The 110,496-nt window shown below is 73.1% G+C and carries 103 protein-coding genes, 1 pseudogene and 1 riboswitch (1 of these 105 running past the window's edge); of the genes and pseudogenes, 55 read left to right on the top strand and 49 right to left on the bottom strand.

Translation table 11 applies throughout. From position 1 onward, the window contains the following. The first annotated feature begins 13 nt into the window (after positions 1-13). Positions 14-271: a hypothetical protein gene (locus tag ACF3NH_RS04925; protein WP_198367573.1), complete on the top strand. Its 258-nt coding sequence runs from the start codon at positions 14-16 to the stop codon at positions 269-271. Between the two features lie 39 nt (positions 272-310). Here the strand turns inward: ACF3NH_RS04925 and mnhG are convergent, their stop codons facing one another. The 7 genes from mnhG to ACF3NH_RS04890 all read right to left on the bottom strand — a co-directional run bounded on the left by mnhG (position 311) and on the right by ACF3NH_RS04890 (position 6,726). Further along, a complete protein-coding gene (mnhG, locus tag ACF3NH_RS04920) occupies positions 311-685 on the bottom strand; it encodes a monovalent cation/H(+) antiporter subunit G (RefSeq protein WP_422922057.1) in 375 nt (124 codons plus the stop codon). Beyond that, entirely contained in the window at positions 682-939 is a 258-nt protein-coding gene (locus ACF3NH_RS04915) for a monovalent cation/H+ antiporter complex subunit F (RefSeq protein WP_422922056.1), read from the bottom strand. Before ACF3NH_RS04915 ends, mnhG begins: the two co-directional genes overlap by 4 nt. Further along, the gene (locus ACF3NH_RS04910; protein WP_422922054.1) at positions 936-1,280 is read right to left on the bottom strand and encodes a Na+/H+ antiporter subunit E; all 345 of its coding nucleotides are present in this window, start codon (positions 1,278-1,280) and stop codon (positions 936-938) included. The genes ACF3NH_RS04915 and ACF3NH_RS04910 overlap by 4 nt, the downstream gene beginning before the upstream one ends. After that, complete coding sequence (locus tag ACF3NH_RS04905; protein ID WP_422922053.1) at positions 1,277-2,761, bottom strand: proton-conducting transporter transmembrane domain-containing protein; 1,485 nt, start codon at positions 2,759-2,761, stop codon at positions 1,277-1,279. The genes ACF3NH_RS04910 and ACF3NH_RS04905 overlap by 4 nt, the downstream gene beginning before the upstream one ends. Continuing rightward, positions 2,754-3,203, bottom strand: coding sequence for a sodium:proton antiporter (locus ACF3NH_RS04900; RefSeq protein WP_422922052.1), 450 nt, complete (start codon positions 3,201-3,203; stop codon positions 2,754-2,756). The genes ACF3NH_RS04905 and ACF3NH_RS04900 overlap by 8 nt, the downstream gene beginning before the upstream one ends. After that, the gene (gene mbhE / locus ACF3NH_RS04895; RefSeq protein WP_422922051.1) at positions 3,200-5,941 is read right to left on the bottom strand and encodes a hydrogen gas-evolving membrane-bound hydrogenase subunit E; all 2,742 of its coding nucleotides are present in this window, start codon (positions 5,939-5,941) and stop codon (positions 3,200-3,202) included. Before mbhE ends, ACF3NH_RS04900 begins: the two co-directional genes overlap by 4 nt. Before the next feature lie 92 nt (positions 5,942-6,033). Beyond that, positions 6,034-6,726 (bottom strand): phosphatase PAP2 family protein, encoded by a 693-nt coding sequence (locus tag ACF3NH_RS04890; RefSeq protein WP_198367567.1) that lies wholly within the window; start codon positions 6,724-6,726, stop codon positions 6,034-6,036. 215 nt (positions 6,727-6,941) lie between these two features. Here ACF3NH_RS04890 and ACF3NH_RS04885 point away from each other — a divergent pair, with 215 nt between their 5' ends. Together ACF3NH_RS04885 and ACF3NH_RS04880 are read left to right on the top strand one after the other, a co-directional pair. Further along, positions 6,942-7,850: a lipid kinase gene (locus ACF3NH_RS04885; RefSeq protein WP_198367566.1), complete on the top strand. Its 909-nt coding sequence runs from the start codon at positions 6,942-6,944 to the stop codon at positions 7,848-7,850. Beyond that, entirely contained in the window at positions 7,850-8,587 is a 738-nt protein-coding gene (locus tag ACF3NH_RS04880) for a TerC family protein (RefSeq protein ID WP_198367565.1), read from the top strand. The genes ACF3NH_RS04885 and ACF3NH_RS04880 overlap by 1 nt, the downstream gene beginning before the upstream one ends. A gap of 22 nt (positions 8,588-8,609) precedes the next feature. On the opposite strand, the gene ACF3NH_RS04875 is transcribed toward ACF3NH_RS04880, so the two are convergent. Together ACF3NH_RS04875 and ACF3NH_RS04870 are read right to left on the bottom strand one after the other, a co-directional pair. Beyond that, entirely contained in the window at positions 8,610-9,392 is a 783-nt protein-coding gene (locus ACF3NH_RS04875; protein ID WP_422922050.1) for an SDR family oxidoreductase, read from the bottom strand. Between the two features lie 28 nt (positions 9,393-9,420). Further along, a complete protein-coding gene (locus ACF3NH_RS04870) occupies positions 9,421-10,401 on the bottom strand; it encodes a Bug family tripartite tricarboxylate transporter substrate binding protein (RefSeq protein WP_422922049.1) in 981 nt (326 codons plus the stop codon). Positions 10,402-10,630: 229 nt separating this feature from the next. On the opposite strand from ACF3NH_RS04870, the gene ACF3NH_RS04865 reads away from it, so the two are divergent. Then, entirely contained in the window at positions 10,631-11,149 is a 519-nt protein-coding gene (locus ACF3NH_RS04865; RefSeq protein WP_422922048.1) for a hypothetical protein, read from the top strand. A gap of 27 nt (positions 11,150-11,176) precedes the next feature. Here the strand turns inward: ACF3NH_RS04865 and tldD are convergent, their stop codons facing one another. From tldD to ACF3NH_RS04850, 3 genes are read right to left on the bottom strand one after another with little or no spacing between them, the layout of a single operon-like run. After that, positions 11,177-12,604, bottom strand: a complete 1,428-nt coding sequence (gene tldD, locus ACF3NH_RS04860; protein WP_198367561.1) for a metalloprotease TldD — start codon at positions 12,602-12,604, stop codon at positions 11,177-11,179. After that, on the bottom strand, positions 12,601-14,832 hold the full coding sequence (locus ACF3NH_RS04855) for a sensor histidine kinase (RefSeq protein WP_198367560.1): 2,232 nt from the start codon (positions 14,830-14,832) through the stop codon (positions 12,601-12,603). The genes tldD and ACF3NH_RS04855 overlap by 4 nt, the downstream gene beginning before the upstream one ends. Further along, positions 14,829-15,902 carry a COX15/CtaA family protein gene (locus ACF3NH_RS04850; protein WP_422922047.1) on the bottom strand — a complete coding sequence of 358 codons (1,074 nt, stop codon included), beginning with the start codon at positions 15,900-15,902 and terminating at the stop codon, positions 14,829-14,831. Before ACF3NH_RS04850 ends, ACF3NH_RS04855 begins: the two co-directional genes overlap by 4 nt. A 105-nt stretch (positions 15,903-16,007) precedes the next feature. On the opposite strand from ACF3NH_RS04850, the gene ACF3NH_RS04845 reads away from it, so the two are divergent. Continuing rightward, positions 16,008-16,874 (top strand): glycosyltransferase family 2 protein, encoded by an 867-nt coding sequence (locus tag ACF3NH_RS04845; protein ID WP_232477318.1) that lies wholly within the window; start codon positions 16,008-16,010, stop codon positions 16,872-16,874. Next, a complete protein-coding gene (locus tag ACF3NH_RS04840) occupies positions 16,871-17,593 on the top strand; it encodes a TVP38/TMEM64 family protein (RefSeq protein WP_370592058.1) in 723 nt (240 codons plus the stop codon). Before ACF3NH_RS04845 ends, ACF3NH_RS04840 begins: the two co-directional genes overlap by 4 nt. 18 nt (positions 17,594-17,611) lie before the next feature. On the opposite strand, the gene ACF3NH_RS04835 is transcribed toward ACF3NH_RS04840, so the two are convergent. Next, positions 17,612-18,667 (bottom strand): polysaccharide pyruvyl transferase family protein, encoded by a 1,056-nt coding sequence (locus ACF3NH_RS04835; RefSeq protein ID WP_422922046.1) that lies wholly within the window; start codon positions 18,665-18,667, stop codon positions 17,612-17,614. Positions 18,668-18,759: 92 nt separating this feature from the next. Then, positions 18,760-21,000: an excinuclease ABC subunit UvrB gene (gene uvrB, locus ACF3NH_RS04830; RefSeq protein ID WP_422922045.1), complete on the bottom strand. Its 2,241-nt coding sequence runs from the start codon at positions 20,998-21,000 to the stop codon at positions 18,760-18,762. A gap of 254 nt (positions 21,001-21,254) precedes the next feature. On the opposite strand from uvrB, the gene ACF3NH_RS04825 reads away from it, so the two are divergent. After that, the gene (locus ACF3NH_RS04825; protein ID WP_198367556.1) at positions 21,255-21,566 is read left to right on the top strand and encodes a hypothetical protein; all 312 of its coding nucleotides are present in this window, start codon (positions 21,255-21,257) and stop codon (positions 21,564-21,566) included. Positions 21,567-21,711: 145 nt separating this feature from the next. Here the strand turns inward: ACF3NH_RS04825 and ACF3NH_RS04820 are convergent, their stop codons facing one another. Beyond that, positions 21,712-23,055 (bottom strand): glutamate--cysteine ligase, encoded by a 1,344-nt coding sequence (locus tag ACF3NH_RS04820; protein WP_422922044.1) that lies wholly within the window; start codon positions 23,053-23,055, stop codon positions 21,712-21,714. Positions 23,056-23,115: 60 nt separating this feature from the next. Beyond that, a complete protein-coding gene (locus ACF3NH_RS04815; protein ID WP_198367554.1) occupies positions 23,116-23,844 on the bottom strand; it encodes a 16S rRNA (uracil(1498)-N(3))-methyltransferase in 729 nt (242 codons plus the stop codon). 20 nt (positions 23,845-23,864) lie between these two features. Between ACF3NH_RS04815 and ubiA the strand changes: the two genes are divergently transcribed. Continuing rightward, positions 23,865-24,773 (top strand): 4-hydroxybenzoate octaprenyltransferase, encoded by a 909-nt coding sequence (gene ubiA / locus ACF3NH_RS04810; RefSeq protein ID WP_198367710.1) that lies wholly within the window; start codon positions 23,865-23,867, stop codon positions 24,771-24,773. Next, a complete protein-coding gene (locus tag ACF3NH_RS04805; protein ID WP_422922043.1) occupies positions 24,770-25,441 on the top strand; it encodes a class I SAM-dependent methyltransferase in 672 nt (223 codons plus the stop codon). Before ubiA ends, ACF3NH_RS04805 begins: the two co-directional genes overlap by 4 nt. A 34-nt stretch (positions 25,442-25,475) precedes the next feature. Here the strand turns inward: ACF3NH_RS04805 and ACF3NH_RS04800 are convergent, their stop codons facing one another. From ACF3NH_RS04800 to ACF3NH_RS04780, 5 genes are read right to left on the bottom strand one after another with little or no spacing between them, the layout of a single operon-like run. After that, the gene (locus tag ACF3NH_RS04800; RefSeq protein ID WP_422922042.1) at positions 25,476-26,618 is read right to left on the bottom strand and encodes an acyl-CoA dehydrogenase family protein; all 1,143 of its coding nucleotides are present in this window, start codon (positions 26,616-26,618) and stop codon (positions 25,476-25,478) included. Positions 26,619-26,652: 34 nt separating this feature from the next. Next, positions 26,653-27,846, bottom strand: coding sequence for an acyl-CoA dehydrogenase family protein (locus ACF3NH_RS04795; RefSeq protein ID WP_198367551.1), 1,194 nt, complete (start codon positions 27,844-27,846; stop codon positions 26,653-26,655). A gap of 11 nt (positions 27,847-27,857) precedes the next feature. Next, positions 27,858-29,036: an acetyl-CoA C-acyltransferase gene (locus tag ACF3NH_RS04790; protein WP_198367550.1), complete on the bottom strand. Its 1,179-nt coding sequence runs from the start codon at positions 29,034-29,036 to the stop codon at positions 27,858-27,860. Further along, complete coding sequence (locus ACF3NH_RS04785) at positions 29,033-30,697, bottom strand: AMP-binding protein (protein WP_422922041.1); 1,665 nt, start codon at positions 30,695-30,697, stop codon at positions 29,033-29,035. The genes ACF3NH_RS04790 and ACF3NH_RS04785 overlap by 4 nt, the downstream gene beginning before the upstream one ends. Further along, positions 30,698-32,770 carry a 3-hydroxyacyl-CoA dehydrogenase NAD-binding domain-containing protein gene (locus ACF3NH_RS04780; RefSeq protein WP_422922040.1) on the bottom strand — a complete coding sequence of 691 codons (2,073 nt, stop codon included), beginning with the start codon at positions 32,768-32,770 and terminating at the stop codon, positions 30,698-30,700. 107 nt (positions 32,771-32,877) lie between these two features. Between ACF3NH_RS04780 and ACF3NH_RS04775 the strand changes: the two genes are divergently transcribed. Beyond that, positions 32,878-33,681, top strand: a complete 804-nt coding sequence (locus ACF3NH_RS04775; protein WP_422922038.1) for an IclR family transcriptional regulator — start codon at positions 32,878-32,880, stop codon at positions 33,679-33,681. A gap of 6 nt (positions 33,682-33,687) precedes the next feature. On the opposite strand, the gene ACF3NH_RS04770 is transcribed toward ACF3NH_RS04775, so the two are convergent. Beyond that, the gene (locus ACF3NH_RS04770; RefSeq protein ID WP_422922037.1) at positions 33,688-34,569 is read right to left on the bottom strand and encodes an alpha/beta fold hydrolase; all 882 of its coding nucleotides are present in this window, start codon (positions 34,567-34,569) and stop codon (positions 33,688-33,690) included. A 51-nt stretch (positions 34,570-34,620) separates the two neighbouring features. Here ACF3NH_RS04770 and ACF3NH_RS04765 point away from each other — a divergent pair, with 51 nt between their 5' ends. Then, entirely contained in the window at positions 34,621-35,139 is a 519-nt protein-coding gene (locus ACF3NH_RS04765) for a histidine phosphatase family protein (RefSeq protein WP_422922036.1), read from the top strand. 36 nt (positions 35,140-35,175) lie between these two features. Here the strand turns inward: ACF3NH_RS04765 and cobS are convergent, their stop codons facing one another. Genes cobS through ACF3NH_RS04750 form a run of 3 tightly spaced genes read right to left on the bottom strand, consistent with a single transcriptional unit; the run spans position 35,176 to position 38,266 of the window. After that, positions 35,176-35,931, bottom strand: a complete 756-nt coding sequence (cobS, locus tag ACF3NH_RS04760) for an adenosylcobinamide-GDP ribazoletransferase (protein WP_422922035.1) — start codon at positions 35,929-35,931, stop codon at positions 35,176-35,178. Continuing rightward, positions 35,928-36,944 (bottom strand): nicotinate-nucleotide--dimethylbenzimidazole phosphoribosyltransferase, encoded by a 1,017-nt coding sequence (gene cobT / locus ACF3NH_RS04755; RefSeq protein WP_422922034.1) that lies wholly within the window; start codon positions 36,942-36,944, stop codon positions 35,928-35,930. The genes cobS and cobT overlap by 4 nt, the downstream gene beginning before the upstream one ends. Further along, complete coding sequence (locus tag ACF3NH_RS04750) at positions 36,944-38,266, bottom strand: cobyrinate a,c-diamide synthase (protein ID WP_422922033.1); 1,323 nt, start codon at positions 38,264-38,266, stop codon at positions 36,944-36,946. The genes cobT and ACF3NH_RS04750 overlap by 1 nt, the downstream gene beginning before the upstream one ends. Before the next feature lie 450 nt (positions 38,267-38,716). Between ACF3NH_RS04750 and ACF3NH_RS04745 the strand changes: the two genes are divergently transcribed. Both ACF3NH_RS04745 and ACF3NH_RS04740 read left to right on the top strand, forming a co-directional pair. Further along, on the top strand, positions 38,717-39,331 hold the full coding sequence (locus ACF3NH_RS04745) for a hypothetical protein (protein WP_198367541.1): 615 nt from the start codon (positions 38,717-38,719) through the stop codon (positions 39,329-39,331). Continuing rightward, positions 39,331-39,873, top strand: coding sequence for a hypothetical protein (locus ACF3NH_RS04740; protein WP_422922032.1), 543 nt, complete (start codon positions 39,331-39,333; stop codon positions 39,871-39,873). The genes ACF3NH_RS04745 and ACF3NH_RS04740 overlap by 1 nt, the downstream gene beginning before the upstream one ends. A 45-nt stretch (positions 39,874-39,918) precedes the next feature. Here the strand turns inward: ACF3NH_RS04740 and cobA are convergent, their stop codons facing one another. Continuing rightward, positions 39,919-40,707: a uroporphyrinogen-III C-methyltransferase gene (cobA, locus tag ACF3NH_RS04735; protein WP_232477317.1), complete on the bottom strand. Its 789-nt coding sequence runs from the start codon at positions 40,705-40,707 to the stop codon at positions 39,919-39,921. 41 nt (positions 40,708-40,748) lie between these two features. On the opposite strand from cobA, the gene ACF3NH_RS04730 reads away from it, so the two are divergent. Then, positions 40,749-41,822: a cobalt-precorrin-5B (C(1))-methyltransferase gene (locus ACF3NH_RS04730; protein WP_422922031.1), complete on the top strand. Its 1,074-nt coding sequence runs from the start codon at positions 40,749-40,751 to the stop codon at positions 41,820-41,822. 2 nt (positions 41,823-41,824) lie between these two features. Here the strand turns inward: ACF3NH_RS04730 and cobM are convergent, their stop codons facing one another. The 3 genes and pseudogenes from cobM to cbiE form a co-directional block, all read right to left on the bottom strand. Continuing rightward, positions 41,825-42,583, bottom strand: coding sequence for a precorrin-4 C(11)-methyltransferase (gene cobM / locus ACF3NH_RS04725; protein WP_422922030.1), 759 nt, complete (start codon positions 42,581-42,583; stop codon positions 41,825-41,827). A 67-nt stretch (positions 42,584-42,650) separates the two neighbouring features. Then, entirely contained in the window at positions 42,651-43,043 is a 393-nt protein-coding gene (locus ACF3NH_RS04720; RefSeq protein WP_370592063.1) for a cobalamin biosynthesis protein, read from the bottom strand. Next, positions 43,023-44,231 (bottom strand): annotated as a pseudogene (cbiE, locus tag ACF3NH_RS04715) (precorrin-6y C5,15-methyltransferase (decarboxylating) subunit CbiE); the annotation flags it as partial. The pseudogene cbiE and the gene ACF3NH_RS04720, both read right to left, overlap by 21 nt. Between cbiE and ACF3NH_RS04710 the strand changes: the two are divergent. Further along, positions 44,219-44,998 carry a cobalt-precorrin-6A reductase gene (locus tag ACF3NH_RS04710; RefSeq protein ID WP_422922029.1) on the top strand — a complete coding sequence of 260 codons (780 nt, stop codon included), beginning with the start codon at positions 44,219-44,221 and terminating at the stop codon, positions 44,996-44,998. The pseudogene cbiE and the gene ACF3NH_RS04710 sit on opposite strands and share 13 nt — an antisense overlap. On the opposite strand, the gene cobJ is transcribed toward ACF3NH_RS04710, so the two are convergent. The 7 genes from cobJ to ACF3NH_RS04675 form a co-directional block, all read right to left on the bottom strand. Further along, positions 44,971-45,720 carry a precorrin-3B C(17)-methyltransferase gene (cobJ, locus tag ACF3NH_RS04705; protein ID WP_198367535.1) on the bottom strand — a complete coding sequence of 250 codons (750 nt, stop codon included), beginning with the start codon at positions 45,718-45,720 and terminating at the stop codon, positions 44,971-44,973. The two genes, ACF3NH_RS04710 and cobJ, sit on opposite strands and share 28 nt — an antisense overlap. Further along, on the bottom strand, positions 45,717-46,463 hold the full coding sequence (locus tag ACF3NH_RS04700) for a precorrin-2 C(20)-methyltransferase (protein ID WP_422922028.1): 747 nt from the start codon (positions 46,461-46,463) through the stop codon (positions 45,717-45,719). The genes cobJ and ACF3NH_RS04700 overlap by 4 nt, the downstream gene beginning before the upstream one ends. Further along, positions 46,460-47,092, bottom strand: a complete 633-nt coding sequence (locus ACF3NH_RS04695) for a precorrin-8X methylmutase (RefSeq protein WP_198367533.1) — start codon at positions 47,090-47,092, stop codon at positions 46,460-46,462. Before ACF3NH_RS04695 ends, ACF3NH_RS04700 begins: the two co-directional genes overlap by 4 nt. Further along, complete coding sequence (locus ACF3NH_RS04690) at positions 47,089-48,276, bottom strand: precorrin-3B synthase (RefSeq protein ID WP_422922027.1); 1,188 nt, start codon at positions 48,274-48,276, stop codon at positions 47,089-47,091. The genes ACF3NH_RS04695 and ACF3NH_RS04690 overlap by 4 nt, the downstream gene beginning before the upstream one ends. A 10-nt stretch (positions 48,277-48,286) precedes the next feature. Next, on the bottom strand, positions 48,287-51,637 hold the full coding sequence (gene cobN, locus ACF3NH_RS04685) for a cobaltochelatase subunit CobN (RefSeq protein WP_422922025.1): 3,351 nt from the start codon (positions 51,635-51,637) through the stop codon (positions 48,287-48,289). A 93-nt stretch (positions 51,638-51,730) separates the two neighbouring features. Beyond that, a complete protein-coding gene (gene cobW / locus ACF3NH_RS04680) occupies positions 51,731-52,762 on the bottom strand; it encodes a cobalamin biosynthesis protein CobW (protein ID WP_198367530.1) in 1,032 nt (343 codons plus the stop codon). Next, entirely contained in the window at positions 52,759-53,160 is a 402-nt protein-coding gene (locus ACF3NH_RS04675) for a DUF1636 family protein (RefSeq protein ID WP_198367529.1), read from the bottom strand. Before ACF3NH_RS04675 ends, cobW begins: the two co-directional genes overlap by 4 nt. A 134-nt stretch (positions 53,161-53,294) precedes the next feature. Next, positions 53,295-53,522: riboswitch (cobalamin riboswitch) on the bottom strand. 567 nt (positions 53,523-54,089) lie between these two features. On the opposite strand from ACF3NH_RS04675, the gene proV reads away from it, so the two are divergent. From proV to ACF3NH_RS04660, 3 genes are all read left to right on the top strand, one after another. Further along, positions 54,090-55,298, top strand: a complete 1,209-nt coding sequence (proV, locus tag ACF3NH_RS04670) for a glycine betaine/L-proline ABC transporter ATP-binding protein ProV (protein WP_422924720.1) — start codon at positions 54,090-54,092, stop codon at positions 55,296-55,298. Between the two features lie 15 nt (positions 55,299-55,313). Then, positions 55,314-56,225, top strand: coding sequence for an ABC transporter permease (locus ACF3NH_RS04665; protein WP_198367528.1), 912 nt, complete (start codon positions 55,314-55,316; stop codon positions 56,223-56,225). Between the two features lie 73 nt (positions 56,226-56,298). Continuing rightward, positions 56,299-57,180, top strand: coding sequence for a glycine betaine ABC transporter substrate-binding protein (locus tag ACF3NH_RS04660; RefSeq protein ID WP_198367527.1), 882 nt, complete (start codon positions 56,299-56,301; stop codon positions 57,178-57,180). Between the two features lie 132 nt (positions 57,181-57,312). Here the strand turns inward: ACF3NH_RS04660 and ACF3NH_RS04655 are convergent, their stop codons facing one another. Then, complete coding sequence (locus tag ACF3NH_RS04655) at positions 57,313-57,555, bottom strand: DUF3297 family protein (protein WP_198367526.1); 243 nt, start codon at positions 57,553-57,555, stop codon at positions 57,313-57,315. Between the two features lie 116 nt (positions 57,556-57,671). On the opposite strand from ACF3NH_RS04655, the gene cobU reads away from it, so the two are divergent. From cobU to ACF3NH_RS04640, 3 genes are read left to right on the top strand one after another with little or no spacing between them, the layout of a single operon-like run. Continuing rightward, a complete protein-coding gene (gene cobU, locus ACF3NH_RS04650; RefSeq protein ID WP_422922023.1) occupies positions 57,672-58,181 on the top strand; it encodes a bifunctional adenosylcobinamide kinase/adenosylcobinamide-phosphate guanylyltransferase in 510 nt (169 codons plus the stop codon). Positions 58,182-58,191: 10 nt separating this feature from the next. Next, positions 58,192-58,800: a cob(I)yrinic acid a,c-diamide adenosyltransferase gene (gene cobO / locus ACF3NH_RS04645; RefSeq protein ID WP_198367524.1), complete on the top strand. Its 609-nt coding sequence runs from the start codon at positions 58,192-58,194 to the stop codon at positions 58,798-58,800. Between the two features lie 5 nt (positions 58,801-58,805). Continuing rightward, the gene (locus ACF3NH_RS04640) at positions 58,806-60,269 is read left to right on the top strand and encodes a cobyric acid synthase (protein ID WP_422922022.1); all 1,464 of its coding nucleotides are present in this window, start codon (positions 58,806-58,808) and stop codon (positions 60,267-60,269) included. 11 nt (positions 60,270-60,280) lie between these two features. Here ACF3NH_RS04640 and ACF3NH_RS04635 read toward each other — a convergent pair whose 3' ends face one another. Next, positions 60,281-60,484: a hypothetical protein gene (locus tag ACF3NH_RS04635; RefSeq protein WP_422922021.1), complete on the bottom strand. Its 204-nt coding sequence runs from the start codon at positions 60,482-60,484 to the stop codon at positions 60,281-60,283. A 268-nt stretch (positions 60,485-60,752) separates the two neighbouring features. Here ACF3NH_RS04635 and ACF3NH_RS04630 point away from each other — a divergent pair, with 268 nt between their 5' ends. The 7 genes from ACF3NH_RS04630 to ACF3NH_RS04600 all read left to right on the top strand — a co-directional run bounded on the left by ACF3NH_RS04630 (position 60,753) and on the right by ACF3NH_RS04600 (position 65,957). Continuing rightward, positions 60,753-60,881: a hypothetical protein gene (locus tag ACF3NH_RS04630; protein ID WP_422922020.1), complete on the top strand. Its 129-nt coding sequence runs from the start codon at positions 60,753-60,755 to the stop codon at positions 60,879-60,881. Positions 60,882-60,968: 87 nt separating this feature from the next. After that, on the top strand, positions 60,969-61,676 hold the full coding sequence (locus ACF3NH_RS04625) for a GntR family transcriptional regulator (RefSeq protein WP_422922019.1): 708 nt from the start codon (positions 60,969-60,971) through the stop codon (positions 61,674-61,676). Positions 61,677-61,710: 34 nt separating this feature from the next. Then, a complete protein-coding gene (locus tag ACF3NH_RS04620) occupies positions 61,711-62,679 on the top strand; it encodes a D-2-hydroxyacid dehydrogenase (protein WP_422922018.1) in 969 nt (322 codons plus the stop codon). Positions 62,680-62,692: 13 nt separating this feature from the next. Next, entirely contained in the window at positions 62,693-62,821 is a 129-nt protein-coding gene (locus ACF3NH_RS04615; RefSeq protein ID WP_422922017.1) for a hypothetical protein, read from the top strand. Continuing rightward, the gene (locus ACF3NH_RS04610) at positions 62,818-64,083 is read left to right on the top strand and encodes an NAD(P)/FAD-dependent oxidoreductase (protein ID WP_198367519.1); all 1,266 of its coding nucleotides are present in this window, start codon (positions 62,818-62,820) and stop codon (positions 64,081-64,083) included. The genes ACF3NH_RS04615 and ACF3NH_RS04610 overlap by 4 nt, the downstream gene beginning before the upstream one ends. A 70-nt stretch (positions 64,084-64,153) precedes the next feature. Further along, positions 64,154-65,188, top strand: coding sequence for a transporter substrate-binding domain-containing protein (locus tag ACF3NH_RS04605; protein WP_422922016.1), 1,035 nt, complete (start codon positions 64,154-64,156; stop codon positions 65,186-65,188). 13 nt (positions 65,189-65,201) lie between these two features. Further along, the gene (locus ACF3NH_RS04600) at positions 65,202-65,957 is read left to right on the top strand and encodes an aspartate/glutamate racemase family protein (protein WP_422922015.1); all 756 of its coding nucleotides are present in this window, start codon (positions 65,202-65,204) and stop codon (positions 65,955-65,957) included. Positions 65,958-65,985: 28 nt separating this feature from the next. Here ACF3NH_RS04600 and ggpS read toward each other — a convergent pair whose 3' ends face one another. The 4 genes from ggpS to cbiB all read right to left on the bottom strand — a co-directional run bounded on the left by ggpS (position 65,986) and on the right by cbiB (position 70,752). After that, positions 65,986-67,512: a glucosylglycerol-phosphate synthase gene (gene ggpS / locus ACF3NH_RS04595; protein WP_422922014.1), complete on the bottom strand. Its 1,527-nt coding sequence runs from the start codon at positions 67,510-67,512 to the stop codon at positions 65,986-65,988. Beyond that, positions 67,509-68,258, bottom strand: a complete 750-nt coding sequence (locus tag ACF3NH_RS04590) for an HAD-IIB family hydrolase (protein ID WP_422922013.1) — start codon at positions 68,256-68,258, stop codon at positions 67,509-67,511. The genes ggpS and ACF3NH_RS04590 overlap by 4 nt, the downstream gene beginning before the upstream one ends. After that, positions 68,255-69,379: an NAD(P)H-dependent glycerol-3-phosphate dehydrogenase gene (locus ACF3NH_RS04585; RefSeq protein WP_422922012.1), complete on the bottom strand. Its 1,125-nt coding sequence runs from the start codon at positions 69,377-69,379 to the stop codon at positions 68,255-68,257. The genes ACF3NH_RS04590 and ACF3NH_RS04585 overlap by 4 nt, the downstream gene beginning before the upstream one ends. Before the next feature lie 380 nt (positions 69,380-69,759). Then, complete coding sequence (gene cbiB / locus ACF3NH_RS04580; protein ID WP_422922011.1) at positions 69,760-70,752, bottom strand: adenosylcobinamide-phosphate synthase CbiB; 993 nt, start codon at positions 70,750-70,752, stop codon at positions 69,760-69,762. Between the two features lie 21 nt (positions 70,753-70,773). Between cbiB and cobD the strand changes: the two genes are divergently transcribed. The 3 genes from cobD (at position 70,774) to ACF3NH_RS04565 (ending at position 74,586) form a co-directional block, all read left to right on the top strand. After that, a complete protein-coding gene (cobD, locus tag ACF3NH_RS04575; RefSeq protein WP_422922010.1) occupies positions 70,774-71,784 on the top strand; it encodes a threonine-phosphate decarboxylase CobD in 1,011 nt (336 codons plus the stop codon). A gap of 116 nt (positions 71,785-71,900) precedes the next feature. Further along, positions 71,901-72,110 (top strand): hypothetical protein, encoded by a 210-nt coding sequence (locus ACF3NH_RS04570; protein WP_198367512.1) that lies wholly within the window; start codon positions 71,901-71,903, stop codon positions 72,108-72,110. Positions 72,111-72,162: 52 nt separating this feature from the next. Continuing rightward, a complete protein-coding gene (locus ACF3NH_RS04565; RefSeq protein ID WP_422922009.1) occupies positions 72,163-74,586 on the top strand; it encodes a helicase-related protein in 2,424 nt (807 codons plus the stop codon). Here the strand turns inward: ACF3NH_RS04565 and ACF3NH_RS04560 are convergent. Continuing rightward, positions 74,583-75,911 (bottom strand): carbohydrate porin, encoded by a 1,329-nt coding sequence (locus ACF3NH_RS04560; protein WP_422922008.1) that lies wholly within the window; start codon positions 75,909-75,911, stop codon positions 74,583-74,585. The genes ACF3NH_RS04565 and ACF3NH_RS04560 overlap by 4 nt on opposite strands. Positions 75,912-76,085: 174 nt before the next feature. On the opposite strand from ACF3NH_RS04560, the gene ACF3NH_RS04555 reads away from it, so the two are divergent. Together ACF3NH_RS04555 and ACF3NH_RS04550 are read left to right on the top strand one after the other, a co-directional pair. Then, on the top strand, positions 76,086-76,820 hold the full coding sequence (locus tag ACF3NH_RS04555; protein ID WP_422922007.1) for a cytochrome c oxidase assembly protein: 735 nt from the start codon (positions 76,086-76,088) through the stop codon (positions 76,818-76,820). Position 76,821: 1 nt separating this feature from the next. Beyond that, entirely contained in the window at positions 76,822-77,325 is a 504-nt protein-coding gene (locus ACF3NH_RS04550) for a CopD family protein (protein WP_422922006.1), read from the top strand. Here the strand turns inward: ACF3NH_RS04550 and ACF3NH_RS04545 are convergent. Next, positions 77,292-77,786, bottom strand: coding sequence for a DUF2231 domain-containing protein (locus ACF3NH_RS04545; protein ID WP_198367507.1), 495 nt, complete (start codon positions 77,784-77,786; stop codon positions 77,292-77,294). The genes ACF3NH_RS04550 and ACF3NH_RS04545 overlap by 34 nt on opposite strands. Positions 77,787-77,816: 30 nt before the next feature. Here ACF3NH_RS04545 and coxB point away from each other — a divergent pair, with 30 nt between their 5' ends. Genes coxB through ACF3NH_RS04530 form a run of 3 tightly spaced genes read left to right on the top strand, consistent with a single transcriptional unit; the run spans position 77,817 to position 81,426 of the window. Beyond that, positions 77,817-78,548 (top strand): cytochrome c oxidase subunit II, encoded by a 732-nt coding sequence (gene coxB / locus ACF3NH_RS04540; RefSeq protein ID WP_422922005.1) that lies wholly within the window; start codon positions 77,817-77,819, stop codon positions 78,546-78,548. Continuing rightward, positions 78,545-81,055: a cytochrome c oxidase subunit I gene (ctaD, locus tag ACF3NH_RS04535; RefSeq protein WP_422922004.1), complete on the top strand. Its 2,511-nt coding sequence runs from the start codon at positions 78,545-78,547 to the stop codon at positions 81,053-81,055. The genes coxB and ctaD overlap by 4 nt, the downstream gene beginning before the upstream one ends. Continuing rightward, a complete protein-coding gene (locus ACF3NH_RS04530) occupies positions 81,052-81,426 on the top strand; it encodes a hypothetical protein (RefSeq protein WP_422922003.1) in 375 nt (124 codons plus the stop codon). Before ctaD ends, ACF3NH_RS04530 begins: the two co-directional genes overlap by 4 nt. A 9-nt stretch (positions 81,427-81,435) precedes the next feature. Here the strand turns inward: ACF3NH_RS04530 and ACF3NH_RS04525 are convergent, their stop codons facing one another. After that, on the bottom strand, positions 81,436-82,647 hold the full coding sequence (locus tag ACF3NH_RS04525; protein ID WP_422922002.1) for a serine hydrolase domain-containing protein: 1,212 nt from the start codon (positions 82,645-82,647) through the stop codon (positions 81,436-81,438). Positions 82,648-82,926: 279 nt separating this feature from the next. Between ACF3NH_RS04525 and ACF3NH_RS04520 the strand changes: the two genes are divergently transcribed. The 12 genes from ACF3NH_RS04520 to ACF3NH_RS04465 are packed head-to-tail and all read left to right on the top strand — an operon-like array spanning position 82,927 to position 96,692. Continuing rightward, on the top strand, positions 82,927-85,056 hold the full coding sequence (locus ACF3NH_RS04520) for an acetate--CoA ligase family protein (protein WP_422922001.1): 2,130 nt from the start codon (positions 82,927-82,929) through the stop codon (positions 85,054-85,056). Beyond that, entirely contained in the window at positions 85,053-85,901 is an 849-nt protein-coding gene (locus ACF3NH_RS04515) for a MaoC/PaaZ C-terminal domain-containing protein (RefSeq protein ID WP_422922000.1), read from the top strand. Before ACF3NH_RS04520 ends, ACF3NH_RS04515 begins: the two co-directional genes overlap by 4 nt. Next, positions 85,898-86,977: an acyl-CoA dehydrogenase family protein gene (locus ACF3NH_RS04510; protein WP_422921999.1), complete on the top strand. Its 1,080-nt coding sequence runs from the start codon at positions 85,898-85,900 to the stop codon at positions 86,975-86,977. The genes ACF3NH_RS04515 and ACF3NH_RS04510 overlap by 4 nt, the downstream gene beginning before the upstream one ends. Further along, the gene (locus ACF3NH_RS04505; protein ID WP_422921998.1) at positions 86,974-88,149 is read left to right on the top strand and encodes an acyl-CoA dehydrogenase family protein; all 1,176 of its coding nucleotides are present in this window, start codon (positions 86,974-86,976) and stop codon (positions 88,147-88,149) included. Before ACF3NH_RS04510 ends, ACF3NH_RS04505 begins: the two co-directional genes overlap by 4 nt. 52 nt (positions 88,150-88,201) lie before the next feature. After that, the gene (locus tag ACF3NH_RS04500) at positions 88,202-89,227 is read left to right on the top strand and encodes a Bug family tripartite tricarboxylate transporter substrate binding protein (protein WP_422921997.1); all 1,026 of its coding nucleotides are present in this window, start codon (positions 88,202-88,204) and stop codon (positions 89,225-89,227) included. Positions 89,228-89,258: 31 nt separating this feature from the next. Further along, entirely contained in the window at positions 89,259-90,431 is a 1,173-nt protein-coding gene (locus ACF3NH_RS04495; RefSeq protein ID WP_198367498.1) for a thiolase domain-containing protein, read from the top strand. Between the two features lie 4 nt (positions 90,432-90,435). Continuing rightward, positions 90,436-90,834, top strand: coding sequence for a Zn-ribbon domain-containing OB-fold protein (locus tag ACF3NH_RS04490; RefSeq protein ID WP_422921996.1), 399 nt, complete (start codon positions 90,436-90,438; stop codon positions 90,832-90,834). A gap of 21 nt (positions 90,835-90,855) precedes the next feature. Beyond that, a complete protein-coding gene (locus ACF3NH_RS04485) occupies positions 90,856-91,770 on the top strand; it encodes an SDR family NAD(P)-dependent oxidoreductase (protein WP_422921995.1) in 915 nt (304 codons plus the stop codon). Positions 91,771-91,794: 24 nt separating this feature from the next. Continuing rightward, positions 91,795-93,171 (top strand): MmgE/PrpD family protein, encoded by a 1,377-nt coding sequence (locus tag ACF3NH_RS04480; protein WP_422921994.1) that lies wholly within the window; start codon positions 91,795-91,797, stop codon positions 93,169-93,171. Between the two features lie 11 nt (positions 93,172-93,182). Next, the gene (locus ACF3NH_RS04475) at positions 93,183-94,343 is read left to right on the top strand and encodes an acyl-CoA dehydrogenase family protein (protein WP_422921993.1); all 1,161 of its coding nucleotides are present in this window, start codon (positions 93,183-93,185) and stop codon (positions 94,341-94,343) included. Positions 94,344-94,346: 3 nt separating this feature from the next. Then, entirely contained in the window at positions 94,347-95,483 is a 1,137-nt protein-coding gene (locus ACF3NH_RS04470) for a CaiB/BaiF CoA transferase family protein (protein ID WP_422921992.1), read from the top strand. 42 nt (positions 95,484-95,525) lie between these two features. Continuing rightward, the gene (locus ACF3NH_RS04465) at positions 95,526-96,692 is read left to right on the top strand and encodes an acyl-CoA dehydrogenase family protein (protein WP_422921991.1); all 1,167 of its coding nucleotides are present in this window, start codon (positions 95,526-95,528) and stop codon (positions 96,690-96,692) included. 48 nt (positions 96,693-96,740) lie between these two features. On the opposite strand, the gene ACF3NH_RS04460 is transcribed toward ACF3NH_RS04465, so the two are convergent. Together ACF3NH_RS04460 and ACF3NH_RS04455 are read right to left on the bottom strand one after the other, a co-directional pair. Further along, positions 96,741-97,742 (bottom strand): Bug family tripartite tricarboxylate transporter substrate binding protein, encoded by a 1,002-nt coding sequence (locus tag ACF3NH_RS04460; RefSeq protein WP_422921990.1) that lies wholly within the window; start codon positions 97,740-97,742, stop codon positions 96,741-96,743. Positions 97,743-97,840: 98 nt separating this feature from the next. Next, positions 97,841-98,653, bottom strand: a complete 813-nt coding sequence (locus tag ACF3NH_RS04455; protein ID WP_422921989.1) for an IclR family transcriptional regulator — start codon at positions 98,651-98,653, stop codon at positions 97,841-97,843. Between the two features lie 85 nt (positions 98,654-98,738). Between ACF3NH_RS04455 and ACF3NH_RS04450 the strand changes: the two genes are divergently transcribed. The 3 genes from ACF3NH_RS04450 to ACF3NH_RS04440 all read left to right on the top strand — a co-directional run bounded on the left by ACF3NH_RS04450 (position 98,739) and on the right by ACF3NH_RS04440 (position 104,795). Then, positions 98,739-99,524 carry an enoyl-CoA hydratase/isomerase family protein gene (locus ACF3NH_RS04450; protein ID WP_422921988.1) on the top strand — a complete coding sequence of 262 codons (786 nt, stop codon included), beginning with the start codon at positions 98,739-98,741 and terminating at the stop codon, positions 99,522-99,524. Positions 99,525-99,656: 132 nt separating this feature from the next. Further along, positions 99,657-103,763, top strand: coding sequence for a M10 family metallopeptidase C-terminal domain-containing protein (locus tag ACF3NH_RS04445; RefSeq protein WP_422921987.1), 4,107 nt, complete (start codon positions 99,657-99,659; stop codon positions 103,761-103,763). 63 nt (positions 103,764-103,826) lie between these two features. Then, positions 103,827-104,795, top strand: coding sequence for a pirin family protein (locus tag ACF3NH_RS04440; RefSeq protein WP_422921986.1), 969 nt, complete (start codon positions 103,827-103,829; stop codon positions 104,793-104,795). Positions 104,796-104,804: 9 nt separating this feature from the next. Here the strand turns inward: ACF3NH_RS04440 and ACF3NH_RS04435 are convergent, their stop codons facing one another. Both ACF3NH_RS04435 and ACF3NH_RS04430 read right to left on the bottom strand, forming a co-directional pair. Then, complete coding sequence (locus ACF3NH_RS04435; protein ID WP_422921985.1) at positions 104,805-105,587, bottom strand: DUF6065 family protein; 783 nt, start codon at positions 105,585-105,587, stop codon at positions 104,805-104,807. Positions 105,588-105,656: 69 nt separating this feature from the next. Continuing rightward, on the bottom strand, positions 105,657-105,878 hold the full coding sequence (locus ACF3NH_RS04430; protein WP_422921984.1) for a hypothetical protein: 222 nt from the start codon (positions 105,876-105,878) through the stop codon (positions 105,657-105,659). Between the two features lie 262 nt (positions 105,879-106,140). Here ACF3NH_RS04430 and ACF3NH_RS04425 point away from each other — a divergent pair, with 262 nt between their 5' ends. The 4 genes from ACF3NH_RS04425 to fdnG form a co-directional block, all read left to right on the top strand. After that, on the top strand, positions 106,141-106,434 hold the full coding sequence (locus tag ACF3NH_RS04425) for a hypothetical protein (protein ID WP_422921983.1): 294 nt from the start codon (positions 106,141-106,143) through the stop codon (positions 106,432-106,434). Positions 106,435-106,497: 63 nt separating this feature from the next. Continuing rightward, positions 106,498-108,504: a BTAD domain-containing putative transcriptional regulator gene (locus tag ACF3NH_RS04420; RefSeq protein WP_422921982.1), complete on the top strand. Its 2,007-nt coding sequence runs from the start codon at positions 106,498-106,500 to the stop codon at positions 108,502-108,504. A gap of 109 nt (positions 108,505-108,613) precedes the next feature. After that, entirely contained in the window at positions 108,614-109,429 is an 816-nt protein-coding gene (gene fdhD / locus ACF3NH_RS04415) for a formate dehydrogenase accessory sulfurtransferase FdhD (RefSeq protein ID WP_198368057.1), read from the top strand. A gap of 280 nt (positions 109,430-109,709) precedes the next feature. After that, positions 109,710-110,496 carry the 5' end (the start) of a formate dehydrogenase-N subunit alpha gene (fdnG, locus tag ACF3NH_RS04410; protein ID WP_255528799.1) on the top strand. The gene runs 2,300 nt beyond the window's last position, so only the first 787 of its 3,087 coding nucleotides appear in the window; the start codon lies at positions 109,710-109,712; its stop codon lies off the right edge, out of view.

The raw sequence follows: 110,496 nt of genomic DNA, 5'->3' as shown, positions 1-110,496 counted from the left end.
AGAGCGCTTCCCCATGTTCACGCCCCCCACCACCCGCGCTGCCGCCCGCATCCGTATCCAGGTTGCCCAGGAGCTGCTCATGGACGCCCTGAACGAGCCCGCGGCCGAATGCCGCCGGACCGTCATGGAAGCCCTGATGGAGGTCGATGCCGCCGAGCGGCTGCTGAGCTTCGGCGAGGCCGGGACGGACGAGGAAGCCGCCGGCGAGGAGGATGAGGGGGAGGCGGGCGAAACGGCGCCGCTGCTGCGTATCGTCGGCCGCCCCGACTGATCCGGGCCGTGCCGGGCCGTGCCGGGCCGGGCGGAGGCGCTACTCCTCCCGGCTGCTGCGCTCCTCCAGGGGCGCCTCCTGCCGGGACAGGATGCCCGACAGCGGGTCCTCTCCGTGCAGCCCGCGCAGCGTCGCGCCCGACATATAGGCGGCGCGGCCCAGCAGCTGCGTCGCCACCGGCAGGGTCAGCAGCATCAGCAGGATCGTGCCCGCCCCCGTCACGATACCGTCCCAGCTGCCATCGATCAGCATGCTGCCCAGCAGCACCAGGCTGGCGCCGAGCGTGCCGGCCTTGGTCGCCGAATGCATCCGCTGGAACGGGTCGGCCAGCCGCACCACGCCCAGCGCGGCGATGCAGAGGAACAGCACGCCCAAGCCCTGGGCGAGCCATGCGAGGCCCTGCGTCAGGCTCATCTCCCGCCCCCCTTGCGCTCCAGGAAGGCGGCGAAGGCGCAGGTGGCGATGAAGTTGATCAGCGACAGGCCCAGCGCCACGTCGAGATAGGCCGAGTGCCCCGTCATTGTCGCCGTCAGCGCCGCGAAGCCGATCGCCACGGCCGTCAGCATGTCGAGCGCCACGAAGCGGTCGGCGTAGCCCGGCCCGTGCAGCATGCGGTAGGCGGCCAGCGCCAGCGGCACCAGCAGCACCAGGATCAGCAGCGTGGTCATGGTTCCAGCCTCCGGATCCAGCGTTCATAGAGCCGCTTGAAGCGCGCCACCGCCCGGGCCGGATCCTCGGCATCGAGCAGATGGACATAGAGCCGGCGGCGATCCTCGCTGACATGCAGGCAGGTGGAGCCCGGCGTCAGCGAGAGGAAGCTGGCGAAGATCACCGTCGCCCAGGCGTGGCGCAGTTCCACCGGCACGATGACGATGGCCGGATGGGTGCGTGGCTGCCTCGCCAGGACGATCCGCGCCACGGCGAACGAGGAGACGACCAGGTCGATCAGGAAGATGCCCAGCAGCACCAGCGCCGCCAGCACCTGCCGGGGCAGGGCGGGAATTCTCATGGCGCGCCTCCCGCCGCCGGCAACAGGGGCGCCGCCGCCAGCGCCGAGAAGCGGGAGACCGGCTCCACCAGCAGCCCCATGGCCAGCGTCAGGGCGGCCAGCAGGCCGATCGACCAGAGCATCGGCGCCGGCACGGCGCGCGGTCGCGCCGGTGGGCCCTCGGGCCGCCGCGGGGGCGCGTCCTTCCAGAAGGCCTCGATCCAGACCGTCGCCATGCAGTAGAGCGTCAGCAGCCCGACCAGCAGCGCCATGCCCGCCAGCCAGAGGTGCCCGGCGCGCAGGCTGGCATCGATCACCAGCAGCTTGGCCCAGAAGCCGGAGAAGGGCGGCATGCCGGCGAGCGACAGGGCGGCGACGGCGAACAGCGCCGCCAGCGCCGGCCGCCGCCGCATCAGCCCGCCGCACCGCCGCAGGTCGTAGCTGCCGCAGGCGCGGCGGATCGCGCCGGCCAGCAGGAACAGCGCGGCCATGACGACGATGTGGTGCAGCATGTAGAACACCGCGCCGGTCAGGCCCTTGGGCGTGGCCAGCGCCAGCCCCATCAGCATCTGCCCGACGCCGCTGACGATGCTGAAGCCCAGCAGGCGGCGGATGTCCCATTGCGCGAAGGCGCAGAGCACGCCGGCCAGCATGGTCGCCGCCGCCATGCCCAGCATCACCTCGCGCAGCCCCGGCACCGCCGGCAGGACCATCGGCAGGATCCGCAGGCAGGCATAGACGCCGACCTTGGTCAGCAGTCCGGCGAAGGCCGCGGCCACGACGATCGGGGCGGTGTGGTAGGAGGCAGGCAGCCAGAAGAACAACGGGAAGAAGCCCGCCTTGATGCCGAAGCCGGCGAGCAGGAGGAAGGCCGCCACGGTCAGCCCGGCCGAGGGCGGCATCTGCGGCAGCAGCACCGCCAGTTCCGCCAGGTTCAGCGTGCCGGTCAGGCCGTAGAGCAGCGCCACGGCGGTCAGGAACAGGATGGTGCCGAGGATGTTCATCGCCGCGTAGCGCAGCGTGCCGTCGAGCTGCGCGCGGCTGCGATCGAGCAGCAGCAGCCCCATCGCCGTCACCAGCATCACCTCGAACCAGACATAGAGGTTGAAGATGTCGCCGGTGAGGAAGGCGCCGTTCACCCCCGCCATCATGCCGAGGAAGAGGGGGTGGAAGCCGGCCTTCTCCTGGCTGCGGCGCAGCGCGGCGCGGCCGAAGAGGAGGGCGGCGCAGGCGACGAAGGCGCTGACCAGCACCAGCGCGGCGCCCAGCGGATCGGCGCTGAACACTACGCCGAAGGGCGCGGGCCAGCCGCCGAAGGCGGTGACGATGGGGCCCGCCGACAGCACGCGGGCGAGCAGGGCGGCGGCGCCGAGCAGCAGTGCGAGCAGCGCCACCGCCGTCACGCCGCGCTGCGCCGCCGGGCGCGCGCCGAGCAGGGCGGCCAGCGCCGCGCCGCCGAGCGGCAGGGCGACAGGGGCCAGGGTCAGGGCGGCGTCACGCATGCCGCGCGGCCTCCGCCGGCGGCGTTCCGGGCGCCGGCCTTGGGGACTCTGGTTTCGGGGCCTCGGGTCTCGGCGGCTCGAGGAAGGGGTCGCCCAGCCGCTCGGCCGCGTCGATCTCGCGGCTGTCGAGGGTGCCGAAGCGGCCGTAGAGGCGCAGCACCAGCGCCGCCAGGAAGGCGACCAGCGCGAAGCCGATGACGATGGCGGTCAGCACCAGGGCCTGCGGCAGGGGGTTGGCGGCGGCCGGCGCCAGGCTCTGCGCCCCGGGCGGGATGAGCGGCGGCACCGTGGTGCCGATCCGCCCCATGGCGAAGATCAGCAGGTTGACCGCGGTCGAGAGCAGGGAAATCCCGAGCACGAGCCGCACCAGGTTGCGCGACAGCATCAGGAACACCCCGCAGGCCGCGAGCAGGGCGATGGCGGCGCTCAGCAGCAGGATCATCGGGCGGGCTCCCGGTAGAGGCGGAAGAGGAAGGCGAGCACGCTGCCGAGGACAACGAGATAGACGCCGATATCGAAGAACAGGGTGGTGCCGAACTTCACCTCCACGCCGAGGATCACCGGGCTGAACCACAGGTGCTGCAGGAAGGCGCCGTGCAGCGCGAGGCCGGGCAGGCCGCTCAGCAGGGCGAAGAGCAGGCCGGCGCCGGCGAGCCCGAGGGGATGCAGGCGCAGCAGGCGCCGCGCCGCGCCGACGCCCTCGGCCAGGGCGACGATGGCGAAGCCCAGCGCCGCGACCAGCCCGCCGATGAAGCCGCCGCCCGGCTCGTTGTGGCCGCGCAGCAGGATCCACAGCGAGGCGGCCCCCAGCATGACGAAGAAGATCCGGTCCATGGCGCGCAGCACGAGGGCGGAGGAGCCCTGGCCGCCGCCATCCTCCTTCTGCCCCGCCGGCGGCCGCAGCAGGGCCCAGACGGTGATGGCGGCGAAGCCCAGCACGGCGGTCTCGCCGAAGGTGTCCATGGCGCGGAAATCGACCAGGATGACGTTCACCACGTTGCGCCCGAAGGCTTCCGGGTAGCTGGCCTGGGCGAAGTAGTCGGAGAGGCGCGTGTCCAGCGGCTGCGACAGCACCGATTGCAGCGCCAGGAAGACCAGGAGCCCGAAGCCGGCGGCCAGCAGGCCGTCGCGCCGCCGCTCCGCCTCGCTGCGCGCGATGCCGGGCTCCAGCGGCAGGCGCAGCAGGGTGGCGGTCAGCAGGACGACCAGCAGGGCCTCGACCGAGAACTGCGTCAGCGCCAGGTCCGGCGCGCCGTTGAGCAGGAAGATCAGAGCGATGCAGAGCCCGACCAGACCGACGGCGACCAGGCCGGTGAGCAGCGAATCCGCCCGCGCGGCGGTCAGCCCGCCGGCCAGGCCGATGATCAGCAGGCCCAGCACCTCCGGGCGCAGCCGGTCCTGGGAGGTGAGCGCCAGCCCGCCGCTCATCGCCAGGCCGAGGCCGGCCAGGAGCAGCACGGTGGCGAAGATCGTGGCCAGGTAGCGCCTCAGATCGCCGTGCTGCAGGGTCCGGGCGGTGGCCTCGGCCAGCTCGTCGAGGCGGCGCATGCCCCATTCGTAGCCGTGGTCGCCCGAGAAGCGGTCGAGCCGCTTCAGCCCGCGCAGCCCGGCATGGATCGGCTGCCACAGCATCAGGATCAGGCCGCCGACGACGATCACCAGCCCGCTCAGCGCCAGCATCGGCGTCAGCCCGTGCCACAGCTTGAAGCTGACCTCGACCGGCTCGCCGCGGATGGCCGAGGCGGCGGGGGCGATGACATACTGGCTCACCCCCTCCGGCCAGAGGCTGAAGACCAGGCCGGCCAGGGCCAGCACCAGCGGGCCGAAGAGCAGGCCCGGCGTCTCGCCATGCTTCACCGCCGTGGTGCGGTGGCGGTTGAGGAAGAAGGGCCGCAGCGAGACCACCCCGGCGATGCCCACCATCACCGCGTTGACCAGCACGGCAACGACGACCGGCGCCGCGTCCCAGGAGCTGGCGAGCTGCGCCTCGAACAGCACCTCCTTCGAGATGAAGCCCATGAAGGGGGGCAGGCCGGCCATGGACAGGCTGGCCAGGACGGCGGCGGCGGCGGTGAGCGGCAGGAAGCGGGCGACGCCGCCGAGCTTGCGCAGCGTCGCCTCGCCGGTGGCGTGGATCACCGTGCCGGCGCAGAAGAAGAGGGCCGCCTTGTAGAAGGCATGCGCCAGGATGAAGCCGACGGTGGCGACCACCGTGGCCTCGCCGTCCAGGCCGGTCAGCATCACCAGGATGCCGAGCGAGGCGACGGTGGAATAGGCCAGCACCGCCTTGAAGCCGGTGGCGCGCAGGGCCTGGATGGCGGCGACCAGCATGGTGACGGAGCCGACCGCGACCAGCGCCTCGCGGTACAGCGCGGCATCGCCGAGCACCAGCTCGAAGCGGGCCAGCAGGTAGATGCCGAGCTTCACCATGGTCGCCGAATGCAGGTAGGCCGAGGCCGGGGTCGGCGCCTGCATGGCGTTGGGCAGCCAGAAGTAGAAGGGATACTGCGCCGACTTGGTGAAGGCGCCGAGCAGCACGAAGAGGATGATCCAGGTGCGCCAGGGGCTGGCCAGGATCTCGTCCGAACGGGCGGCGGCCTCGGACAGGGAGAAGCTGCCGAGCGTGGCGCCGATCAGCAGGATGCCGGCCAGCAGCGCCAGCCCGCCGCCCGCCGTCACCAGCAGCGACTGAATGGCCGAGCGCCGCGCCGTCGGGCTGTGGCTCTCGAAGCCGATCAGCAGGAAGGAGAGCAGGCTGGTCAGCTCCCAGAAGACGAAGAGGCTGATCAGGTTGTCCGAGAGCACCGCGCCCAGCATCGCGGTCATGAACAGCAGGATCAGGGTCAGGAAGCGGGCGCGGGTGGTGGGCTGCTTCTCCGCCATGTAGGCGCCCGAATAGACCACGACCAGCGCGCCGATCCCGGTGATCAGCAGGGCGAAGAGGAGGGAGAAGCCGTCGAGGCGGAAGTCGAGGTCAATGCCGAGCGAGGGCGCCCAGGGCAGCCGCGCGCCGATCACCTCGCCGCCCGCCACCGTGCCGGCCATGGAGAGGAAGCCGGCGAAGAGGGTGGCGGGCAGGAGGCCCAGCGCCCAGCCGCAGAAGCGGCCCGTCAGATGCGAAACCGGCGCGGCCAGGAGGGCGCCCAGCACCGCCAGGCCCAGTAGCAACCCGATACTCAATGACCCTGTCCCCCTCCATACCGCAGCCGCCAAAAGATTAACTTATATACATGTTGTTCGTTGCACGAGAAAGTGAGCGGGCCGGGCCCGCCCTAGCGTCTCCTCCAGGCCAGCCAGCCGCGCAGCACCAGCCAGCAGGCCATGGACCAGGCGGCGCCGAGGCACCAGCCGGCCAGCACGTCGGTCGGCCAGTGGACGCCGAGATAGATCCTGCTGGCGCCGACCAGCAGCGCCAGCAGGATGGCGATGCCGAGGATATAGGCTTTCAGCCGCCCTGCCTCAGTCACGCCGGCGAGAAGGGTACCGAGTGTCAGATAGCAGGTGGCGGACAGCATGGCGTGACCGCTCGGGAAACTCGCCGTGTGCACCTCCACCAGGTGTGCCACCAACTCGGGGCGGGGGCGGTCGAAGCCGAGCTTGAGCAGGCTGTTCAGCGCCATGCCGCCGCCGAAGGAGAGCACCAGCAGCAGCGCGGAGAACCACTTCCGCAGCATCAGGATGTAGCCCAGCGCTACCAGCCCGATCAGCAGCAGCACCGCGTGGCTGCCCAGCGCGGTGAAGTCGCGCATCATGACCTCGAGCCAGAAGGGCCCGATCGGGTCGGCCGGATCGCCCGGCCGGCGCAGGGCGAGCAGGAGGCCCTCGTCGAAGTCGCGCGTATCGCCGTCGAGGGCGCTGTCCATCAGGCCGGCGAAGGCGAGCATCCCGCCGGCGCAGACCAGCAGCGCCGCCAGGGTGGCGAACTGTCCCCAGCCGAATCTCGCGGGCCCGGCGGGACGCTCCATCCCGCCGGGCCTCCCGGCCCTTCCGAAGGCAGGCGCCATCCCCACTCTCCTCTCTACTGAGGGCCAAGACGCGGGCGGGAAGATTCGGTTGCTCCGCGCATCCCGCCCCTCCGCCACGCGTTTGCCGCCCAGTGCAGGGTAGAGAGTGCCAAGGTAGAGCCGGGGAAGCATGAGGGGGACTGACATCATCGCGTGGCTCCGTGCCGGGCAGCGCCATGCGTGATCCGCGTCGCCGGGCCCTGCTGATCGTCAACCGGCAGGCCCGCAACGGCGGCGCCGCGCTGGACGAGGCGCTGGCGGTGCTCACCGCAGCGGGCTGGGGGCTGCAGGAGGCCACCTGCCGGGAGGGCGAGACGCCCGCCGACGTCATCCGCCGACACGCCGCGGAGGCTTTCACCGCCGTCATCCTGGGCGGTGGCGACGGCACGCTGAATGGCGCCGCTCCCGCCCTGGTCGAGACCGGCCTGCCCTTCGGCATCCTGCCGCTCGGCACCGCCAATGACCTGGCGCGCAGCCTGGGCATCGAGCCGGACCCCGTGGCGGCCGCGCAGGTCATCGCCGCCGGATTGCTGCGGCCGATCGATCTCGGCGAGGTGAACGGGCACCTGTTCTTCAATGTCGCCAGCATCGGCTTCAGCGCGCATCTGGCGCGCGGGCTGGGGCGGGAGGAGAAGAAGCGCTGGGGCAAGCTCGGCTATGCACTGGCCGCCTTCCGCCTGCTGCGCCGCACCCGCCCCTTCACCGCCTGGATCACCCATGACGGGGTGACGGAGAAGGTGAAGACCATCCAGGTCTCCGTCGGCAACGGCCGCCACTATGGCGGCGGCATGACGGTGGCCAGCAACGCCCGCCCCGACGACGGCAAGCTCGACGTCTACAGCCTGGAGCTGGACCACTGGTGGCGGCTCCTGGCGCTGCTGCCCTTCCTGCGGCGCGGCACGCATGGGCAGTGGCGCGACGTGCGGGCCTTCCCGACCACGGCCTGCGAGGTCCGCACCCGCCGGCCGATGCAGGTCAACACCGATGGCGAGCTGACGGCCAAGACCCCCGCTCGCTTCCGCCTGCGGCCGAAGGCCGTGCGCGTCTTCGCACCCGCCTTTCCCCTCGGAGAACCTCTCCCGTGATGGACCAGCTCCTCGTTCTGGCGTCCGATCCCGCCGCCTGGGTGGCGCTCGCCGCGCTCGTGGCCATGGAGGTCGTGCTCGGCATCGACAACCTGATCTTCATCTCGATCATCACCAACAAGCTGCCGGAGGGGCAAAGGGAGCGGGCGCGCTATATCGGCATCGGCCTCGCGCTGGTGCTCCGCCTGGCGCTGCTCGGCACCGTCGCCATCATCGTGCGGCTGACCGCGCCGGTCTTCGAGGTGCTGGGCCAGGGCTTCTCCTGGCGCGACCTGATCCTGCTCGCCGGCGGCCTGTTCCTGGTCTGGAAGGCCACCAAGGAGATCCACCACAACGTCGATCCGCCGCCGGAGGGGGACATGTTCTCCGGCAAGGCGCAACTGACCTTCGGCGCCGCCATCGCGCAGATCCTGGTGCTGGACCTGGTCTTCTCGATCGACAGCATCATCACCGCGGTGGGCATGACCGGGCATGTGCCCATCATGGTCATCGCCGTGCTGGCGGCCGTCACCGTCATGCTGCTGGCGGCCAATCCCCTGGCCCGCTTCATCGAGGCCAACCCGACCGTGGTGATGCTGGCCCTCGCCTTCCTGATGATGATCGGCATGACGCTGATCGCCGAGGGCTTCGGGGCGCATGTGCCGAAGGGCTACATCTATGCCGCCATGGCCTTCTCGGTGGCGGTGGAAGGGCTGAACCTGCTCTCCCGCCGCGCCCGGGCGCGGCAGCGGGGCTGAGGGGGCGCCCCGGCCGCGCGGCTCAGACGCCGCGCTGCAGGCCGCCATCCACCGCGACCGCCTGCCCGGTGACATAGGCCGAGACCGGCGCGGCCAGGAAGGCGACCATGGCGGCCACCTCCTCCGGCGTGGCGAGGCGGCCCATGGGAATGTCGGCGGCGACGCGGGCCAGCACCGCCTCCTCCGTCAGGCCCTCGTCCCGCGCCATGGCGGCGGCGCGGCCCTGCCAGAGCGGCGTCAGGGCGCGGCCGGGCGAGACGGTGTTCACCCCGATCCCGTCCGGGGCCAGCTCCAGCGACAGCGTCTTGGACAGCGCGAGCAGCCCCGCCTTGTGGGTGTTGGAGACCACCTGATGCGCCGTGGGCTGCCGGGCCGAGACGGCGCCGAGCAGCACCACGCGGGCGCCCGCGGCGCGGCGCAGCGCCGGCAGCATGGCCCGCACGGCGCGCACCGGGCCCAGGATGTTGAACTCGTAGTTCGCCAGCCATTGCGCGTCGGTCAGCGCCTCGAAGGCGGAGCGGTGGCTGCCTCCGGCGGCGCAGACCAGGGCCTGCAATCCCCGCCCCTCGTACCGCGCGGCGAGCGCGGCGAGCTGCGCCGGATCGGACTGGTCGCAGGGGACGGTCTCCGGCCGGGTGCCGGTCTCGGCCGCGAGGCGGCCGGCGGCGGCCTCGAGCCGGCCAGTGTCGCGCGCCGCGATGGTCACGCGCGCGCCCTCCCGCAGCAGCAGGGCCGCGGTGGCGAGCCCGATGCCTGAGGAACCGCCGATGACCAGCGCCTCGCATCCTGTCAGTTGCAGATCCATGGTCCCGTGGCTCTCCCTGTCTCGCCGCTCATTCCGGCCTGGTGTTGGACGCCTTCAGCAGGGGCCGCCACTTCTCGGTCTCCGCCTTGAGGAAGGCCGCCAGGGCGGCGGGCTCGGAAGGCCGCGCCTCGGCGCCATGATGCGCCAGATCCGTCACCAGCTGCGGCTGCGCCAGGCAGTCCCGCAGCGCGGCGGAAAGCCGTGCCACGATCGGTTGCGGCAGCCCCCTGGGCCCGAGCAGGGCATACCAGTTGGCCACCTCGAAGCCTGGCACCGTCTCCGAGACGGCGGGCAGCTCGGGCATCAGGCGGCTGCGCCGCGCGGTCGGCACGCCCAGGGCGCGCAGCCGGCCCGCCTGCACCTGCGGCAGGGCGGTGGGCGCGGTGGCGAAGGAATAGTCCACCTTGCCGCTGATCAGGTCGCTCATGGCGGGGCCGCCGCCGCGATAGGGCACGTGCACCGTCTCGATGCCGGCGAGATGGTCGAGCAGGGCGCCGCCGAGATGCCCCGCGCCGCCGATGCCGGAGGAGGCGTAGTTCAGCTTCCCCGGATTCTCGCGCGCCGCGGCGATGAGGGCGCCCAGGTCGCGCCACGGCCGGTCGGCGGGGACGACGAGGATGTTCAGCACATCCGCGAAGAGGCCGATCGGCGTCAGGTCGGTCTGCGGGTTGAAGGCGAGGTCGTCGAACAGGCTGGGGTTGATCGCCAGGGCGGAGATGGTGCCCATCAGCAGGGTATGGCCATCGGGCGCGGCGTTGACCACGGTCTGGGTAGCGACATTGCCGCTGCCGCCCGGCCGGTTCTCGACCACCACCGGCTCGCTGCCGCCGAGCGCCGCCTGCAGCCGGGGCGCCAGCAGGCGCGTGGTGATGTCGGTCGCGCCGCCCGCCGCGAAACCGACGACGATGCGGACCGGGTGGTCCGGATAGCGCGTCTGCGCGCGCGCGCCCGCGCCGGCCAGGGCCGGCAGGGCGAGCGCGGTGCCAAGCAGGGTCCGGCGCTGCAGCATGATGTGGTCTTCCTCCCCGGCGCCGGCCGGGTTGCGTTGCCCTCGGCCAGTCATGATCCGTGACGGCCATGGTCATTCCGTCATCTGGCGACTGTCAACAGTACGACTGCCCGCAAGTGCCCCGGAAACCTCCCGGCAGGAGTGTGCAACGGGCGGAAGATGACGGCGTTGTCATCCATCCTGACCGGCGAGGGATCGCCGGATGGACGGAGAGGAGAAGGAGCGCCGCATGAGCATCCCCATCGCGACCGAACGCCGTGTTCTGACCACCCACGAATATGAGACCGTGCAGCGCAGCCACTACCCCGACATCTCCGGTGTCCGGAAGCCGGAGCTGATCGACATCGCCCGGCGGCTGCGGGAGTTCCGCGACAAGGCCCGCGACGTCGCCCGGGGCCGCCAGCGCGAGAGGCGCGGCAAGGCCGAGCCGCGCGGCGCCACGCCGGCGCGGGACGAGACCGGCCTGACGGTCAAGAAGCAGATCTTCGCCTCCGCCCTGCGGCGGGTGAACAAGGAGATCGCGCGGCACGATGCCGATGCGCGCCGGCCGGAGCAGGGAGAGATCGCCCGTCGGGCCCTCGAGATGAAGCGGGCGAACCGGGCCCGGCATCATCCCAACGCCGGGCGCACCGCCCATCACGGCATGCGCAAGGTCGAGAGCGAGGCCGTCACCACCGGCGTCGATCCGCGGAAGGTGGGCAGCATCTCGCAGCAGAACAAGAACTTCCAGGGCGCCAGCGACCGCTGAGGCCAAGCGGGGCTCAGGCGGCGGGGCTCAGACGGCGGTGCCGCCGATGGTGAGCCCCGTCATCTTCAGGGTGGGCTGGCCGACGCCGACCGGCACGCCCTGGCCCTGCTTGCCGCAGGTACCGATGCCGGGATCGAGCGCCATGTCGTTGCCGATCATGCTGACGCGGGTCAGCGCCTCCGGCCCGTTGCCGATCAGCATGGCGCCCTTCACCGGGGCGCCGATCCGGCCGTTCTCGACCAGATAGGCCTCGGACATGCCGAAGACGAACTTGCCGCTGGTGATGTCGACCTGCCCGCCGCTGAAGTTCACGCCGTAGATCCCGCGCTTCACGCTGGCCAGGATCTCGGCCGGCTCCCTGTCGCCGCCCGCCATCACCGTGTTGGTCATGCGCGGCATCGGCGCATGGGCGTGGCTCTGGCGACGGCCGTTGCCGGTGGCGGCGGCGCCCATCAGCCGGGCGTTCTGCCGGTCCTGCAGGAAGCCCACCAGGATGCCGTCCTCGATCAGCACGGTGCGGCCGGAGGGCGTGCCCTCGTCATCCACCGTGATCGAGCCGCGCCGGTCGGGCAGGGTGCCGTCATCCACCACCGTCACGCCGGGCGCCGCGATGCGGCTGCCGAGCAGGCCGGCGAAGGCGGAGGTCCGCTTGCGGTTGAAGTCGCCCTCCAGCCCGTGGCCGATCGCCTCGTGCAGCAGGATGCCGGGCCAGCCGGGGCCGAGCACCACCTCCATCTCGCCGGCCGGGGCGGGGATGCTCTCCAGGTTCAGCACCGCCTGGCGCAGGGCCTCGTCCACCGCGCCGCGCCAGGCGGCGGGGGCGATGACGCGCTCATAGGCGAAGCGCCCGCCCATGCCGTGGCTGCCGGTCTCGCGCCGCCCCCCGGCCTCGACCACGACGGAGACACTGAGCCGCACCAGCGGCCGCAGGTCGGCCACCCGGTTGCCATCGGCGCGCAGGATCTGCACCGCCTGCCATTCCCCGGTGAGGCTGGCCATGACCTGGGTCACGCGGCTGTCGCGGGCGCGGGCATAGGCGTCGATCTCGGCCAGCAGCGCGGTCTTGGCGGGAAAGTCGAGGGCCGAGAGCGGGTTGGCGCCGTCGTAGAGCCGCGCATTGGTGGCGCGTGGCGCGGCGGCGAGGGTGCCGGACCGGCCCTGGGCCACGGCGCGCACCGTGGCCGCCGCCCGCTTCAGCGCCGCCTCCGAGATCTCGCCGCCATGCGCGTAACCGGCCGCCTCGCCCTGCACGGCGCGCAGCCCGAAGCCGCGCGTCGCGTCGAAGCTCGCCGAGCGGATGCGTCCGTCATCCAGGCTGACCGCCTCGCTCTCCACGTATTCGAGGAACAGCTCGCCATCCTCGGTGCCGGACAGGGCGCCGGAGAGGATGCGCTCGGCCGCGGCGCGGTCGAGGTCGCGGAAGAACAGCCGGTCGGTGGTCGCGAGGGCGGTCATGCCGTCTGCTCCTGATGCTGATGGGCGGGAAGCCGCAGCCGCGCCACGGTTCCCCGGCCGGGGGCGCTGTCCAGCCGCAGCTCCGCGCCCATGGCCCGGGAGAGGGCGCGGGCCAGGTAGAGGCCAAGCCCCGATCCGGCATAGCGGCGCGAATGCGTGGGCTCCAGCTGGACGAAGGGCTCGAAGGCGCGCTCCACCTGTTCCGGGTCGATGCCGATGCCGCTGTCGGAGACGCGCAACTCGACGACCCCCTCTTCCAGCGCCTCGGCGGAGACATGCACCTCGCCACCCTGCGGCGTGAACTTCAAGGCATTGGAGATGAGGTTGAGCAGCACCTGGCGCAAGCGCCGCTCTTCCGCCAGGGCGCGGGGCAGCTCCGGCAGGGGATCGAGGATCAGCGCCACCCTGGCTTCCTCGGCGGCGGTGCCCATCAGCCGCACCATGTTGCCGAGCACGGTCGGCAGGTGCAGCGGCCGGATCTGCGCCGGCAGCGGGCCGGTGCCGACCTGCGCGACCTCCAGGATCTCGTCGATCAGCGAGAGGAGGTGCCGCCCTGCCTCCAGGATGGTGCCGGCGAACTCCTCGACATTGGCCCCGTTCGGATCGGCCTGCAGCGCCTCGGAGAAGCCGATCACGGCGTGCAGCGGGGTGCGGAGCTCGTGGCTCATGGTGGCCAGGAAGCGGCTCTTAGCGGCATCGGCCTCCTCGGCGGCGATGCGGGCGCGCTCGATCTCGGCCCGGGCGCGGTGCTCCTCGGTGACATCGCGGTAGGTCCGGATGAAGCCGCCTTCGGCGGTCGGGTCGCTGCTCACCTCGATCACCCGGCCATCGGGACGGGTGCGCTGATAGCGGCCCAGCCGGATCTGCATCTCATCGGGCGCCTGGCTGGCGCGGTGGTGGAACTGCGCGTCGGCGGTGAACTCGCCGCTGTCGAGCTGGCGCCGCTTCAGCTCCTGCAGGGGCGTGCCGGGCTGCAGCGCCTCGGGCGGCAGGCCGATCATCGGCGCGGCCAGCCGGTTGGCGGCGGTCAGCCGGGCATCCTTGTCGAACAGGCAGACACCGTGCGGCATGCTGTCGAGCATGACCTGCAGCAGATCGGCCCGGTGCCGGGCGTCGGTCTGGGCGCGATGCAACGCCGTGACGTCGCTGATGACGGAGATATGCCCGCCATCGGGCAGCGGGGCGCTGATGGCGCTGATCACCGTCCCGTCGCGCCGCGGCCGGGTGCGGGGCGGGCCGAAATGCGTCTGGCGCCGGAACACCTCCTCGGGCGTCGCGTCGTCGAGGAAGGTGCCGAGCGCGGCGCGGCGGGCGATGATCTCGGACAGATGCTCGCCGACCGTGACCTCGGCGCCGCGCATGATGGCCTGGTAGGCGGCGTTGACATGGCGCAGCCGCTGGTCGGGGCCATAGACGCAGACGCCGTGCGGCAGCGCCGCCAGCACGCCGTTCAGCAGCGCGGCCCGGCGCCTGGCCTCGTCCTCGACCTGCTGCATCGGCGTGATGTCGTCGATCACGCTCATGGTGCCGCCATCCGGCAGCGGCTGGCTGATGAGGCGGACCGCCTGCCCGTCCTGCCAGCGGAAGATGCTGTCCTGCCGGCGGCCGCCGTCGAGCCTCAGGCTCCGCTCCAGCCGGGCGGCCTCGTCCGCGGGCAGGACCCGGTGGCGCGCGATCAGGCCGGCGATCGCATCCTGGCCGAGGCCGGGCCGCAGGCTGCCCGGGGGCAGGCCGAGGAGCGGCTCGCAGGAGGGGCTGGCGAGGCGCAGCCGGCCGTCCTGGTCGAACAGGCCGATGCCGAAGGGGCAGCCGAGCAGGGCGGTCTCCGCCAGCCGGAGGCGCCCCAGGGCCCGCGCCTCGCCCAGCCGGTGCGGCGTCGCGTCCACGAACATGGTCACGCAGCCGCCCTCGGGCAGCGGTGCGTAGTTGATCTCGATCCAGCGTCCGTCGGTGGCGCGGAACGTCCGGCGCCCGGGGCGGCTGCGATCGAGGGCCATCAGGGCCTGGTGCTGCGCCTCGGGGTCGCCCGGACCGCAGATGCCGGCATAGGCGGCCCAGCGCGTCATCTCCTCCAGGCTGCGCCCCACCAGCGACGCCCCGGCGGGCTGGCCGAACAGCAGGTTGATCTCCGGGCTGGCGAATCGGACCTGCCATGCCCCGTCATAGACCAGCATGGCGGGCGGCAGCGCCTCCGGCTCCTCCAGTCCGGTGGGCGCCGCGCCGGTCACGACCGGCCTGGCCGCGCGGCGGGCCGCAGCGCGTGCAGCGCCACCAGGCTCGCGGTCAGCACGCCCACCGCCATGGCCTGGTGCAAGGTGCCGAGCCAGACCGGCACCACCATCAGCAGGGTCGCCACGCCCAGCGCGTATTGCAGCAGCACCGCCCCGCCCAGGGCGAGCAGCGCGCCGCGGGCAAAGCCCGGCCGCAGGGCATGATGGCCCCAGGCCGCGGCCGCCAGGGCGGCCAGGCCGGCCAGGGTCGCCAGCAGGCGGTGGTTCCATTGCACGGCGGCGATGTTCTCGGTGAGGTTGCGCCAGGCGGGCGAGAGCATGGCATAGCCATCCGGCAGCCATTGTCCGTCCATCAGCGGGAAGGTGTTGTAGGTCAGCCCGGCGCGCAGCCCGGCGACGAAACCGCCGGCCAGCATGGCCAGCACCACCAGCCCCGCCGTCAGATGCACCAGCCGCCGCAGCCCGGCCGGATGCGCCGGGCCGTCGCGCTCCGGCCGCAGCAGGCCGAGCGCGGTCCAGAGCACCATGCCGTAGAGCACCAGGGCGAGGCCGAGATGCAGCACCAGCCGGTAGGGGGAGACGGTGGTGCTGTCCTCGAAGAAGCCGGAGGCGACCATGAACCAGCCGACCACCCCCTGCAGCCCGCCGAGCAGGAAGAGCAGCACCAGCCGCGGCTTCAGCCCGGCGGGAATGCGGCCCCGCAGCCAGAACCAGGCCAGCGGCAGCAGGAAGGCCAGTCCGATCAGCCGGCCCCAGAGCCGGTGCAGCCATTCCAGCCAGAAGATCCGCTTGAAGCCCTCGATGCCGAAGCCCTGGTTGATCAGCTCGTATTGCGGGATGCCGCGGTAGAGATCGTAGAGCCGCTGCCACTCGGCCTGGCTCATCGGCGGCAGGGTGCCGCGCAGCGGCGCCCATTCCATGATGGAGAGGCCGGAGCCGGTGAGCCGCGTGGCGCCGCCGAGCGCGACCATCACCCAGATCAGGCCGGCGATGCCGAGCAGCCACCAGGCGATGGCGCGGTGGTCGGCGCGGCTGTCGGGGACGGGGCGGGGGGTGTCGAAAGGCATGGTCGCCCTTCCTAGCACAGCCGTCGCGGCGGCGGAGGACGCCACGCCGCTGCTTTTCGCTTTCGCGGGCGCGACGTGGCCACGCCGCATCAGCAGCCTCCCGTCATGGCGGGCGCTTGTCGCACCGCGCGCCGCCTGCTACCCCGCCCGGCCATGCCGGAAGACCCGCGCCCCGCCGATGCCGAAAGCCCCGGCGCGCCGCCCGATGCCCTGACCGAGCCCGCCATCTCCGTCGTCGTGCCGGTGCGCAACGAGGCGCCCAACATCGCCCCGCTGGTGGCCGAGATCGGCGCCGCCCTGGCCGCCGTGCCGCACGAGATCGTCTATGTCGATGACGGCTCGACCGACGCCACGGCCGAGACGCTGCGCGCAGTGGCGCGGGAGGTGCCGGCCCTGCGGGTGCTGCGCCACGCCGCCTCCTGCGGCCAGTCCGCCGCCATCGTCACCGGTGTGCGCGCCGCGCGCGGCGCCTGGATCGCCACCCTGGACGGTGACGGGCAGAACGACCCGGCCGATATCCCGGCGCTCTGGGACTTCGCCAGGGCCGAGAGCCGCCCGGAGGCGCCGCCGCTGATGGTGGCCGGCTGGCGCACGAAGCGGCAGGACAACCAGGTGAAGCGCCTGTCCAGCCGCTGGGCCAACGGCATCCGGGCGCGCCTGCTGGGCGATGCCACGCCGGATACCGGCTGCGGCCTGAAGCTCTTCCCGCGCGCGCTGTTCCTGAGCCTGCCGGCCTTCGACCACATGCACCGCTTCCTGCCCGCGCTGGTGCTGCGCCAGGGCGGGCGGGTGGTCAGCCGGCCGGTGAACCATCGCCCCCGCATGCGCGGCCAGTCGAACTACGGCACGCTCGACCGGCTGGTGGTCGGCGTGGTCGACATCTTCGGCGTGATGTGGCTGCAGCGCCGCTGGAAGCGCCCCCATGTGCTGCCCGGGGTGCTGCCCGGGGTGCTGCCCGGGGACCCCGGGTGAGCGGCGGGCCGCCGCAACGCCGCAATCCCTTCGCCGCGCTCGCCCGGCTGCTGCTGATGGCGGCGGGGCTGGGCCTGGCCGGCTGGCTGCTGCGCGAACTGGGCGCGGCGCCGGGCGGTGACCAGGCCGAGGCCTGGGTGCGCCGCTTCGGCCTGCAGCAGACGCTCTGGGGGGAGGCGGTCTTCCTGGCCATCGGCGGCATCGCCTGCGCGGTCGGCGTGCCGCGTCAGGCCGTGGCATTCCTGGGCGGCTATGCCTTCGGGGCCTGGCTGGGCGGGCTGCTCGGGCTGCTGGCGCAGATGCTGGGCTGCGCCGCGGCCTATGGCTGGGCGCGGCTGGTCGGCGGGGGCTGGGCGGAGCGGCGGCTGGCCGGGCGCTTCGGGCGGCGACTGCGGCCGCTGCATGACAGCCTGACCGCCAGCCCCTTCGGCGCCACCCTGGCGCTGCGCCTGCTGCCCATCGGCAACAACCTGGCGGTGAACCTGCTGGCCGGACTCTCCGCCATCCCGGCCCCGGCCTTCCTGGCCGGCAGCCTGCTGGGCTACCTGCCGCAGACGGCGGTCTTCGCCCTGGCCGGCTCCGGCGTGGCGGTGGAGCGGACCACGCAGCTCGTCCTGGCCGGCATCCTGTTCCTGGGCTCGGCCCTGATCGGGGTCTGGATGCTGCGCCGGCACCGCACCGGCCGGGCGATGGCGACCGGGGACGACAGCGCGCCCTGAGCCCGGCCCGCCACCGGACTACCAGCGCAGCAGCTGCTCGAAATCCGCCGGCAGCGGCCAGCGCGCCGCGGTGGGGTCGATGGCCGGCCGCACCGGGAAGGCCTCCAGCAGCGCCGCGTGGTCGTGGGCGAAGGGCTGGTAGTGCCGGTCGATGGCGCGGATCAGCGCCGCCCAGTCGGTCGGCTGGCCGGTCGGCTGGCCATAGACCAGCAGGTTGCGGCGGCCGGTGCCGAGGTAGAAATCGGCGACGCGGTGGTCGAGCAGGCCGGCGCTCTCGGGCAGGGGGATGATGTGCGGGCCGGGCGGCAGGCTGCCGCTCAGCAGGGCGCAGGGAATGCCATAGGCATCGGCCAGGATCAGGCCGTGGAAGCTGGTGCTGGCGATGCGGCGGCAGCCGAGTATCTCGTCCAGCTTGCCGCGGAAGCCGGCCATCGATGGCTCGTGATAGGTCGGGATGATCCGGACGCCTTCCTCCGTCCCCCCCTCGTAGCGGGCCAGTCCGACGCGCATCAGCGGCTCGGGCTGCGGCGTGGCCAGCTCGGAGATATGCGGAATGACGCCGAGCTCGGTGCCCGGCGTCGCCTCGCCCTGGGGAAGGATGCGGGGGAAGATCCGGGGCAGCACCCAGCCCGGATCGCCATAGACCGCCGGCGCGTGCAGTCCCGCCTGGAGCAGGGTGCGGCGGGAGTTGGGGCCGCGCACGGCGTGGATGACGAATTGTGTGTCCGGCGGCGCGACGTAGCGGCCGGATTCCGCCATCCGCCCATGTGCCGCGTCGAAGCCGGTGCCCCAGACATGCACCGTGCCGTTGCGCTGGTTCTGGCCGATGGTGCCGACCGCGGCGAGGCGCAGGTTCCTGCCGTCGAAGGCGCGATGCGCCACCGGCAGGCGGCTGAGCGCGGTGGCGACCACGGGACTCAGGGCGTCGCCGAAATTGGCGAAAGGCACCTTCAGGGAACTGCGCACCCAGGCCAGCGGCACGGCCTTCAGGCGGTGGATCTCCGCCGCCAGATCGGCGTAGTCGCTGTAATGCGACAGGTCGGGGGCAGGCGCCACCTCGGGGGTTGCGGTCATGCGGCGGCTTTCCTGAGGCGGCGAAAGACGAAAGGTTACGCAGCCATATTGGACATTAAACCGGCATTTTTGCAACCGGGAGCTGCGATGCCTCAACCTGCCCGCTTCGTCCGCCCGCCACGCTTGCCCGGCTCATAGCCGCCCCCGCCGGGGCCGAGGGGCTTCGGGCGCCATTCCTTCCGGCCTGCACCCCGCTTCGGCGCCGCCTCGGCGGCCCGCCGCGGCTGCGCGTCCTGCATGGAGCGGCCGGCCAGGTTGGGCTGCAGCGCATCCGCCAGACCCAGCTCGAGATTCTCCAGCCGCTTGATCTCGTCGCGCAGCCGGGCGGCGGTCTCGAACTCCAGATCGGCGGCGGCGGCGCGCATCTTGCGCTCCAGCTCGGCGATGCTGGCGCGCAGGTCCTTGCCGACGAACTCCGCCGGCCCGTCCTCCTCCGCCGCCGTCGGCGCGATGGTGACGTAATCCTGCTCATAGACCGATTGCAGCACGTCGCTGATCTGCCGGCGGATGGTCTGCGGCGTGATGCCGTGCTCGGCGTTCCAGGCCTGCTGCTTGGCGCGGCGACGGTCGGTCTCCTCCAGGGCGCGGCGCATGCTGTCGGTCATGCGGTCGGCATAGAGGATGACGCGGCCCTCGGCGTTGCGCGCGGCGCGGCCGATGGTCTGGATCAGCGAGGTGGTGGAGCGCAGGAAGCCTTCCTTGTCGGCATCGAGGATGGCGACCAGGGCGCATTCCGGGATGTCCAGCCCCTCGCGCAGCAGGTTGATGCCGACCAGCACGTCGAACACGCCCTTGCGCAGGTCGCGGATGATCTCGATGCGCTCCAGCGTGTCCACGTCGGAATGCAGGTAGCGGACCTTGATGCCGGCCTCGGTCATGTATTCGGTGAGGTCCTCGGCCATGCGCTTGGTCAGCGTCGTCACCAGGACGCGGCCGCCCTTGGCCATGACGTCGTGGCACTGCGCCAGCAGGTCGTCCACCTGCCCCTCCACCGGCCGGATCTCGACCGGCGGATCGGTCAGGCCGGTGGGGCGGATGACCTGTTCGGCGAAGCTGCCCCCGGTGCGTTCCATCTCCCAGGAGCCGGGCGTCGCGCTGACGAAGAGGCTGTCGGGGCGGAAGCTGTCCCATTCCTCGAACTTCAGCGGGCGGTTGTCCATGCAGGAGGGCAGGCGGAAGCCGAACTCCGAGAGGATGGTCTTGCGCGCGTAGTCGCCCCGGTACATGCCACCGATCTGCGGCACGGTGACGTGGCTCTCATCGACGATCAGCAGCGCGTTCTCGGGCAGGTACTCGAACAGCGTCGGCGGCGGGTTGCCGGGGCCGCGGCCGGAGAGGTAGCGCGAGTAGTTCTCGATTCCCTTGCAGGAGCCGGTGGTCTCCATCATCTCGAGATCGAAGGTGGTGCGCTGTTCCAGCCGCTGCGCCTCCAGCAGCTTGCCCTCGGCGGTCAGCTCCTCCAGCCGCTGCTTCAGCTCGACACGGATGTCGCGGATCGCCTGCAGCAGGGTCGGGCGCGGCGTCACGTAGTGGCTGTTGGCGTAGATGGCGACATTCTCCATCTCGCCGGCGATCTCTCCGGTCAGCGGGTCGAATTCGCGCAAGCCGTCGATCTCGTCGCCGAACAGGCTGATGCGCCAGGCGCGATCCTCCAGGTGCGAGGGCCAGACATCCACCGTCTCGCCGCGCACGCGGAAGGTGCCGCGCTGGAAGGCGGCGTCGTTGCGGCGGTATTGCTGCTCGACCAGCGCCTTCAGCAGCTGCTCGCGGGCGATGCGGCCGCCGAGCTGCAGCTTGACCACCATGTTCGAATACAGCTCGACCGAACCGATGCCGTAGATGCAGGAGACCGAGGCGACGATGATGACGTCGTTGCGCTCCAGCAGCGCCTGGGTGGCGCTGTGCCGCATGCGGTCGATCTGCTCGTTGATCTGCGCATCCTTCTCGATATAGGTGTCGGAGCGCGGAACATAGGCTTCCGGTTGATAGTAGTCGTAGTAGCTGACGAAGTACTCGACCGCGTTCTCCGGGAAGAAGGACTTCATCTCGCCATAAAGCTGGGCCGCCAGCGTCTTGTTCGGCGCCAGGATCAGGGTGGGGCGCTGCACCGCCTCGATCACCTTGGCCATGGTGAAGGTCTTGCCCGAGCCGGTGACGCCGAGCAGCACCTGGTCCCGCTCCTCCTGGCCCAGCCCCTCCACCAGCTGCGCGATGGCGGCGGGCTGGTCCCCCGCCGGCTCATAGGGGGAGACCACCTGCAGCCGCCGGGTCATGGGCGGGGCGGGGCGTTTCGGGGGCAGGAACGGCGTGGCGGCGGGAATGATCAGGTTCATGCGACGGTCCGTGCGGGGGACGAGGGTATCGAGTCGGCAGCGCTGCGGGGATGTGGGGTGCGGCGGTGGCAGAATCATCCACGGAACGAAAATAGAACACATTGCGAATCCGCCAAGGCAATGCTGCGGTGCGTTAACTTTTCCGTGATGTTGGCGAGTTTCTTTAAGAAGTCTTCACCGTTTATAAGAAATTCTGGCGACACGAGCCTGCTCGCTCCCCGTGCCTTCGTGCTGCGCCGCAGAATGTGAGCCTGATGACCCTGCCGACCCTGTCCGACGCGGAGATCGCCGAGATCACCGCCCTCATCCAGACCCTGCCCGGTCAGTGGAAGGTTTTCCCGCATCTTGGCACCGACGGAGAGGCCACGCTGCATCTCGCCCCCGCCCTCTGGGACGGCGAGGATGCGGGGGTGGTCATGCAGCCCGGCCCGGAGGGCATCCGGGTCATGCTGGTGGTCGCCGACGAGATCGCCGAACTCGGCCATGCCGGCAGCGTCTGGGCCGCCGTCTCGATGGCCTGGCGCGCCGCCACGCGCCGCGTCCGGCACGCCATACCCGCCATCTAGAGCGGATCCCGATCGGTCGGAAGCACCTGACCAGGTGAAGATGCTCGCGAAAACAGATGGCTAGAGCATTCGCGGTGAGCCGGCGCGAACGGGAAATGCTCTGGCGCAGCCCGTCCTCCCGCACCCGGCGGGAGGGAGGGGCCGGTCAGATGGCGGCCTCGGCGAAGATGCGCCGCACATCGCCACCCCAGGCCTCGGCGCAGCGCCGCAGCCAGTGGTCGGCCTGGGTCTCGCCGCTGTCCAGGATGGCCCGCAGCGGCGCGAGCAGCGTCTCCTCGCCCAGCCCGCGGGCGCGCAGCCCGTCCTCGGCGATGGCGACGGCGGCGCGGCCCAGCTCGCGCGCCGTGCCGTTCCGGAAGGGCGTGGTGAGGCCGCCTTCCGGCACCGCCAGGCGAAAGGCGCGGATCTCCGGCACCGTCCAGCCCCGCACCAGGGCGGCGGCGGCCTTCTGCGCCGCGTCGTCATAGAGCAGCCCCGTCCAGAAGGCGGAGAGGGCCACCATCATCTCCGGGCTGCCGGCATCGGCGCCGCGCATCTCCAGGAAGCGCTTCAGGCGCACATCGGTGAAGACCGTGGTCACGTGGTCGGCCCAGTCGCCCATATTGGCCTCGACGCCCGGCTGGTCGGGCAGGCCGCGCGCCATGAACTGGCGGAAGGTCAGGCCCGTCGCGTCGATCCACCGGCCCTCGCGCATGATGAAGTACATCGGCACGTCGAGCACCCATTCGGCGAAGCGCTCGAAGCCGAAGCCCGGCTCGAAGGCCACGGCGGGGACGCCGGTGCGGTCCGGGTCGGTCTCGGTCCAGACCCGGCCGCGCAGGGTCCGCAGGCCGGAGGGCCGGCCCTCCAGGAAGGGGGAATTGGCGAAGAGGGCGGTGGCCAGCGGCTGCAGCGCCAGGCTGACGCGCAGCTTCTCGACCATGTCGGCCTCATCGCCGAAATCGAGATTCACCTGCACGGTGCAGGTGCGCAGCATCATGTCGAGCCCCATCCGCCCGACCCGCGGCATGTACTGCCGCATGATCGCGTAGCGGCCCTTGGGCATCCAGGGCATGTCCTCGCGCCGCGCCAGCGGGTGGAAGCCGAGCGGCGCGAAGCCGATGCCGAGCGCCCCGGCGACCGCCCGCGCCTCGTCCAGATGGTCCCGCAGCTCCGCCGCCGTCTCGTGCAGGCTGGCCAGCGGCGCGCCGGACAGCTCGAACTGGCCACCCGGCTCCAGGCTGACCGAGGCGCCGCCGCGCTTCAGCCCGATCGGCCGGCCATCGTCCAGGATCGGCTCCCAGCCGCGCGCCGTCAGCCCTTCCAGGATGGCGCGGATGCCCTGCGGCTCATAGGGCGGCGGCGCCAGGCCCTCCCGCCGGAAGCCGAACTTCTCGTGCTCGGTGCCGATGCGCCAGTCGGCCGGCGGCTTGCTGCCGGCGGCGAACCATTCGGCCAGTTGCCGCACGGAGGAGATCGGCGTGAGATCGGCCTCGCCGGGATTGGACATCGTGACCTTCCGTGCGCCCCGGGCCAGGGCGGGCGCCCGGCGTGGCATGTGCTGGATCGCTCAGGTGGGGACGGCCCAGTCGCCCGCCAGTGCCTGCAGCACCGCGAGCCCTGCGACCGCCGCCGTCTCAGCCCGCAGGATTCGGGGGCCGAAGGCAGCCGCTAGAACAAAGGGGCGACGCCGGGCGGCGTCAAGCTCCTGCTCCGTGAAACCGCCTTCCGGCCCGACCAGAAGGCCGATCGGCGGTGTTCGTCCGGCCAGAACCACGCTGGCCGATGGTGCATTGCCCCGCGCGTCGCCCAGCAGCAGGGGCGCGCCGTCCCAGGCATCGAGCGCGGCGTGGAGGTCCAGCGGCGGGGCGATCTCCGGCAGGTCCAGCCGCTCGCACTGCTCCGCCGCCTCGCGGGCGATGCCGGCCAGCCGCTCCAGATTGACCCGGGTGACGACGCAGCGGGCGGTCAGCACCGGCTGGATCCGCCGCACGCCGAGCTCGGTCGCCTTCTCCACCGTCCATTCCAGGGCATCGCGTCTGACCGGCGCGAGCAGCAGGCGGAGGTCCGGCCCGGCCTGCTGCGCCCGGCGCCGCGAGCCGGCCCGGAAGGTCGCCCTGTCCTTGCGCAGCGCGGCGATGCTGGCCCGCCACTCGCCATCCCGCCCGTTGAACAGGTCGACCGCGTCGCCCTCGCGCCGGCGCATCACCTGGCCGAGGTAGTGGCCCTGGCCGGGCAGGGCCGGGACCTCCGCCCCTTCGGCGAGATCGGCTTCGACATACAGGCGGGGGATGGACATCGGGCTCTCCGGCGGCGCTTATTGGCAGGGTGATTCCGCATACCGATATCCGCGCGCGCGGCTGGGTCGCGCAACTCCCCGATGGCTGGCGGCCCTATGCGCTGCTGATGCGGCTGGACCGGCCGATCGGCTCCTGGCTGCTCTTCCTGCCCGCGCTCTGGGCCTTCGCCCTGGCGGCGCAGGACTGGGCGCAGGGGCTGGCGCTGGCCCTCCTCTTCGGCCTCGGCTCGGTCGTCATGCGCGGCGCGGGCTGCGTCGTGAACGACCTCTGGGACCGCGACCTGGACCGCAAGGTGACGCGCACCGCCGGCCGGCCCATCGCCTCCGGCGCCGTGACGCCGCGGCAGGCGCTGCTCTTCCTGGCCGCGCTGCTGGCCATCGGCCTCGCCATCCTGGTGCAGCTCAACGGCCTCGCCATCCTGCTCGGCGTGGTCTCGCTGCTGCCGGTGGCGCTCTACCCGCTGGCCAAGCGCGTGACCGACTTCCCCCAGGCGGTGCTCGGCCTGACCTTCTCCTGGGGGGCGCCGATGGGCTATGCGGCGGCCACCGGCCGGCTGGACGGGCCGGGCCTCGTCCTCTACGCCGCCGCCTTCCTCTGGATCCTGGGCTACGACACCATCTATGCCCATCAGGACCGCGAGGATGACGCGCTGATCGGCGTCCGCAGCACCGCCCGGCATTTCGGCGAGCGCACCGCGCCCTTCCTGCTCGCCTGCTATGCCGGGGCCGTGGCGCTGCTTCTGCTGGCCGGCATCCTGGCCGGGCTCGGGCCCTTCTTCCATGTCGCCCTGCTGGCCCCGGCCGGGGTGCTGGCCTGGCAGATCCGCCGCCTCGACATCCACGACCCCGTCCTCTGCCTGCGCCTGTTCCAGCGCAACCGGGAGGTCGGGCTGCTGATCGCCCTGGCCTTCCTGGCCGGCCGCCTGTGACCGGCGATCCGGCCGCCTTCATCGCCGCCCACACGGCCCTGGCGCGGCCGCCGCTGGTGCCGGAGATCGAGCTTCACCTCGCCACCGAGATCACGCCCATCTGGCAGGCCACCGAGGACTGGCTGGAGGCGCGCGATATCGAGCCGCCCTTCTGGGCCTTCGCCTGGCCGGGCAGCCAGGCCCTGGCCCGGCTGATCCTGGATGGCGTCGTGCCGGTGCGGGGCCGGCGGGTGCTGGACTTCGCGGCCGGGGGCGGGCTGGCCGCCATCGCCGCCGCGCGCGCCGGGGCGCTGGCGGTGGAGGTGGCGGAGATCGACCCGCTGGCCATCGCCGCGGCGCGCCTGAACGCGGCGCGGAACGGCGTGACGGTGGCGGCGGCGACGGGCGACGTGGTCGGCGCGGCGCGGCGCTGGGACACGGTGCTGGCCGGCGACGTCTGCTACGAGGCGCCGATGACCGCCCATATCATGCCCTGGCTGCGCCGGCTGGCGGCGGAGGGCGCCGCGGTGCTGCTGGCCGATCCCGGCCGTGCCTATCTGCCGCGGGAGGGGCTGGAGCCGGTCGCCCGGCTCGCGGTGCCGGTGACGCGGGAGCTGGAGGACCGGGACATGCGGGGCGTGACGGTCTACCGGGTCCATGCCTTCCCGCCGGCCGGCGGGAAGGCATAGAAAGCTCCGGGGGAAGTCCTCCCCGGAGGAGGCGTCAGGCCGCCGGCTCCAGCCCGCCCGCCTCGGCCACCACGCGCAGGTGCCGGTCGGTGTCGCCGAATTGGTTGATCAGCATGGAGAGCCGCTTGAAGTAGTGGCCCGCCTTGTACTCCATGGTCATAGCGATGCCGCCATGCAGCTGGATCGCCTCCTTGCCGATCAGCTCGGCCGAGCGGTTGACCAGCGCCTTGGCCGCCGCGATGGCCGGACGGCGCGCCGCCGGATCGGGGTTCTCCGCCATCATCGCCGCGTAGATCGTCATGGAGCGCGCCTGCTCCAGCGCCACCAGCATGTCCGCCGCGCGGTGCTGCACCGCCTGGAAGCTGCCGATGGTGACGCCGAACTGCTTGCGCTGCTTCAGGTAGTCGAGCGTCAGCTCGTGCAGCGCCTCCATCGCGCCCACCGCCTCGGCGCAGAGGGCGGCCAGCGCGATGTCCACCACCTGCTCCAGCAGCGGCAGGCCCCCGCCCTCGGCGCCGAGCAGGGCGCCGGCCGGAAGCTGCACGGATTCGAGCTGGATCTCGGCGGCGCGCAGCCCGTCCTGGGTCGGATAGCCGCGCCGGCTGACACCCCTGGCATCGCCGGGCACCAGGAAGAGGGAGATGCCCTCCCGGTCGCGCCGCTGCCCGGCGGTGCGCGCGGAGACGATGAGGTGATCAGCGGATTCGCCGTGCAGCACGACGCTCTTGGCGCCGTCCAGCACCCAGCCCTCGCCGGAGCGGCGGGCGGTGGTGGCGACGTCGAAGAGGTCGTCGCGCGACTGCCGCTCGGTGGTGGCCAGGGCGAAGGTCGCCTCGCCGCCGACCAGCTCGCCGATCAGATCGTCGCGCCCCGCCAGGCGGAGCAGGCCGCCGCCGATGACCACGCTGGTGAGATAGGGCTCGACGGCCAGGCCGCGGCCGACCGCCTCCATGACGATCATGGTCTCCAGCGGGCCGCCGCCGAAGCCGCCCTGCGCCTCGGGGAAGGGCAGGCCCAGCAGGCCCATCTCGGCATACTGCGCCCAGAGCTTCGGGCTGTAGCCCTTGGCTTCCTCCTGGTAGCCGCGGCGCTTCTCGAAATCGCCATAGGCGCCGGCCATCAGCCGGTCGACGCTCTCCTTCAGCAGGCGCTGTTCCTCGGTCAGGTCGAAATCCATCGGGATGTGTCCTCTGTTGCTGCGTCGCGGCCGGTCAGAGGCCGAGGAAGGCCTTGGCGATGATGTTGCGCTGGATCTCGTTCGAGCCGCCGTAGATCGAGACCTTGCGGTAGTTGAAGAACAGCGGCGCCGCGGCCTCCGCCCAGTCGGGGCCGACCGGCGGCTCGTTGTGCGAATGGGAGGGCATCGGCACGGCATAGGGGCCGGCGACGGTGACCATCAGCTCGGTCGCCATCTGCTGGATCTCGGAGCCCTTGATCTTCAGGATCGAGGAGGTCGGGTCCGGCTTGTCGGCGGCGCGGTGGCGCTGCGCGGCGACGGCGCGCATCTGCGTGATCTCGAGCGCCTTCAGCTCGATCTCGGCGATGGCGACGCGGCGGCGGAAATCGGCGTCGTCCCAGAGCGTGCCCTCGCCCGCGGGCGTCTCCTTCGCGCGCTCCTTGACGCGGGCCAGCTTCTCCTTCGAGAAGCCGACGCGGGCGATGTTGTTGCGCTCGTTGGAGAGCAGGAACTTGGCGTAGTCCCAGCCCTTGTTCTCCTCGCCGATCAGGTTCTCCACGGGAACCTTCACCTCGTCGAAGAAGACCTCGTTCACCTCATGCGCGCCGTCGATGGTGATGATCGGGCGCACGGTGACGCCGGGGGACTTCATGTCCACCAGGATGAAGGAGATGCCCTTCTGCTTCTTCTCCGCCGCCGGGTTGGTGCGGGCGAGGACGAAGATCCAGTCGGCGTACTGGCCGAGGGTGGTCCAGGTCTTCTGGCCGTTCAGGATGTAATGGTCGCCCTCGCGCTTCGCCGTGGTCTTGAGCCCGGCGAGGTCGGAGCCGGCGCCCGGCTCGGAGAAGCCCTGCGCCCACCAGATGTCGAGGCTGGCGGTGGGGGGCAGGAAGCGCTGCTTCTGCGCCTCGCTGCCGAAGTTGGCGATCACCGGGCCGACCATGGCAACGTTGAAGGAGAGCGGCATCGGCACCGCGTTGGCCTGCACCTCCTCGATGTAGATGTAGCGCTGCACCGGGCTCCAGTCCTTGCCGCCCCATTCCACCGGCCAGTTCGGCGTGGCCAGCCCCTCGGCGTGCAGGATTCGGTGGGCGGTGGCGATGTCCTCGCGGTCGAGGTGCCGGCCCTCGCTGACCTTGCGGCGGATCTCGGCCGGGATCTTCTCGCGGAAGGTGCGGCGCAGCTCCTCGCGGAAGGCGATTTCCTCGGGCGTGTAGCGGAGTTCCATGGCGGCGTTCCTCAGAGGATCTCGAACAGGCCGGCGGCGCCGAGGCCGCCCGCGACGCACATCGTGACGACGACGCGCCGGGCGCCGCGCCGCCGGCCCTCCAGCAGCGCGTGGCCGACCAGGCGCGCGCCGCTCATGCCGAAGGGATGGCCGATGGAGATGGCGCCGCCATTGACGTTCAGCCGCGCCTCCGGGATGCCGAGCTGGTCGCGGCAGTAGATCGACTGCGAGGCGAAGGCCTCGTTCAGCTCCCAGAGGTCGATGTCCTCCACCTTCAGCCCGTGGCGCTGCAGCAGGCGCGGCACGGCGAAGACCGGGCCGATGCCCATCTCCTCCGGCTCGCAGCCGGCGCTGGCGAAGCCGCGGAAGACGCCGAGCGGCTTCAGGCCGCGCCGCGCCGCTTCCTCGGCCGACATCAGCACCGAGGCGCTGGCGCCGTCGGAAAGCTGGCTGGCATTGCCGGCGGTGATGAACTGCCCCTCCCGCACCGGCTTGAGCTTGGCCAGGCCCTCCAGCGTCGTCTCCGGGCGGTTGCCCTCGTCCCGGTCGAAGGTCTTGCTGCGCTGCGTGGTCTCGCCGGTCGCCTTGTCCGTGACGGCGTAGGTCACCTCCATCGGCGCGATCTCGTCGTCGAAGATCCCGGCCTGCTGCGCCGCGGCGGTGCGCTGCTGGCTGAGCAGCGAGAACGCGTCCTGCGCCTCGCGGGAGATGCCGTAGCGCGCCGCCACCAGGTCGGCGGTCTCGATCATGCTGTCGTAGAGGTGCGGATGGTGCTCCATCAGCCAGGGGTTGCGCGCCGCGGCGCGGTCCACCTTGGGCACGGTCAGGCTGATCGACTCCACGCCGCCCGCGACCAGCACGCCGGCATCGTCGGTCATGATGCGGCGCGCGGCAGCGGCGATGGCGTCGAGCCCCGAGGCGCAGAAGCGGCTGACGGTCATGCCGGCGGTGGCCACCGGCAGGCCGGCGCGCAGCGCCCCGGCGCGGCCCATGTTGCCGCCGGTCGCGCCCTCGGGGTAGCCGCAGCCCATGATCACCTCCTCCACCTCCTGGCCGCCGATGCCGGCGCGCGACAGGGCGTGGGTGATGGCATGCGCCGCCATGTCGGCGCCGTGGGTGATGTTCAGGCTGCCCCGCGCCGCGCGCCCGATCGGCGTGCGGGCGGTGGAGACGATGACGGCTTCCCTCATGCGGGCGTTTCCTTCGTTGTGGCGCCGCGCGCCAGTTCCTCTTCCTCACGCAGCCGGGCCGCCAGCAGCTTGCCCGCCGCGCTGCGCGGCAGGGCCGCGCGCAACTCGAGCGCGGCGGGCATCTCGTGCCGCCCGATACGGTCGGCCAGGAAGGCCTTCAGCGCGTCGAGCGTCAGCACCGCCGCGCCGTCGCGCAGCTTCACGAAGGCCTTGGCCGCCTGGCCGCGATACGTGTCCGGCACCCCGATGACGATGCATTCCTCGACATCGGGGTGTTCGTAGATCGCCTGCTCCACCGCCGCCGGATAGACGTTGAAGCCGGAGGAGATGATCATGTTCTTGCGACGGTCGACCAGGGTGAAATAGCCCTTCTCGTCCATCCAGCCGATGTCGCCGGTGAGGAACCAGCCGTCGCGGAAGCTGGCTTCCGTCGCCGTCGGCTGCTTCCAGTAGCCGGCGAAGACATTCGGCCCGCGCGTGGCGATCTCGCCATGCTCGCCCGGCGGCAGGGCGCGGCCGGCATCCTCCAGGTCCACCACGCGCATCTCGATCCCCGGCAGCGGCAGGCCGATCAGCCCGGGGCGCTTCGGTCCGCGGAAGGGCAGGCGGCTGCCGGCGGGGCTGGTCTCGGTCATGCCCCAGCCGCCGCCGATGCGGGTGCCGATCAGCGCCTCCAGCCGCTCCTGCACCTCGAAGGGCATGGGCGCGCCGCCGGAGGAGCAGATGCGCAGCGAGGAGAGGTCGCGGCGCTCGATGCCGGGCATGTTCAGCAGGCCGATCCACATGGTCGGCACGCCGGGGAAGACGTTGATGCGGTGCCGCTCGATCGCCTCCACCGCCGCCTCCAGGTCGAAGCGCGGATGCAGGTGGATGGTGTTGCCGTCCGCGAGGTGGCGCAGCAGCACGGCGGTCAGCGCGTAGATATGGAACAGCGGCAGCACGCCGAGCACGCGCTGCTCGCCGCGCGGCAGCGTGTCCTCGTCGCGCCAGGCCTGGTAGATGGAGACGGCGGCGGTCAGGTTGCGGTGCGTCAGCATCGCGCCCTTGGGCCGGCCCGTGGTGCCGCCGGTGTACTGCAGCAGCACGACATCGGTCTCGTCGAGCGCCGGCCAGGGCGCCGGCGGGGCGTCGCGCAGCGGCAGGGGCTCGAAATCCGGCTGGGCCGGGGCGGAGGTGCCGCCCCAGGCCGCGTCCGGCGCCAGGAAGGCGCGCTCCACCGCGCCCTCGCGCAGCAGCCGCAGCGCGTTCGGCAGCAGGGTCGGGAAGTCGGTGGTGATCAGCCAGCGCGCGCCGCTGTCGGCGATCTTGTGCAGCAGCTCGCGCGGCGCGTCGAGTGGCGAGAGATGCACCACCCGCCCCCCGGCGCGCAGCACGCCGAAGAAGCAGGCCGGATGCCAGGGGGTGTTGGGCAGGTAGAAGGCCACCGCGTCGCCCGGCCGCAGCCCCTCGGCCATCAGCCCGGCGGCGACGCGGTCGGCCGTGGCGCGCAACCCGGCGAAGCCGATGTCGCGGCCGCGGTAGTGCAGCGCCACCTTGCCATCCCATTCCGCCGCCGCGGCATCGAGCAGCGCCGGCAGGGTGCCGGTGGCGATCGGCGCGTCCCAGCGCGCGCCGGGCGGGTAGGAGGCCTCCCAGGGATGCGCCTCGCGCGGGGGCGACATCTAGGCCGCCTTCAGCCCGGAGAAGCTGCCGCCCTCCGCCGCCAGGCGCGCCAGCAGCGGGGCCGGCCGCAGGCTCTCGTCGCCCGTCGCCTCGGCGTAGTGCGAGAGGCGCTGCGCGATGTGCGCCAGCCCGGTCGCGTCGGCGTAATGCATCGGCCCGCCGCGCCAGGCCGGCCAGTTGTAGCCATAGAGCCAGACCACATCGATGTCGCCGGGGCGGGCCGCGATGCCTTCCTCCAGGATGCGCGCCCCTTCGTTGATCATCGGATAGATCAGACGCTCGGTGATCTCCTCCTGGCCGATGGCGCGGCGGGCGATGCCGAGCCGCGCGGAGACACCCTCGATCAGCGCCACCACCTCCGGGTCCGGCACGCCGGCGCGGGCACCCTCGGGATAGGCGTAGTAGCCGCGGCCGGTCTTCTGGCCGAGGCGCCCGGCCTCGCAGAGCGCATCGGCCACCGGCGCGCTGCCGCCCGTGGCCTTGCGGATGCGCCAGCCGATATCGAGCCCGGCGAGGTCGCCCATGGCGAAGGGACCCATGCGGAAGCCGAAATCGGTCAGCGCCTTGTCCACCTGCTCGGGCAGGGCGCCCTCCTGCAGCAGGCGCTCGGCCTGCTGGGTGCGGCGGGAGAGCATGCGGTTGCCGACGAAGCCGTGGCAGACGCCGACCACGACCGGCACCTTGGCCAGCCTGCGGCCGACCTCGACGGCGGTGGCCAGCGCCTCGGGCGCGGTCCTCGCGGCCCGCACCACCTCCAGCAGCTTCATGACGTTGGCGGGCGAGAAGAAGTGCATTCCCAGCACGTCGCCCGGGCGCGAGGTGGCGGCGGCCATCTGGTCGATGTCGAGATAGGAGGTGTTGCTGGCCAGCACGGTGCCGGGATCGGTGATCCTGTCGAGCTTGGCGAAGATCTCCTTCTTGAGCTCCAGATCCTCGAACACCGCCTCGACCACCAGATCGGCCCCGGCGGCGGCCTCCAGCCCGACCTTGCCCTCGATCAGCGCCATGCGGCCCGCATGCGCCTCGGGGGTCAGGCTGCCGCGCTTGACCGAGGTGGCGTAGATGCCGTCGATCCGCTGCAGCCCGCGCTCCAGGGCGCCGGCATCGGTCTCGATCATCGTCACCGGGATGCCGGCATTGGCGAAGGCCATCGAGATGCCGCCGCCCATCGTGCCGGCGCCGAGCACGGCGACCCGCCGCACCGGGCGCGACGCGGTGCCCTTCGGCAGGCCGGGAATCCGCGCCGCCTCGCGCTCGGCGAAGAAGACATGGCGCAGCGCCTTGCTGCGGGGATCGTCGCGGAGCTGGATGAAGAAGTCGCGCTCCGCCTGCAGCGCCGCCTCGAAGGGCAGGTCGTAGGCATTGCGGACGGACTGGATGATGGCGGCGACCTGGGGCTCCTCGGCGGCGCGCTTCGCCAGGGCCTTGGCGGCCGCCTCGAAGGCCTCGCGGCTGCCGAGGCCCTCGTTCCGCGCGTTCAGGCGCGGCCGGGGCGGCGCGGCGGCCAGGTCCTTGACCTTGGCGATGGCGGCCGCGAGCAGGTCGCCCTCGACCAGCGCATCGGCGAGGCCCAGCTCGACGGCGCGGGCCGCCGGCAGATGCTCGCCCGAGGCGATCAGCGGCAGGGCCACGGCGGCGCCGATCAGGCGCGGGGCGCGCTGCGTGCCGCCGGCGCCGGGCAGGATGCCGAGCTTCACCTCCGGCAGGCCGAGCCTGGCCTTCGGCCCCGCCAGCCGCGCGTCGCAGCCCAGCGCCACCTCCAGGCCGCCGCCCAGCGCCACGCCCTGGATGGCGGCGACTACCGGCTTCGGGCTGGCTTCCATCGCGGCGATGACATCGCCCAGTGCGGGCGGTGCGGGCGGCTTGCCGAACTCGGTGATGTCCGCGCCGGCGATGAAGGCCGCCCCGGCACCGGTGATGACGAGGCCGGCGGCCTCCGCATCCTCCGCCGCGCGGCGCACCGCGGCCAGCAGCCCGGCGCGCACGGCGGCCGAGAGGGCGTTCACCGGCGGATTGTCGATGGTGGCGATGGCGACGCCATCCCGCAGGCTGTAGCTGACGACTTCGGACATTTCGGCCCCTAATTCTGCAATGCGGAATTGAATTCCATTATTGAGGCGCATTAGAAGGAGAGCAGGCCGCCGCGTCAAGCACGGCCGTTGCGCCAGGGAGGTCCGACATGGCTCGCCGCCGCACCGCCCCGCAGGAGGACGGGACCGACCGCCACTTCGTCACCGCCCTGGCCCGCGGGCTGGAGGTGCTGGGCTGCTTCCGCCGGGGCGAGGCGATGCTGGGCAACCAGGAGATCGCGGCGCGCTGTGGCCTGCCGAAATCCACGGTCTCCCGCCTGACCCACACCCTGACCGAGCTGGGCTACCTGCATCACGTCCCGGAGCTCGGCCGCTACCGGCTGGGCTCGGCGGTGCTCTCGCTCGGCGCCGCCATGCTGGGCGGGCTCGACATCCGCCGGCTGGCCCGGCCGCTGCTGCAGCGCCTGGCGGTGGAGACCGGCAGCGTCACCGCCCTCGGCATGCGGGACCGGCTGGGCGTGGTCTATCTAGAGCTGGCGCGGGGCGATGCCGCCATCTCCGTCAATCTGGAGGCCGGCTCGCGCATCTCCCTGGTCAACAGCGCCATGGGCCGGGCCTGGCTGGCCGTCGCCACTCCGGCGGAGCGCGCCGCCCTGCTGCGGCAGTTTCCCGCGGCCGAGCGCGACCGCGTCGCTGGCGTGATCGCGCAGGCCCTGGCCGAGCAGCGCGACTACGGCTGCTGCTGCTCCTTCGGGGACTGGCAGGAGGATGTGAACGCCATCGCGCTGGGCTTCCACCCCGGCGGCGGGCTGCCGCCCATGGTGATCAACTGCGGCGCCCCCTCCTTCGTCGTCAGCCCGGAGCACCTGTTGCAGGAGGCGCGGCCGCGGCTGATCGAAGTGGCGCGGCGGCTGGAGCACAGCATGGACCTCGCCGCCACTCTGCCGGGCTGAACCGTTTCACGGGAAACCCGGCTCCAGCAGGCCGGCCAGAGCGGCGTTGAAGGCCTGCGGCGCCTCCCACATCACCCAGTGCCCGGCCCCTGGAATGGTCTGCAGCCGCGCATCCGGACGCCAGGCGCGGATCTGCGCCAGCCGCGCCGGCACGTCGGGCCTCGCCGTGGTGTCGCGCGCGCCCCAGATGCCGCCCAGCGGCACCGGAAGGTCCAGGATGGCGTCGCGCAGCAGGGTGGTGCCGGCGAAGGCGCCGCTGCGGAAGCGGGTGCGCCAGGTGTGCCAGTCCTGCATCGCCAGCGCCGCCGGGTCGATGCGGGCCGGATCGGCGATCATCAGCGTCGCCAGGTTGTCGCGGTGGATCGCCATCTGCCGCGCGCGCGGCTGGCCCAGCACGCCCCGCAGGGCGGGTGGCTCATAGGGCTGCCCGAGCCCGACGGCGCCCACCAGCACCAGCGCGTCCAGCCGTGCCACGTCCCGCCGCGCCAGCAGCCCCGCCATCAGCCCGCCGAAGGAGAAGCCGGCCAGCCGGTAGCGCGCCCCGCCCAGGAGGCTGTCGAGCCCGCCCGAGAGGATGGCGGCGATCTCCTCCGGCGCCTCCGGCCGCGGCGGCGCCTCCGACTCGCCGAGGCCCGGCAGGTCGGCGGCGATCACCCGCCAGCGCTCCGCCAGGGCGGGGATGGTGCGCGCCCAGTGCCGCCACGAGCCGCTGCCGCCATGCAGCAGCACCAGAGGCGGCCCCGCGCCCCATTCGTGCCACACCATGTGGCCCGCCCCGCAGGGGGTCTCGTGCCGCCTGGCGCGGGCGGCGAGCGGCCGCAGCGCCTGCTCCAGCGCGAGGCGGGCGGCGTCGAGGTCGAATGCGTCGGCGGAGGTGTCAGGCTGCATGCGCCGATTCTGGCCCGGCCCGGCGGCTTCCGCTACAGCCCATGCATGCGCGTGGCACTGCTCCGCCATCTGCCCACGGCGCTGCCGGCGGGGCTCTGCTACGGCCGGCTCGATGTGCCGCCCGGCCCGGCCGATCCGGCGCCGCTGCTGCGGGCGCTGCGCGGGTTCCGCCCGGCCGTGCTGGTCAGCAGCCCGGCCCGGCGGTGCCTGGCGCTGGCGCGGCGCCTCGGCCCCGCCACGGCGGACTCCCGCCTGCTGGAGCTGGATTTCGGCGCCTGGGAGGGCCGGCCCTGGGACGGCGTGCCGCGCGCGGCCCTGGACCGGTGGGCCGCCGACCCCTGGGGCTTCGCCCCGCCCGGCGGCGAAAGCGGCGCGGCGCTGGTGGCGCGGGTCACGGACTTCCATGCGGAGCTGCGCGGGAAGCGGCCCGGGACCTGCCTCGTCGTCGCGCATGGCGGGCCGCTGAAGGTGCTGGCCGATCTGCTGCGCGGGCGGCCGGTCGATCTGCTGGCCCCGGCGCAGCCGATGGGCAGCCTGCGCTGGTTCGAGGACGGGCGGGAGCAGGGCTGACCGCGGGGCGGGAAGGCCCCCGGCCGCCGCCGCCCCTCATCCCGCCGCCAGCGCCGAGAGGACGGCGCATTCCGCGACCACCGCCGTCGCCCCCAGCACATCGCCGGTCTGGCCGCCGATCTGCCGCCGCGCCAGCGCCGTCATGCCAAGGCCCGCCAGGCCGGCGGCCAGCACCGCCGCCGCCGGCGCCGGGGTGAGCAGCGCCGCCACCGCCGCCAGGACGAGCCCGGCCAGCAGCGGCGTGGCACCGGGCCGGCCCAGCCCGGCGGCGAGGCCATCGGCGCGGGCGGCCGGCAGCAGGCGCAATGGCAGCAGAAGGGCACCGCGCGACAGGGCGCCGGCCGCCGCCATCGCCACCAGGACCCGCGCCGGCTCGGCGATCTCCGCCAGGGCGGCGGCGCGCAGGCCGAGGGCGAGCAGCAGCGCGGCGGCGCCATAGCTGCCGATGCGGCTGTCCCGCATGATGGCCAGCCGCGCCGCCCGGTCGCGCCCGCCGCCGAAGCCATCGGCGGTGTCGGCCAGCCCGTCCTCATGGAAGGCGCCGGTCAGCAGCAGCAGCAGCGCGAGGCTCCAGAGGGCGGCGAGCGGCGGCGGCAGGCCGAGGGCGCCGGCGGCCCAGAAGCCCAGCCCGCCGAGCCCCCCGGCCACGGCGCCGGCGAGCGGATAGGCCCAGACGGCGCGGGCGAAGCCGGCGGCATCGGGCGGCATCGGCCAGCGATGCACCGGCAGGCGGGTCAGCAGCCCCAGCGCCGCAGCCAGCTCGGCCAGGCGGGCGGTGGCCCAGGCCCTCATGGGGCGCCTTCGGCCACGCCGGCCTCGGCGAAGGTCGCCATCCCGGCATGGCAGGCCAGGGCGGCGCGCAGCAGCGGCACGGCGAGCGCCGCGCCGGAGGCCTCACCCAGCCGCATCCCGAGGTCGAGCAGCGGCCTCTGGCCGAGCGCCTCCACCAGCCGGCGGTGGCCGGCCTCGGCCGAGCAATGCGCCACCAGGGCGTGGTCCAGCCCGCCCGGCGCCAGCCGGGCGAGGGGGGCGGCGGCGGCGGTGCAGACGAAACCGTCCAGCAGCACCGGGACACCGCGCCGGCGCGCCTCCAGCGCGGCGCCCAGGATGGCGGCCAGCTCCCGCCCGCCCAGGCGGCGCGCCGCCTCCAGCGGATCGGTCCGGGCTTCCGGGTGGCGGGCCAGGGCGGCCTCGACCACGGCGCGCTTGCGGGCCAGGCCGGCCTCGTCGAGCCCGGTGCCGCGCCCGGCCCAGTCGCCGCCGCCACCGAACAGCGCGGCCGCCAGGGCGGCGCCGGCGGTGGTGTTGCCGATGCCCATCTCGCCCAGGCAGAGCAGGTCCACCTCCTCATCCATGGCGGCCGCGCCGCTGTCCACCGCGTCGAGAAACTCCTCGGGGGCCAGGGCCGGCGCCTCCGTCATGTCGGCGGTGGGCCTGTCGAGCGCCAGCGGCGCCACACGCAGCCGCGCGCCGGCGCAGGCGGCGAGCTGGTTGATGGCGGCGCCGCCGGCGGCGAAGTTCGCCACCATCTGCGCCGTCACCGCCGCCGGATAGGGCGAGACGCCGCGCGCCGCCACGCCGTGGTTGCCGGCGAAGACCAGCACCTGCACGCGCTCCAGCCGGGGCAGGGCGCGGCCCTGCCAACGGGCCATCCAGGCCGCCAGCGCCTCCAGCCGGCCGAGGCTGCCGGGCGGCTTGGTCAGCCGCGCCTGGCGGGCGGTCACGGCGGCGGCGGCGGCCTCGTCGCCCGCCGGCGGCGCGGCGCAGCGGGCGCGCAGGGCGGCGAGGCGTTCGGTTCCGGTCATCACGGCTCCTGCGTGGCGATGGCGTGGAAGAAGCTGCCACTGACCGGGCCGCGCCGCCCGCCGCCATGGCCGAGCGGGGCGCCGGCGGCGTCGGCCAGTTCGGCCAGGGGGGCGTCCCCGCCCGGCTCGGTCAGCCGGGCATAATGGAACTCATGGCCGCGCAGGCGGGTGCCGGCGGCGCCCAGCGGACCGTCGGCCAGCAGGCGCGCCTCCCGGTAGCCGAGGTTCATCCTCCGCGCGGCGAAGCTGGTGGCGTGGCCGAGCAGCCCGGCCATGGCGTGGCGCCGGCCCGCCGCATCCTCCAGCCCCTGCCCGAGCACCATGTAGCCGCCGCATTCGCCATGCACCGGGCGGGTCCGGGAGAAGCGCCGCAGCCCCTCCAGGAAGCGCCCGGCCGCCGCCAGCCGGCCCGCATGCAGTTCGGGATAGCCGCCGGGCAGCCAGCAGGCGTCGCAGGCCTCGGGCGGCGGCTGGTCGGCCAGGGGGGAGAAGCACTCGATCTCCGCCCCCGCCCGCCGCCAGCCGGCCAGGACATGCGGATAGAGGAAGCTGAAGGCATCGTCCTCGGCCAGGGCGATGCGCTGCCCGGGGGGCGGCAGCGGCGGGTGCGGCGCGGCGGAGGCGGGCGGGGGCGCCGCCGTCGCGGCCAGGGCCAGGATGGCGCCGAGGTCGAGTCGCGCCTCGGCCAGATCGGCCAGCCGCTCCAGCAGCGCCGGAAGCTCGCCCAGCTCGCGCGCCTGCACCAGGCCGAGATGCCGCTCGGGCAGGGTGACGGCCGCCTCGCGCGGCAGCGCCCCGAGCACCGGCAGGCCAGCCTCGGCGATGGCCTCCGCCGCGCCCCGGCGGTGCCGCTCGCTGGCCACCCGGTTCAGCACCACGCCGCCGACGCGCACCCCGGCGCGGTGCGAGGCGAAGCCGCGGGCGATGGCGGCGGCGCTCTGCGACTGCCCGGAGACATCGAGCAGCAGCAGCACCGGCAGGCCGAAGCGCGCGGCGAGATCGGCGGCGCTGCCCTGGCGCCCGGGCTCGGGGCCGGCGCCGTCGAACAGCCCCATGGCGGATTCGATCAGCAACAGGGGCCGGACGCGCCGCGCCTCCGCCGCCACGGCGTCCAGCAGGGCGGGGGGCATGGCCCAGCTGTCGAGGTTGGGGCTCGGATGGCCGCAGGCCGCGGCGTGGAAGGCGGGGTCGATATAGTCCGGGCCGGACTTGGCGGCCGCGACCGCGAGCCCGCGCCGCCGGAACGCCGCCAGCAGCGCCAGGGTCAGCGTGCTCTTGCCGCTGCCCGAGCGCGGCGCGCCGATCACCAGAGCTCCGCCCATGCATCCTCCGCTGTCCCTGCCTCGCCGCGAGCGTCAATCACAGGCCGGGCCCTTCGGCCAGGGGGTGGCCGCCAGGGGATGGGCCAGGAGATGGGCCAGGAGATGGGGATGAATGGCCGCCGGCCCAGCCCCAGCGCAGGCTGAGGCTTGGCCGGCATCCCGGGACAAGCGAAGATGGCGGGGCAGCAATGCTGTGTAACAACTTGATTTCTGGCGGAACGAATCGCGCGCCTCCGTGCTTTGACGCCTTGCACGGCAAGCCAGCCGCACGGTATTGCACCCATGGGTTCGCTGCCTTCCGTATGGACCGATGGATCCGCTCCGCCGCCCTGCCGCGGCGCCGGGCGGGACGGGACGGGGAAGGGCGCCGGGCCCGATGGAATCTCGGATTTCCCGCAGCCAGTCCGCGGCAGCACCGCGCCAGTACGAAGAACGGAGAGGATGAGGGGTATGGACCAGCGCCGCCCGCTTCCAGAATTGCGCCCAGACACCGGCCTGGCGGCCTCCGGGCGGAGACGCGACGCCCGCGGCCCGTTCCGGCGCCTGGCCCTCCATGGCCTGACGGGTCTCCTGACGGCCGCCACGCTGCTGGCCGGCACCGGCGCCATGGCGACCAGCTTCCGCTGCGCCACGCCGGAGCAGCAGGCGATGTTCGAGATCGCCGCGCTGAAGACCGAGCTGATGGTCATCGCCACGACCTGCAACACCGAGGCGCCCTACAACGCCTTCATCACCCGCTACAAGCCGGTGCTGAGCAGCAACGACATGGCGGTGATCGGCCATTTCACCGCGCGCGACCGCCGCGCCGGCCAGCGTGAGAACGACGTCTTCATCACCAACCTCGCCAATGCCCGGGCGCAGGAGGCCAATCGTGTCGGCGCCGACTTCTGCAGCCGCAACGCGCGCCTCTTCGAGGAGGTGATGAGCCTGCCCGGCGCCGCCGAGCTCGGCCCCTACGCCGCCTCCAAGGACCTGCTGCCGGCCTCGCTCGGCAGCTGCGTCCCCAGCGCCTCCAGCCCCGCCCCCGCGCGGAGCGCCACGTCCAGCCGCCGGGCCTCGCGTTGATGCATCTCCGTTCCGCCTGGGTGGCGCTGGCCCTGCCCGCGCTGCTCGCCGCCTGTGCCCAGCCGCAGCGCGCCGTCGAGACCTCCCGTCGCCCGGTCTATGCCATCGACATGATCGGCGCGGCCAAGTCCTGCACGGTGGATGACAACCCCCGGCTGATCGACGGCCGCGAGACCATGGCGCCGATGACCGTGGTGAATGACGGCGGCTGGTGCGCCCTGCGCGTCGCCCGCCCCGGCCCGGAGCCCTTCGACGCCGGCCTGCTGAGCGCCCGTGCCGAGAACGGCCGGGTGTATGTGCACAGCGTCGGGGACTACACCCGCATCGACTACACGCCGCTGCCCGGCTTCAGCGGCACCGACAGCTTCACGGTGCGCCTGCTGCCGGGTTCCACCACGGTGAAGGTCAATGTGACGGTGCAGCCCGGCGCCGCGGCGGTGACGCCGGCCGCCGCGCCGGTCGCGCCCCGCGTCGCGCCGCCGCCGCCGGACACGAAGGCCGCCACCCCGCAGCGCGGCGGCACGACGCGCCGCGCGCGCTGAGTCGCCCTCCTCCCCCGGGAAGTCCGCTTCCCGGGGGAATTTCGTTCAGCGCCCGCTCCCGCCCAGCACGCCGACGATGCCGCCGATGGCGATGATCGCCGGCGCGTCCAGCCCGGCCCCGCGCACCGCCTCCGCCACCTCCGCCAGGGTCGAGACCAGCTTGCGCTGGCCGGGCCGGGTCGCCTCCGTCACCACCGCGACCGGCGTTCCGGGCGGCAGGCCGCCGCGCAGCAGCGCCGCCGTCACCGCCTCCAGCCGCCGCATCGCCATGTAGAGCAGCAGCGGCTGGCCGAGGCGCGCCAGCGCCGTCCAGTCCAGCGCGTCCTCGGCGCCCTCGGCCGCATGTCCGGTGGCCAGCACCACCGCCTGGTTGACGCCGCGATGCGTCGCCGGGATGCCGGCCGCCGCCAATCCGGCCAGCCCCGCCGTCAGTCCGGGCAGGATGCGGTGCGGGATGCCGGCGGCGGCCAGCGCCAGCGCCTCCTCCCCGCCGCGCCCGAAGACGAAGGGATCGCCACCCTTGAGCCGCAGGACGCGCCGCCCGGCCAGCGCCAGCTCGGCCAGCAGGCCGAGAATGGCGGCCTGCGGCGTCGAGGGCCGCCCGCCGCGCTTGCCGACGAAGCGCAGCTCGGCCGTCGCGGGGGCCATGGCCAGGATGCGCGGATCGACCAGATCGTCATGCACCACCACCTCGGCCTGGGCGAGGCCGGCCAGCACGTCGAGCGTCAGCATGCCGGGATCGCCCGGCCCGGCCCCGGCGAGCCAGACATGGCCGGGCTCCAGCACCGGGGCGGCGCGGCCCATGGCGGCCTCCAGCGCGGCGAGGCGGTTCATGCCGCTCGCCCCGGGCCCCGGCGGGCGCTAAACCTCCCGGCGTGCAGCAGGACGCGCCTCTCCGCCGGGGCTGGACCACCGGCGCCTGTGCCACGGCGGCGGCCAGGGCGGCCTTCGCCGCGCTGCGCCACGGCGCCTTCCCCGATCCCGTGACCATCCGGCTGCCGCGGGGCGAGGCGCCCGCCTTCGCCCTGGCCGGGCATGGCTTCACCGGGGATGGCGGCGCCTGGGCGGCGGTGGTCAAGGATGCAGGGGACGATCCGGACGTGACGCATGGCGCGCTGATCCGCGCCACCGTGCATCCCCTGCCGCCCGGCGGCGGCCTGGTCTTCGTCGCCGGCGAGGGGGTCGGCACCGTCACCCTGCCGGGCCTGCCGCTGCCGCCGGGCGAGCCGGCCATCAACCCGGTGCCGCGCCAGATGATCCGCGCCGCGCTGGAGGCGGTGGCGGGCGGTGCGGTCGATGCGCGCGTCGAGATCGCCATCCCCGGCGGCGAGGCGCTGGCGCGGCGCACCATGAACCCGCGCCTCGGCATCCTGGGCGGCCTCTCCGTGCTGGGCACGACCGGGGTGGTGGTGCCCTATTCCTGCTCGGCCTGGATCCACTCCATCCATCGCGGCATCGACGTCGCCCGCGCCGCCGGCCTGGCGCATGTCGCCGGCGCCACCGGCAGCACCAGCGAGGCGGCGGTGCGCGCCCTGCACCGCCTGCCGGAGCAGGCGCTGATCGACATGGGCGATTTCGTCGGCGGCATGCTGAAGTACCTGCGCGCCCATCCGGTGCCGCGCGTCACCATCGCCGGCGGCCCCGCCAAGCTGACCAAGCTGGCCCAGGGCCGGCTCGACCTGCATTCGCGGCGCGGCGCGGTGGATCTGGAGGCCCTGGCCGGGCTGGCCCGCGCGGCGGGCGCCGATGCCGCCCTGGCCGCCCGCATCGAAGGCGCGAACACCGCGCTGGAGGCCTTCACCCTGGCCGGGGCGGCCGGCCTCGCCCTCCCGGCGGCGGTGGCCGGGCGCGCCCGCGCCGTGGCGCAGGCGGTGGTCGAGGGCGCGCCGGTGCGGGTCGATGTCGCGCTCTTCGGGCGGGACGGGCGGCTGCTGGCCGAGGCCGGGTGAGCTCATGCCCGCCCCCGGAAGCGGCGCTGGTAGTCCGTGTCGTAGAGCGCGCTGTCGCGGAAATCCCCGGCCTCCAGCGCCGGGCCGATGAGGATCAGCGCCGTCCGTTCCGCCGGCTCGGCCGCCAGCTTCGCCACGATGTCGCCGAGCCGGCCGCGCAGCACCCGCTGCTCCGGCCAGGAGGCGCGGATGACGATGGCCACCGGGCAATCGGCGCCGTAGAGCGGCGTCAGGCGGGTGACGATCTCCTCCAGCGCATGGATGGCGAGATGCAGGGCGAGCGTCGTCCCGGTGGCGCCGAAGGCCTCCAGCGTCTCGCCCGGCGGCATCGGCGAGGCGCGGCCGGAGACTCGCGTCAGCACCAGGCTCTGCGCCACGCCCGGCAGGGTCAGCTCCCGCCCCAGCGCGGCGGCGGCGGCGGCGAAGGCCGGCACGCCGGGGGTGAGGGTATAGGGGATGCCGAGCCGCTCCAGCCGCCGCGCCTGCTCGGCGACCGCCGACCAGACCGAGAGATCGCCCGAATGCAGCCGCGCCACGTCCAGCCCCGCGGCATGGGCGCGGCGGTACTCCGCCTCGATGCCGTCGAGGTCGAGCGGCGCGGTATCGACCAGCCGGGCGCCGGGCGGGCAATGCGCCAGCAGCGCCGGCGGCACGACGGAGCCGGCATAGAGGCAGACCGGACAGGCGGCCAGCAGGTCGCGCCCGCGCAGGGTGATGAGGTCGGGGGCGCCGGGGCCGGCGCCGATGAAATGCACGGTCATGCTGTCTGCGGGGCTCTGCGGAAGGCCGGGGGAAGACGATGGTCCGGCGCCGCCGCGCCTGCCGGGATCATGGCGGCGGCTCGGCCAGCGCGCAGCTCACCCCGCCTTCGGCGATGCGGGGCAGCAGCAGCGCCCCGCCCGCCGCCAGGGCGCAGCCTTCCGCCACGCTGGCCAGGCCGGTGGCGCGCAACGCCGCCTCGGAGCGGGTCGGGCAACGGGGCTGCACCGCCAGCAGGGCGGCATGGCCGATCCAGTCGAGCGGCAGGCCGAGGCGCCGGGCGGCCTCCTCCAGCGCCGGCATGCCCTGGCGGAAGAAGGGCGCGGCCAGGCGGACGATGCGCCGGCCGCTGCGCCCCTCCGCCTCGCGCAGCAGCGCCAGCACGGCCTCGGCACTGGCGCCGGGGCGGCAGCCGAGGCCGGCCAGGGCGGTGGGCGCCTCGGCGGCACGGGGCTTCTCCACCGCGTATTGCGTGACGGTCATGGCCGGGCGGAAGCCGCGCCGCTGCCCGATCCGCGCCAGCCGCGCCACCGAGAGCCGGGTCAGCCCGCCGCCCCACAGCGCCTCGGCCTCGAAGAGCCGCGCCTCGGTCTCCACCGTCACCGCATGGGCGACCAGGCGCCCGCCGGGGCGCAGCGCCGCCCAGGCGGCCTCCAGCACCCCCGGCGCGGCCGCGCCGCCGCCCAGGAAGATGGCGTCCGGCGTGGGCAGCCCCTCCAGCCCCGCCGGCGCCGTGAGCGGCAGCAGGCGGTAGCCCGGCACGCCGAGGGCGAGGGCGTTGCGCGCCGCCCGCGCCAGGCGCTCCGGCCTCGGCTCCAGGCCGAGAGCGCGGTTGGCCGGGTGGCGCAGCATCCATTCGATGCCGATCGAGCCACTGCCGGCGCCGATGTCCCAGAGCTGCTCGCCCGGATGGGGCGCCAGCGCGGCCAGGGCGGCGGCGCGGGCCTCGCGCTTGGTGATCTGCCCGTCCTGCTCGAAGAAATCCTCCGCCAGCCCGGCGGCCAGCGGCAGCGGCCGCGCCGAGGGGCCGGGAACGACCTCGATGGCCAGCATGTTCAGCGGATCGGGGTGGCCCGCGAAGTCGCCGGCGGTGGTGCGGGAGATGCACTCGCGCGGGCCGCCCAGTGCCTCCAGCAGGTGCAGGCGGCTGGGACCGAAGCCGAGGCCGGTCATCAGCGCCGCGACGGCGGCGGGCGTCGCGGCATCGGCCGAGAGGGCGAGGATGCGCGCGCCCGGCTGCAGCAGCGGCCGCAGCGGCGCCAGCGGCCGGCCGCAGAAGGAGATGGTCGCGCAGTCCTGCAGCGCCCAGCCGAGCCGGGCGCAGGCCAGGGCGAAGGCGGAGGGCGCCGGGTGGCAGAGGAATTCCTCCGGCGGCACCTGCCGCGCCAGCAGCGCGCCGATGCCGAAGCAGAAGGGATCGCCCGAGGCGAGCACCGCCACGCGCCGGCCGCGCAGGGCGAGCAGCGGAGCGAGGTCGAGCGGGCTCGGCCAGGGATGCGCCGCGCCGCGCAGCAACGGCGCGGCCAACGCCAGGTGGCGGGCGCCGCCGAACACCGCCTCGGCGCCGGAGAGCAGGGCGGCGGCGGCGGGAGAGAGGCCCTCGACGCCCTCCTCGCCCAGCCCCAGGATGGCGAGCCATGGCCCGCTCATCCCCTTTGCGCCTGCTGATCCTGGGCGGCACCACCGAGGCGTCGGACCTCGCCCGCGCGGTGGCGGGCGATGCCCGCTTCGCCCCCCTGCTGTCGCTCGCCGGGGTGACGCGCCGGCCGCTGCCGCAGCCGGTGCCGCTGCGGATCGGCGGCTTCGGCGGGGCGGCGGGGCTGGCGGAGTTCCTGCGCGCGGAGGGCATCGGCGCACTGGTCGATGCCACGCATCCCTTCGCCGCCGCCATGACGCGCCAGGCGCTGGCGGCGGCGGCGGAGACCGGCACGCCCCTGCTGCGGCTGGAGCGCCCGCCCTGGCGCCCCGTTCCCGGCGACGACTGGCGCGAGCACGCCACGCCGGAGGCGCTGGCGGCCGCCCTGGGCCCCGCGCCGCGCCGCGTGTTCCTGACGGTCGGGCGGAAGGACCTGGCCGCCTTCCGCGCCGCGCCCTGGCACGACTACCTGATCCGCAGCGTCGATCCGCCCCCGGCCGAGGCCCTGCCACCGCGCGCGCGGGTGATCGTGGACACCGGCCCCTTCGCCTTGGAGGCGGAGCTGGCCCTGCTGCGGGAAGCCCGCATCGAGGTGCTGGTGGCGAAGAATTCCGGCGGCACGGCGGTGGCGGCGAAGCTCGCGGCGGCGCGCGCGCTGGGCCTGCCGGTGCATCTCCTGGCCCGCCCCGCCGCGCCGCCGGGGCTCGGGGCCGTGGCGGAGGCCGGCGCGGCGCTGGACTGGCTGGCGCGCCGTCATGCCGGGACCGAGCGCGGCGCGTAGAGCCAGGGCCGCCCGCCCGGGCGCGGGATCAGCCGCGTGGCGGCCGAGCCGACCAGCACCAGGGTCCGCATGTCGGCCAGGGCCGGGTCGGCCTCGGCCAGGGCGCGGATCTCGATCCGCTCCTCGGGCCGGGAGATGGCGGTGGCGAAGGCCAGCGGGGTGGTACCGGGCAGGGTCTCGGCCAGCAGCGCGAAGGCGCGGCCGAGCTGCCAGGGACGGGCGCGGGAGATGGGGTTGTAGAGCGCCAGGACGAAGCCGGCCTCGGCGGCCAGGCGCAGCCGCCTCTCCACCAGCGCCCAGGGCTTGAGGTTGTCGGAGAGGGAGATGGCGCAGAAGTCGTGGCCGAGCGGCGCGCCCAGCCGGGCGGCGGCGGCGAACATGGCGGAGATGCCGGGGAGCACGCGGATCTCCAGCGCCCGCCAGGCCTCGGGCCCGGCCTCCAGCGCCTCGAAGACCGCGCTGGCCATGGCGAAGACGCCGGCATCGCCGGAGGAGACCACCGCCACCCGCGCGCCCTCCGCCGCCAGTTCCAGCGCGTGGCGCGCGCGCTCCAGCTCCTGCCGGTTGTCGGTGGCGTGCCGCCGCTGGCCGGGCCGGGGCGGTACCCGCGCGACATAGGGGCCATAGCCCAGGATGTCGGTGGCGGCGGCCAGCGCCGCCTCGGCCTCCGGAGTGCGGAGCGCGGCATCGCCGGGGCCGAGGCCGATGACGTCGAGGCTCATGGCGCCCCGCCCGACATCCCGCTGGGCGGCAGCCGGCCCGGCACCAGCACCAGGGAGAAATAGGGCGCCGGGCTGTCGTCCCGCAGGGCCAGCGGCTGGATCGCCTCGCCCGCCTGGGTGCCGCGCTCGACATAGACGGCGCGCGCCAGCAGCCCGGCCCGCTCCAGCACGGCGCGCAGCTTCGGCAGGTGGCGCCCCACCTTCATGATCACCGCCGCCTCCGTGCCGGCCAGCGCCGCGGCCAGCGCCGCCTCCGGCAGGGTGGCGGGCAGCACGCGCAGCGTCTCGTCCCCCTGCACCATCGGCACCCCGGCCCGTGCCCAGCAGCCGGCCATGGCCATGATGCCCGGCACCACCTCAACCGGATGCCGCGCCCGCAGCCGGTCGAAGAGGTACATGGCCGAGCCGTAGAGGAAGGGGTCGCCCTCGCAGAGCAGCGCCACCTCGCGCCCGGCGGCGAGATGCGCGGCGATGGCGGCGGCGCAATCGTCGTAGAAGGCGCCCATCTCGCGCGCGTAGCGCGGCTCCGCCACCCCGACATCGACGGTGAAGGGATAGTCGAAGCGCAGCCGCTCGGCGGCCGGGTCGAGGTGCGGCGCGGCGATGCTCCAGGCGTGGCCCGCCCGCCCGCGCTTGGCGAAGCCGGCGACAACCGGCGCGCGGCCCAGGATGCGGGCGGCCTTCAGCGTGACGAGGTCGGGATCGCCGGGGCCGAGGCCCAGGATGTGGAGGGCTGCGCTCATTCCCGCTCCGAGGCCAGGGCGTTGACGGCGGCCACCGCCATGGCGCTGCCGCCGATCCGCCCCTCGGCGATCATCCAGGGGATGCGGTCCTGCGCCGCCAGCGCCGCCTTGGATTCCGCCGCGCCGACGAAGCCGACCGGCAGGCCGATGATGGCGGCGGGCGGCGGCGCGCCGGCCTCGATCCGCTCCAGCAGATGGAACAGCGCGGTAGGCGCGTTGCCGATGGCGACCAGCGCGCCGCCGAGCCGGTCCCCCCAGAGATGCAGCGCGGCCGCCGAGCGGGTGTTGCCGAGGCGCCGCGCCAGCTCCGGCACCTCCGGCTCCGACAGGGTGCAGACCACCGCGTTGCCGGCCGGCAGGCGGGCGCGGGTGATGCCATGCGCCACCATCTGCGCGTCGCAGAGGATGGGCGCGCCGGCGAGCAGCGCGGCGCGGGCGGCGGCGGCGAAGGCAGGATGGAAGCGCAGCGACCGTGCCACCTCGACCTGGCCGCAGGCATGGATGACGCGCACCGCGACGCGCGCCTGCTCCGGCGTGAGGCCGGCGAGGTCGGCCTCGGCGCGGATGGTGGCGAAGGACTTGGCGTAGATGGCCGCGCCGTCGCGGATGTAGTCGTAGGGTCCGCTCATCTCTCTTCCATCCTCGCCGCCGCCTCGGCCAGGGAGAGGCCGGCGGCCAGCGGCGCATCCCCGGCGCGGCCGTGGCGGACCAGGGCGTAGCGCCCCGGCGCCTCGGCCACCAGCACCAGCGCCGCCGGGCCGGGATGCGCGCAGCCTTTGGCGCAACCGGAGAGATGCAGCAAGCCCGGCGGCGGCGCCCGCAACAGCCCCAGCAGGGCCAGCGCCTCGCGCCGCACCGGGGCGCGGCCGCTGGCGCAGCCCTCGCTGCCCGGGCAGGCGCGGAGCGCCAGGCGCGGATCGGCGGGATCGTCGATCAGGCCGGGGACCGCCGCCCGGCGAACTCCGGGCAGCAGCACGCTGCGCCAGGGCGTCAGGCGCAGGCTGCCATCGCCCTCCGCCGCGGCCAGCGCGGCCAGTTCCCCCAACGCCGGCACCGTCATGACGCCGAAGGGCAGGCCGAGGCCGAAGCCGCCCGCCAGGGCGCCGACTGATGGCCCGACTGATGGCCCGACTGATGGCCCGACTGGCGGCCCGGCTGGCGCTTCCTCAGGCGGCGGCGACGCGCCGGCCGTCAGCCCGGCCCGCGCGAACAGCGCGGCGGCGCCCTGCTCGCGCACCGCCTGGGCCATGCGGCCCGGCGGCCCGTCGAGCAGCGCCGCGATCAGCCGGGCGACCGCCGCGGGGGCCTCCGCCGCCGCGCTGCGCGCCACCGCCTCGCCCCCCGCCAGCCGTAGCGTGACGCCGCCGGCCGCGAGCCGCAGCATGATGTCGGCGCCGGGGCAGGGCTCCGCCGCCTCGGCCAGGGCGAGGCCGAACTTGCCCGGCAGGGCCGCGGGGGCGGCGGCCAGCACCGCCTCCAGCGCCCGGCACAGGGCCTCGGCCGCCGGGGAGGGCAGGGGCGGCGGGATCAGGTTGCGGCGGCGCTCCACGCCCGGATCGGGATCGGCCAGCCCGGCGCCGCGCAGGGCCGCGACGAAGCCGGGCAGGCGGGCGGCGGTCAGGCCCCGGACCTGCAGATTGGCCCGCTGGGTCAGCTCGATCCGCCCGTTTCCCGCCGCGCCGGCGGCCTCGGCCAGAACCAGCGCCTGCTCCGCCGAGAGCCGGGCCAGCGGCGGCTTGACGCGGACCAGCAGGTCGTCCCCGCTTGCCATGGGATCGTAGAGGGAGGGGCACCAGCCCCGGATGCGGGTCACGGGCCCCCGCTCACGGCACGTCGTTCCGCAGGGGCCGCCACAACCCCCGCTCCCGCGCCTCCTCCAGCCGGGCGCGCAGCGCGGCGAGCGCGGCGGGGTTGTGCGCGGCCAGGAAGGCGGCGACCGCCGCATCGCCCAGCGTCGCGGCATGGATCAGCTCGAACTGGCGGTCGAAGCGCGCCGGCAGGGTGGCGGCGAAGGCCAGCAGCGCCTCCACCGGCCGCGCGATCTCGGCCGCGCCGCGATGGCCGTGCCGCATCATCCCGGCGATCCAGGCCGGATTGGCGGCGCGGCCGCGCACCGCGCGCGCCACCTCCTCGGCCAGGGCGCGCAGGCGCGGCGCCTCGGGCCGGCTGGTGTCGGCGTGGTAGAGGGCGGGGGCGGCGCCGAGGCCGCGCGCGGCGGCGGCCAGCCCGCCGGCATGGGCGGCGTAGTCCGGGCTGTCCAGCAGGTCGGCCTCGGCATGGTCCTGGCTGTGCAGATAGGCCTCGGCGCGGCCGAGCTGGCGGCGCAGCGCTTCCGGCAGCGGGGTGCCCTCCAGCCCCTTCCCGTAGGCGCTGGCCGAGGCGGCGAGCCAGTCCTGGCCCAGCTCGTCGGCGTCCGACCAGGCGCCGCGCGCCAGCTTCTCCTCCACCCCGGCGCCGTAGCGGCCGGGGGCGGCGCCGAAGACGCGGGCGGTGGCCTGGCGCCAGGCCGCGCCCTCGAGGCCGCGCGCGGCGGCGGCGAGCGGGTTCCAGTCGGCCGCCTCGTCGCGCGCCGCGATGGCGCGCACCGCCTCGTCGAACAGCGCGATCTGGCCGGGAAAGGCGTCGCGGAACAGGCCGGAGATGCGCAGCGTGACGTCGAGCCGGGGATGCGCCATCTCGGCCAGCGGCAGGATCTCGATGCCGGTGACGCGGGCCGAGCCCTCGTCCCAGAGCGGCCGGGCGCCGATCAGCAGCAGGGCCAGGGCGAGGTCCTCGCCGCCGGTGCGCAGCGTGGCGCTGCCCCAGAGATCGATCACCAGGGAGCGGGGCCAGTCGCCATGGTCCTGCCGGTGGCGGCGCAGCAGCTCGGCGGCGGCCCGCTCCGCCAGGGCGAGGGCCGAGCGGGTGGGGATGTTGCGCGGATCGATGGCGTAGAGGTTGCGGCCGGTGGGCAGCACGTCGGCGCGGCCGCGGCTCGGCGCGCCGGCCGGGCCCGGCTCGGCGAAGCGGCCATCCAGCGTCGCCAGCAGCGCCTGCCGCTCGCCGCGGGCCGAGGCGTCGAGCCGCTCGGCCAGCGCGGCGCGCGGCAGGGCAGGGCTGGCGTGGCAGAGGGCGTCGAGCAGCGCGGCGCGGCGCTCCGGCTCGGGCGCGCGGCCCAGGACATGCAGCCCGTCGCGGATCTGCATCTCCTTCACGTCGCAGAGCCAGGCGTCGAGCCGGGCGAGCGTCTCCTCCTCGGGCAGGCCGCGCGGAATGGCGCTCTCGGCCAGCAGTCCGGCCGCCTCGGCGCGCTCCAGGATGGCGCGGCGCAGCAGGGCGGTGCGGCGGCGGTCCAGCCCGTCGGCGGCGGCGTATTCGTCGATCAGCCGCTCCAGCTCCAGCCCGGCGCCGTGATGCCCGGCGCGGGTCAGCGGCGGCGTCAGGTGGCCGAGAGTGACGGCGCCGAGCCGCCGCTTGGCCACCGCCGCCTCGCCCGGATTGTTGACGATGAAGGGATAGACGACGGGCAGGCCGCGCAGCAGGGCGGCGGGCGCGCAGGCGGCGGAGAGCGCCGTCGCCTTGCCCGGCAGCCATTCCAGCGTGCCATGGGTGCCGAGGTGCAGCAGGACATCGGCCATGTCCCGCAGCGCCAGGTAGAAGGCGATGTAGCCGTGGCGCGGCGGCGTGTCGGGGTCGTGGTAGCCGGCCTTGCGGTCCAGCCGGGCGCCGCGCTCGGGCTGCACCGCGAGCAGCAGGCGGCCGAGGCGGAGATGGCGGAGATGGAAGGCGCCGTCGCGCAGCAGCGGATCGGCCTCGGGCGGGCCCCAGGCGGCCTCGACGGCCTCGCGCAGCGCGGCGGGGAGCGTGGCCAGACCGGCGCGGTAGGCCTCCAGGGAGAGGAAGGGCGCCGGCGGTGCGGTGGTCAGGGCGCGGGCGAGGTCCTCCGAGGACGGCGGCGGTGTGCCGATGGCGTAGCCCGCGGCCGTCAGATCCTCGATCAGCGCGGCGAGGCTGGCGAAGCTGTCGAGCCCCACCGCATGGCCGGCCTGGCCGGTCTCCCGCCCCGGCACGCCGGGATAGTCGGAGAGCAGCACGGCGAGGCGGCGCGCCGCGCGCGGCGTGGCGGCGAGCCGCGCCCATCCGAGCGCCCGGTCGGCGGCGAGGGCGATGCCCTCCGGGTCCGGGCGCAGCAGGGTGGGGGCGTATTCCAGCGCCGGATGCGGCTCGGCCTCGGCCTTGAAGGCGATGGCCGTGGTCAGCAGCCGCCCGTCCAGCTCGGGCAGCGCCACCTGCATGGCGAGGTCGCTCTGCGAGAGGCCGCGCGAGGAGGCCTCCCACACCGGGCGCGGCACGCCGGAGAGCACGAGCTGCAGCACCGGCGCGCCGGCCGCCTCCAGCGGCGAGGCGCCCTGCTGCCGGGCGGCGAAGGCGGTGGCGTTGAGCACGACGGCGGGACGCCAGGCGGCGAGGCAGCCGGCGACGAGGCCGGCCGATTCGGGCTCCTTCAGGCTGGCGGCGTGGAGGCCGCGGACCCGCAGGCCGCGGGCCCGCAGCGCCGCCGCCAGCGCTTCGAAGGGCGCCATGTCCCCGGCCAGGAGATGCGCCCGGTAGAAGACGACCACCGCCTCGGGGTCGGGCTCCTCCGCCCCCAGCGGGTGCTCGCCGGCGGCGGGCAGCGGCGCCGGCCGCGCGCCGTCATCCGGGCCGAGGCCGGCGGCATGGGCGGCGAGGCGCAGGGCGGCGGCATGGTTGACCGGGCCGCCGGCGCGCAGCAGCGCGTCCAGCCGCGTCCGCAGCGGCGCCGCCAGGGTGGAGAGGGCGTCGAGCCGCGCATCCGCCCGCCCATCCCCCGGCAGCAGGGCCAGCGGGATGCCGCGGGCGCGGCAGAGCGCCGCCACCTCCTCGGCGCCGTAGCGCCAGTAGTCCAGCCCGCCGAGCAGGCGGATGACGATGCAGCGCGCCCGCTCCAGCACGCTCTCGGCATAGAGATCGACCGAGAGCGGGTGGCGCAGCCGGGCCAGGCTGGCCAGCCGCAGCGAGGGGCGCGGGGCGGGCAGGCTGTCCCAGGCCGCGGCGGCGGCGGCGAGGTCGCTGTCGGTGAAGGAGAGCAGCACCAGCTCGGCCGGGCTCTGGCCGAGGTCGATGGCGGCCTCGGCCTCGTCCAGGGATCGGGTCTCGCGGGGGAGGAGATGCACGGTGCCGGGGCGCTCCCGAGGTTCAGGCGATCCATCCGCATCTGGGGAGGGCCGGACCGGTGGTCATCCCCAAGGCCGCCTCCCCGCGGGTGCTCAGCCCAGGATGATCCGGGCGATGCCGTCCTGGTCCATCCCGCTGCGGCCGATGATGACGACATGGCCGTCGCGGTCGTCCGGCCAGGGGCGGTCGAACTCCTGCCGGAAGCGGGTGCCGACGCCCTGCACGACCAGCCGCATCGGCTTGCCCGCCAGGCGCACGAAGCCCTTCATCCGCAGCACGTCATGCGCCTCGGCCGCCCGCCGCAGGCGCGCCACCAGCGCGTCCGCCTCCGCGATCTCGGGCAGGACGATGACGAAGCTGTCGAAGTCGTCATGCTCGTGCGCGCCGTCCTCGGCATCGTGGTGCGAGGGGCGGGCGGCGAGGTCGTCCTCGGCCGCGGCGCCGAGGCCGAGCAGCAGCGCCGCATCCAGCGCCCCCTCCCGGGCCGGCACCACCTTGACGGCGCGCGGCAGGCCGGCGGCGATCTCGCCGGTCAGCCGCTCCAGCGCGGCGGCATCCAGCAGATCGGCCTTGTTCAGCACCACGAGGTCGGCGCTGGCGAGCTGGTCCTCGTAGACCTCGGCCAGCGGATTGTCGTGATCGAGCGACGGGTCGGCCGCGCGCTGCGCCGCGACCGCCGCGGGGTCGTCGGCGAAGCGGCCCTCGGCCACGGCGGGGCCGTCGACCACGGTGATCACGCCATCGACGGTGACGCGGGAGCGGATGCCGGGCCAGTTGAAGGCCTTGATCAGCGGCTTCGGCAGGGCGAGGCCGGAGGTCTCGATCAGGATGTGCTCCGGCGGCTCCGGCCGGTCGAGCAGTGCCTGCATGGTCGGGATGAAGTCGTCGGCCACGGTGCAGCAGAGGCAGCCATTGGCCAGCTCGACGATGTTCTCCTCGGCGCAGCCCGGGATGCCGCAGCTCTTCAGCGTCTCGCCATCGATGCCGAGCGCGCCGAACTCGTTGACGATGATGGCGATGCGCCGCCCCTCCGCCTGCGCCATCACCTGGCGCAACAGCGTCGTCTTCCCGGCGCCGAGGAAGCCGGTGACGATGGTGGCGGGGGTCTTCTCCAGCGTGCTCATGCGGCGGACTCCGGGGCGGGAAGGAGGGAGGGCAGCCGGCCGAGCACGGCGCGGCGCAGCGATTCGGGGCGGCGGGAGGGCAGCACGGCGCCACTGGGATGGGCGGCGTAGGTGGCGCCATAGGCCAGCAGGTCGGCGGCCTGCCCCGCCTCCAGATGGCCGAGCAGATAGCTCCACTTGCCCGGAGCGGTCATGGCGGCGGCGCAGCCGCGCTCGCAGACGGCCAGGCAGGTGACGGGGCGCAGCGCGACCGGCGGCGCGGGATGGGCGGCCAGCGCCGCCGCCACGGCGTCGTGCAGCCGGCGGCCGGGCGGCGTCTCACCCTCGGCGAGCGGCCGGTCGGCGCGGCAGGTGACACAGACCAGCAGCGTGGGCGGCTCCCGGTTCGGCTCGATCATCGGCACGGCGGTCCTCCGTCGCGAGGCGGTCACGGAGTGCCGACCGCCCGGCGCCATGCGGCGACCGGGTCGAGGCGCCGGGAGGACGGAACCCCCGGACACATCGCCGCCCGCCGGGGCACCCCGCCCGGTGGCACGATCCGATGGGGATGGCAGGTCTCCTGGCTCACGGATCGGGCGCGCCCCGCCGGCCTTCCCGGCCACCCCTCGCGGCGCGGCCAGTGGCATGTCGGCGGGCCGCTCTCCGCCTACAGTTGCGGGGGCAGCCGCGGCCTGGGGCCCCGGGGAGCCCGCACCGCATTCCCTTTTCACCCCCGCCCCGGCAGCCGCCGATGGCGGGAGACCATCTGGCCGTCTCCTAGGCGGCGGGGTGGCGGCGAGTCAATCGCCGCCACCCCGCCCGGCTGAAACCGCGACGCCGCCGCCACAACGGGTCAGCCCCGGGCGAAGGACACAATTCGATCCGGCCCGCCTCCGGGCGCGGCTTGGCCGCGAAGTTCCCATGACTTCGGGAATGGAACAAGCGGCGCAATATGTAATAGGGATAAAGTGTAAATTACTTGAATAGGGAGATTCCGAAAGAAATCACGAAGGGTCTATATCACCAGGGCGGCGTTATCGCGGTAATCCATTCGGCGGCGCGGCCGGAAATGCGATTTTCGGTAGACTCTGAGACGAGGCTGTATTAGGTTTCCTCACCAATAGATGTGGCGGCACAGAATTGTGTCATTTTCGGGGCGGCGCGGCTGAAACTGGCCGGGCCTGGCCCCTCGTGGCCGCCACCCCTCGGAACCGATCATGGAGGTGTCCGCCCCCGCCCGGCGGAGGGCAGACCGCAAGGCAGACACATGGACAATCCAGCGCAGACCCCCCCGTCACCCCCGGCGGCGATCCCGGCCGACCGGCCCGGCGGGGCCACCACCGACCCGATGGCCGAGCAGGCCCCGGTGAAGATCGCCCTCCGGCATGTCTACAAGGTGTTCGGCGATGATCCCGACGCCGCGCTCCGCATGGTGCGGCAGGGCCGCGACAAGGACACCATCAAGGCCGAGACCGGCTGCACCCTCGGCGTCAACGACGCCAGCTTCGACATCCATGCCGGCGAGATCTTCGTCATCATGGGCCTCTCCGGCTCCGGCAAATCCACCCTGCTGCGGCTGCTGAACCGCCTGATCGAACCCTCGGCCGGCGAGATCTTCATCGACGGCCAGGACATCACGAAGATGTCGAAGCGCGAGCTGATTGAGCTGCGCCGCCGCGACATGAGCATGGTCTTCCAGTCCTTCGCCCTGCTGCCCAACCGCACGGTGATCGACAACGCGGCCTTCGGGCTGGAGGTGGCCGGCATTGGCGAGGCGGAGCGGCGGCGCAAGGCCATGGCGGCGCTGGAGGGCGTCGGCCTCGCCGCCTATGCCGAGAGCCGGCCGGACCAGCTCTCGGGCGGCATGAAGCAGCGCGTCGGCCTCGCCCGCGCCCTGGCGAGCGAGCCCAGCGTGCTGCTGATGGACGAGGCCTTCTCGGCGCTCGATCCGTTGATCCGCACCGAGATGCAGGACGAGCTGCTGCGTCTGCAGTCCGAGCAGAGCCGCACCATCATCTTCGTCAGCCACGATCTCGACGAGGCCATGCGCATCGGCGACCGCATCGCCATCATGCAGCACGGCAATGTCGTGCAGGTCGGCACGCCGGACGAGATCGTGACCAACCCGGCCAACGACTATGTCCGCTCCTTCTTCCGCAACGTGGATGTGTCGCAGGTCTTCCGCGCCGGCGACATCGCGCGCGAGACGCAGGTGACGCTGATCGACCGGCGCGGCATGGCGGTGCACGCGGCGCTGGAGCGGATGCGCCGGCACGACCGCGACGTCGCCATCGTCGTCGGGCGGGACAAGCGCTACCACGGCATGGTCAGCGCCGAATCCCTCGCCCGCGCGGCGCGTGACGGCGGGGCGGACCCCTATCACCGCGCCTTCCTGCCGGAGGTGGAGCCCATCGCCGCCGCCGAGACCCTGTCCGACGTGATGGGCCGCGTGGCGCAAAGCCCCTTCCCGGTGCCGGTGGTGGACGAGAGCCGCCGCTACCTCGGCTCCATCAGCAAGTCGGCGCTGCTCAGCACGCTCGACCGGTCCGGCAACTGAGGGGGAGGAGAGATCATGCAGGGTATGGATCTGCGCATCGGCGAGGGTGCCGATGCCGTCGTCAACTATGTGCTCGACCACTTCACCCCCGCGCTGGACGCCATCGCGGCCGTCATCGGCTTCGTCACCGGCGGCATCCAGTCCGGGCTGCATCTGCTGCCGGCCCCGGCGATGATCGCGATCATCGCGCTGCTGGCGCTGTGGCGCGTGGGCTGGAGGTTCGCCGTCTTCGCCGTCGCGGCGCTGCTGCTGATCACCGGCATGGGGCTGTGGGACCGGATGATGGAGACGCTCGGCCTGGTGCTGGCGGCGACCGTCATCGCCATCGTCATGGGCGTCCCCCTCGGCATCGCCATGGCGCGCAGCGGGCTCGGGCAGATGCTGCTGCGCCCGACGCTCGACCTGATGCAGACCATGCCGGCCTTCGTCTACCTGATCCCGGCCGCCATGTTCTTCGGCCTCGGCGCCGTGCCGGGCACCATCGCGACCGTCATCTTCGCCATGCCGCCGGTGGTGCGCCTGACCAACCTCGGCATCCGCCAGGTGCATGCGGAGTTCATCGAGGCCGGTCTCGCCTTCGGCTGCACCCCCTCGCAGCTGCTCTGGAAGGTGCAGATCCCGAACGCGCTGCCCTCGATCATGGCCGGCATCAACCAGACCATCATGCTGTCGCTGTCGATGGTCGTCATCGCCTCGATGATCGGCGCCGGTGGCCTCGGCAACACCGTGCTCACCGGCATCCAGCGGCTCGATGTCGGCACCGGCTTCGAGGGTGGCCTGGCCGTCGTCGTGCTCGCCGTGCTGCTCGACCGCATCACGCAGAGCTTCGGGCAGCAGGAGGGCCGGAAGGGTTTGGGCTTCAGCCTGCGCCAGCTCTTCGCCGGCCGTTCGGAGGCGCCCGCCGCGGCGCCGGCCGCCCGCGGCTGAGACCGGCGGGGCCGCACCGGCGGCCCACCTCCGCCATTCCGCAAATCCGCAACAGAGAAGAAAGAACGCCAGAATGCTGCTGAACAAGCGCGCCTTCCTGACCCTGTCCGCCGGCCTCGGTGCCGCCGCCCTGCCGATGAGCCTGCCCCGCCCCGCGCGCGCCCAGTCGGGCGCCACCATCAAGCTGGGCTTCGCCCCCTGGGCAGACGCGGAGTTCATCACCCGCCTCGCCGCCCGGCTGATCGAGGACCGGCTGGGCCACAAGGTGGAGCTGGTGCAGACCGACGTGGCGCCGCTCTACCAGGGCATCACGCGCGGCGATGTCGATGCCATGCTGATGTGCTGGCTGCCGCAGACCCATGCCGACTACTTCAAGCGCGTCGAGGGGAAGGTGGAGAAGCTCGGCACCCTCTACACCGGCGCCAAGCTGGGCTGGGTGGTGCCGAAGTATGTGCCGGAGGCCGAGCTCGCCTCGATTGCCGATCTGGCGAAGCCCGAGGTGCGCGGCAGGCTCGGCGGCCGCGTCCAGGGCATCGAGCCCGGTGCCGGCCTGACGCGCCTGTCGCAGGAGGCCGTGAAGGCCTACGAGCTCGACTACACGCTGCAGGAATCGAGCGAGGCTGCCATGCTCAGCATGCTGGACCGCAGCATCCGGGGCGAGCGCTGGATCGTCGCCACGGCCTGGAGCCCGCACTGGATGTTCGGCAAGTACGAGCTGCGCTACCTGGCGGACCCGAAGCAGGCGCTGGGCGGCGAGGAGCAGGTTCTGGCCCTCGGCCGGCCCGGCCTCACCGAGGCGGTCCCCAAGGTCGCGGCCTTCCTCTCCCGCCTGAACCTGCCGCTGGACGAGCTGGAGCGGTCCATGCTGCTGGCGCAGGAGAAGGACTTCGACACCGCCGTGTCCCAGTACATCGCGGAGCATGGCGAGCGCGTGAAGGGCTGGCTGCCGGCCTGAGCGGCGGCGCGCCCTCCCGGCGGGAGGGGCGCCGGCCCTTCCCCGGTGCCGCCGTCCCCTCCCGCCACGCGTCCCGGGCGGGCCGGGGCGCCGGCGGGGAGGGGAAGGGGCGCTCCGGCGCGCCCCGCGGCCTCAGCCGGCGTCGCGGAAATAGGGCTCGACCGTGCCCTGCAGCTTCATGGTCATCGGCTTGCCCCTGCGGTCCAGCGACTTGCCGACCGAGAGCCGCACCCAACCCTCGCTGACGCAGTATTCCTCGACATTGTTCTTCTCGACGCCCTTGAAGCGCACGCCGATGCCGCGCTCCAGCAGGGCCGCGTCGTAGAAGGGGCTCGCCGGATCGGCGGAGAGTCGGTCGGGCGGAGTGTCGGTCATCGGCGCGGCTCCCGTCGCAATGTCGTGGTCCGGCGGGTGATAGCCAAGCCGGGCGCCGAGGCCAACCGCCGCTCTCCCCCTCGCCAGCGCCGCCGGGCTTCGCTAACCCTCTGGCCATGAGCTTCACCCTGGTCCTCGGCGGCGCCCGCTCCGGCAAGTCCCGCCACGCGGAGGCGCTGATCGCGCGCCATCCCGCCCCCTGGTCCTACCTCGCCACCGCCGAGGCCTGGGACGAGGAGATGCGCGCCCGCATCGAGGCGCACCGCGCCCGCCGCGCCGCCGGCTGGGCCACCGTGAACGTGCCGCTCGATCTGCCGGGGGCGCTGGAGCGCCATGCGCTGCGCCCGGCCCTGGTGGACTGCCTGACGCTCTGGCTGACCAACCTGATGCTGGGGCAGCATGATGTGGAAGGCGCCATCCAGGCGCTGGAGGCGACGCTGGCGCGGCGCCGGGCGGCCACCGTGCTGGTGGCGAGCGAGGTCGGGCTCGGCATCGTGCCCGACAACGCTCTGGCCCGCGCCTTCCGCGATCAGGCGGGGCTGCTGAACCAGCGGATGGCGGCGCGGGCGGGGTCGGTGCATTTCGTCGCGGCCGGCCTGCCGATGGTGCTGAAGGGCGAGGCGTGAGGAGGACGACATGACGCAGGACGACGAGGAGGCCGCGCGCCACCGCGAGAAGATGGCGCGGCGCAAAGCGGTGCAGGATGCCGAGGTGGCTTCCAAGACCGTCGAGAAGGGGCTGCTGATGCTCCACACCGGTGCCGGCAAGGGCAAGTCCACCGCCGCCTTCGGCCTGGCGCTGCGCATGCTGGGGCGCGAGCGGCGCGTCGGCGTGGTGCAGTTCATCAAGGGTGCCTGGTCCACCGGCGAGCGCGGCGTGCTGGAGGCCTATGCCATGCTGGAATGGCACAGCATGGGCGAGGGCTTCACCTGGGAGACGCAGGACAGGGCGCGCGACATCGCCGCCTGCCGCCGGGCCTGGGCCCGCGCGCAGGAGATGATGGCGCGCGGCGATCTCGGCCTGCTGATCCTGGACGAGCTCTGCATCGCGCTGCGCTACGGCTATCTCGACGTGGCGGAGGTGCTGGCGGGGCTGGCGGCGCGGCCGGAGGGCCTGCACGTCGTCGTCACCGGCCGCAACGCGCCGCCCGAGCTGATCGAGGCCGCCGACATGGTCACCGAGATGAAGCCGCTGAAGCACCACTTCGCCGCCGGGGTGAAGGCACAGTCCGGCATCGAGTTCTGAGCGCCATGGCCGCCCGCGCGCTGATGCTGCAGGGGACCGGCTCCTCCGTCGGCAAGTCGCTGCTGGTGGCGGGGCTGGCGCGGGCCTACGCCCGGCGCGGCCTCGCCGTGCGGCCGTTCAAGCCGCAGAACATGTCGAACAACGCGGCGGTGACGGCGGAGGGGGGCGAGATCGGCCGCGCCCAGGCGCTGCAGGCGCGGGCCGCCGGCGTCGCGCCCAGCGTGCACATGAACCCCGTGCTGCTGAAGCCGCAGAGCGAGACCGGCGCGCAGGTGGTGGTGCGGGGCCGCATCCATGCGACGGCGCGGGCGCGTGAGTACCAGGCGATGAAGCCCGCGCTGATGCCCTTCGTGCTGGACAGCTTCGCGCGGCTGCGGGCCGGGGCCGAGCTGGTGCTGGTGGAGGGCGCCGGCAGCGCCTCCGAGATCAACCTGCGCGAGGGCGACATCGCCAATATGGGCTTCGCGCGGGCGACGGGCACGCCGGTCGTCGTGGTGGGCGACATCGATCGTGGCGGCGTCATCGCGGCCCTGGTCGGCACCCATGCGGTGCTGCCGCCCGGCGACGCGGCGCTGGTGCGCGGCTTCATCGTCAACCGCATGCGCGGCGACCCGACCCTCTTCGCGGAGGGCATGGCGCAGATCGCCGCGCGCACCGGCTGGGCGCCGCTCGGCCTCGTGCCCTTCTTCGACGCCGCCCGCCGCCTGCCGGCCGAGGACGCGATGGACCTCGCCGCGCATCTGCCGCGCCGGCCCGGCGCACCCTGCCGCATCGCCGTGCCGGTGCTGCCGCGCATCGCCAATTTCGACGACCTCGACCCGCTCGCCGCCGAGCCCGGCGTCGATCTCCGCCTGCTGCGCCCGGGCGAGGCCCTGCCGGGCGAGACGGATCTCGTCATCCTGCCCGGCTCCAAGGCCACCATCGCCGATCTCGCCGCGCTGCGGGCCGAGGGCTGGGACATCGACATCCTGGCGCATCGGCGGCGGGGCGGGCGGGTGCTGGGCCTCTGCGGCGGCTACCAGATGCTCGGCCGCCGCATCGCCGATCCGCGGGGGATCGAGGGGCCGGCCGGCGCGGTCGAGGGCCTCGGCCTGCTCGATGTCGAGACGGTGCTGTCGGGGGAGAAACGGCTCGCGCCGGCCACGGGCGTCAGCCTCGCCGATGGCCTGCCCTTCGCCGGCTACGAGATGCATCTCGGCCGGACCGCGGGGGCCGATGCGGCGCGGCCGCTGCTGCGCCTGGCCGATGGCCGCGAGGAGGGCGCCGCCTCCCCCGATGGCCGTGTCGCCGGCACCTATGTGCACGGCTTCTTCCAGGCCGACGCGCAGCGCCGGGCCTGGCTCGCCCGCCTCGGCCACGCGGCGGCGGCGCGGGACCACGAGGCCGAGGTGGAGGCGGTGCTGGACGCGCTGGCACGCCATCTGGAGGCGACGATGGATCTCGGGGCGCTGCTGGCCCTGGCGCGGTAGGCAGGGCGCGGTCAGAGGATCCCGTCGTGGAAGACGCCGCATTCCGGCGGCCCCGCCGGGGCCAGCCCGGCCCGGGGCGTGGCCGGCGCGGCGGGCCGTGGCAACAGGGCGAGGGCGGTCCTGGCGCGGGCGAGCAGGCGCCGCACGGCCGCGCCGGGCGCGGGGAGCGGAAGGGCTTGCGGGGCGGTTGCCAGGGAAAGGTCGGGCATGGGCATGGGCATGGTCCTTGGGCGGTGCGGCGCGGTGGATTAATGACGATGAATCTTAGTGCGTCAATAATTCCACGAAATATACTCATGGAAAGGGGCGCGATTCCCGGTCTGCGGCCCTTTGGCGCCCGAGGGGAAGGCCGGACATCGGCTGGCAGGGTAGGGCATGGATTGAATCCCTCATATGACGATCCTGAATGAGCATTATGAACCCGTCCGGCCAAAAGCGTACCCTCCGCGGAGGGACGGCACCGGCCGCCAGGAAGGACCGACCATGATGTCGATGCTGTTGCGCGCCGGCCTGACGGCTGCGGTGTTCCTGCTGGGCCTGCACCTGCTGGGCCTGGCGCCGGTGGGCGGGGGCTCCAAGGGCCCCTCGCCCCTGATCGCCACGAAATCCTGACGCTGGAGAATTGTCCGCGCCGGGGGGTGGGCGCCGTGATGCAGAGGTGTATTCACTTCTGCCCGCACGAGGGATAAGCTCGCCCTCATGGCCCCGGATCTCCCGCCCCGCTCCGCCGATCGTGTCTACGAGCAGGTCAAGGCCATGGTCTGCACCTACCGCCTCTCGCCCGGGGAGCGGATCAATGAGGTGGAGCTGGCGCGCCGGCTCGGGGTCAGCCGCACGCCGCTGCGCGAGGCGCTGAACCGCCTGGCCTCCGAGGGCTTCCTGGTGGCCACCCTGAACAAGGGCTACCGCCTCAAGACCCTGGCGCCGGCCGATGTGCTGCATCTCTACGAGTTCCGCGCGACCGTCGAGGTGGGCAGCCTGGCCCTGGCCTGCGAGCGGGCCTCCGATGCCGCGCTCCGCGAGCTCGAGGCCTTCGCCCTGCAGAGCCGCGACGCGCCGGACGAGGACGCGCAGGCGCTGCGCCTGCTGCGCCTGGACGAGCAGTTCCACGAGCGCCTGGCCGCCCTCTCGGGCAATGACGAGTTCATCCGCGCCATCCGCGGCATCAACGAGCGCGTGCGCTTCCTGCGCTGGATCGACATGCAGGACCGCCGCACCGGCACCCAGAGCGAGCATCTGGCGATCATCCGGCATCTGATCGCGCGGGACGGCGCCGCCGCGGGCGCGCTGATGCGGCGCCACATCAACCGCCGCCTGGACCAGATCACCGAGGTGATCCGCATCGGCTATGGCGAGATCTACACCGGCAATGCCCTGGCCGCCCATGTGCTGGGCGACGCCGCCTGACGCCCCCTTTCCGCATCCGACCGGAGACCACCGCGTGTTCGACAAGCCCGACGACCTGACCGTCCTCTTCGCCCATGCCGCCTACCAGATCCAGGACCGCTTCGAGGCCCGGGGAAGCGGCATCCGCGCCATCCAGGCCTGGTCGGGGGAGGAGCTGGCGGCCCGGGTGGGAGAGGCGGATGTCGTCGTCGTCTCGGGCCTGTGGAACAACGCGCTGCTGGAGCGGGCGCCGAGGCTGCGCTTCGTGCAGTCGATCAGCGCCGGCGTCGACCAGTACGACCAGGCGGCCTTCCGCGCCCATGGCGTGCGGCTGGCCAGCGCCCAGGGCGTCAACGCCAATGCCGTCTCCGAGCATGCCATGTCGCTGATCCTGGCCATGGCGCGGCTGCTGCCGCAGGCGCGCGACAACCAGGCGAAGCGCCACTGGCGCGGCATGATCGGCGAGATCGCCCGGCGCGAGGACGAGCTGGGCGGCAAGACGCTGCTGGTGGTGGGTCTCGGCCGCATCGGCGGCCGGCTGGCGCGGCTGGCCAAGGCCTTCGGCATGCGCGTGATCGGCCTGCGTCGCGATCCGGCGGCGGGCGCCGAGGGGGCGGACGAGGTGCATGCCATCTCGGCCCTGCACCAGTGGCTGCCGCAGGCCGACATCGTGGCGCTGACCTGCCCGCTGACGCCCGAGACCACCGGCCTGATCGGCGCCGAGGCGCTGGCGGCGATGAAGCCCACCGCGCGGCTGGTGAACGTGGCGCGCGGCAAGGTGGTGGACGAGGCGGCGCTGAGCGCGGCGCTGACCGAGGGCCGTCTCGCCGGCGCCGCGCTGGACGTGGTGGTGGAGGAGCCCTTGCCGGAGGCCTCGCCGCTCTGGGACCTGCCGAACGTCTTCATCACGCCGCACAGCGCCGGCGAGACGCAGCGTTACGAGGACAATGTGATCGACATCCTGATGGAGAATCTAGACCGGCTGCGGCGCGGCGAGGCCACGCTGCGCAACCAGATCGTCTGAGGCGGCGAAGGGGATGAACGGGACCGACCGCCGCGCCTGTGGCCATGCCGGCGCCTCTGGCAGGGTAGCCATGCCGCACCGCTTCCTCGACCCGCGGGCGCTGTCCGTCGGGCGTGACATGCCGGAGGGGGCGCCGCTGTGAGCCGGCACGTCGCGGTCATCGGCGCCGGCATCGAGGGCGCCTGCAGCGCCCTCGCGCTGCTGCGCGCCGGCCATCGCGTCACCCTGCTCGATCCGGGTCGGCCGGGCGGCGAGCAGGCGGCGAGCTTCGGCAATGCCGGCTGGTTCTCCTCGCATTCGGTGCTGCCGCCCAGCCTGCCCGGCCTGTGGCGGAAGGTGCCGGGCTTCCTCTCCGATCCGCTGGGGCCGCTCGCGATCCGCTGGAGCTACTTCCCGAAGGTGCTGCCCTGGCTCCTGCGCTATCTCAGCGCCGGCGCGAGCGAGGCGAAGCTGCTCCGGATCGCCCAGGCGCTGCGGCCGCTGCTGAAGGATTCGCCGCTGCTGCACGAGGCCCTGGCGCGGGAGGCGGGGGTGCCGGAGCTGGTGGAGCGGAAGGGGCTGATCCACGCCTTCCACACGCGCGCCGGCTTCGAGGCCGAGGCGATGGGCTGGCGCATCCGGCGGCAGGTGGGCATCGACTGGCGCGAGCTGGAGGGCGAGGCGCTGCGGGCCGTCGAGCCGGATCTCGATCCGGCCTATGGCTTTGGCGTGCTGGTGGAGGAGGCGGGGCGCTGCCTCGATCCCGGCGCCTATGTCGCCGCCCTGGTGGCGCAGGCGCAGCGCGAGGGTGCCACGCTGCGCCCCGTCGCGGCGCGCGGCCTGCGCATCGAGGGCGGGCGCCTGCGCGGCGTCGCGCTGGCCGATGGTTCGCAGCTCGACTGCGAGGCGGCGGCGATCTGCTGCGGCGCGCATTCGGTGGCGCTGGCCGCCCAGGCGGGGGACCGCGTGCCGCTGGAGAGCGAGCGGGGCTACCATGTCATGCTGCGGGGCACGAACATCGGTCCGCGCCATTCGATGAGCCTATCGGCCGCCCGGATGGTGGTGAACCCGATGCGCGACGGGCTGCGCGCGGCCGGCCAGGTGGAGATCGCCGGCCTGGCGGCGGCGCCGAACTGGAAGCGCGCCGAGATCCTGCGCGACCACCTGCTGAAATCCTTCCCCGACCTGCCCGATCCCTTCCCGGCCGAGCGGGTCAGTGTCTGGATGGGGCATCGACCCAGCATGCCGGACGGCATGCCCTGCCTCGGCCCCGCCAGCGCCACGCCGGATGTGGTGCATGCCTTCGGCCATGGGCATGTCGGGCTGGTGGCCGGCCCGCGCACCGGGCGGATCGTGGCCCAGCTGCTCTCCGGCCGGGCGCCGGAGATCCCCATCGCGCCCTTCGCGCCGACGCGCTTCCGCTGAGGCGCGCACGAACGACCGGGGACGCCGCGCCCGGCGGCTCCGACCATCCGAGACGAGGAAGACTGCCCTGATGCGACGCCTCCTGCTTTCCGCTTTCGCCGGCCTCGCGGCCCTGGCCGGGCTGGCCGGCACCCCGGCCGCGGCGCAACAGCCGAGCGGCTCCGCCACGATCGACGCCATCCGCGCCCGCGGATCGCTGGTCTGCGGCACCTCCGCCGACCTGCCGGGCTTCGCCGAGCTGGACGCGCGGGGGGAGTACATGGGCCTCTACATCGACTTCTGCAAGGCGCTGGGCGCGGCCATCCTCGGTGATCCGGCCAAGGTGCGCTATGTCACCACCACCTATGCCAACCGGCTGACGGCGCTGCAGTCGGGCGAGATCGACATCCTCTCCTCCAACACCACCTGGACCATGCCGCGCGAGGCCTCGCTCGGCCTGCTGTTCACCGGCGTGCTGTTCTATGACGGCCAGGGCTTCCTGGTCTCGCGGAAGCTCGGCGTCTCCTCCATCAGGGAGCTGGACGGCGCCAGCGTCTGCGTGCAGCCCGGCACCACGACCGAGAAGAACCTGGCCGACTTCTTCCGCGCCAGCAACATGAAGCTCAACCCCGTGGTGATCGAGAGCGTGGAGGAAATCCGCAACGCCATGATCGGCGGGCGCTGCGACGCCTTCACCGTCGGCACCTCGACCCTGGCGGCCTTCCGCGCCGGCCTCGGCGACCGCGCGCGGGACTTCGTCGTGCTGCCCGAGCTGATCAGCAAGGAGCCGCTCGGCCCCGTGGTCCGCAAGGGCGATGATCGCTTCTACGACGTCGTGCGCTGGACCCAGAACGTGCTGCACCTGGGCGAGGAGTTCGGCATCACCCGACAGACGCTCGACGCCGCGATGCAGGACACGCGCCCCGACGTGCAGCGCCTGCTCGGCCAGAGCGGCGACTTCGGCACCATGCTCGGCCTCTCGCCCGACTGGGCGGTGCGGATCCTGCGCGCCGTCGGCAACTACGCCGAGATCTGGGAGCGCCACGTGGCGCCGATGGGCCTCCCGCGCGGCAAGAACCAGCTCCATACCGCCGGCGGGCTGCAGTACTCGCCGCCGATCCGCTGAGGACACAGCACCGATGAGCAACGACAGCACCCCCGCCGCCCGGCGGGGCATCGCCCGGGGCGGCAAGGCCATCTATGGCGCCCCCCTCGGCATCCTCATGCTGGAGGCGCGCTTCCCGCGCATCCCGGGCGACATGGGCAATGGCACCACCTGGCCCTTCCCCGTGCTCTACCGCGTCGTGCGCGGCGCCAGCCCGGAGAAGGTGGTGCTGGACGGCGCCCCCGGCCTGTTGCAGGACTTCCTCGACGCGGCCGAGGAACTGGTGCGCCAGGGCGCCGAGGCCATCACCACCAATTGCGGCTTCCTCTCGCTGTTCCAGAAGGAGCTGGCGGCGCATGTCGGCGTGCCGGTGGCCACCAGCAGCCTGATGCAGGTGCCCTGGGTGCAGGCCATGCTGCCGCCGGGGAAGCGCGTCGGCCTCGTCACCGTCAGTGGCTCGACGCTGACGCCGCGTCATCTGGAGGCGGCGGGCGTCCCGTCCGACATCCCGCGCGAGGGGACGGAGAGCGGCCGCGAGTTCTTCCGCGTGCTGATCCGGGCCGAGAAGAACGACATGGATGTGGACCTGGCCGAGCAGGACATCCTCGATGCCGGCCGCCGTCTCGTCGCCCGGCATCCGGAGGTCGGCGCCATCGTGCTGGAATGCACCAACATGCCGCCCTATGCCGCGGCCCTGCGGCAGGAGCTGGGCCTGCCGGTCTATGACATCTACTCGATGATCACCTACTTCCACGCGGGCCTCCGGCCGCGCGCCTTCGCGCCGCGCTGATCGCGCGGCGGTCCGGCGTCCGGCCGCGTCACTCCGCCGCGACGGGCAGGGCCCGCGCGGCCGGATCGGGCAGGCCGAGCCTGCCGAAGCCGGCGAAGACATGGTCCGCCCAGCAGGCGATGTCGCAGCCGTGCACGGCATCGTCCATGCGCCGCATGCGCCTCACCGCTTCCGCCTCCGGCATGTCCAGCGCCTCGTCCAGCGCGCGGTCGAGGTTGCGCCGGGAATAGGGATTGGTCAGCACCGCATCCGGCAGTTCCACGGCGCAGCCGGCGAACTCCGAGAGCACCAGCGCGCCCGCCGTGCGGTCCTTGGCGGCGACATACTCCTTGGCCACCAGGTTCAGCCCGTCGCGCAGCGGCGTGGTAAGGCAGATATCCGCCTCGTGGTAGTAGGAGAGCAGCGTCTCGAAGGGGATCGAGTTGCTGAACAGCACCACCGGCGTCCAGTCGAGCTTGGAGAAGCGGCCGTTGATGCGGCCGACCAGTGCCTCGATGTCGCGCTGTGTGCTGTCATAGATCTTCATCGCCGTCGCCGCGCGCACCGAGGTGACGACCAGCTTGACCTCGCCGATCAGCCCCGGCCGGCGCTCCAGCAGCCGCTCGAAGGATTGCAGGGATTCGACCATGCCCTTGGTGTAGTCGGTGCGGCCGACCGCCATGATCATGCGGCGGCCGCCCAGGCCCTCGCGGATCTCCGCCTGCAGGGCGCGGCTCTCGGGCCGGCGCACCACCTCGCGGATCAGCCCGGCGTCGGTGCCGACGGGGGCGGAATCGAGCGCCACCTCGCGGCCGCCGGCACGCAGCCGCACCGGCATGTCCGGCTCCGAAAGCGCCTGGCCCATGGCGCCGAAGGTGGGATCGACCGGGCGGGTCTCGGTGATCTCGGCCCCCGCGCCGCTGCGCGCCAGCTCGGCGAAGTTGCGGGCGTAGCGCGGGATGTGGAAGCCCACCTGGTCGCAGCACAGCAGGCTGTCCAGGATCTCCTGCCGCCAGGGCAGGATGTTGAAGACATCCGCCGCCGGGAAGGGGGTGTGGTGATAGAAGGCGATGCGCGCCTTCGGCTTCAGCGCGCGCAGATAGGCCGGCACCAGCCAGAGATTGTAGTCGTGGATCCAGATGACGGCGTCCTCCGCCGCCTGCGCCGCCGCCGCCTCGGCGAACTTGCGGTTCACCGCGCGGAAGGTGTCCCAGTCCACGTTGTCGTAGCTGAACAGCCAGGGGAAGGAGTGCAGCACCGGCCACAGCGCCTCCTTGGAGGTGACGTGGTAGAAGCTCTCCACCTCCTCCGCCGTCAGCGGCAGGCGCGAGACCTCGTAGCCGCCGTTCACGTCGTCGATGTGCACGACGCGCTCGAAGCTCTCGCCGGGCTTGGCGAGCTTCCAGGCGACCCAGGCGCCGGCGCCGGGATCGGTGCGGCGGAAGAAGGACTTCAGCGTCGGAACGATGCCGTTCGGGCTGCGGTTGGGGCGGAACTCGGTGCGTCCCTCGACCACCACCTCCTCGTAGGGCTGGCGATGATAGACGATGAGGAGAGAGGACTTCGTCTGGGTCATGCCACCACCTCCGGAAGCAGGTTGAAGTGCCGGATGGCCTCGGCGATGCCGGCGGCACCATGGCCGCGGGCGCGGTACACCTGGGGCGTTTCGGGCAGGGCGGCGCGCAGGCGCGGCTCGGAATTGCCGACGGCCACGGCCTTCAGCCCGGTCTCGAACAGCGACAGGTCGTTCATCGTGTCCCCCGCCGCCAGCACGCGGCCGGCGGGCAGGCCGAGCGCCTGCACCAGCCGCAGCAGGGTCGGGCCCTTGGCGATGCCGCGCGGCAGCACGTCGAGGAAGGTATCGGCCGAGGTGACGCAGTCGAAGCCGGCGGCCTCGATCCTGGCCACCGTCTCCGCCCGCAGCCGGGCCGGATCGTAGTAGTAGCTGACGCGGTGGCGGAAGGGCGTGGGCTGCAGCTCCAGCCCGGGCTCCCCCGCCAGCAGGGCGCGCACGCGGTCGCCGGCATCGTCCCAGCGCGCCACGATCTCGGCCTCGAGCGTGGCGATCGGCGCGAAGTCGGCGCCGTCGAAGACCGAGGTGCCGACATCGCCGATGACATAGTGCGGGCGCGGCATGCCGGGCTGCTCCACCAGGCGGCGCAGGAAGTCGCGGTCGCGGCCGGTGACGAAGATCAGCAGCGCGTCGTCACGGGCGCGCAGCTCCTCGTAGAGCGCGCGGCGCTCCGCCTCGCTGCCGCCCAGGAAGGTGCCGTCGAGGTCGGTCGCCAGCACCAGGTTGATGGTCCCCGCGACCGGCCTCATGCGAAGACGCGCTCCGCGCGCGGCACGGCGATGGCCGGATGGGCGATGCTGGCGCGGTGCTCCAGCGCGCGCGGCTCGGCGCGCAGCGGGCCGGTCAGCAGGGCGGCGATGGCGCGGTCGATCGGGAGGCCGTGATGGACGATGCGGTCCACCGCCTCGCAGATCGGCATCGGCACGCCGAGGCGCTGGGCGAGCGCCAGGACCGAGCGGGCATTGGCCACGCCCTCGACCACCGCGCGGCCCTTCGCCGGGGCATGACCCTCGCCCAGCGCCTTGCCGAAGGAGAAGTTGCGCGACTGCTCGGAGGAGCAGGTCAGCATCACGTCGCCGGCGCCGGAGAGGCCCAGCACCGTCTCGGCGCGGCCGCCGAGGGCCACGCTGAGGCGGCTGATCTCGGCCAGGCCGCGGGCCAGCAGGGCGGCGCGCGGGTTCGAGCCCATGCCGCGCCCCGCGATGATGCCGGAGGCGACGGCCAGCACATTCTTCACCGCGCCGCTGACCTCGACGCCGACCGGGTCGTCCGAGAGGTAGGGGCGGAAGGTCTCGCTGGCCAGCGTCACGGCGACGCGGGCGGCCAGGTGGTCGCCGCTGAACAGGCCGGCGCCGGCGGGAGCGGCGATGGTCACGGCGGTCGGCTGGTTCTCCGCCACCTCGGCGGCGAAGGAGGGGCCGGACAGCACGGCCTGCGGCCGCCCCGGCATCTCCTCGGCGATGACCTGGGTCATCAGCGCGCCGGTATCGGCCTCGACGCCCTTGGCGCAGACCACCACCGGCACGCCCTCGGGCAGCAGCGCCTCGACGCGGGCGGCGACGGCGCGCAGATGCTGGGAGGGGATGACGAGGATCGCCATCCCGGCGCCGTCGAGGGCGTCGGACAGCGCGCCGGTGACGCGGAGGTCGCGCGGCAGGGGATGGTCGGGGAGGAAGGGGTTGCGGCGGGTGCTGGCGATCTCGGCCACGGCATCGGCCTCGCGGACCCAGAGGCTGGTGTGGCGGCCGGCGCGGTGCGCGGTCAGCGCCAGGGCGCTGCCCCAGGCCCCGCCGCCGATGACGGCGACGCGCGCATAGGGCAGCGGTTCATGAAGATCGACACTCGGCATGGCGGCTCCGTTGGCGTCCACGGATGGGCCCTCCATTGCTGGGGCGGCATGGCGCCGCGATGGACAGGATCGGGTGAGGCGGCACACGGCCGCTATGGATGGTCACTCGCTCGATGTTGCGGAGCGGCAAACTTGTTGCATCCGTTGCCCGATTTCAAGAAAATTCGGGCATGAATGCCACAATTCATGAACTGAACGCGTATAATTTGGTTATTACTTGAAATATACAACAAAGAACTTTTCAGCGTGATCCCGTCAAATCTCTGACTTGGTGCGGTGCAATGCAGACGAGGTGACAGAATTTCAAAATTTCTAATTGTTACATGACATGATTTCTAGGGTAATGGCGTTTGTTTGTTGGTATTTACTCTGAATAAATGGCGAGGTCTCTGCTGCATGAGTCATCCCACCAGCAGGGCGGCCATCCCCAGCACCGCCAGGAGCTGCAGCTTGCAGGCCCGGCGGTACAGCAGGAGGGCCCGCCGCAGGTCCTCCACCCCGGCCCGGGCGCGTCCCTCGCCCATCCAGGCATCCTCGACCCGCTCCGTGCCATAGACGCGCGGTCCGGCGAGGCGCAGGCCCAGCGCGCCGGCCATCGCCGCCTCCGGCCAGCCGGCATTGGGCGAGCGGTGGCGGCCGGCATCCCGGCGCACCGCCCGCCAGGCGCCCGCCGCGTCGAAGCCCGGGGAGAGCCAGGCGGCCAGGACGAGCCAGAGCGCGGCGAGGCGGGAGGCGGGAAGGTTCACCCCGTCGTCGAGCCGCGCCGCGGCCCAGCCGAACGCCTCGTGTCGGGGCGAGCGATGGCCGATCATGCTGTCCGCCGTGTTCACCGCCTTGTAGAGCACGGCGCCCGGCAGGCCCCCGGCGCCCAGCCAGAAGGCGGGCGCCACCACCCCGTCGGAGAAGTTCTCCGCCAGGCTCTCGATGGCGGCGCGGCAGACCCCCGCCTCGTCCAGCGTCTCGGGGTTGCGGCCGACGATCATGGCGACCGCGGCCCGTCCGCCCTCCAGGCCGCCGTCCTCCAGCCCCTCGGCCACCGCCAGCACATGCTGGTGCAGGCTGCGCTGGGCCGGCAGGCTGGCGGCGAGCAGGGCCAGCAGGCCGAGCGCCGCCGGCTTCGGCAGCCCGGCCAGGATCGCCGCCTGCAGCAGCAGGGCCGGAAGGCCGCAGGCCAGGAGCAGCAGGCCCACCGCCAGCACGCCGCGGCGGCGCCGGCGGCGGAAGGACAGGTCCTCCCGGTTGAGCCGACGGTCCAGCCCGCCGATCAGCGCGCCCATCCAGACCACCGGATGGCGGATGGCGGCGAAGAGCGGCCTGGGGTAGCCGAGAGCCGCCTCGGCGAGCAGCGCCCCGGCCAGGATCAGCAGCGAGTTGGGGGGCGGGGGAAGGATCATGGCGCGGGAAGGGGGGCTAACATGACGCGGGATGGCTTGGAACATGGCGGGCGGCTGGACGCGGCGCGGCGGCGCTTTCCCGGCGCGCCCGAGCCCTTCCTGGATCTCTCGACCGGGATCAACCCCGTCCCCTGGCCGCTGCCGCCCCTGCCGCCCACGGCCTTCACGCGCCTGCCCGAGCCGGAGGCCGAGGCGGCGCTGCGGGCCGTGGCCGCCGCGGCCTATGGCGCCGCCGACCCCGCGATGGTCGCGGCGGCGCCGGGCACGCAGCTGCTGATCCAGCTGCTGCCGCGACTGTTCCCGCAACCCCGGCTGCGCGTCCTCGGGCCGACCTATGCCGAGCACGCCGCCTGCTGGCGCGCCGCCGGCACGGTGGTCGAGGAGGTCGAGGAGGCCGCCGCGCTGGCGGGCGGCGGCGCGGCCCTGCTTTGCAATCCCAACAACCCCGATGGTCGCCGCCTGCCGCGCGACGCCCTGCGGGCCCTGGCCGACCGCATGGCGGAGCGGGGCGGGCTGCTGGTGGTGGACGAGGCCTTCGCCGACCTGGAGCCCGGCGAGGCGGAGCCGGCCGCCGCGCTGCTGCCGCACCCGGCGCTGATCCTGCTGCGGTCCTTCGGCAAGAGCTACGGGCTGGCCGGGCTGCGACTGGGCTTCGCCCTGGCCGCGCCCGAACGGGCGATGGCGATCCGCGCGGCGCTCGGCCCCTGGGCGGTGTCGGGCCCGGCGCTGGCGATCGGGCGGGCGGCCCTGCCGGACGCGGCCTGGCGCCTGGCGGCCGCGGCACGGCTGGCGGGGGACGCGGCGCGGCTCGACGGGTTGCTGGAAGACGCGGGGCTGCGGGTGGTGGGCGGCACCCGGCTGTTCCGGCTGGCGCGGGGCGAGGCCGGCGCCTGGCATGCGCGGCTGGGCCGGGCCGGCATCCTGACCCGCGCCTTCGCCGCCCGGCCGGACTGGCTGCGCTTCGGCCTGCCGGGGGACGAGGCGGGCTGGGCGCGGCTGGAGGCGGCGCTGCGCCCCGCCGGAAGCGGCTGAACCGATGCGCTTCACGACCCTTCGCGCAGCGCCGGGTCCTCGCCGAAAGTTATTGCGAGTAATTCTCATTATCGCTTAGCATGGCCCCATCGCCTCACCGGAAGGGGAAGCCCGTCATGTTCCATCACCGTTCCTGCGGCGCCGCCCAGATCGTCGCGCTGATGGCCGCGCATCGCGACGCGCGGAAGGCCGCGACCGGCCTGTGCCAGAAGGATATCGACCGGCTGCTGGAGGCCCTCTCGGCCGCCGCCGGGGGAGAGGCGGACAGCCGCGCCGCCGCGTCGTCGCCAGGGGGGCACGCGAGAGAGGCGCACGCATCCGCCTGAGCCCACCGAGACCGCCATGGCGAGGCGGGGGCGTTTTCGATAAGACCCCCGCATGACCGATGACATCCCCGTCCATCCCGCGGAGGCCGCCATCCAGGCCTCCGGCCTGCGGGTCGAGAAGCGGGAGATGCCGCAGCTCATCCGCCGCGTCGCCCGCCGCCTGCCGGCCGATGCCGCGGCGGTGCGCGAGGCGCTGGCGGAGGTGCGGCGCAAGGGCTGGGCGGCGGCGATGCGCGACATGGCCGGCCGCGCCGGCCAGCCCTGGCTGCGCCCCCAGGAGGCCGAGGCCGCCGCCGCCACCCTGACCGACCCCGAGCCGCACGAGGCCGACCTGCGCCTCGCGCTGGAGGCCGCCGGCGCCGCCCGGCTGCGCGCCGCCGGCCGGACGCCCGAGCTGGCGCTGGAGGCGGTGGCCGGTGAGCTGGCCGATGCCGGCACCGCCCTCCCGGCCGAGCGCCATGCGGCGCTGGCCCTCGCCGTGGCCCAGGCGCACGGGCTCGATGCCGCCACGGCCGCGCGCTTCGTGCTCGATTCGCAGCGGCTCGAGGAGGGGCGCCGGCGGGATCTGCGCGCCGCCGAGACGGCCGCCCGCTCGAAGCGGCGCGAGGAGGTGGCGCGGCTGCGAGCCTGGGAGAAGAGCCTCGTCGGCATCGAGGCGCTGCCCGGCCTGCTGCGCTGCTCCGAGCGGGAGGCGCTGCGCTGGGCCGGCGCCGGGCTGGTTCCGGCGGCGCGCCGCGTGCGCGAGGCGAAGGGCCGGCGCGAGCGCTGGGAGTTCGACCCGGCCGAGATCGCGCCGCTGCGCCGTGAGGTGTTCTCCTGGCGCGAAGCCGAGCGCGCCGCCGCTCCGTCGGCCGAGCCGGCCCGGCCCGGCCGGTCGGGCGGCGAGCGGCTCGACCCCCGGGCCCTGGCCCGGGCCGAGGCCGCCGCCGGCAAGGGCGGCAAGCTGGCCAATGCCGCCATCGCCCGCGTCGCCGCGCTGGACCGCTACGCGGCGCATTTCGTCACCGCGCGGGCGATGATCCGCCGCATCACCATCGTCACCGGCCCGACCAACAGCGGCAAGAGCCACCTGGCGCTCGACCGGCTGGCGGCGGCGGAGAGCGGCCTGGCCCTGGCGCCGCTGCGCCTGCTGGCGCACGAGTTCCGCGAGGCGCTGGCGGCGCGGGGCGTGGCGGCGGCGCTGACCACGGGCGAGGAGCGCATCCCGGCCCCCGGCAGCCGCCACCTCGCCGCCACGGTGGAGATGTGCCCCTTCCACATGCCGGTCGACGTCGCCATCGTCGACGAGGCGCAGCTGCTGCACGACCGCGACCGCGGCGCCGCCTGGACCGCCGCCATCATGGGCGTGCCGGCACGCCAGCTCTTCGTGCTGGGCGCGCCGGAATGCATCCTGATGGTCCGCCGCATCGCCGCGCTCTGCGGCGACGAGGTCGAGGAGATCTCGCTCCAGCGCAAGAGCCCGCTGCATGCCGCCGGCGGGCCGGTCGGCTTCGGCACGCTGCGCGCCGGGGACGCGCTGGTGGCCTTCTCGCGCCGCGACGTGATGGACCTGCGCGAGGAACTGGTGAAGCGCGGCCGCAAGGTCGCCGTGGTCTATGGCGCGCTTTCGCCCGAGGTGCGGCGCGCCGAGGCCGCGCGCTTCCGGGAGGGCGAGGCCGACCTGCTGGTGGCGACGGATGCCATCGGCATGGGGCTGAACCTGCCGATCCGCCGCGTCGTCTTCTCCACCCTGCGCAAGTTCGATGGCGAGGAGCGGCGCGACCTGACCAGCCAGGAGGTGAAGCAGATCGGCGGCCGCGCCGGGCGCTTCGGCCACCATGAGGGCGGCGTGGTCGCGGTGCTGTCCGGGGCCGGCAGCCCGGACTTCGTGCGCGCCATGCTGGAGGCGCCGCCCGCGCCGCCCGCCGAACTGCGCCCGCAGGTGCAGCCGGATGCGGAGATCATCGCCGCGGTCGCCGAGGAGATCGGCTCGGACAGCCTGTTCGGCGTGCTGGCGCGCATCAAGCGCGCCGTTCTGCGCAAGGACGATCCCAACTACCGCCTGGCCGACCTGACGCAGCCCATGGCCATCGCCGCCGCCATCGACGGCGTCGCCGGCCTGTCGCTGATGGATCGCTGGACCTATGCCCTCTGCCCGGTGGACGAGCGCGACAACGGCATCACCCGCCTGGCGCGCTGGGCGGTGGACCATGGCGCCGGGCGGCCGGTGCGGCCGCCGCTGGCCGGGCGCCTGCCGCCGCCTGACAAGGCCAGCGGCGAGGAGCTGCAGAAGGCCGAGAAGGTGCACAAGCGCCTGGTCGCCTGGCGCTGGCTGGCGCTGCGCTTCGCCGCCGCCTATCCGGACCGGGACGAGGCGGAGCTGGAGACGGCGCGGCTCGACGACTGGATCGAGGCCGTGCTGCGCCAGCAGCGGCGCGGCAAGGCGGTGGGGCGGAGCGCGCCGGATCGGGCCGGCCGGAGCGCCCCCCGGTCCTAGAGCGTGATCTGCAGGCGCAGGCCGACCAGCAGCGAATCGGACAGGGCGCGGTTGCCCCGCCGCTCTTCCGCCGCTCCCGCCGCCGGGTTCAGCATCCATTGCACCAGGGGGCGGATCTCCACCGCGCCGAGGGGGAGGTTGTAGTTGACCTCGACGACCGTCTCGTGGCTGCGCTCCGGCCAGGCGGAGCGGGTGACGAAGGCGGTCTCGCGGTCCAGCCGCCGCGCCTCGCGGCCGATATGCGCCTGCGAGACGCCGAGCGAGAGGGTGTCCTGCGGCCGCCAGGGCAGGTCGCGCCAGGCCAGGCCGAGATCGCCCTGCGCCGTCACCGTGTTGCGGCCGGGCGGCGCGTAGAAGCCGCGCGCGAAGATCGCGACCGGGCCGAGGGCGACCTCGCCGATGGCATAGCCGCCATAGTTCTGCCCGTAGCGGCGCGGCGCGCCGGCGCGCGGATCGGCGAGGGAACGCCCCGCGCTGTCGCGCCGCACATCGTCGAAGCCGCCATTGTGGTACCAGCCGCCCAGCCGCAGCACCCAGGGGCGGGGGGCCTCGCCCGGCCTGTCGGCGCCGACCACGGCTTCCGCCAGCATCAGCGCGCCGCCGGTGAAGCTCGGGTTGATACCGTAGCGGTTGTGCCGCTGCGGCTCCGTCTCCTCGCCATAGCGCCCGCCCGGATCGCCGGAGAACAGCGCCAGGCGCAGGCCGCTGCCCTGGTCGGGATCGGCCAGGCTGAGCCGGAGGCCGGGGGCGGCGAAAGGATAGGCCGGGCCGCCCGAGGGCAGCGCCTCGGTCAGCGCGACCGGCCAGCTGAAGGTGCTGTTCACCAGGTATTCCGCGGCGTCGGCGCGGGCGAACTCGTTGTCCGCCGCCATCTGCCCGACCCGCAGCGAGGCCCGGCCTGGCACCGCGTACTGCACCCAGGCATCGGCCAGGGCGGCGGTCGGCAGCGCCTCGGCGCCGCTGGCCGGGGCCAGGCCGCCGGTGAGGGTCTCGGTCGGGCGGCGCCCCACCAGCGCATAGGCGCCGAGGCCGATGCTCCAGCCCCGCAGGCCCGCCATCCGGTCCAGATCCGCCAGCAGGGTCAGCTTCACCTGCCCGAGCGCCGCGGCGCCCCGCCGCAGGCCGCCGTCGAGATTGACGAAGCCGTCCGCCAGGGCCTCGGCGCCCAGGCAGAGGCCGGAGGCCAGGACATGATCGTCGCAGGCCTCGGTGGGATCGGGGGCTTCCTGCGCCCGCAGCGGCGGCGCCAGCAGCACGGCGAGGCCCACCGCGACGAGCAGGGTGGCACGACGCGCGCCTCGGCGGCTCCCGGTGGAGATCGGCATGGAGGTCGGTTCCCGATACGGACGGCGGCAGGCCAAGGGGGCGCCCCCGGTGGCGGCGAGGGCGCGTGCATTATTCCAGCATAAAGCAACCTGAGGTTAAAACTTAAGCTTCCGCAACTTTCATCGCCGCCTCGCATTGGCCGCCAGGATACGCAGAGTCGGGGGAGAGGCGAGGTGTGGGATGCGATCCCCTATTGCGGCGCGGGGCCCGGGCCGGCCGAGGCCTGGGGTCGCTGGAACACGGACCCGCTCCTGCTGACCGGCCTGGCGCTGCTCCTGGGGTGGGCGCCGCTGCGGCCGGCCCCGCGGCGTGGCATGGCGCTGCTGGCCTGGTCGGTCCTGATCGTCGCCTTCGTCTCGCCGCTCTGCGCGCTGAGCTCGGCTCTCTTCGCCGCCCGCACGCTGCATCATGTCCTGCTGATCGGGGTCGCGGCGCCGCTTCTCGCCCTGGCGCTGCGCGACGGCACCCGGCGGCGGGCCGGCGCCTGGCTGTCCCTGGCGCTGCCTCTGCATGTCGTCATCCTCTGGCTCTGGCACGCGCCGCCCGCCTATGCCGCCGCGCTGTCGGGCGACGCGGTCTACTGGGGCATGCAGGCCACGCTGCTGGGCAGCGCGCTGACGTTCTGGGCCGCCGCCCTCGGCCGGCGGGACGAGGCTTGGCCCTATGTCTCCGGCCTGCTGGCGATGATGGCGCAGATGGGCCTGCTCGGCGCGCTGATCACCTTCGCCCCCGCCGCGCTCTACGCGCCGCATCTCGCCACCACCCAGGCCTGGGGCTTCTCGCCCCTGCAGGACCAGCAGCTCGCCGGGCTGATCATGTGGGTGCCGGCCAGCCTGATCTACCTGCTCGCCGCCCTGGTTCGCGCCGGACGCTGGCTGGACGAGGCGGCGCCTGAGCGGGATGCCTGAGATGGCCTGGCTGAAGGCCGCGCATATCGCCACGCTCTGCGTCTGGTGCGCCGGGCTGATCTTCCTGCCGAGCCTCTTCATCGGCCGTGCCCGCCATCCGTCCGGGCCGCAACTGAGGCAGCTCTGGAAGTTCACCTGGGTCGGCTACCGCGCCATCGTCTCGCCGGCGGCGGTGCTGGCCATCGCCACCGGCACCGGGCTGATCTTCGCCTATGGCGTGCTGGTGCCCTGGCTCTTCCTGAAGCTGATGGTGGTGGGGGGGATGGTGGCGCTGCACATGTACTGCGGCCATGTGCTCGGGCTGCTGGCGGAGCCGGAGCGCTGCTACGCGCGCTGGCGCAGCATCCTGATGATCGTGACCGCCTGCCTGCTGATCCTGGTGGTGCTGTTGCTGGTGCTGGGCAAGCCCGGGATCGGCGACGGCGTCTTCCCCGACTGGCTGCGCCAGCCAGGGAAGGGGCAGGAGCTCTATCAGTCGTCGCCCGAGAGCATGAGGCCGATCTGATGCTCGAACACCAGCTTGCCGCCATGCCAGCCCGCCAGCCCGACGAAGACCGCGGCCAGGACCGAGAGGAACAGACCCCAGGGCAGGGGCGTGCCGAGCTCGGCTGGCCCCCCCTCGAACAGCCGCAGCGCCCAGTTGGCGCCGGCGACGGAGAGCAGCATCACCGCGGCCACGAAATGGGTCCATCCGGCGCTGTGGCGGCGGATGTCGCGCACCAGCAGCAGCTCGGCGGTGCCGGACAGGCCGGCGAGCAGGCCAAGTCCGAAGGCGGCGCCGCTGGCCCACAGCCCGGCCCGGACCCAGAAGGGATCGGCCGACCACCAGTAGAAAACGTCGCAGGCCAGTGTCGCCATCACCAGCGCGATCGGAAAGGCGACCAGCATGGCATGGATCGGATGACCCGCGACGGCGACCTTGGAGCCGACGGCGTCGCCGCTGAGTTCAGGAATCGAATTCGACATGAGGCACGGCCCTCCCGGCTGCGGCGTGGCGTGGATGCGGCTTTAAGCGGCGGCCGGCGGGTGGGGTTGCCGGCGGCCCTGCCGCTTCTCGCCGCCTGCTCCGGCCCCCAGTCGGTGCTCGATCCGGCGGGGCCCGGCGCGGCGGCGGTGGCCACGCTCTGGTGGGTGATGTTCGCCGGCGCCAGCCTGATCCTGCTCGGCGTCTGCGGCCTCGCGCTCTATGCCGTGCTGCCGCGCCGGCGCGGGCGCGGCCTGGATGCCGGGCGCTTCCTGGCCGGTGGCGGGCTGGCCTTCCCGCTGGCGGTGCTGGCCGTGCTGCTGGTCGTCTCGCTGCGCGCGGGGGAGGCCTTGCTGCCGCATCCCGGCCCGCGCGTGGTGCGCGCCGAGGGCGAGGCGCGGCAGTGGTTCTGGACCTTCACGCAGTACGACGCGGCGGGGCGCGCCATCCGCACCACCGACGAGCTGCACATCCCGGTGGGCGTGCCGGTCGACCTGCGGCTGACGGCGGCGGATGTGATCCACAGCTTCTGGGTGCCGCGCCTGGCCGGCAAGCTGGACGCCATTCCGGGCCATGAGAACCTGCTGCGCCTGCAGGCCGACGCGCCCGGCCTCTACGAGGGGCAATGCGCCGAGTTCTGCGGCCTGGAGCACACGCGGATGCGCTTCCGCGTGCGCGCCCACGCGCCGGAGGACTATGCCGCCGCCCTGGCCGGGCTACGCCTCACCCCGACCGCCAATCCGGTGCCGGAGCGCAGCCCATGAACGCCCTTCCGCCCGACCCGATCCGCCGCCACCGCGCGCTGGAGGCGATCTGGGGCACGCCGCCCGGCCTCGGCCGCCTCGCCGCCGTGAACCACACGGTGGTCGGGCTGCGCTTCATGGTCACGGCCTTCGTCTTCTTCGCCATCGGCGGCGTGCTGGCCATGCTGATCCGCGCCCAGCTGGCGACGCCGGGCAACACCTTCATGCCGCCCGGCCTCTACAACCAGGTCTTCACCATGCACGGCACGGTGATGATGTTCCTCTTCGCCATCCCGATGCTCGAAGGGCTGGCGATGTACCTGCTGCCGAAGATGCTTGGCGCGCGCGACCTCGCCTTCCCGCGCCTCTCCGCCTATGGCTACTGGTGCTACCTGCTGGGCGGCGGCTTCATCATCCTCGCCATGCTGCTGGGCATCGCGCCCGATGGCGGCTGGTTCATGTACACGCCGCTCTCCTCCTCGACCTACACGCCGGGGATCAACGCCGATGTCTGGCTGCTCGGCATCACCTTCGTCGAGATCTCGGCGGTCAGCGCGGCGGTGGAGATCACCGCCAGCATCCTGAAGATGCGCGCGCCGGGCATGTCGCTGGCGCGGATGCCGATCTTCGCCTGGTACATGCTGGTGACGGCGGTGATGATGCTGGTGGGCTTCCCGCCGCTGATCCTCGGCAGCATCCTGCTGGAGGTGGAGCGCGCCTTCGGCCTGCCCTTCTTCGACCCGACGCGCGGCGGCGACCCCCTGCTCTGGCAGCACCTCTTCTGGCTGTTCGGCCATCCGGAGGTCTACATCATCTTCCTGCCGGCGGCGGGGGTGATCTCGACCATCCTGCCGGTCTTCGCCCGCCATCGGCTGGTCGGCTACAACTGGATCGTGCTGGCCCTGGTCGCCATGGGGTTCCTGAGCTTCGGCCTCTGGGTGCACCACATGTTCGCCGTCGGCATCCCGCACATGGCGCTGGGCTTCTTCTCCGCGGCCAGCATGGCGGTGGCGATCCCCACGGCGGTGCAGATCTTCGCCTGGCTGGCCACGCTGCTGAAGGGCCGGCCGCGCTTCGACCTGCCGATGCTCTATCTGCTCGGCTTCTTCTTCATCTTCGTCAATGGCGGGCTGACCGGGGTGATGGTCGCCGCCGTGCCCTTCGACTGGCAGGTGCATGACAGCTACTTCGTCGTCGCGCACCTGCACTACGTGCTGATCGGCGGCTTCGTCTTCCCGCTGATGGCGGGCGCCTACTACTGGCTGCCGCACGTCACCGGGCGGATGCCCATCTACCATCTGGGCCATGCCGCCTTCTGGCTGGTCTTCATCGGCGTCAACATGACCTTCCTGCTGATGCACCTGACCGGGCTGCTCGGCATGCCGCGCCGGGTCTATACCTATCCGGCCGGCATCGGCTGGGACTGGCTGAACCTGCTCTCCTCCGTGGGCGGCTTCCTCAGCGCCATCGGCTTCGCGCTCTTCGCGGTGGACATGCTGCTGCTGCGCCGCTTCGGCCGCCGCGCGCCGCGCAACCCCTGGGGCGCGGAGACGCTGGAATGGGCCATGCCGCTGCCGCCGCCGAGCTACAACTTCGCCAGCCTGCCGCCCGCCGAGAGCCGCGACCCGCTGGCGGACCGCCCGCGCCTCGGCCAGGAGGCGGCGGTGGGGATGCACGTCCTAGGCACGCCCCGGCATGGCTGGATGGAGACGCTGGGCGTCGAGGCGGTGAGCGGGCGGCCGGAGCAGGTCATCCTGCTGCCGCGCCCGAGCTTCCTGCCGCTGGCGCTCGGCCTGGCCACGGCCCTCTGCTTCCTGGGCCTGCTGCTCAAGGCCTATTGGCTGACCGGCCTCGGCCTCGCCGGCGTGCTGGCGGTCGGCTGGATCTGGTGCTGGAGCCTGGGGGCGCGGCGCGATCCGGCGCGGGTGGCGGCGGGGGAGGGGCTCTTCCTGCCGCTGCACATGGTGGCGCCGGCCCAGCCGGGCTTCCTCGGCATGGGGCTGCTGCTGGTGGCCGATGCCGCCTTCTTCGCCTCGCTGGCCTTCGGCGCGCTGTTCCTCGCCCTGGTCGCGCCCGGCTGGCCGCCGCCGGCGCTGCTGGCCTTCGATCCCTGGCTCTCCGCTCTCGGCCTCGCCGGGCTGCTGGCGGCGCCGCTGGCGACGCTGCTGGCCCGGGCCAGCCTGCGCCGTGGCGGAACCGGGGCCTGTTCCTGGCTCATGGGCCTCGGCGCCCTGGCCGGGCTGCTGGCCGCCTTCGCCTTCGCGGCCCTGCCGCTCTGGCGGGGGCAGGACTTCACCGGCCATGCCTATGCGGCGACGGCGCTGGTCCTCGGCCTGTACGTCGCGCTGCATGCCGGGCTGGGGGCGGTGATGGCGGGCTTCACCCTGGCGCGCTGCCGGGCCGGCTATGTCTCGGCGCTGCGGGACCTAGCGCCGCGCAACACCGGACTGTGGCAGGGCTATACGGCCCTCTCCGGCGTGGCGGCGCTGCTGCTGCTGCAACTCTGGCCCTGGCTGGCCGCGCCATGAGCGCGCCGGGGCGCACCGTCCAGAGCCGCGTTCCGGGCATCCTGGTCGCCACCGGGGCCTTCATCCTCTGGAGCCTCGCCTTCCTGGCGCTCTACGTCGCCGTCTCGCTGGGCTGCGCCTGGGGCTGGGACCGGCCCTGGGACGGGGCGGGCGGGTTCGGCCTCAGCCTGCAGCGGCTGGTGGCGCTGGGTGTCTGGGGCCTGCACCTGCTGCTGCTGGCGGGGCTGCTGGCCTGGGCCTGGGCGCCCGGGCCGCTCGACAATGGCGAGCGCCAGTTCCGCCGCGTCCTCGCCATCGGCGGCGCGGCCTTCGGCCTGCTGGCGACGCTCTGGACAGGGCTCCCGGTGTTCCTGGCCTCCGACTGCCTGTGAGGGCGCCCCTCAGTCGATCACCGCCTGATAGCTCAGCACGCGCAGCTCGCGCCGGATCGGCCAGGTCGAGGAAGGGGTGAGCTGGGTCATCAGGATCACCGCCATCTCCTCCGCCGGATCGATCCAGAAGGCGGTGGAGGCGGCACCGCCCCAGGCATATTCGCCCGGCGTGCCGAGGATCTGCGCCCGGGCCGGATCGAGCATGACCGAGAAGCCCAGCCCGAAGCCGATGCCCTCGGCCGTGGATTCCGACCAGCGCGCCTGGCCCATCGCCGCCATGTCGCCGTTCAGGTGGTTGGCGGTCATCAGCGCCACCGTCTTGCGGCCGAGCAGGCGGGTGCCCTCGAGCGCCCCCTTGTTCAGCATGAGCTGGCAGAAGCCCCAGTAGTCGGCGACGGTGGAGACCAGGCCGCCGCCGCCCGAGCAGACCGCGCGCGGCCGGAGGTAGCGGCTGCCGGCCGGCGCATCGATGACGGCAAGGCCGTCCGGGCCGTGGGCGTAGTTGGCGGCGAGGCGGTGATGCTTCTCCGGCGGCACGTGGAAGTCGGTATCCACCATGCCGAGCGGCTCGATGACGCGCCGGCGCAGGAAGACCTCGAAGGGTTCGCCCGAGATCACCGCCACCAGATGGCCCAGCACGTCGGTGGCGATGCTGTAGTTCCAGGCCTCGCCAGGCTGGGCGATCAGCGGCAGCCGCGCGGCCTCGGCCACCACCACGGCCAGGCTGCTCTCGGCGGTCTGGAAGTCCACGCCGCGCTCCCGGTAGAGCGCGTCGACCAGCGTCGCCTGCATGAAGCCGTAGGTCAGGCCGGAGGTGTGGGTCAGCAGGTCGCGGAAGGTGATGTCGCGCCGCGCCGGCACCGTCTCCAGCCGGCCGCGCGCCCCGCCGGTGCAGACGCGCATGTTCGCGAAGTCCGGCAGGAAGCGGGTGATGGGATCGTCGAGCTGGAAACGGCCTTCCTCATAGAGCATCAGGATGGCCAGGCTGGTGAGCGGCTTGGTCATGGAATAGATGCGGAAGATGGTCTCCGGCCGCATCGGCGTGCCGGACGCGATCTCGGCCAGGCCCGTGCTGTGCAGATGCGCGACCCGCCCCCGCCGGGCGACCATGGTGGTGAGGCCGGGCAGCCTGCCTTCGGCCACCAGCCGCTCCGCCCATCCCTCGATCCGGCGCAGGCGCTGCGGGCAGAGGCCGAGCCTCTCGGGCGGGACGAGATCCATGGGCGGGCTCCACGGCCGGAAAGAGGGAGGAGGATCCTGCGCCAGCCGCTTCGCCGCGTCGAGCCCACGGGACCCCAAGGGGGGCTTTGAGAGCCCCGATTTTCCCGCATCGGAATGGTATTCCGCATATTGAATAGATGCGGGGAGGCGTCTAGCCTGCGCGCCAAGTTCAGAGGGGCCGGTCCACAGCCGGGCGGGCCCGGGGAAGGAAAGCAGGCGGGTGGCGGCGGCCGGGCCGAGGGCGCGGCGCGGCCTCCCGCCCGGACAAGGATGCCGCCGGTGCCAGACACGACTGCCCAGGATGCGCTGCCCATGGAGGCGCTCTCGGCCCTGCTCTCGCCACGCTCGGTGGCGGTGGTCGGGGCCTCGGCCGATGCCACGCGCATCGGCGGTCGCCCCATCGCCTCGATGCTGGAGGCCGGCTACCAGGGCAAGATCCTGCCGGTGAACCCCAAGAGCGGATTGATCCAGGGCCTGCCCGCCTGGCAGTCGGTCGCGGCCTTGCCGGAGGTTCCGGACGTCGCCATCGTCGCCGTGCCGGCCGCCGCCGTGGCGCCGACCATGGCGGAGCTGGGCGCGCGCGGCGTCAAGGCGGCCATCATGTTCAGCGCCGGCTTCGCCGAGATGGGCGAGGCGGGCGCCGAGGCCGAGGCGCGCATCGTGGCCCGGGCCCGCGCCGACGGCATGCGCGTGCTGGGGCCGAACTGCCTCGGCCTGTTCAATGCCCGCACCGCCTTCTTCGGCACCTTCTCGACCAGCCTCGAGCGCGGCATGCCGACCCCGGGCCCGATCGGCATCGCCAGCCAGTCCGGCGCCTATGGCATGCACCTTTTCGGCATGGCGCGCGACCACGGGCTCGGCATCTCCTGCTGCGTCACCACCGGCAACGAGGCCGACCTCAATGTCGGCGACATGATCGGCTGGATGGCGCAGGATGACGGGACCGAGGTGATCGCCGCCTATTCGGAGGGCATCCGCGACGCGAAGAGCTTCCTCGCCGCGCTGGAGCTGGCGCGCCGGAACCGCAAGCCGGTGGTGATGATGAAGGTCGGGCGCAGCACCGTGGGCAGCGCCGCCGCCAAGTCGCACACCGCCTCCATCGCCGGCGACGACGCCGTGACCGACGCGGTGCTGGCCGAGTACGGCGTGGTGCGCGCCCGCACCACGGAGGAACTGCTCGACATCGCGCGGCTCGCGACGCAGCGCATCTATCCGGTGGGCAACACGCTCGGCGTGCTGACCATCAGCGGCGGGGCGGGCGTGCTGATCTCGGACGCGGCCGAGGCCGCCGGCCTCGCCATGCCGCCCATGCCGCAGGCGGCGCAGGAGAAGCTGCGCGGCCTGGTGCCCTTCTCGGCGCCGCAGAACCCGGTGGACTGCACGGCCCAGGCGCTGAACGACCTGACGCTGGTCGGCCGCTTCGCCGAATCCATGGTGGTCGATGGCGGCTACAAGTCGGCGCTCTGCTTCTTCACCCACACCGGCGGCGCCGCCTCGGTCGCGCCGCATCTCCGGCGCGAGCTGGGCGCGGTGCGCCGGGCGCATCCGGACCGGCTCTTCGTCCTGTCCATCCTCGCCAATCCCGACCAGATCCGCGAGTTCGAGAGCGACGGCTTCACCGTCTTCGAGGATCCCTCGCGCGCCGTGGTGGCGATCCAGGCCATGGGCCGCTTCGGCGATGCCTTCGCCGCCGCCGCGCCCGCGGCGCCGCCGGCCCTGCCGCCCGTCGCCCTGCCGTCCAGCACGCCGAGCGAGGCCGAGGCCAAGCGCATCCTGGGCGAGGCCGGCATCGCCGCCGCGCCCGAGCGCGCCTGCGCCACGGTGGAGGAGGCGGTCGCCGCCGCCGAGGGCTTCGGCTATCCGGTGGTGCTGAAGATCCTCTCGCCCGACATCCTGCACAAGTCCGAGATCGGCGGCGTGCTGCTGAACGTGGCCGGGGCCGAGGCGGTGCGCGAGGGCTTCGCCCTGCTGAAGCGGCGCGCGGCGGAGGCGGCGCCGCGGGCGCGCATCGAGGGCGTGCTGGTGGCGAAGCAGCTCTCGGGCGGCGTCGAATGCATCCTCGGCGTGCATCGCGACCCGGTCTTCGGCCCGGTCGCCATGTTCGGCCTGGGCGGCATCTTCGTCGAGGTGCTGAAGGACGTCGCCTTCCGCCGCTGCCCCTTCGGCGAGGCGGAGGCCGAGGCGCTGATCCGCTCGATCCGCGGCGCGCCGCTGCTGCAGGGTGCCCGCGGCCGCCCGCCGGCCGACATCAAGGCGCTGGCCGCCATGCTCTCGCGCCTGTCCGTCTTCGCCCACCAGGCCGGCCCCGGCCTGGCCGGCATCGATCTCAACCCCGTCTTCGCCATGCCCGAGGGGCAGGGCGCCTTCGCCGCCGATGCGGTGATCGACATCGCGGAGGACCAAGCGTGATCGACTACGAGAAGCTTCTCAACTTCCCGATCCCCGAGGTGCGGCAGCGCGTGACGCCGCGCGACGCCGTGTTCTACGCCCTGTCCATCGGGCTCGGCCAGGACCCGATGGACAAGCGGCAGCTCGACTATGTCGACGCGCACCGCGCCCTGCGCGTGATGCCCTCGATGGCGGTGGTGATCGCCCATCCCGGCTTCTGGCTGGCCAATCCCGAGACCGGTGTCGATGCGGTCAAGGTGGTGCATGGCGAGCAGCGCATCACCCTGCACCGCCCGCTGCCGGTCGATGGCGAGGTCATCGGCCGCACCCGCGTCACCGGCATCGTCGACAAGGGCGAGGGCAAGGGCGCGCTGCTCTATTCCGAGAAGGAGATCACCGACGCGGCGACCGGCGCGCTGCTGGCGGTGACGGGCAGCACCACCTTCCTGCGCGGCGACGGCGGCTTCGGCGGCCCGGCGGGCCCGGTGCAGCCGGTCCATCCGGTGCCGGAGACGGCGCCCGACATCACGCTGGACCTGGCGACGCGGCCGGAACAGGCGCTGTACTACCGGCTGAACGGCGATGACAATCCGCTGCACGCCGACCCCGACATCGCGGCGCGCGCGGGCTTCCCGCGGCCGATCCTGCACGGGCTCTGCACACTCGGCGTGGTGACGCACGCGCTGGTGCGCGAGCTCGGCAACTACGATGCGGCGGCGATGAAGGGCCTGGCGCTGCGCTTCTCCTCGCCGGTCTATCCCGGGGAGACGATCCGCACCGAGATCTGGAAGAGCGGCGCCTTCCGCGCCCGTGTGGTCGAGCGCGACGTGGTGGTGGTCAACAACGGCAAGGCGGATTTCGCATGAGCGCGGCGCTCGATCAGGCGGCGGAGGAGCGGGCCGAATCGATCCGCATGATCCGCGACAGCGCGGCCGGCCTCGCGCCGCGCGGCGGCGACCGCAAGCGCATCCGCGCCCTGCGCTTCGAGGCGCCGGGCTTCGATGCCGGCGTGCTGCGGCAGATGGGCGAGCAGGGCTGGATCGGCCTTCGCGTGCCCGAGGAGCGGGGGGGCGCCGGGCTCGGCATGAGCGAGTTCTGCGCCGTGGCCGAGGAACTCGGCGCGGCCCTGGCGCCGGAGCCGCTGGTCGGCGCGGCGCTGTCGGCCCGGCTGCTCTCGGCCGTGGGCGCGGAGGCGCCGCTGGCGCGGCTGCTCTCCGGCGAGGCCCTGGTGCTGACCGCCTGGCAGGAGGCCGCCGGGCGGCTGGATGTGCCGGGCACCGCCGATGCGCCGCGCCTGTTCATCGGCCAGGCCGGCGGCGCCGAGGCCTTCCTGGTGCCGGTGCGCGAGGGCGACGGGCTGTCGCTGCGCCTGCAGCCGCGCGCGGGGGCCGACCTGACGCTGGAGAAGACGCAGGATGGCGGGTTCTTCGGCACGCTGCGCCCGTCCGGCGGGGAGAGCCTCGGCACGGTCGCCGTGGCGGAGGTGGAGGACGCGCTGGACGAGGCGGCCCTCGGCACCGCCGCCTACCTGCTCGGCGTCGCCGATCAGGCCTTCACGGTCACGCTGGACTATCTCCGCACGCGGCAGCAGTTCGGCAAGCCGATCGGCAGCTTCCAGGCGCTGCAGCACCGCGCCGCCGATCTCAAGATCCAGCTCGCCCTGACGCGCGCCAGCATCGAATCCGCCGCCGCCACGCTGGACCGGGAGGGTTCGCCGCGCGCCGCGCGCCGCGCCGCCATCTCCCGCGCCAAGGCACGCGCCTCGGACACGGCGATGCTGGTGACCAAGCAGTCGATCCAGCTTCACGGCGGCATCGGCTACACCGACGAGGCCGACATCAGCCTCTATCTCCGCAAGACCATGGTGCTGTTCAACCAGTTCGGCCCGGCGGCGCTGCACCGCCGCCGCTTTGCCGCCGAGGCGCGGGAGGAAGAGGCATGAGCCAGTCCGCCGAGATGAGTTCCGCCGGCACCAACTGGGATGCGCTGTCGGACGAGGAATTCCGCGCCGAGGCGCGGCGCTTCGTCGAGAGCGAGTATCCCGCCGAGCTGCGGAATCCGCAGCACCGGCTGCACTGGGAGCAGGGCCAGGCCTGGTTCGAGAAGGTCAAGGCCAAGGGGTGGGTGGCGCCGGGCTGGCCGCGCGAGCTGGGCGGCATGGGCCTCAGCGCCGCCAAGCAGATCATCCTGATCGAGGAGTATGAGCGGCATGGCGTGGCGCGCCTGCCCGATCACGGCGTGATCATGCTCGGCCCCCTGCTGATCCGCTTCGGCACTGAGGCGCAGCGGAGCCGCTTCCTGCCGCGCATCCTGGCGGGCGAGGACATCTGGTGCCAGGGCTATTCCGAGCCGGGCGCGGGTTCCGACCTCGCCTCGCTGCGCACCGAGGCGGTGCTGGATGGCGACCACTACGTGGTCAACGGCCAGAAGATCTGGACCACGCTGGCCACCGACGCCAACTGGATCTTCTGTCTCGTCCGCACCGACAAGACGGCGAAGAAGCAGGAAGGCATCAGCTTCCTGCTGATCGACATGAAGACGCCGGGCGTGACGGTGCGGCCGATCATCAATCTCGGCCTGCATGACGAGTTCTGCGAGGTGTTCTTCGACAATGTCCGCGTGCCGCGGGAGAACCTGGTCGGCCAGCCGAACAAGGGCTGGAGCATGGCCAAGGCGCTGCTCGGCTTCGAGCGCATCTTCCTGGGCTCGCCGCGCCAGTCGGGCTACGCGCTGGGCCGCCTGAAGAACCTGGCCGAGCGGATGGGCGTGTTCGACGAGCCGGACTTCCAGGAGCGCTACACGAGGCTGCGGCTGGATCTCGAGGACCACAAGGCGCTCTACGAGACCTATGTCGCCATCCTGCGGCGCGGCGAATCGCTTGGCCCCGACGTGTCCATGCTGAAGCTGCATCAGGCCGAGCTGTTCCAGCGCATCACCGAGGTGATGATGGACATCGCCGGAGAGAATGCCGGCCTGCTGGAGCCGATGGGCGGCAACCGGGATCTCCACCCCTCCGGCCAGTTCATCGAGGCGCGGCCGACGACGATCTACGGCGGCAGCTCCGAGATCCAGCGCGGCATCCTGGCCAAGAACGTGCTGGAGCTGCCCGGCTGATGCGCGGCGGAGGCGGCCGGTGACAAGGCCGCCCCGCGCGGAAGGAGGAATGATGCCGATCGCCCCGAACCGCCGCGGCCTTCTGACAGCCGCGGGCCTGCTCGCCCTGCCGGCCGTGGCGCGCGCCCAGCCGGGCACCACGGCGGACGCCCAGGGGGGCACATGGCCGCAGCGGACCATCCGCATGATCATCCCCTTCCCGCCCGGCGGCACGACCGACCTCATCGGTCGCCTGCTGGCCGAGCAGCTCTCGGCGCGGCTCGGCCAGGCGGTGGTGGTCGAGAACCGCGGCGGGGCGGGCGGCAATATCGGCGCCGACGCGGTCGCCAAGGCGGAGCCCGATGGCTACACCATCCTGATGGCCTCGATCGGCACGGCGGCCATCAACTACGCCGCCTACGGGTCGCGCATGCCCTACCAGCCGAAGGACCTCGCCGCCGTCGGACTGGTGACGCGCGTCGCGAATGTCGTGCTGGCGGCGAAGGGGATGGCGATCACCGATATCGCCGGCATGCTCGCGGCGGCGAGGAAGGACCCCGGCGGGCTGAACTACGGCACCTCTGGCATCGGCGGCAGCCCGCATGCCTGCATGGAGCTGCTCAAGGCGCGCACCGGCATCGACATCCAGCACGTGCCCTATCGCGGCTCGGGCCCGATGCTGACCGAACTGGTCTCCGGCCGGATCGAGCTGGCGATGGACAACATCCCCTCGGCGCTCAACTTCATCCGCGAGGGGCAGATCCGCGCGCTGGCGGTGACCAGCGCCATGCGCTCGCCGGTGCTGCCGGACGTGCCGACGCTGCGGGAGGCGGGGATCGCGGATTTCGACGCGGTCTCCTGGTTCGGCATCCAGGCGCCGGCCAGGACCCCGGCGCCCGTCGTGGCGCGGCTGGGACGCGAGATCGATGCGGTGGTGCGCGAGGCGGGGTGGGCCCGGCGGATGCAGGACTTCGCCGCCGAGCAGCCACGGCTGACGCCGGCGGGCGGCACCACGCCGCAGGCTTTCGAGGTTTTCATCCACGAGGAGATCGCGCGCTGGGCCGAGGTGGCGCGGGCCGGCCGTATCGTGGTGCAATGAGTATGGAACGCATGAGAAGGAGAGGCTGCCTGTGAGTATCCGAGGCAAGGCCTGCATCGTCGGCGCCTATGAGCATCCGACGCGCAAGGCCGAGGACAAGAGCACCGCGCAACTCCATGCCGAGGTGGCGCTGGGGGCGCTGCGCGACGCCGGGCTGACCCGCCGCGACGTGGACGCCTATTTCTGTGCCGGCGATGCGCCCGGCATGGGCCCGCTGAGCATGGCCGACTATATCGGCCTCGACCGGCTGAAGCATGTCGATGCCACGGATCTCGGCGGCTGCTCCTATCTGGCGCATGTGGCGCACGCGGCCGAGGCCATCGCCCTCGGCAAGTGCAGCGTGGCGCTGATCACGCTGGCCGGGCGGCCGCGCGCCGAGGGCATGGCGACCGGCACCGCGCCGCGCGCCGGCAATCCCGCGCAGCCCGACGTGCAGTTCGAATACCCCTATGGCGCGGCGATCGCGAACATGTACGCCATGTGCGCCCGCCGACACATGTACGAGTTCGGTACCACCAGCGAGCAGCTGGCCTGGATCAAGGTCGCCGCCTCGCACCATGCGCAGCACAATGAGCATGCCATGCTGCGCAAGGTGGTGACGGTCGAGGATGTGGTGAACTCGCCGCTGGTGGCCGATCCGCTGCACCGCCTCGATTGCTGCGTCATCAGCGACGGCGGCGGCGCGCTGATCGTCACCAGCCCGGAGGTCGCCCGCAGCCTGAAGCGGCCTGTCGTCACGGTGCGCGGCGCCGGCGAGACGGTGAAGCACCAGATGGGCGGGCAGCTCGACCTGACCTATACCGGCGCGCGCTACTCCGGCGCCCGCGCCTTCGAGATGGCGGGCGTCAGGCCGGCGGACATCAAGTACGCCAGCATCTACGACAGCTTCACCATCACCGTCCTGCTGCAGCTCGAGGATCTCGGTTTCTGCGAGCGTGGCCAGGGCGGCAAGTTCGTCTCCGACGGCAACCTGATCTCGGGCGTCGGCAAGCTGCCCTTCAACACCGATGGCGGCGGGCTCTGCAACAACCACCCGGCCAATCGGGGCGGCATCACCAAGGTGATCGAGGCGGTGCGTCAGCTGCGCGGCGAGGCGCATCCGGCGGTGCAGGTGAAGAATTGCGACCTGGCGCTGGCGCATGGCACGGGCGGCTCGCTCGGCACCCGCCATGGCAGCGCGACGCTGATCCTGGAGAGGGAGTGAGGCCATGAGCGAACAGACCCCGAAGCGCGTGCCGCCGAGCCCGACCCCGGACGTCTCCACCAGGCCCTTCTGGGACGCGGCGCGGGACGGCAAGCTTCTGATCGGCCGCAACACCAAGACCGGCAAGGTGCACTACCCGCCGCGCCCCATCTGCCCCTTCGATGATGAGGGCGAGGTGGAGTTCGTGCCGGCCAGCGGCGAGGGCACGATCTATACCTTCAGCATCATGCGCGCGAAGGTTCCCTATGCCATCGCCTATGTGGAGCTGGCCGAGGGGCCGCGCATCATGACCAATATCGTCGATTGCGACTTCGACAGGATCAAGGTCGGGCAGAAGGTGCGCGTCACCTTCGTGCCCAGCGAGGGCGACGGCCAGCCCGTGCCCATGTTCACGCCCGTCTGAGCCAGGAAGAGGAAACGATCCATGTCCATGCTGGAAGGAAAGGTCGCCATCGTCACCGGCGCTGGCGGCGGAATCGGGCGGGAGATCGCCCTAGCCATGGCCCAGGCCGGGGCCAAGGTGGTGATCAACGACATCGGCGCCTCGCTGAGCGGGGAGGGCGACACCTCCGCCACGCCGGGCGAGCAGACCAAGGGCATCATCGAGCAGCGCGGCGGCACGGCGGTGACCAATACCGACAGCGTCGCCGGCTGGGACAGCGCCCGCCGCATCGTCGCCTCGGCCATCGAGGCCTTCGGCCGCGTTGACATCGTCGTCAACAATGCCGGCATCCTGCGCGACCAGATCTTCCACAAGATGACCGAGGGGGAGTGGCGCGCCGTCATCGACGTGCATCTCAACGGCAGCTTCTTCGTCTCCCGCGCCGCGGCCGAGCATTTCCGCGCCCAGGGCTCGGGCGCCTATGTGCACATGACCTCGACCTCGGGCCTGATCGGCAATTTCGGCCAGGCGAACTATTCGGCGGCCAAGCTCGGCATCGCGGCGCTGTCCAAGTCCATCGCCCTCGACATGCAGCGCTTCGGCGTGCGGTCCAACTGCATCGCGCCCTTCGCCTGGAGCCGCATGACCAGCTCCATCCCGGCCGAGACGCCGGAGCAGAAGGCCCGGGTCGAGAAGCTGAAGCGCATGACGCCGGAGAAGAACGCCACCCTGGCGGTCTTCCTGGCCAGCGACGCGGCGAAGGACGTGAACGGCCAGATCTTCGCGGCCCGCAACAACGAGCTCTTCATCTTCAGCCAGCCCCGCCCGGTGCGCAGCGCCCACCGCTCGGAAGGCTGGACGCCGGAGCTCATCGCGGAACACGCCTGGCCGGCGCTGCGCGGCCATGCCGTGCCGCTCGACCGGAGCCCCGACGTCTTCTCCTGGGACCCGGTCTGATCCATCCTGGCGGCGGAGGAAACCATGCGCATCACTCATGAGCTTGCCACTTTCGCCGCTGGTCTGCGGGCCGAGGCGCTGCCACCCGAGGTGGCGGCGCGGACCCGCGCCCTGGTGCTCGATCTGGTCGGCAACATCGTCCGCGCCCGGAAGGAGGCCGAGAGCACCCCGGCCCTCCTCGCCGCGGTAAAGGCGCTGGGCCTCGACAAGGGCGAGAGCCGGGTCTTCGCCGATACGGCGACCTACAGCCCGGCCGGGGCGGCGCTGATCAACGCCACGCTCGGCCATTCGCTCGACTTCGACGACACGCATGCGGTCGCCGTGGTGCATCCGGGGGCGCCGGTCATTCCGGCGGCGCTGGCGGCGGGCGAGATGACCGGCGCCTCGGGCGCCGAGGTGCAGGTGGCCATCGTCGCCGGCTACGAGGTGGCGCTGCGCCTCGCCCTGGCGCTGCCGGCGGGCGCGCATTACGATCGGGGCTTCCATCCCTCCGCGACCTGCGGCGCCTTCGGTGCGGCGGCGGCGGCGGGGCGGGTTTTCGGGCTGGATGCGGCGGGCATGGCCTCGGCGCTGGGAATCGCGCTCAGCCAATGCGCCGGCAGCCTGCAGTTCCTGGCCAACGGGGCGTGGACCAAGCGGTTCCAGGTCGGCTGGGCCGGCATGGCGGGCCTCGCCGCCGCCACTCTCGCGCGCGAGGGCTTCAAGGGCGCCGCCGATGCCATCGAGGGCAAGCACGGCTTCCTGCGCTCCTACGCGCCGGATCCGAAGCCCGGGCGCGTGCTGCAGGATCTCGGCCAGGTCTGGGAACTGATGCAGACCGGCGTGAAGCCCTATCCGAGTTGCCGCTGGGGCCATGCCGGCATCGACGCGGCCCTCGCGCTGCGGGCCGAGCATGACCTGAAGGCCGAGGAGATCGAGGGCGTCACGCTCGGCATTTCCCGCGCCGGCATGCTGCTGGTGGGCGAACCCGCCGACCGCAAGGCAGATCCGCAGAACATCGTGGATGGCCAGTTCAGCGGGCCCTTCGTCATCGCCACGGCGCTGAGCACCGGCGCCATGGGCTGGGACAGCTACGCGCTGCTGCGCGACCCTTCCATCAGATCCATGATGCGCAAGGTGCGCTGCGAGAACGACCCCGAGATCGAGGCCGAGTTCCCGGCCAATATGTCCGGCAAGCTGACCGTCAGGGCGCGCGGCGAGACCTTCACGCGCAAGGTCATCGTGCCCAAGGGCGAGCCGGACAATTTCTTGACCGAGGCGGAGCTGCGCGCCAAGTTCAGCGGCCTGGCCGATGCCGTGCTGGGGCCGCAGGCGGCCGGGGCGCTGGCCGATACCATCTCCGAGCTTGATCGCCTGAACGACATTTCCCCCCTGTTGCGCAGCCCGGCCGAGGCGCTCTGAAGGATAGCGAGATGGACCATTCGATCGAGGATCATGCTGAGATCCGGCAGGAGGTGGCGAAGCTGTGCGCGCGCTTTCCTGGGGAGTACTGGCGCAAGCTGGACGAGGTGCGTGGTTATCCGACGGAGTTCGTGCAGGCGCTGACGGAGGCGGGCTGGCTGGCCGCGCTGATCCCGGAGGAGTTCGGCGGCTCGGGCCTGCCGCTCTCGGCGGCGGCGGCGATCCTCGAGGAGGTGCAGCGGCAGGGCTGCAACGGTGCCGCCTGCCACGCGCAGATGTACATCATGGGCACCATCCTGCGGCACGGCAACGACCGCCAGAAGCAGGAGTACCTGCCGAAGATCGCGTCGGGCGAGTTGCGGCTGCAGGCCTTCGGCGTGACCGAGCCGACCAGCGGGACCGACACCACCGCGCTGCGCACCTTCGCGCGGCGCGAGGGTGACAGATACATCGTCAACGGCCAGAAGATCTGGACCAGCCGGGCCGAGCATTCGGACCTGATGCTGCTGCTGGCGCGCACGACGCCGCGCGATCAGGTGGCGAAGAAGACGGAGGGGCTGTCGACCTTCATCGTCGACATGCGGACGGTGCTGGGCAAGGGTCTGACCATCCGGCCGATCCGCACGATGATGAACCACAATTCCTGCGAGGTGTTCTTCGACAACATGGAGGTTCCGGCGGAGAACCTGGTGGGTGTCGAGGGCCGCGGCTTCCGCTACATCCTGGACGGGATGAACGCGGAGCGGCTGCTGATCGCCAGCGAATGCATCGGCGACGCCAAGTGGTTCATCGAGAAGGCCGTGGGCTACGCGAAGGAGCGGGTGCTGTTCGGGCGGCCGATCGGGCAGAACCAGGGCGTGCAGTTCCCGATCGCCAAGGCCTATGCGCAGATGCGCGCGGCGGAGGCCATCGTGCACAAGGGTCTCGCCAAGTTCGAGGCCGGGGTCAATCCCGGCGAGGAGGCGAACATGGGCAAGATGCTTGCCGCCGAGGCGAGCTGGGCGGCGGGCGAGGCCTGCGTGCAGACGCATGGCGGCTTCGGCTTCGCCGAGGAGTATGATGTGGAGCGGAAGTTCCGCGAGACGCGGCTCTATCAGGTGGCGCCGATCAGCACCAACCTCATCCTCTCCTATCTCGGCGAGCATGTCCTCGGCATGCCTAGGAGCTACTGAACCATGGGAAGACCGGGCCGGCCGCTGGAGGGGCTTCTCGTCGTCTCCATGGAGCAGGCTGTCGCGGCGCCGACCTGTTCGGTCAAGCTGGCCGATGCCGGCGCGCGCGTCATCAAGATCGAGCGCGCCGAGGGTGATTTCGCGCGCGGCTATGACCGCGCGGCGGCCGGGCAATCGACCTACTTCGTCTGGTTGAACCGGGGCAAGGAAAGCGTCTGCCTCGACATCAAGGAGGCGGGGGACAAGGCGCTGCTGCAGCGCCTGGTGGGCAAGGCGGATGTCTTCATCCAGAACCTCGCCCCCGGCGCCATGGGCCGCGCCGGCTTCGGCAGCGCCGAGCTGCGCCGGCGCCACCCCCGGCTGATCACCGTCGATATCTCCGGCTATGGCGAGAGCGGCGACTACGCCACGATGAAGGCCTATGACCTGCTGGTCCAGGCCGAGAGCGGGCTGGCCTCGATCACCGGTCATCCGGCGGGGCCCGGGCGCGTCGGCGTCTCGGTCTGCGACATCGCCTGCGGCACCATGGCGCATGCGGCGGTGCTGGAGGCGCTGATCGAGCGCGGCATCACCGGCGAGGGCAAGTCGATCGGCGTCTCGCTGTTCGATGCCATGGCGGACTGGATGAACGTGCCGCTGCTGTATTTCGAGGGCACTGGCCATGCGCCGCAGCGCATCGGCCTCGCGCATCCCTCGATCTGCCCCTACGGCGCCTTCGCCACCTCGGATGGCGCGCTGGTGCTGATCTCGATCCAGAACGAGCGGGAATGGGCGCAGTTCTGCGCCGGCTTCCTGCAGGAGCCCGAGCTGCCGCAGCGCGAGGGCTTCCGCAGCAATGTCGAGCGTGTGGCGAACCGGCCGGTGGTGGACGCGCATGTCGCCGCCGCCTTCGCGAAGCTGAGCCGGGAGGCCTGCGCCGCCCGCCTGCGCGAGGCCAACACCGCCTATGGCTTCGTCAACGACATGCCGGCGCTGGTGGCGCATCCGGCGCTGCGGCGCCTGCCGGTGCGGACGCCGAATGGCGATGTCGCCGTGGCGGCGCCGGCGGCGCGCTTCAACGACGGTGCTCCGCGGCAGTATGGCGCGGTGCCGGGGCTGGGCGAGCACACGGAGGCGGTGCGGCGGGAGTTCTCCGCCTGACCGGGAAGCGGCGCGGCCGGCCTTTTGCACGGGAGAGCATCGATGGATTTCTCGCTGAGCCCTGAACAGGAGGAGCTGCGCGGCGCCATCGGCCGCATCTGCGCCGGCTTCGGCGACGATTACTGGCTGGCACGCGACAGGGACGGGCGCTTCCCGGCGGAGCTGCACCAGGCCATGGCGGAGGGAGGGTGGCTCGGCATCTGCATGCCCGAGGCGCTGGGCGGTGCCGGGCTGGGCATCCTCGAGGCGGCTATCATGATGCGGGAGATCTCGGAATCCGGCGGCGGCATGACCGGCGCCTCGGCCGTGCACATGAACATCTTCGGTCTCAATCCCGTCGTCGTCTTCGGCACGGAGGAGCAGAAGCGGCGCATGCTGCCGCCGCTGATCGCGGGTCGGGAGCGGGCCTGCTTCGCGGTGACGGAGCCGAACACCGGGCTGGACACGACGCAGCTCCGCACCCGCGCGGTGCGGCAGGGCGAGCGCTACGTGGTGCACGGGCAGAAGGTCTGGATCTCCACCGCGCAGGTCGCCGAGAAGGTGCTGCTGCTCGCCCGGACCACGCCGCTGGAGGCGGTCAGGCGCAAGACCGAGGGGCTGAGCCTCTTCTACACCACGCTCGACCGCAGCAAGGTCGCGGTGCGCGAGATCGAGAAGATGGGCCGCAAGGCCGTCGATTCCAACGAGCTGTTCTTCGATGGCCTGGAGATCCCGCTGGAGGACCGCATCGGCGAGGAGGGGCGCGGCTTCGAGTACATCCTGCACGGGATGAATCCGGAGCGCATCCTGATCGCGGCGGAAGCCATCGGGCTGGGTCATGCGGCGCTGAAGCGGGCGACGCATTATGCGAAGGAGCGGCACGTCTTCGGCCGGCCCATCGGGCAGAACCAGGCGATCCAGCATCCCCTGGCGGAAAACTGGATGGAGCTGGAGGCGGCCTGGATGATGGTGATGAAGGCCGCCTCGCGTTACGACGCCGGCCTGTCCTGCGGCGCGGAGGCCAATGCCGCCAAGTACCTCTCGGCCGAGGCCGGGTTCAAGGCCTGCCAGCAGGCGGTGATGACGCATGGCGGCTTCGGCTATGCGCGCGAATATCATGTGGAGCGCTATCTGCGCGAGGTGATGATTCCGCGCATCGCCCCGGTCAGCCCGCAGCTCGTGCTCTGCTTCATCGCCGAGAAGGTGCTGGGACTGCCCAAATCCTATTGAAGCCGGGAGGGCGTTGCGCCGCCCTCCCGCCACTCTCCCGCCGGTCGCTCAGCCCAGGTCCATCTTCAGGCCTTCCTTGCGCACCACGGCGCCCCACTTCTCCGTCTCGGCCTTGACGAAGGCGGCGTATTCGGCGGGCGTGCCATAGGCCGGGACGCCACCCATCTCGGCGAAGCGCTGCTTCGTCGACGGCATCTCCAGCAGCACCTTGATCTCGGCATTCAGCGCGTCCACCGCGGCGCGCGGCGTTCCCGCCGGATAGAAGGCGCCGAACCAGGTGTTGACGTCGTACTCGGCGAGTTCCGGCAGCGTCTCGCGCAGCGCCGGCAACTCCGGCATCTGCGGGCTGCGGTCGGAGCTGGTCACGCCCAGCGCCCGGACCCGGCCATCCTTGATCTGCCCGACGGAGCTGGTGAGATTGTCGAAGCCGAAGTCGACATCGCCCGCCATCATCGCGGTCATGGCCGGGCCGGCGCCTCGGTAGTGGATGGCGGTCGCCTGGGTTCCCGTGAGCTGATGGAACCAGACGCCGGCGAGGTGCGGGGACTGGCCGGGACCGGAGGTGCTGTAGTTCAGCTTGCCGGGCCGTTCCTTCAGGTAGCGGATGAACTCCGGCACGGTCTTCACCGGCAGGGACGGGTGCACCATCAGCACATTCGGCCCGCGGATCATGTTGGAGACCGGGATGAAGTCCTCCGGCTTGTAGGGCAGGTTGTTGAACAGCGAATAGGCGATGGCCTGTGGTCCGATATTGCTGATCAGCACCGTGTGGCCGTCCGGCCTGGCGCGCATCACCTCGGCGGCGCCGAGAGTGCCGCCGGCGCCGGACTTGTTCTCGACCACCGCCGCCTGGCCCCAGCGTTCGTGCAGGTGCGGCGCCAGGATGCGGCCCATGATGTCGGTGGTGCCGCCCGCGGCGGCGGGAATGACGAGGCGGACCGTCTGGGTCGGGCGCCAGCCCGCCTGCGCCCGCGGGCGGCGCCCCGCCATCAGGCTGCCTGCCGCCAGGGTTCCGGCGCCCAGCAGGACGCGGCGATTGACATGAGTCACGGCTCGAGACTTCCTCCTTGCTGCATGCCTTTTGCTGGCACGGCATCGGCGGCGATTTGGCCTGATCCGGCCGGGGCTGTCATCCCAAATCTGGAATGCTATTCAATATTCTGGATCGATGCGTCCCTCGGAAAGAGCGCGCGCGTGGCGAAGCCCGCGACCTCGCGCAGCTCCCGGCCAAGCTGCTCGAAGATCTGCGGCGGGTGCTGGCCGGCGATGGTGATGCCGGAGAGGCCGAAGCGCGGCTGCCCGTGCTGGTCGGTGATCAGCGCGGCGATGGTGATCAGGCCGCGGTAGAGCTGGCTGTTGTCCAGGCTCCAGCCGCTGCCGCGCGCCGCCTCGACATCGGCGAGGTAGCTCTCGAAGCTCGGCGGCGACTGCCAGCGCAACGCCGCGAAGCGCCGCCGCAGCTCGGCCTGCGGCAGATCGAGCGCGGCGGCGACGCAGCGGCCGACGGCGCCCACCAGCATCGGCAGGCGCAGGCCGAGGCGCATCTCCACCCGCACCGCCGTATGGCTGTGGGCGCGGTCGATCAGCACGATGTGACCGTCCTCGGTGACGCGCCAGAGCACGATCAGCATGTCGTAGTTCAGCGCCAGGCGCTCCAGCTCCGGCCGGATCAGCTCGGCATGGCTGATGCCGAGGAAGCCCGCCGCCAGCTCGGCGACACCGAGGCCGAGGGAATAGGTCTTGTCCTGCTCGCGGAAGGCGACGAAGCGCGTGCGGGTCAGCGTGCGCAGGATGTTGAAGCAGGTGCTGGGGCTGATGCCCGTGCCGCGCGCCACGGCCGCGACGCCGAGCGGCGCCGTGGCGGCGGAGAGGTGCTGCAGGATGCGGATGGCGTGGATCACCGCGCCGACATCGCGCTGGCCGGTCAGGTCCCGCTCGGGCGAGGGTTGATGGGTGTCCATTCAATATCCCGATTGATTTCCCGTATACGGAATGTAGCCTGCCGCCGTGACCGGCGCCAAGGCCGGCTTGGGAAGGAGACCGGAGATGTCCGAGGCCGCTGCCGAGACCGAGATGCGGGTGCGGGAAGAGCGGGACGGCGCCGTGCTGGTGCTGACGCTCGACTATCCGCGGCGGCGCAACGCCCTGGCGCCGCGCCTGCGCGCCGATCTGCTGCGCATCCTGGACCGGGTCGAGGGCGACCCGGAGATCCGCGCCCTGGTCATCACCGGGGCCGGCGAGCATTTCTGCTCCGGCGGTGACCTGTCGGGGATGGATGTCCGCAGCCCGCTGCAGGGGCGGGAGCGCCTGCGCGCCGCGCACCAGCTGATCCGGCTCATGGTCGGCGGCAGCACGCCCGTCGTCGCCGCGGTCGAGGGCTGGTGCGCCGGCGCCGGCCTGTCGCTGGCCTGCGCCTGCGACACCATCGTCGCTTCCGAGGGGGCGCATTTCATGGCCGCCTTCGGCAAGGCCGGGCTGATGGCCGATCTCGGCCTGCCGCACACCCTGCCGCAGCGCGTGGGGCCGGCGCGGGCGCGGCAGATCCTGCTCTATGGCGAGCCGCTGGACGCCGCCGAGGCGCAGCGCATTGGGCTGGTGGACCAGGTGGCGCCCAAGGGCGGCGCGCTGGAGGCGGCGAAGGCTCGGGCGCGGCTCCTGGCCGACCAGGCGCCGACGGCGATCGCCCTGACCAAGCAGATCCTCGCCACCGGGCTGGACCGCGCGCTGGACGAGGAGCGGCACTACCAGAGCCTGCTGTTCCTGACCGACGACCATGAGGAGGGCAAGGCCGCCTTCTTCGGCAAGCGCGCCCCGGTCTTCAAGGGCAGCTGAGCCACGCCGGATCGCTGACGGTTCGATTGAGGCACCGGGCGCGGCCCGGTGCCGGCCCCGCCGTGCTAGCAGATCTCCCGCGGATCGGGAGAAGCCCGTCGCGCTCTGAAAAAACCTTCAGGCGGACAGGACATGGCCAATCTTATCGGCAGCGGCGGCAGCGACCGCCTGGCGGGCGGCAGCGGCGACGACACCCTCTACGGCCTGGACGGCGATGACATCCTGGACGGCGGCGCCGGCGCCGATATCCTCGTCGGCGGCGAGGGGGACGACCTGCTGACCGGCGGGCGCGGCGCCGACCGGCTCTCGGGCGGCGGTGGCAGCGACACCTTCCGCTATGCCGGCCTCGAGGAGATCAGCCTCGACCGCATCATCGACTTCGGCCGGGGCGACCGCCTCGACCTCTCGGCCCTCGCCGGCTTCAGCTTCATCGGCGAGCGCGCCTTCTCCGGCCTCGGGCGGGAGATCCGCTTCAGCCACGCCGATGGCGTCACCCTCCTGAGCATCGACGTCAGCGGCCATGGCCTGGCCGAGATCGGCATGAGCCTCGACGGCAGGCTGCGGCTGGTGGAGACGGCGCCGGGCTCGGGCATCCTGATGCTGGCCGCGGCGCTGGAGCTGACGGGCGGCGCCGGGGCCGATCTCCTGCAGGGCGGTCCGGGCGACGATCGCCTCTTCGGCGGCGCCGGAGGCGACCGGCTGCTCGGCGGGGCGGGCGAGGACACGCTCTCCGGCGAGGCGGGCGAGGACACGCTGATCGGCGGCCCCGGCGCCGACCGGCTGGCGGGCGGCGAGGGGGCGGACAGCTTCCGCTACGAGGCGATGGAGGACTTCGCCGGCGATGTCATCCTGGACTTCGCCGAGGACGACCGCCTCGACGCTTCCGCCATCACCACCCTCCGCTTCATCGGGCAGGCGCGCTTCAGCGGCGCGGCGGGCGAGATGCGCCAGGAGGGCGAGACGCTGGCCATCGACACGGATGGCGACGGCCGGTCCGATCTCGTGCTGCGCCTTGCCGGCGGCGCCCCGCTGCAGGAGACGGCCGCGGGCTCGCGCATCCTCGTCGTCGCCACGCCCCGGACAATCGTGGGCGGCGAGGCGGGCGAGATCCTGGAAGGGGGCGAGGCGGCGGACCGCATCGATGCCGGTGGCGGCAACGACACGCTGATCGGCGCGGGGGGACGCGACCTGCTGCGCGGCCAGTCCGGCGACGACGTGCTGGATGGCGGCGCCGGCGACGACACCCTGGACGGCGGCGCCGGCAACGACACGCTGATCGGCGGCGAGGGCAACGACTCGATCATGGGTTTCAGCGGGGACGACATCCTGATCGGCGGCCTGGGGCGCGACATCCTGCGCGGCGGCGCCGGCAACGACACCTTCCGCTACCATTCCGTCGCCGAGGTCGATGGCGACATCATTCGCGACATGGAGGCGGGGGACCGGATCCAGCTCACCGGCCTGGCGGGGCTGACCTATATCGGCGTCGCCGTCTTTTCGGGCCTGCGCGGCGAGATCCGCTTCGACGGGCAGCAGCTCTGGATCGATGCCGATGGCGACGGCCGCGCCGAGGCCAGCGCCGCCATCGGGACCGGCGGCCACATGCTGGACGAGACCGCGCCGGGCTCGCGCATCCTGGTGCTGTCGGAGAATCGCGGGCTGACCGGCGGCGCCGGGGCGGACCGGTTGCAGGGCGGCGGCGGCGACGACATCCTGCGGGGCGAGGGCGGCGACGACGTGCTGATCGGCGGCGCCGGCAACGACCGCCTGCTGGGCGGCGCCGGGGCGGACCGGCTGGAGGGCGGCCCCGGCAACGACAGTCTCGAAGGCGGTGCCGGCAACGACACCTTCGTCATCGGCGTCGATCCGGGCGCCTCCGACACCATCCTCGATCTCGCCACCGGCGACCGGCTCCTGCTCGACATCCCGTTCCTCGTCTGGATCGGTGACGAGACGTTCAGCGGGGTGCGTCCCGAGGCCCGGCAGAGTCGCGCCGCCAATGGCACGCTGATCGAGATCGATGCCGATGGCGACGGCCTCGCCGACCAGAGCGTGCTGCTCGCCACCGGCGGCTCCCTGGCCGAGGTGACGCCGGGCGCTCGCCTGCTCGGTCTCGTCGCCGCCCGGAACCTCTCGGGTGGCGCCGGCAACGACACGCTGGCGGGCGGCGGCGGGGACGATCTGCTGCAGGGCGGCGGCGGGGACGATGTCCTGGCCGGGCGCGGCGGCGCCGACCGCCTCGAGGGCGGCGACGGCAACGACTTCCTGAAGGGGGAGGGCGGCGACGACATCCTGCTCGGCGGCCAGGGCGACGACACCCTGATCGGCGGCGCGGGCCGGGATGTCCTGACCGGTGGCGCCGGCGCCGACGTCTTCAAGTTCCTGAGCCTGGACGAGATCGCGGCGGGCGAGCGCATCACCGATCTCGACGAATCCGACCTGGTGCATCTGGCCTACCTCACCGAGTTCCGCTTCAGCGCCGAGGGCCTCACCGGGCAGGCCGGGCAGATGGCGGTGCTCGATGGCTGGAACGGCGTGTCGGTGGGCAGGACCTTCCTGGGCTTCGACATCGATGGCGACGGCCTCCCTGAGGCCGTGCTGGAGTTCGACGGCGACGTCCTGCTGGAGGAACGGCGCGCCGGCTCCGGCGTCCTGCAGCGCGTCCAGAATCTCCTCATCTCCGGCGGTGACGGGGATGAGGTGCTGGTTGGCCGCGCCGGCCAGGACGTCATCTATGGCGGCGGCGGCGCCGACCGCATCGGCGGCCGCGCCGGCGACGACCGGCTCCATGGCGGTGCCGGCGACGACACGCTGCTGGGCGAGGCGGGGAATGACAGGCTCTGGGGCGATGACGGCCGGGATGTGCTGGACGGGGGCGCAGGCGCCGACATCCTCCATGGCGGCGCCGGCGACGACCTGCTGCTGGGCGGCGAGGGCGCGGACACCCTGACCGGCGGCACCGGGGCCGACGTCTTCCGCTACCTCGCGGCCGCCGATCTGGCCGGCGACCTCATCACCGACTTCGCCGCCGAGGACAGGCTGGACCTCGCCGCGCTGGGCGCGCGCTTCGTCGGCGCGGCCGCCTTCCAGGCGGATGGCACCGCGCAGCTGCGGGCCTTCCATCTCGGCCAGACCGTGCTCGCCCTCGACAGCAATGGCGACGGTCTCGCCGATGCCAGCCTGACGCTCACCGGCACGCTCTGGCTGGAGGAGGTGGTGGCGGGCTCGGGCCTCCTGCGCATCGTGCCCGACCTCTGGCTCACCGGCACGCCGGGCGCCGATACCCTGACCGGGCGCGAGGGCGACGACCGGCTGGAGGGCGGCGGCGGCGCCGATCTCCTCTCGGGCGGGGCGGGGAAGGACATCCTCCTCGGCGGGGAGGGCGACGACATCCTGCTCGGCGGTGCCGGCGACGACCAGCTCTCCGGCGATGCGGGCGACGACCTTCTGCGCGGCGGCCCCGGCAACGACACCCTGAGCGGCGGCTCGGGCCATGACGTCTTCCTCTGGGATGCCGAGGAGCGCGGCCTGGTCTTCCATGACATCGTCGCCGACTTCGCCGTGGGCGACAGGCTCGACCTCACCGGCCTGCAGGCGGGCTTCATCGGCACGGCGGGCTTCGCCGGCCAGGGCGAGGCGGAGATCCGCCAGTCCGGCGCGGCGCTCTATATCGACCGGAACGGCGACGGCGTGGCCGAGAGCAGCATCCAGATCACCGGCCTCGCGGGAACGCTCGAAGCCGTCTCGCCCGGTGTGGCGGTGCTGGAGCTGGCGCCCTCCCTGGTGCTGTCCGGCACGGATGGCAACGACGTGCTGACCGGGCGCGGCAATGCCGACCAGCTCTCCGGCGGCGCCGGCGACGACATCCTCTCGGGTGGTGGCGGCGCGGACATCCTGCGCGGCGGGCCGGGGGCGGATCTGCTCCTGGGCGGCGCCGGGAACGACCGCTTCGTCTTCGCCCAGGGCGATGTGGGGCTGGGCGCGGCGCGCGACGTCATCGGCGATTTCAGCGTGGCGCTCTACACCGACCTGCTCGACCTCTCCGGCATCGATGCCAATCTGGGACTCGCCGGGGATCAGGCCTTCGCCCTCGTCAGCGGGCCCGCCACGGCGGCGGCGCAGCTCTGGTTCTCCGGCGGCGTGCTCCATGGCAATGTCGATAGCGACCCGGCGGCGGATTTCGAGATCGCGCTGACCGGCGTGACCAGCCTCGCCAGCTGGCACTTCGCGGCCTTCTGATCCCCCGCGCCGCCGCTCCGGGATAGAGAGGAGAGGAAGCAGACACGGGCAGGGAGGTCGGGCATGGGCTGGATGCCGCTGGAGGACGGACCGGACGCCCCGGTGGCGCCGGGCGCGGTGCGGGCGGTGATCCTGCCGCGCGTGCATGATGTCGGCGGCTTCGAGGTCCGGCGCGCCCTCCCGGCGCGCGGGCACCAGATGGTCGGGCCCTTCATCTTCTTCGACCAGATGGGACCGGGCGAGTTCCTGTCCGGCCAGGGGCTGGACGTCCGGCCGCATCCGCATATCGGTCTCTCCACCCTCACCTATCTCTTCGACGGCGCCATCCTGCATCGCGACAGTCTCGGATCGCGGCAGCCGATCCTGCCGGGCGATGTCAACTGGATGACGGCGGGCCGTGGCATCGCGCATTCCGAGCGCACCGATCCGGCGCTGCGCGTGGCGGGCGGGCGGCTCCATGGCATCCAGTCCTGGGTGGCGCTGCCGAAGGCGGCGGAGGAGACGGCACCCGCCTTCGCGCACCACGCCGCGCGCAGCCTGCCGTTCGAGACGGCGGAGGGCGTGTCGCTGCGGCTGGTCGCCGGCGCCGCCTGGGGGCTGGCGGCGCCCGTCGCGGTCTCCTCGCCGCTGTTCTACGCCGATGTGCAGCTGCAGCCGGGCGCCGCGGTGCCGCTGCCGGAGGAGCATGAGGAGCGGGCGGCCTATGTGCTGCGGGGCGAGGTGACGGTGGGGCCGGACCGCTTCGCGGCGGAGCGGATGCTGGTCTTCCGCGCCCGCGACCGGCTGGCGCTGCGCGCGGGGCCACAGGGCGCGCGGCTGCTGCTGCTCGGCGGCGCGGCGATGGACGGGCCGCGCTACCTGTTCTGGAACTTCGTCTCCTCCTCGCGCGAGCGCATCGACCAGGCCAAGGCGGACTGGAAGGCTGGCCGCTTCGCCGCCGTGCCGGGCGACGAGAAGGAGTTCATCCCGCTGCCCGAGGAGCGTGTCCGCATGCGCGCCGCCACCCGGGCGGAGCCGCCGCCGGCAAGCTGAGCCGCCGTGTCAGTCCGCCGTCCCGGCCATGGCGCGGTGCGGGCAGGCGCCGCGGCGGCGGCGGCGGGCCTCGGCCGCGTAGCCGCCCGGCCGATGGTCGGGCGCCTGGTTCGGCACCACGATGGAGCGGTGGTAATCGGCCCAGTCCGCCGGCCCCATCGCCTCCAGCGCCGGGCTCATGGCGGCGCCGCCGAGCACCGGTTCGGAATAGGCCATCTGCGGCACCGGCTGCGCCTGCAACAGCGGCTCGGCGCGGCGGAACTCGATCGGCGTTCCGGTGCGGGTCAGGCGCAGATTGGTGAAGAGCGGGCCGAACCAGTGATCGGCCTCCACCAGCCCCTCATAGGGTTCATAGGCCGGGTGGCGCGGCACATTGGCCAGCGGCCGCAGCAGCAGGCTCCAGCCCGGCGCGGTGCGGGCGGCTAGGCCGGTCCACATCTGCACCACGCCCGGCTCCTGCAGGGCGGTCAGGAAGGGCGGCGCGTAGCCGCGCGACGCCTCGGGCGCCACCGCGTCGAAGCGCTCGGCAAAGTGCGGAAATTGCGCGGCGCCGAGCGGCAGCCAGTCCTCCAGCCCGTCGCAATGCCACCAGATCTGCGCGCCATCCCAGAGCAGGCGGAAATCCATCGGCGCATGGAGATGCCAGCCGAAGCCGGCGGCGCTGGCCACCGCGTCGCAATGGCGCATGGCGCGGATCGGCAGGCTGCCGAGGCCGGAGCGGTCGGCCCGCGCCGGCAGGGGCGCCGTGTCGATCATCCGGTGGAAGGTGACGCAGGGCGTGGCGAGGGTCATGGCGGAGGCCCGGGATGGTGGTGGCGGGAGATGGGCCGGCGGGCGGCGAGCCGCCGGCCCCGGGGAGGATCAGCCGCGGCGCATGCCGGCGCCGAAGCGCACCCGGCCGGCATCGGCCACGGCGGCGGGGACCACGAGGCCGATCATCCCGGCCGCCCGGCGGGGCGGGCAGGCGGCGCCGCGGGAGGTCGCCGCGCCGGGCAGCGGCGGAACCGCGCCGGGAGCGCGCATGCCGGCGCCGAGGCGCACGCGGCCGGAATCACGCAGGCTGTCGATCGAGAGCTTGGTCATGGGGATTCTTTCCTTGGGGCCGGGCCGCCCCGCGAGAGGGCGGCCTGTCGGTGGGAAGGACGCCGGGGCATCTCTACCCCAACAACAGGGATATTAAACCCATGGTTGATGAAATCAAGGAATATTTTCCGATTTTGCGGTGGGAAATCCTGGCCGCCTTTTGACGGGGCCTTGACGTTAAGGGTTCCTTAATCACGCGCCCCGCATCGCCGGCGCCGATAGCCTGCGGCCAGATGAACCACGATCGGAGCAGGCGATGATGATGAGCAAGATCCGGAGCCAGGACGCCTTCGCCCAGGGGGATGAGGACATGCTGCAGGCCTACAATGAAGGGCAGGACAGCCTGCTCCGCGTCTATGCCGAGGCGCGCCGCTATATCCATTGCCGCGACCGGCACCAGCAGATGGAGCGCCTGGGCCAGGCCGGGCCGCGCGATCTCGCCGAGGCGATCGAGCGGGATTTCGTTGCCTTCGAGCTGGAGGGGGCGGAGCGCTCGTTGCGGGCGGCGCTGCGCGGCGCGGATGTGGCTCTGGGGCAGTCCCTGTCCCCACGGTAGCGGTGCCGGCCCGGACTTCGCGCCAATAGGTGACAGCTTCGTGAGATCGGCTAGGTTGGCGCCATGGGCCGTATCGAGAGGATCGGGGCCGGGCGGGACGCCGGCCCGCCGCTGCCGTCCTGGCCTGCTCCGGGCCCGGCCAGCCCGCGCCTGCGCCTGGGCCTGATCGGCCCGATGGAGGCCTGGACCCTGTCCAGCCAGGCGGTCCTGCCGCGCTCGCGGAAGGCGCGCGCCCTGCTGGCCGTTCTCGGCATGGCGCTGGGCCAGCCCGTGCCGCGTCAGCGCCTGGCCGAGCTGCTCTGGTCCCGCCGCGGCGAGGAGCAGCAGCGCGGCTCGCTGCGCCAGGCGCTGCATGACCTCCAGGCCGCGCTCTCGCCCGCCGGGCCACGCCTTCTGCAGGCCGGGCGCGACGCGCTGACGCTGGAGCGTGAGGATGTCTGGGTGGATGCGCTGGCGCTGCTCGCGCCGGACGCCACCCCGGCCGCGCTGGACCTGCTGTCCAACACCGTCCTGCCCGATCTGGAGGGGCTGGATCCCGCCTTCGATGCCTGGCTGACGCAACAGCGGGGCCGGCTGCAAGAGGCGGCGGCCAACCGTGCCGCCGCCCTGCTGGCCACGGCCGGCCCGCAGGAGGCGGCGCTGGAGGCGGCGCAACGGCTGCTCCGCATCGATTCGAGCCGGGAGCAGGGGTGGCAGGCCCTGATCCGGCTGCGGCTGGCGCAGGGGGACCGCGGCGCCGCGCTGGCCGCCTACGAGGCCTGCCGCAATCTGCTCGCCAGCCGCTACAACGCCACCCCCTCGGCCGAGACGGAGGCCCTGGCGCAGGCGCTCCGCGCCACGGCCGGCCCGCCCCTGGCACAGCCGGCGCCGCCACCGCCGCCACGGCAGCGGGGCGCGCGGCTCGGCGTCGTGCCGCTGCGCCTGCTGGGTGAGGGGGTCGCGCCGCATCTCGGCTTCGGCCTGGCGGAGGAGATCGGCGCCGCGCTGTCCCGCCTCCGCTGGATCTTCGTCGCGGACAGCACCTCCCTCGCCAGCCTGGCGGAGCGCGAGGGGGTGGAGGCGGCGACGCGGGCGCTCCGTCTCGACTATCTGCTGAGCGGCACCGTGCAGCGCGGCGGCGAAACGCTGCGCGTGACCCTGCGGCTGGCCGACCAGCGCGAGCCGGGCCTGGTCTGGAGCCAGCGCTTCGACCGCCCGGCCGGCGATCTGCTGGCCCTGCAGGACGAGGTCGCGGCCGCGGTGGTGGCGCGGATCGATCCCGAGATCCTGCTGATCGAGGCGCATCACGCCGGCGCCCGCCCCAGCCAGGGCAGCGCCTACGACCTTCTGCTGCGCGCCATCCCGGCGATCCATGGCCTGGATCGCGAGACCTTCCTCGGCGCGAGGCGCTGGCTGGAGGAGGCGATCCGGCTGGAGCCGGACTATGCCCAGGCCCATGCCTGGCACGCCTACTGGCATCTCTTCCTGGTCGGCCAGGGCTGGGCGGCGGACGAGGCGGCCAGCACGCGGGAGGCGGAGCGCCTGGCGCGGCGGGCGAGCGGACTCGACCCGCTGGATGCCCAGGCCCTGACCATCCAGGGGCATGTGCGCGCCTTCCTGCACCATCAGGTGGAGGAGGCGGCGGAGCTGCATGCCCGCGCCCTGGCGCGGAACCCGAACCTGGCCATGGCCTGGGTCTTCTCCGGCATGGCGGAGAGCTACCGGGGGCGGCACGAGGTGGCGCTGGCGCAGTTCGACCGCTACCTCGCCCTCTCGCCCTGCCATCCTCACGCCTTCTTCTTCGACGCCGGGCGCGGCATTCCCCTGCTGATGCTGGGCCGGCATGCCGAGGCGGCGGCGGTCGGCCGGGCCTGCACCGCGCTGCGGCCGGAGTTCAGCTATCCCTACAAGACCTATCTCTCCGCCCTGGGCCATCTGGGCGAGGCGCGGGAGGCGGCGGAACTGCGCGAGCGGCTGCTGGCCATCGAGCCCGACTTCACGGTGGCCAAGGCGCTGCGCCGCACGCCGGTGCGCGGCGCGGCCGACCGGCAGCACTACGCCGAGGGGCTGTGCCGGGCCGGGCTGCGGTGACGCCGCCCGCGCGCCGGGGTGACTTCCCGCCGCGCCTGCCCCATCTCCGCTGAGGCGGTGGCCGGAGGCGGGGATGCCGCGCGCCACGCCGGCCGACCCCGGAGGATCGATGCACGACACGCCCGCCCATGCCCTCTGCCCCGCCCGGCGCCACGACGCGGCGCGGCCGGCACCTCCTGTGGCGCCAGGGGAGGTGCCGGTGCCGGAGGAGGTGCCGGTCGCGCTGACCTATGGCCGGGCGACGCATGCGGTGATGATGGCGACGCCGCGGGATCTGGAGGATTTCGGCCTCGGCTTCAGTCTGACGGAGGGCATCATCGCCGAGCCCGGGCAGCTGACGGCGCTGGAGGTGCTGCCGCGCCCGGCGGGCTTCGAGGTGCGGATGACCCTGTCCGAGGACCGCGACGAGGCCCTGCTGCACCGCCGCCGGTACATGGCCGGCCCGGTCGGCTGCGGCCTCTGCGGGCTGGAGAGCCTGGAGGCGGTGCTGCGGCCGCTGCCACGGCTCGAGGCCGGCCTGCGCCTTGCGGCGGATGCGGTGCCGCGGGCCCTGGCGGCCCTGTCGGAGCATCAGCCCCTGCACGATGTGACCCATGCGGTGCATGCGGCGGGCTTCTGGCGCGCCGGCCAGGGCCTGGTGCTGGCGCGCGAGGATGTCGGCCGCCACAACGCCCTCGACAAGCTGGTGGGCGCGGTGCGGCGGCAGGGGGAGGCGCCGGCGGGCGGCGCCGTCGTCCTCACCAGCCGCGTCTCGGTGGAGATGGTGCAGAAGACCGTGCTGCTCGGCGCGCCGGTGCTGATCGCGGTCTCGGCGCCCACCGCCCTGGCGGTGCGCACCGCCGGCGCGGCCGGGCTGACGCTGATCGCCCGCGCGCGGGGCGGCCGTTTCGACGTCTTCACGCATCCGGAGCGCCTGCTGGGCTGAGGCGCAGGGAGAAGGGGGGCTGCGCGCGGCGGTTTCGGAGATCCCGATCTCCCAGAAACAGCAGGTGCCGCCGGCCTTGACCGGCTCTCCGGCGCCAGGCCGGACTGAACCGGGCGGGCTTCCCGGGCTTGGCGAATTGAGAAGCGTTATCAGAAACATGCGGCGATGTCGGACGCGCCGCCGGGCGAATCGCTTTCCGCTTGACACCGAACTGGCCGCGCCTCACCTCTTCCTGGTCCGACCACCTGCCAGGGTCGGCTCAGTGGATGGGAGGGCCGTGATGAACATGGAACTCTCGCGGCGCGGCTTTCTGAAAGCCGCCGGCGCGGGTGTTGCAGCGACGTCGCTGGGTGCGTTGGGCTTCGGCGAGGCTGAGGCGGCGGTTTCCGCCCTGGTCCGGCCCCTGAAGCTGGCCAATACGACCGAGACGCGCAACACCTGCACCTATTGCTCCGTCGCCTGCGGCATCATCCTCTATTCCAGGGGCGATGTGCGGAAGGGCGAGCGGGCCGAGATCACCCATATCGAGGGTGACGCGGACCATCCGACCAACCTGGGCACGCTCTGCCCCAAGGGCGCCGCGCTCAAGGACTTCGTCCATTCGCCCACCCGCCTGAAGCACCCGATGGTGCGCCGGCCGGGCTCCGATCGCTTCGAGCAGGTCTCCTGGGACTACGCGCTCGACCGCATCGCGCGGCTGATGAAGGACGATCGGGACGCCAACTTCCTCGCCACCAACGAGGCGGGATTGCCGGTGAACCGCTGGACCACCACCGGCATGCTCGCGGCCTCCGCCACCACCAACGAGACGGCCTGGGCGACCTTCAAGGTGGCCAAGACCCTCGGAATCGTCGGATTCGATAACCAGGCGCGCGTCTGACACGGCCCCACGGTGTCCAGTTTGGGCCCGACATTTGGCCGTGGAGCGATGACCAACTCCTGGACCGACATCCGCAACACCGATCTCGTCGTCGTCATGGGCGGCAACGCGGCGGAAGCGCACCCCTGTGGCTTCAAGTGGGTCACGGAGGCGAAGGCGCATCGCGGCGCCAAGCTCATCGTGGTCG

This window comes from Pseudoroseomonas sp. WGS1072 (genome assembly GCF_049340465.1).
Lineage (GTDB): Bacteria > Pseudomonadota > Alphaproteobacteria > Acetobacterales > Acetobacteraceae > Pseudoroseomonas.
This window is presented reverse-complemented; position numbering and strand designations above follow the sequence as displayed.

Coding starts and splice junctions, on each gene's coding strand:
- ACF3NH_RS04925 (WP_198367573.1), top strand. CDS start 14: ATGTTCACGCCCCCCACCACCCGCGCTGCCGCCCGCATCCGTATCCAG.
- mnhG (WP_422922057.1), bottom strand. CDS start 685: ATGAGCCTGACGCAGGGCCTCGCATGGCTCGCCCAGGGCTTGGGCGTG.
- ACF3NH_RS04915 (WP_422922056.1), bottom strand. CDS start 939: ATGACCACGCTGCTGATCCTGGTGCTGCTGGTGCCGCTGGCGCTGGCC.
- ACF3NH_RS04910 (WP_422922054.1), bottom strand. CDS start 1,280: ATGAGAATTCCCGCCCTGCCCCGGCAGGTGCTGGCGGCGCTGGTGCTG.
- ACF3NH_RS04905 (WP_422922053.1), bottom strand. CDS start 2,761: ATGCGTGACGCCGCCCTGACCCTGGCCCCTGTCGCCCTGCCGCTCGGC.
- ACF3NH_RS04900 (WP_422922052.1), bottom strand. CDS start 3,203: ATGATCCTGCTGCTGAGCGCCGCCATCGCCCTGCTCGCGGCCTGCGGG.
- ACF3NH_RS04890 (WP_198367567.1), bottom strand. CDS start 6,726: ATGGAGCGTCCCGCCGGGCCCGCGAGATTCGGCTGGGGACAGTTCGCC.
- ACF3NH_RS04885 (WP_198367566.1), top strand. CDS start 6,942: ATGCGTGATCCGCGTCGCCGGGCCCTGCTGATCGTCAACCGGCAGGCC.
- ACF3NH_RS04880 (WP_198367565.1), top strand. CDS start 7,850: ATGGACCAGCTCCTCGTTCTGGCGTCCGATCCCGCCGCCTGGGTGGCG.
- ACF3NH_RS04875 (WP_422922050.1), bottom strand. CDS start 9,392: ATGGATCTGCAACTGACAGGATGCGAGGCGCTGGTCATCGGCGGTTCC.
- ACF3NH_RS04870 (WP_422922049.1), bottom strand. CDS start 10,401: ATGCTGCAGCGCCGGACCCTGCTTGGCACCGCGCTCGCCCTGCCGGCC.
- ACF3NH_RS04865 (WP_422922048.1), top strand. CDS start 10,631: ATGAGCATCCCCATCGCGACCGAACGCCGTGTTCTGACCACCCACGAA.
- tldD (WP_198367561.1), bottom strand. CDS start 12,604: ATGACCGCCCTCGCGACCACCGACCGGCTGTTCTTCCGCGACCTCGAC.
- ACF3NH_RS04850 (WP_422922047.1), bottom strand. CDS start 15,902: ATGCCTTTCGACACCCCCCGCCCCGTCCCCGACAGCCGCGCCGACCAC.
- ACF3NH_RS04845 (WP_232477318.1), top strand. CDS start 16,008: ATGGCGGGCGCTTGTCGCACCGCGCGCCGCCTGCTACCCCGCCCGGCC.
- ACF3NH_RS04835 (WP_422922046.1), bottom strand. CDS start 18,667: ATGACCGCAACCCCCGAGGTGGCGCCTGCCCCCGACCTGTCGCATTAC.
- uvrB (WP_422922045.1), bottom strand. CDS start 21,000: ATGAACCTGATCATTCCCGCCGCCACGCCGTTCCTGCCCCCGAAACGC.
- ACF3NH_RS04825 (WP_198367556.1), top strand. CDS start 21,255: ATGACCCTGCCGACCCTGTCCGACGCGGAGATCGCCGAGATCACCGCC.
- ACF3NH_RS04820 (WP_422922044.1), bottom strand. CDS start 23,055: ATGTCCAATCCCGGCGAGGCCGATCTCACGCCGATCTCCTCCGTGCGG.
- ACF3NH_RS04815 (WP_198367554.1), bottom strand. CDS start 23,844: ATGTCCATCCCCCGCCTGTATGTCGAAGCCGATCTCGCCGAAGGGGCG.
- ACF3NH_RS04800 (WP_422922042.1), bottom strand. CDS start 26,618: ATGGATTTCGACCTGACCGAGGAACAGCGCCTGCTGAAGGAGAGCGTC.
- ACF3NH_RS04795 (WP_198367551.1), bottom strand. CDS start 27,846: ATGGAACTCCGCTACACGCCCGAGGAAATCGCCTTCCGCGAGGAGCTG.
- ACF3NH_RS04790 (WP_198367550.1), bottom strand. CDS start 29,036: ATGAGGGAAGCCGTCATCGTCTCCACCGCCCGCACGCCGATCGGGCGC.
- ACF3NH_RS04785 (WP_422922041.1), bottom strand. CDS start 30,697: ATGTCGCCCCCGCGCGAGGCGCATCCCTGGGAGGCCTCCTACCCGCCC.
- ACF3NH_RS04780 (WP_422922040.1), bottom strand. CDS start 32,770: ATGTCCGAAGTCGTCAGCTACAGCCTGCGGGATGGCGTCGCCATCGCC.
- ACF3NH_RS04775 (WP_422922038.1), top strand. CDS start 32,878: ATGGCTCGCCGCCGCACCGCCCCGCAGGAGGACGGGACCGACCGCCAC.
- ACF3NH_RS04770 (WP_422922037.1), bottom strand. CDS start 34,569: ATGCAGCCTGACACCTCCGCCGACGCATTCGACCTCGACGCCGCCCGC.
- cobS (WP_422922035.1), bottom strand. CDS start 35,931: ATGAGGGCCTGGGCCACCGCCCGCCTGGCCGAGCTGGCTGCGGCGCTG.
- cobT (WP_422922034.1), bottom strand. CDS start 36,944: ATGACCGGAACCGAACGCCTCGCCGCCCTGCGCGCCCGCTGCGCCGCG.
- ACF3NH_RS04750 (WP_422922033.1), bottom strand. CDS start 38,266: ATGGGCGGAGCTCTGGTGATCGGCGCGCCGCGCTCGGGCAGCGGCAAG.
- ACF3NH_RS04745 (WP_198367541.1), top strand. CDS start 38,717: ATGGACCAGCGCCGCCCGCTTCCAGAATTGCGCCCAGACACCGGCCTG.
- ACF3NH_RS04740 (WP_422922032.1), top strand. CDS start 39,331: ATGCATCTCCGTTCCGCCTGGGTGGCGCTGGCCCTGCCCGCGCTGCTC.
- cobA (WP_232477317.1), bottom strand. CDS start 40,707: ATGAACCGCCTCGCCGCGCTGGAGGCCGCCATGGGCCGCGCCGCCCCG.
- cobM (WP_422922030.1), bottom strand. CDS start 42,583: ATGACCGTGCATTTCATCGGCGCCGGCCCCGGCGCCCCCGACCTCATC.
- ACF3NH_RS04710 (WP_422922029.1), top strand. CDS start 44,219: ATGGCCCGCTCATCCCCTTTGCGCCTGCTGATCCTGGGCGGCACCACC.
- cobJ (WP_198367535.1), bottom strand. CDS start 45,720: ATGAGCCTCGACGTCATCGGCCTCGGCCCCGGCGATGCCGCGCTCCGC.
- ACF3NH_RS04700 (WP_422922028.1), bottom strand. CDS start 46,463: ATGAGCGCAGCCCTCCACATCCTGGGCCTCGGCCCCGGCGATCCCGAC.
- ACF3NH_RS04695 (WP_198367533.1), bottom strand. CDS start 47,092: ATGAGCGGACCCTACGACTACATCCGCGACGGCGCGGCCATCTACGCC.
- cobW (WP_198367530.1), bottom strand. CDS start 52,762: ATGAGCACGCTGGAGAAGACCCCCGCCACCATCGTCACCGGCTTCCTC.
- ACF3NH_RS04675 (WP_198367529.1), bottom strand. CDS start 53,160: ATGATCGAGCCGAACCGGGAGCCGCCCACGCTGCTGGTCTGTGTCACC.
- proV (WP_422924720.1), top strand. CDS start 54,090: ATGGCCGAGCAGGCCCCGGTGAAGATCGCCCTCCGGCATGTCTACAAG.
- ACF3NH_RS04665 (WP_198367528.1), top strand. CDS start 55,314: ATGCAGGGTATGGATCTGCGCATCGGCGAGGGTGCCGATGCCGTCGTC.
- ACF3NH_RS04660 (WP_198367527.1), top strand. CDS start 56,299: ATGCTGCTGAACAAGCGCGCCTTCCTGACCCTGTCCGCCGGCCTCGGT.
- ACF3NH_RS04655 (WP_198367526.1), bottom strand. CDS start 57,555: ATGACCGACACTCCGCCCGACCGACTCTCCGCCGATCCGGCGAGCCCC.
- cobU (WP_422922023.1), top strand. CDS start 57,672: ATGAGCTTCACCCTGGTCCTCGGCGGCGCCCGCTCCGGCAAGTCCCGC.
- cobO (WP_198367524.1), top strand. CDS start 58,192: ATGACGCAGGACGACGAGGAGGCCGCGCGCCACCGCGAGAAGATGGCG.
- ACF3NH_RS04640 (WP_422922022.1), top strand. CDS start 58,806: ATGGCCGCCCGCGCGCTGATGCTGCAGGGGACCGGCTCCTCCGTCGGC.
- ACF3NH_RS04635 (WP_422922021.1), bottom strand. CDS start 60,484: ATGCCCATGCCCGACCTTTCCCTGGCAACCGCCCCGCAAGCCCTTCCG.
- ACF3NH_RS04630 (WP_422922020.1), top strand. CDS start 60,753: ATGATGTCGATGCTGTTGCGCGCCGGCCTGACGGCTGCGGTGTTCCTG.
- ACF3NH_RS04625 (WP_422922019.1), top strand. CDS start 60,969: ATGGCCCCGGATCTCCCGCCCCGCTCCGCCGATCGTGTCTACGAGCAG.
- ACF3NH_RS04615 (WP_422922017.1), top strand. CDS start 62,693: ATGAACGGGACCGACCGCCGCGCCTGTGGCCATGCCGGCGCCTCTGGC.
- ACF3NH_RS04605 (WP_422922016.1), top strand. CDS start 64,154: ATGCGACGCCTCCTGCTTTCCGCTTTCGCCGGCCTCGCGGCCCTGGCC.
- ACF3NH_RS04600 (WP_422922015.1), top strand. CDS start 65,202: ATGAGCAACGACAGCACCCCCGCCGCCCGGCGGGGCATCGCCCGGGGC.
- ggpS (WP_422922014.1), bottom strand. CDS start 67,512: ATGACCCAGACGAAGTCCTCTCTCCTCATCGTCTATCATCGCCAGCCC.
- ACF3NH_RS04590 (WP_422922013.1), bottom strand. CDS start 68,258: ATGAGGCCGGTCGCGGGGACCATCAACCTGGTGCTGGCGACCGACCTC.
- cbiB (WP_422922011.1), bottom strand. CDS start 70,752: ATGATCCTTCCCCCGCCCCCCAACTCGCTGCTGATCCTGGCCGGGGCG.
- cobD (WP_422922010.1), top strand. CDS start 70,774: ATGACGCGGGATGGCTTGGAACATGGCGGGCGGCTGGACGCGGCGCGG.
- ACF3NH_RS04570 (WP_198367512.1), top strand. CDS start 71,901: ATGTTCCATCACCGTTCCTGCGGCGCCGCCCAGATCGTCGCGCTGATG.
- ACF3NH_RS04565 (WP_422922009.1), top strand. CDS start 72,163: ATGACCGATGACATCCCCGTCCATCCCGCGGAGGCCGCCATCCAGGCC.
- ACF3NH_RS04560 (WP_422922008.1), bottom strand. CDS start 75,911: ATGCCGATCTCCACCGGGAGCCGCCGAGGCGCGCGTCGTGCCACCCTG.
- ACF3NH_RS04550 (WP_422922006.1), top strand. CDS start 76,822: ATGGCCTGGCTGAAGGCCGCGCATATCGCCACGCTCTGCGTCTGGTGC.
- ACF3NH_RS04545 (WP_198367507.1), bottom strand. CDS start 77,786: ATGTCGAATTCGATTCCTGAACTCAGCGGCGACGCCGTCGGCTCCAAG.
- ctaD (WP_422922004.1), top strand. CDS start 78,545: ATGAACGCCCTTCCGCCCGACCCGATCCGCCGCCACCGCGCGCTGGAG.
- ACF3NH_RS04530 (WP_422922003.1), top strand. CDS start 81,052: ATGAGCGCGCCGGGGCGCACCGTCCAGAGCCGCGTTCCGGGCATCCTG.
- ACF3NH_RS04525 (WP_422922002.1), bottom strand. CDS start 82,647: ATGGATCTCGTCCCGCCCGAGAGGCTCGGCCTCTGCCCGCAGCGCCTG.
- ACF3NH_RS04510 (WP_422921999.1), top strand. CDS start 85,898: ATGAGCGCGGCGCTCGATCAGGCGGCGGAGGAGCGGGCCGAATCGATC.
- ACF3NH_RS04505 (WP_422921998.1), top strand. CDS start 86,974: ATGAGCCAGTCCGCCGAGATGAGTTCCGCCGGCACCAACTGGGATGCG.
- ACF3NH_RS04500 (WP_422921997.1), top strand. CDS start 88,202: ATGCCGATCGCCCCGAACCGCCGCGGCCTTCTGACAGCCGCGGGCCTG.
- ACF3NH_RS04490 (WP_422921996.1), top strand. CDS start 90,436: ATGAGCGAACAGACCCCGAAGCGCGTGCCGCCGAGCCCGACCCCGGAC.
- ACF3NH_RS04485 (WP_422921995.1), top strand. CDS start 90,856: ATGTCCATGCTGGAAGGAAAGGTCGCCATCGTCACCGGCGCTGGCGGC.
- ACF3NH_RS04480 (WP_422921994.1), top strand. CDS start 91,795: ATGCGCATCACTCATGAGCTTGCCACTTTCGCCGCTGGTCTGCGGGCC.
- ACF3NH_RS04475 (WP_422921993.1), top strand. CDS start 93,183: ATGGACCATTCGATCGAGGATCATGCTGAGATCCGGCAGGAGGTGGCG.
- ACF3NH_RS04470 (WP_422921992.1), top strand. CDS start 94,347: ATGGGAAGACCGGGCCGGCCGCTGGAGGGGCTTCTCGTCGTCTCCATG.
- ACF3NH_RS04465 (WP_422921991.1), top strand. CDS start 95,526: ATGGATTTCTCGCTGAGCCCTGAACAGGAGGAGCTGCGCGGCGCCATC.
- ACF3NH_RS04455 (WP_422921989.1), bottom strand. CDS start 98,653: ATGGACACCCATCAACCCTCGCCCGAGCGGGACCTGACCGGCCAGCGC.
- ACF3NH_RS04450 (WP_422921988.1), top strand. CDS start 98,739: ATGTCCGAGGCCGCTGCCGAGACCGAGATGCGGGTGCGGGAAGAGCGG.
- ACF3NH_RS04445 (WP_422921987.1), top strand. CDS start 99,657: ATGGCCAATCTTATCGGCAGCGGCGGCAGCGACCGCCTGGCGGGCGGC.
- ACF3NH_RS04440 (WP_422921986.1), top strand. CDS start 103,827: ATGGGCTGGATGCCGCTGGAGGACGGACCGGACGCCCCGGTGGCGCCG.
- ACF3NH_RS04435 (WP_422921985.1), bottom strand. CDS start 105,587: ATGACCCTCGCCACGCCCTGCGTCACCTTCCACCGGATGATCGACACG.
- ACF3NH_RS04430 (WP_422921984.1), bottom strand. CDS start 105,878: ATGACCAAGCTCTCGATCGACAGCCTGCGTGATTCCGGCCGCGTGCGC.
- ACF3NH_RS04425 (WP_422921983.1), top strand. CDS start 106,141: ATGAGCAAGATCCGGAGCCAGGACGCCTTCGCCCAGGGGGATGAGGAC.
- ACF3NH_RS04420 (WP_422921982.1), top strand. CDS start 106,498: ATGGGCCGTATCGAGAGGATCGGGGCCGGGCGGGACGCCGGCCCGCCG.
- fdhD (WP_198368057.1), top strand. CDS start 108,614: ATGCACGACACGCCCGCCCATGCCCTCTGCCCCGCCCGGCGCCACGAC.